Origin of the sequence: Burkholderia sp. RS01, assembly GCF_039748055.1 — a bacterium.
Lineage (GTDB): Bacteria > Actinomycetota > Actinomycetes > Actinomycetales > Micrococcaceae > Arthrobacter.
In genome coordinates, this window is the sequence record NZ_JBDLAK010000010.1 from 1 (window position 1) to 114,021 (window position 114,021).

The window sequence follows — 114,021 nt, forward strand, 5'->3', positions numbered from 1 at the left end:
AACCCCCCGCGCCGCCCCGGCACAGGGGGGCCGGGGGGCTACCGGGGCGGTCCGCCCACCGCCCGCCGGCGGCCCCGCACCTTCCCGCGAAAGGTGGGGGCCCGCCGTCGTACTGTATGGCAGGCGGTCTAGGCCAGGCGGGCCTTCAGCCCGTCAAGCTCAGCCTGGAGCGCCTCGGGCAGCGAACTGCCGAAGTTGGCGAACCATTCCTCGATCGAAGCGAGCTCGGTCTTCCACTCCTCGGGGTCGACGCGCACTGCCGCTTCCACCTGGGCGGGGGTCATGTCCAGGCCGGTCAGGTCGATGGACTCGCCGGTCGGCACGAAGCCGATGGGTGTCTCCACGGCGTCGGCCTTGCCTTCGAGGCGTTCGATGGCCCATTTGAGGACGCGTGCGTTGTCCCCGAAGCCCGGCCAGGCGAAGCCGCCCTCGGCCGTGCGGCGGAACCAGTTCACCAGGAAGATCTTGGGCAGACGCTCCGGGTTGGCCTTGGCGGACAGGTTAACCCAGTGGTTCAGGTAGTCCCCTGCGTCGTAGCCGATGAACGGGAGCATGGCCATCGGATCGCGGCGCACGACGCCAACGGCGCCCGCGGCGGCGGCCGTGGTCTCCGAGGAAAGCGTCGAGCCCATGAAGATGCCGTTGGACCAGTCACGCGCCTGGGTGACCAGCGGGATGGTGGTCTTGCGGCGGCCGCCGAAGAGGATCGCGGACAGCTCTACGCCATTGGGGCTGTGGTATTCCTCGGCCAGCATGTCGATCTGGTCGATCGGCGTGCAGAAGCGGGAGTTCGGGTGGGCCGCCGGCTTGTCGGAGTCGGAGGTCCAGGAGTTGCCCTGCCAGTCGGTGAGGTGAGCAGGCACTTCCTCAGTCATGCCCTCCCACCACACGCCGCCGTCGTCGGTTATTGCGACGTTGGTGAAGATGCTGTTGCCCTTGGCGATGGCGCGCATCGCGTTCGGGTTGGTTCCCCAGCCGGTGCCGGGAGCGACGCCGAACAGGCCCGCTTCAGGGTTGACGGCGCGGAGTTCGCCTTCCTTGCCGAAGCGCATCCAGGTGATGTCGTCCCCGAGGGTCTCCACCTTCCAGCCTTCGATGGTGGGATCCAGCAGGGCCAGGTTGGTCTTGCCGCAGGCGGACGGGAACGCCGCGGAGACGTAGTAGGTCTTCTGTTCCGGCGAGGTGAGCTTGAGGATCAGCATGTGCTCGGCCAGCCAGCCCTCATCGTGCGCCATGACGGAGGCGATGCGCAGGGCGTAGCACTTCTTGCCGAGCAGGGCGTTTCCGCCGTAGCCCGATCCGAAGGACCAGATGGACCGTTCCTCGGGGAAGTGAACGATCCACTTGTCCGGGTTGCACGGCCACGGAACGTCGGCCTGGCCGGCCTCCAGCGGGGCACCCAGGGAGTGCAGGGCCGGGACAAAGAACGCGTTCGTCTCAGTGATCCGGTTCAGGACGTCCGTGCCGATGCGGGCCATGATGCGCATGGATGCCACAACGTAGGCGCTGTCAGTGATCTCGACACCGAACTTGGGATCCTCGGCGTCGAGGTGGCCCATGACGAACGGGATGACGTACATGGTGCGGCCGCGCATGGAGCCGGAGAACAGCCCGCGCAGCTTCTCCTTCATCTCGGCCGGAGCCATCCAGTTGTTGGTGAAGCCGGCGTCGTGCTCCTTTTCGGAGCAGATGAACGTCTGCTCTTCAACGCGGGCGACGTCAGCGGGGTCTGAGAACGCGGCGAAGGAGTTCGGGAAGAGCTCCTGGTTCAGCCGCTTCAGCGTGCCCGCGGCGACCAGTTCGTCGGTCAGGCGGGTGTTTTCTTCCTCGGAGCCGTCGACCCAATGAATCCGGTCCGGCTGGGTCAGCCCAGCGACCTCTTCAACCCACGCCAGGAGGCCGGCATGTGTGGTGGGTGCTTTCTCAAGCAGCGGCAGTCGCGCCAGATGGCCCATTATGGTTCCCTTCGTCGGGTTCAGCGGTGTGAGCTAAATGCTATTTCTGTTCACCTGGCCCATTTCATAGTCAGACATCGGATGTCCGCCCCTTCGGCGAGCAAATTCCGCGGAAAATCAAGGATCCGGGATTGAGAAATCTTGAAATTAGTGACGAAGGTCACATAGACCGGTCTAGTTACGGAGATTACACAGTTCTCGATTTGGAACTGGGGCGGACCTCGCGTAAAGTTATTCGAGGTTCGGGCCGAGCGAAGAGTTCGGCAGGAACCGGAAGATGCGCCCATAGCTCAGCTGGATAGAGCGTCTGTCTACGGAACAGAAGGTCAGGGGTTCGAATCCCTTTGGGCGCACAGAGAGAAGATCCGCACCGGATACCCGGTGCGGATCTTCTGCTTTAAGCCGGGATCGTCGGCAGCCTGCGCGGGTGGTGCGTCAGTTTGTGACGGCGTCCGAAATCCGGCGGCGGATGCCGTCGAAGTGACGGGTCAGCTCCTGGGCGGCACGCGCCTTGTCACCGGCCGCCACGGCCGCGTAGACGTTCCGGTGCAGCGCAGCCACCGCGGCCAGGTCCTCGGCCCCGGCACCGATCTCGGTGTGGATCTTGCGGTAGACCTTCCAGAAGACACCCAGCAGGTTGAGCAGGAGCTCGTTGTTCAGGGGTGCAAAGAGCTTGCTGTGGAAGTCATAATCGGCGTCGACGAAGGGCTCGCCCGCCGCCGCCAGTTCCTCCATCCGGACCACCGATTCCTCGATGGCGGCCAGCTGCTCAGCCGTAATCAGGTCCATCGAGCTGCCGATGAGGCCCGATTCCAGGGCCTGGCGCACGTCCACGAGCTGCAGCGCCTCCAGCCCGTGGTGCCGCAGGGACAGCCTGGCACGGAAAATGAGGCCGTCGGCCAATGCCTCGAAATTGCTGGGCGCCACGAACATTCCGAAGCCGTGGCGGATCTCGATGACGCCCAGGGCCTGCAGGACCTTCAGCGATTCCCGCAGCGTGTTCCGGCCTACGCCCAGGGCGATGCACAGTTCGTTTTCCGTGGGCAGCGCATCGCCGGCTTCGAGTTCGCGGTCCAGGATGAGGTCCATGATGTCCGACTGCAGGGCGCGAAGGCGGGCCTGGGCGCTGAACCTCGCCGGCGGAACGTTATTAGAGGACGGCATCGGAACTCCTTTGTTGCGCTACGTCCCCACACCGTAGCGGATGTCCCATGTCCCCTGAACGGGACGGCGCATTGTTACGGACCCGGGCGGCAGCGGTCGGCATGTCTGCCCCGGAAACGATGCAGGCCCCCGGCGTAGGCTGTTGCCATGACGCCACATGTTGTTGAACGGGAATTCGATGTCATTGTGATCGGCGCCGGCGCCGCAGGTGAAAACGCCGCAGACCGGGTCGTCCAGGGCGGCCTGACCGCCGTATTGGTGGAGGCCGAACTGGTGGGCGGCGAATGCTCCTACTGGGCCTGCATGCCGTCCAAGGCCCTGCTCCGTCCCGGCACGGCGCTCCACGGTGCCCAGACGGTCCCCGGGGCCAGCGAGGCGGTCACCCGGACCCTCGACGCCGCGGCCGTCCTGAAAAGCCGCGACAGCTTCACCTCCAAGTGGCAGGACGACAGCCAAGTCGCATGGGTGGAGGAGTCCGGCATTGAGCTGGTCCGCGGGCATGGCTGGATCACCGCGCCGCGGGCCGTGGAAGTCGCCGGCCTGGACGGCAACTCGTACGTGCTGACGGCGCGTCACGCCGTCGTCCTGGCGAACGGCTCCACGCCTGACCGGCCGCCCATCGACGGACTTGCCGAGGTTCCCTATTGGGGAACCCGCGAGGCAACGTCAGCCAAGGAAATTCCGGAACGGCTCGCCGTCCTGGGCGGGGGCGTCGCCGGAACGGAGCTCGCCCAGGCCTTTGCCCGCCTCGGATCGGCCGTGACGCTGGTGGCGCGCAGCGGCCTCCTGCGGAACTTTCCCGCGGAGGCCGCGAAGCTCGTTGCCGCCGGGCTCCGCGCCGACGGGGTGGAAATCCGCCTGGACACCAAGACGCAGAGCGTCCGCGAAAACGGGGACGGCTCCCTGACCCTGACGCTCGACGGCGGCGAAACTGTTTCGGTGGACAAGCTGCTGGTCTCGACGGGCAGGCACCCGGCACTGGAGGGGCTCGGCCTGGAGAGCGTGGGGCTCGCAGCCGCCGACGGAAAGGCCTTAAGGCTGAGCACGGACACCACCGGCCTGGTGCAAGGCGCCGCCGGCAGTGACGACGGACCGTGGCTCTATGCGGTGGGGGACGCAGCCGGCAAGGCCCTGCTCACGCACCAAGGCAAGTACGAGGCCCGCGCCACCGGCGCCGCCATCGCGGCCCGCGCCAAAGGTGAGCTGAAGGGCGAGCCCGCGGACTGGAGCCGCTATGCGCAGACGGCAGACGACCATGCCGTTCCCAATGTGGTGTTCACGGACCCGGAGCTGGCGAATGTCGGCCGGTCCGTGGAACAGGCCCGGAAGGACGGCTACAACGTGTCGTCCGTGGAACTGCCCATCGCCGTTGCCGGCTCGTCACTGCACGCCAAGAACTACGAGGGCTGGGCGCAGCTCGTGATCGACGAGGACCGTAAGGTCCTGCTCGGCGCCACCTTTGCCGGCCCCGACATCGCCGAGCTGCTGCACGCGGCGACCATCGCGGTCGTCGGCGGGGTGCCCCTCGACCGGCTCTGGCACGCCGTCCCCTCCTACCCCACCATCAGCGAAGTCTGGCTCCGGCTCCTGGAGAAGTACGGTCTCTGACCGGCGCCGTTGTGAACCGAGCGGACGACGGCGGATACCGCCGGCTAAGCAGGAGCTGCTCTTCGGAGAGTCTGCCCTTTAGCCCCCTGCACGGGACACTTCATCGGATACCCGTGAGGGAGCCGGCTTACGACACATTGCGGCCTAGCTTCGCCCGGGCGCGGTGTTTGCGGACGTTGTCACGGTTTGCGCAGCGCACGGAGCAGTAGCGCTGGCGACCGTTGCGGGTGACATCGACCACGACTGCCCTGCAGGGATCGCCGGATGAACTCCCTGCGGCCCATCGGCTGAGTCTGTGAGCGCCGCGAGTGCTGAGGTGCAGTGCAGTTCCGACACTGATCACGGCGAGCAATACCTGCGGAAGGGGCTGGTCGGGGTCGCGGTAGTGAAGATGCCATCCTTCACCGTCGTGATCGGTGAGGCGCGGATAGGCGGCGGCAGCAGCCATCTGGGCATTCAACAGAGCGGCCCTGTTCTGTGGATCGCTTTCATCGACGACTGAGAGCCACGCGTCAATGACGTCGCGGGTTTGCTCATGATCGTCTCCGGCGGAGGGCTTGTAGTCCATCGTCATACCGAACTCGCGAGTCCGCTGCACGAGACCGTCCCTGTCGGTTGGCCAAGCGTTGGCCAGCGAGGCGGCGAGGAGTACCGCGTACTCACCGTAAGGGTTGAGATGCATAAGGCTATTACATCATTGTTGGAGTCATGACGATTCTTCCTTGGGCTGCCGATCCGCAGACACGATATTTGCATCCAGCGAGCAGGACGGTGCGCTCATGATCGCGGCGACAGACTTCGGAACGGGGGTCTCGATGGCAGCGGCAAGCGGGATGGCTCTAACGGCACTCGGCATGGTGCTCACGCCGGGCCCGAACATGGTCTACCTGGTCTCGCGCAGTGTGAGTCAAGGGCCGGTGGCGGGAATGATTTCTCTCGCAGGCACCTGTGCTGGCTTCCTCGTCTACATGACGATGGCGAACCTCGGGCTCGCGATCGTGATCGTCGCGGTGCCGTGGCTCTATGCCGGAATGAAGGCCGCAGGAGTCCTCTACTTGGCCTACCTCGCGTGGCAGGCACTCAAGCCCGGCGGTCGGGGCGTCTTCGACGTTCGCGCACTCTCTCGCGATTCCGCCCGGAAGCTCTTCCGCACGGGGCTCCTCACGAATCTGCTGAACCCAAAAACGGCCGTGATGTATCTTGCGCTGATTCCGCAGTTCATCGATGCGGGCCGGGGAGGAACAATTGTCCAGGGCTTCTCGGAGCGATCCAGATTGCCATGAGCATGCTTGTGAACGCGCTGATCGTCCTCGGCGCCGGGTCGATCTCTGCATTCCTCTCCGCCAGGCCGAGCTGGACGAAGTGGCAGCGACGCGTCACCGGTTCAGCGCTCGGCCTAGTGGCGGTCCTCCTCGCGCGGGAATTACCAGAAAGGGCGCGCATATAGCGAGCCTGAGGATGCGAGTTCGCCGCGCCAGCATGCCCGCACTGCCGGCGCGGCCAGCCCTAGCGTGCCCTCACCCCCGCCGTCGTTCTCTTCGCTCGCTTTTTGGATGACTGATGGGTCACAGTGGTGCAGTGCTATTTGAACTGACTAGTCAGTTCAGTTAGCCTTGTTGCAGACGACATCTGCGAAAGGCTCCCTTTGCTCTCCGTACAACAGCTTCGCGTGAACGGCCGGCGGGACGATCTCCTCCCGCCCACGTCATTGCAGGCATCCCGCGGCGAACTGCTGCTGGTCACGGCCGACCGCCAGGACCAGCGGACCGCGCTGGCCCTGGCCCTCAGCGGCCGGATGAAGCCCGGCGGCGGCACTGTCAGCTGGGACCGGCAGGCCAAAATCAAGCAGCTCCGCGGCGCCGGCGCGCTCGTGGACTCCCCCGGCGTCAACGAACCCGAGCAGCACCTGAGCGTCCGGGACCTCGTGACAGAGGACCTGTCCCTCATTCCCCGCCGGTACCGCGGCGCCCTCCTCAGCAAGCCCTGGCTGAAGGTGAACCGTTTCGAAGACATTGCCGGGATGTGGGCCGAGCAGCTCACGCCGCGGCGCCGCACCGAACTCCTGACGGCCCTGGCGCTCGCCAACCCGCGCACCGACCTCCTGGTCCTGGACTCCCCCGACAGGCACAGCGCCGATCCGGCGGACTGGCTGCCGCGGCTCAAAGAACTGGCGTACGACGGCGGCCGGCCACTCGCCGTCGTCGCCACCGTGTCTGCCCTCCCGCCCGGCTGGACCGGCCCGGCCGCCGTCGTCGGCAACGCGGCACCCAAGCCGGCCAGCACCGAAGAACAACCCGAAACCGAGGACGCAAAGTGACAGTGCTACGGCTGGCCAGCTCCGAACTCAAGCGCATGACGGGCGGCCTGCTGCCCAAGCTGACCATCCTGGCGCTGACCATGGTTCCCCTGCTCTACGGCGCGGTGTACCTCTATGCCAACTGGAATCCGTACGGAAACCTTAACCAGATCGACGCCGCGCTCGTGATGGAGGACACCGGGGCGGCCACCAGCGACGGCGGCCGTCTGCAGGCCGGGCAGAAGGTAGCGGACAGCCTCGTGGAAGGGCACGTGTTCAACTGGCAGCCCGTCCGGTCCGCGGCCGAAGCCGACCAGGGCGTCAGCGAGGGAAGGTACGCCTTTGCGCTCAAAATCCCCCGCGACTTTTCCAGCAACCTGGCCTCCCCCGGAAGTTTCGATGCGGCCAGCCAGGCCATGCTGAACGTCACCACGAACGACGCCAACAACTACCTTCTCAGCACCATCGTGGATAAGCTCACCACCGCCGTGCACGCCACCGTCGCCAAGGAGGTCGGCGCGGAAACGGCCAACCAGCTGCTGACGGGCTTCGGCACCATCCACACGCAAATGGTGAAGGCGGCCGGCGGCGCGGGAACCCTGGCCGACGGCGTCGCCGGGCTCCGAGACGGCGCGGGCACCCTGCACCAAGGCACCGGGCAGCTCGAGGCGGGTGCGGCCGAGCTGTACAACGGCGAAGTCAAACTTCGCGACGGCGCCGCGCAGCTTGCGTCCGGAGCCGGCCAGCTGAGCGGCGGGCTCGCACAGCTCAAGGACAAGACTGCCGGACTTCCCGCCGATTCACAGAAGCTCTCGGCCGGCGCAGCCCAGGTCGCCGCCGGAAACGCGGCGCTGAACACCAAAGTCCAGGACGTCGTCGGGCAGCTGCAGGCCGCAGACACCGGACTCCGGACACGGGTCCAGGAGTCCAACGACAGGCTCGTCGCCGCCGGCGTTCTTACGCCGGAGCAGGCCGCCAGGGTCCTCGCGGACTTCGACGCCGCCGCGGCCTCAAGCCCTGTCACTGACGCGAGGGCGAAAATCCAAGCCGATGCCGCCCAGATCCAGCAGCTCGCCGACGGCTCAGCGGCCGTAAGCGCAGGGGCGGCCAGTCTCGCCGCAGCAACTCCTGCGCTGACTGGAGCCATCTCGACCGCCTCGGGCGGCGCGGACCGGCTCTCCGACGGCGCCACAACCCTGGCGGCCGGACAGCAGACGGCCGTGGACGGCGCCGCCGCGCTCACCGACGGAGCCGGGAAGCTCGACGACGGCGCAGCCCAGCTGGAGACCGGTGCCCGCGCCGCCGCGGACGGTTCCCGGACGCTGGCCACCGAGCTGTCCAAGGGCGCGGGCAAGGTGCCGAACCCGGATGAAGCGCAGAAGAGCAACCTCTCCGGGGTGATCTCCGACCCCGTGGCCGTCAACAACGTGTCGCAGGCCAAGGCGGGTTCCTACGGTGCCGGGCTGGCTCCCTTCTTCCTGACCCTGGCCCTGTGGATCGGCGTGTTCATGCTGATCCAGGCCATGCGCCCCGTCACGCAGCGCGCCCTCGCCTCCAACGCGCCCGCCTGGAAGATCGCCGTCGGAGGCTGGCTGCCGTTCTTTGCCGTGTCCGCCGTGCAGGCGAGCCTGCTCACCGTGGTGGTGAATGTGGGGCTGGGGCTGAATCCTGCCCATCCGGTCCTCATGTGGCTGTTCCTGCTTGCCGCGGCTGCAGCCTTCAGCGCCCTCATCCAGGGCGTGGTGGCCCTGCTGGGTTCGCCGGGGAAGCTGGTGGTGCTCATACTTCTCGTGCTACAGCTTGTCTCCTCCGGCGGAACGTTCCCGTGGCAGACCACGCCGCAGCCGCTGCACGTGGTGCACCAGATCCTGCCCATGGGCTACGTGGTCAACGGCATGCGGCACCTCATCTACGGCGCGGACCTGTCCATGATTCCGTCCACCGTGGCGGGACTCCTTGGCTACACTTTGCTGGGGGTGGTGCTCTCAACGCTGGCCGTCCGAAAGCACAAGTTCTGGACCCTCAAGACCCTGAAACCGGAGATCGCCGTATGACCCCATCGGAGGCCGGCCAGGCGGCCGTCCAGCCCAAGAAGCTGCGTCCCGCCCGGACCAACGCCACCAAGCAGAAGCTCTTCGAGGCATCCATGGAGCTGATAGGTGAGCGCGGCGCGGCAGGCGTGACGGTGGACGAGATCGCGGCGGCAGCCGGCGTCTCGAAGGGCACTGTGTACTACAACTTCGGCAGCAAGTCCGATCTGATCGCCCAGCTCCTGCGGCACGGCGTGGACATCCTCGAAGCCAGGCTCCTCAGCGTGCAGGACGAAACAGCGGACTCCCTCGCCGGCATGGACGCCATGATCGGGCAGGCGATGGACTTCATGGCGGAGTATCCGTCCTTCGCCCGGCTGTGGGTGAGCGAGAACTGGCGCACCCCCAGCGAATGGCAGGACACGTTCGCCGAGCTCCGCGCGCGGCTTCTCGGCGTGATCGGATCGGCCATTGAAACGGTGGCCGCGGAGTATCCCGTGGATGCCTCCATCTCCCGGGGAAGCCTGGAAACGGCGATATTCGGCGCCTGTTTTGTGGTGGGACTCGACCGCCAGACGTACAACCCGGAGCGGACCCGTGACCAAAGTGTTGCCGCCATCATGGCCATCATGCGTGGCTACGTGCAGAAGCGGCCTCATCCTCAGGGATGATTAGTCCCATGAGCCACATGGGTAACAGCGGGAAGACAGCCGTCGGCGCCGTTTTCGCCGCGCTCGGCGCGCTCGTGCTGACGGCCGTCACCCTTGAGGAGGCTGCGCTGTTCGCCTTCCTGGGCGCAGTGGCCGTGGGATACGTGGCGTCTGTGGCCGAGTCATTTGCCCGCCGGCGCTACCTGGCGCTCCTGGCCGGCGGCATCGGGACCAGCCTGTCGATCGGCTGCAGCATCGCCTTCCTGCGCATGTGGGGCCTGGCATTCAATCAGGACGCAGGGGCGCTCGGGGAGGCTGTGAGCACCAGGGACTCGGACATCTACTTTTACCTGGCGGCCGCCTCGGGTTCGCTGACCCTGGTGGTGCTCTTCGCCGGAGCAGTCTGGCCGGCCCGCAGGCGGCTGCGGGCGCGGTCCGGCGTCCCGGCCCGGAAGCCGGCCCCTGCCCGTGCGTCAACGCGGCGGCCGGCCGCCAGGCTGCCGGCAGGCGCACGGCAATCCCCTGCGACCGCCCAGCGCCAAGCACCCCAGCGCACTCAGGCGGCACGCACTTCCGCGGCGCGCCAAGCCACGTCGCGCACGGCTACGCCGCGGCAGGCCGGGCAGCGGACCGCGGCACCCCGCCAGCCGGCGGCAGCGCCGAGGACATCCGGCTCAGGAACGTCTCCCTCGACAGCTGCCGGCCGGACGCCCCGCCGCTGAGCGGCCGCTGGAACGACTGGGCGGCCGCTGAAACCACGCCGAGCGGCCGGCGAAACCCGGTTGGGGGCCGCTGGCGGCCTTGGTCACCGGAAGACGCTCAGCGCCTGCCAGCCGTTACCCACCTGGCGGCTTCCGGTGAACCGGCCGCTGCCCAGGCTGTAGTAGACCAGCCGGCCGTCAGCGGTCTTGGCCGTGAGGCCGCGCGTTCCCGGGCCCTGGAATCCGAACGAGGCGTGGGACTGGGCGACGGCGCCCCAGCCGTTCCCCACCTTCGGGCGCGCTTCCCGCGCGAACCTGCCGGCGCCGTCGGACCTGTACAGCATGAGGTCCCCGGCCGCGGTGGTGACCAGCAGGTCCTGCCGCCGGTCGTTGTCGAAATCGGCCATGGCCAGCTTCAGCCCCTGAAACCCGTTCCCGATCTGCTGCCGGGCGCCCAGGGCACCGCCGGCGGCATTCGGGTAGAAGTACATGGCGCCGTCCCCAGCCGTTCCCACCACGCCGGGGAACCGTTGGCCGTTGTGCCACTTGCCCACGGTGATGTCCATGGACTGCCAGCCCGCCGTGCCGGCCGTAATCGGGCTGAGGAAGCCGCCGGAGAGCTTGCCGCGATAAACCGTGAGGGTTCCGCTCTTCCACTGGGCAATGATGTCGTTCACTCCGTCGGCGTTCCAGTCGGCCACAAAGCCGGCTTTCAGGCCTGCCCAGCCCGCTCCGATCCGCTCCCGGGCACCGAAACCGCCTGCACGGTTGGCCGGATAGTTCCACAGGATGCCCGCGGAATCTGCCGCGAGCACGTCGGCGCCGCTCTTGATGGACGGGCGGGCCGCGAAGTACTGCTCCATGGTGGGAATGCCGCGGACTTTCATGTCCGTGGCCAGCTGCACTCCGACGAACCGCAGATGCCAGGGCTCGTACGCGTAGCCGGTGACGTTGGTGTAGCCCGCCGGGTACCTCACGATGAACCCGTAGCGGTGCGCGTTCGCCGCCACCCAGCGCCCGCCCGGGGTGGTCCCGAAGCAGGCGGTCAGGCCGCAGCCGCCGCCCACATTGCCGATGTCCGCCGCGAGCCCCGTCTGGTGCTCGCTGTAACCCGGCCGCGCCGAGATCTGGTCCGCATACGCCTGCCCGTACATCTGGACGTAGGAGCTGTACAGCGCGCTCTGGGAGGCATAGGACCTGTAGGCGCTCACCACCTCCAGGAAGTGTCCGGCAGCACGCGCCCCGGTGAAGAGCTGGCTCATCGCGCCGGATACCTGGGCGCGCAGCAGGTGGCCGGTCCCGCCCCACGAGACCAGGTCCCGCGGCACGAACTGCACCGGGTTCAACGGCCGGGACTTGTTGACCAGCACCCAGGGGTTGCTCGCGTCGGTCACCACACTGGTGGACAGCTGCTCGCCCGAGGGAGCGGCGGAGGCGGCCGGCGCACCGCCCGCGAAGAGCATCAGAACGACGACGACGGCGGCGGCGAACCGCCGGGCGCGACCCCGCCACCGGTTCAAAGCAGAATTCAGCATGGCGGGCCCTTCCCCACTAGACGGCACTGAGTTCAAGGGTACCCGCGGGCGGCCCGGTAGTACCGGCCTTGTCCGCGCTAGTGGGCGCGGGGGACCTTGAAATGCGTGATCCGTGCGTCCTGCCCGTCGAGCTCCGCCCAGGATTTCTCCGTCTCGAGGATGGTCAGCCCGCTGGTGGGGAACCTGGTTGCCGCGTCCATATAGGCGTCGTGGTTGGAGTCACGGGATGCCAGGTGCATGGCCAGGTCCTGCACTCCGGGCATGTGGGAGATCACCATGAGGGTGGTGACGGTATCCGGAACGTGGTTGATCACCGTGAGCATGCGGAGCGCGGAGGCGGCGTAGAGCCCGTCCTCAAGTTTCGGCGTCGGCGCTTTGTCGCCGAGTTCGCTGCACACCCAGGTGCAGGTCTGCCGGGTCCGGAGGGCGCTGGAGCAGAGGATGAAGTCCGGGACGATGTTGTGTTTGAGCAGCCACTTGCCGGCCAGCGGTGCTTCACGGTGGCCGCGCTCCTCCAAGGGACGGTCATGGTCCGCCACACCTCCGGGCCAATCGGCCTTGGCGTGGCGCATGATCACCAGTCGCTTCTTGTGGTGCGCGCTCATGGACTCACCCTACTACCCAACTACGTAGCAGCACGCGTCGTATTCAGGCCCGAGAACGACGCGACCTGCGACCCAGTTGGGCGGGAAGTACGGGTCAGTCCTCCAGGACGAAGGTCACCTCCAGCACCACATGCCAGGCGACCACGTTGCCGTCGGCGATTTCGACTTTCTGCTCCTTGACCCAGGCCCGGAAATGCCGCGCAGGGTCTTGCTGGCCCGGCTGAGAGCCTACGACGGAGCAAGAAACGTCAATAGAGCCCCACCAAACCCACCCCGGAGGCGGCGAGGGATCGTGCCGCGAAAGCGAAAGCGCCCGCCCCCAACTGGGGACGGACGCTTTGGCGCTTAAGGAAGAGCTAGATCGAGTATTCCGGCGCGGCCCAGACAACGACCTCGGGGTGCTCGTAGAACCGGTAGCCCTGGCCGCGCACAGTGCGCACGGTGTTGGCGAGGCGGCCCAGCTTGGAGCGGAGGCGGCGGATATGGACGTCGATGGTGCGCTCGTTCGGCACCTCTTCGGCATTCCGCCACAGGCCCTCAAGGAGTTCGTCACGGCCCACGGTGCGGGTGCCGTTCTCCACGAGGTAGTTGAGGAGCTCGAACTCCTTGAACGTCAGGTTCAGGGACTCGCCGTCGAGGTGGACTTCTCGGCGGGCGAGGTCGATCAGCACGCCCGACGGACGGGGATCCTGTGCGGGCTGCAGGCGTGCACTCTCAGTGCGCTGCCGGGTGTTGACGGTGGGGTCACCGAACGTGGAACGGACGACGTCGAGTGCGGAACCCGGCGCGCTGGCCGGCGCCACGGCGACGGCGGCATAGCTCTCGGCGCCGGAGACGAGTGACTGGGCGTACGCCCGGATCTCCTGGGCGAGCTTGGCGATGGAGGTGCCCGCAGCAGCCGCGGTTTCCTCGTCGATTCCCATGTAAAGAACGAATCCGCGGGCCACGTTGTCGTTCGGCACGGGCCGGACGGAGCCGCCGGCGGCCGGAGCGACGACGGGCGTCGGCGCGGTCAGCGGTGCGGCTTCCTCAGCCGGCACGGCGCGCAGCTGGCCGTAAGAATTGGGGTTGTAGCCCTGGGGTGCATAGCCGGGGGCGGGAAAGTTGTTTCCCTGGCCTGCCGGTGGGAAGGCCGGACGGGTACCGAATCCCTGGCGGAGGCCCGACGTCTGGCCGGCCTTGTTGGCGTTACGGACGGAGATGTGGACGTATCCAGATGCAACTGACATGAATGCTTACCTCAATGTGAATGGCCGTCATCGCGGCTCGAATGCTTGGTTCCCCGCAATGAGTTCTGGGGAGGGGCGCCCGACGCTGGGCTGGGGGCGAATGCCTAAAAACTTTGTGGGGGTAGAAAGTTAGGCGTGCATTCGACAACAGCGCATCTCGGCGGCAGCGGGTGTGCTGGGCCAATATTCTGCGGCTGCAGTTGCTGTTGAGTTCTTGTTCACAATTGAAAGTGTGCAACGTAACAATGAAAACTTGCAAGTAACAATGGACCACTCCGTCCGCATCGTGAGACGAATCGCGGGTTTGTGGGTCAAATCACAATTCTACGAGGCCCAATTTTTCCAGATTTTTTTCCAGACCGGTCGGTCGGAAAGGGCCGTTTTTCGAACTAAATTCGACTAAACCCTTCTTTTTCGTCAAATATTCAGCGACATTTCAGATGCGGGAATTCCGGCGCCGCAAATCCCTGGTTGTCCAGCTATGACGCCATTCGGACAAAAGATTTTGGGCCAAGCACGCACGCCGGCACGGGTCAAGCCGCTGCGTGCGTCCCGGCTGCGCCCAGGCCGGCGGACCTGGACGCACCGCCGCTGCCGCGATCCAGAGACGCGATCCAGAGAGAGGCGCCTGCTGCTTTCGCAGGCACCCGCCATTCGCCGGCAACCACGAGGCACCAGGCACCAGTCTCAGCTGGTCTGCCCCGTCTGGCCCGTCTGCAGTGCGGCGATCAGCTGCACGGTTTCGGCAGCGAAGGCCGAACCTTCCTTGGCCGCCACGATCCTCACGGTGGCCCCGGCGGCGATGTCCGCTACGGTCAACCCGCTCGCAGATGACTGCTGGCGTCTTTGTTGCTGATTACTCACGGCGATGGCCTCGCCCACCGTGTAAGTCCGGGTGAATCCGTCCGCGCTCTTGACCGTGACGGAACCCGAGGAGACGTTCGCGACGGTGCCCAGCTGTGCCACCTTCGTGACGTACTGGCTGCCCTCTTCGATGACGTACTCGGAGTGGACGGCCGACGAAACGCCGCTGCCCATGCCGCCCAACCCGCCCGGCGCGAAGTCGCCTCCCTGGCCGGGCACGGCGCCGTTGGCAAAGCCGCCCTGCGGTACGCCGCCCCGCTGCACTCCTCCCGGTGCCAGTCCGCCCTGGCCCCCGGCACCGGATGCCGCGGTCCCGTTGGCCGCAGCTGCGTTACTGCCCAGGCTGTAAACGCCAGCGCCCGCCCCGGCCGCCAAGACAGTGGCCGCGCCGGCAACCACGAGTCCGCGCTTCATGGTCCAGGGCTTCGGATTGGCTGCCGCATCGCCTGGGCTGCCGGTCGGAGGCGCACCCCACCCGGTGCCCCGGCCCGGTGCGGGCTCGGGAATGGCTGCCGTGGCAGGCTCGGCCGCCTGGGCGTTCCGTCGGGCTTCGCTCTGGGGTGCTCCCTGGTGATCGCCCGCCCCTGCATGGGGAGCTGCCTGGTGCTGTCCGGACGGCTGATCGCCGGCCTGCGACCGGGCAGCCGGCGGCAGGGGCGTGGTTTCCGGAACAGGTGGGTACTGCTGTCCGCTCATTGTTATCTCCTTCAGGCGTGCGGAAGTTGTCCATTCCAGACTGGGAACCGTTCCTGTGACTGGCCTGTGCAGGGCAAGGGCCATGCCTGTGACCCGAGAAATCCCCACGCTGCGCCTTCCAGCTCGCTAGGCTTGGATTCACAGCCGGCGCACAGGAACACCAAAGCGCCGGCTAAACCCCGGAACGGAGAGTTGTCCCATGGCCACTTCGCACTCCATGACCAACAACCTTCCCCAGCTCACCCACCCGGACGGCTCACCCATCCGTGCCCTGGTGGTTGACGACGAACCCAGCCTGTCCGAACTGATGAGCATGGGCCTGCGCATGGCAGGCTGGTCGGTTGCCGTGGCCGCAGACGGCCCCGAGGCCGTCAAGCTCGCCAAGGAATTCCGCCCGGACGTCCTGGTGCTGGACGTGATGCTCCCCGGCTTCGACGGCGTTGAGCTGCTCGGCAGGATCCGCGCCTTCGCGCCGGAGGTTCCGGCGCTATTCCTGACGGCCAAGGACGCCGTGCAGGACCGCATCGTGGGCCTCGCCGCGGGCGGGGACGACTACGTGACCAAACCCTTCAGCATGGAGGAAGTCCTGCTGCGCCTGCACCGGCTGGTGCAGCGCTCGGGCGTGGCCGCCATGGATTCCGCCGAACTGGTGGTGGGAGACCTGGTCCTGAACCTGGACACCCGGGAAGTCACCCGCGCCGGCGACGAGCTGCAGCTCACCGCGACCCAGTTCGAGCTCCTCCGGTACCTCATGGAGAACCCCAAGCGGGTCGTCAGCAAGGCCCAGATCCTGGACCGCGTATGGAACTACGACTTCGGCGGCCAGGCCAACATTGTCGAGCTGTACATCTCGTACCTGCGCAAGAAGGTGGATGCCGTGCACCCGCCCATGATCCACACGGTCCGCGGTGCGGGCTACGTCATCAAACCGGCAGACTAGGCCGTGGCAAACCTTTCCGGTGCCGTCCGGACCCAGCGCCGCAGCTGGCTGAAGCCGGGCACCTGGCATCTCCGCACCCGCCTTGTCCTCGTCGCCATGGCTCTGCTGGTGGCCATCTGCGCCGCGATCGGCCTGTTCAGCTACGCCAGCATGGACTCCTTCCTGACCCGCCAGCTCGACGAGCAGCTCACCGGGGCCGCTGACAGGGCCCGGGACTTTGGCCGTCCCCCGTTCGGCGCCTCGGGCAAGGGGCCCGATCCCCTCGAGGGCCGGGGCCAGCGGGTGGGCACCCTGGCGGCCAGGATCCAGGCCGGCGAAGTCAGCAGCGCAGGATTCCTGGCCTCCGACGCCACCCGCAAGACACTCTCGGCGGCAGACGACCAGGTCCTCCTGGGACTGCGCCGCGACGGCGTACCCGTTGACCGCACCCTGTCCACCGGTGCCTACAGGCTGGTTGCCGCCCAGACGCCTTACGGCGACGTCATGGTGACCGGGCTTCCCCTGGCCGACAAGCAGAGCACCCTGACGTCCCTTGTTGTGACCATCACGATCGTGTCGCTGGGCGGAATCGTGCTGATCGGCCTCGCCGGAACGGTGCTCATCCGCCGCACCATGAAGCCGCTGGAGCAGCTCTCGGAGGTGGCCACGCAGGTTTCGCGGCTGCCGCTGGATGCCGGTGAGGTGGCGCTCGCCGTCCGCGTCCCGCCGTCGAACGCCCATCCCGGAACTGAAGTGGGCAGCGTGGGCCACGCCCTCAACCAGATGCTGGATAACGTCTCCAACGCGCTGGAGGCGCGGCAGGAGAGCGAAATGAAGGTCCGCCAGTTCGTGGCCGACGCCTCGCACGAGCTCCGCACCCCGCTCACGGCCATCCGCGGCTACACCGAGCTGATGCGCATGACCGAGAAGTTCACGCCGGACGGTCAAAGGTCCCTGGCCCGCGTCCAAAGCCAGTCCGAGCGGATGACCACCCTGGTGGAGGACCTCCTGCTGCTCGCCCGGCTGGACGAGGGCCAGCCGCTCAAGCTCAGCGACGTGGACCTCACGCAGCTCGTGATCGAGACCGTCAGCGACGAAAAAGTCATGGCCCCGGACCGCATCTGGCACCTCGAACTACCTGAAGAGCCGGTGGTGGTCCGCGGCGACGCCTCGCAGCTGCACCAGGTGCTGGCCAACCTGCTGTCCAACGCGCGCAAGCACACCGGATCGGGAACCACCGTGGTGACCGGCGTGATGAGATCGGCCGACGGCAGCGCCGTGGTCACCGTGACGGACGACGGCGCCGGCATCCCGCCGGAGTTCGTGGACCGCGTCTTCGCACGCTTCGCGCGCGCAGACGCGTCCCGTGCGACGCCGGCGCAGGTCCTCTCGCCCGCCGGCTCCGGCGGACGGACCGCGGCGGCGGCTTCGGGAACGGCGGCCCCGGGGTCCGCTTCGGCAGAGGGAACCAGCGGCCTGGGGCTGTCCATTGTGCAGTCGATCGTGGAAGCCCACGGCGGCACCGTCGAGGTCACTTCGCGGCCCGGCCGGACCGAATTCGCCGTCCGGCTGCCGGCGCAAGGCGACGCGCCGTCGTCGTGATCTCCGTTACCCAAATGTGACTTAAGCGTTTGCCTCCTGTACCGTCGATAGGGTGTTGCTCCCGTTAGGGCAGCACTTCCGGATGGACGCCCAGCTCTGCCGCTTTCCCGGATTCCGCATGACCAGGCAGAGGCGGGGGAACCAGAGTCCCGGGCTTTTCGCATCAGCCCTTGGGGTGAAGCCGACACGTGAATTTCCGTGCGGCCGGATGACCTCATCCGAACCCGACAGCTAACTCCGCAGGTGTTGAGAGGCAATCCACCATGTCTGAATTCAAGGTAAAAGCGCGCCCTGAAGGCGCTCCCAAGCAGTCCCGGCAGAAACTTTCCCGCCATCGCGCCGAGCCGGCAGCGCCCGCCACACACTGGGGCCGGATCACCGCCGGCATCCCGTCGTTCGGCCGCCGCGCAGCCGTAGTGACCACCGCCTGCGCCGTGCTCATCGGCGTCGGCGCGGCAAGCCAGGCAGCTGAGCAGTCCGCACCCCGGGCCAGCTCCGCAGCGGCGACAGCCACGGCGTCCCCCGCGCCGACGCTCAACTTCGACAAGACGCTCATCGCTGCCCTGCCCGCTCCGACCGCAGCCGCGCTGGCTCCGCAGTCCGTCGCCAAGCCGGCGGCGCCCAAGGCCGCTCCGGCGCCCGCCGCCCCCAAGGCATCCCCGGTGCCGGCCAAGGCTGCTGCTGCCCCGGCCGCCAAGGTTGCCCCGGCTCCCAAGCCCGCGGCCGCCGTCCCCGTGAACGACCCCGCCGGCGCGCAGGCCTATGCGGCCGCCAAGCTCGCTTCCTATGGCTGGGCCGCGGACCAGATGCAGTGCCTGCAGACCCTGTGGACCAAGGAGTCCGAGTGGCGCACCACCGCCACCAACGCGAGCAGCGGCGCCTACGGCGTCGTGCAGTCCCTGCCTGCCGAAAAGATGGCGAGCGCCGGGGCGGACTACCTCACCAACTACCGGACGCAGATCAACTGGGGCCTGGACTACGTCAAGGAACGCTACGGCTCCCCCTGCGGCGCGCTGAACTTCCACCTCGCCAACAACTGGTACTAACCCAGACTGTGAGCAACTGAGGGCGGCGCGCATTTCTCCACCGCTTTGAGGTTGACGAAGGGCCCCGGATCCGCGCGATCCGGGGCCCTTCGGCGTCTGTGCCAAGGCTTGCGGCCTGGAAAGTGGTGCAAAAATGCGGCACCCGGACGGCGGCCCGGGCCCTCCTGTGCGGCGGCCCGGAGTTCCACAGCCCGTGCACAGCTTCGACCTAAAACCCTCATATGGGACGCGGCCACAGTTGATGCATGACGCTCACAGACCAGGCCTCCGGATCCCAGCCGCACCCTCCGCTGCACCCCCAGCCGCATGCTCCCCGCCACGCCGCGCTGGCGTCCGGACACGGCCCGGCCCGCACGCTCACGAGGCACCCGCGGCGTTCACCCATCGATACCGACGCCGCGGTCCCCGTGCTCGACGTGACCATCCCGGTGTACAACGAGGAACGTGACCTGGAGGAGTGCCTGCGCCGGCTGCACGCATACCTTCGCGGCACCTTCCCCCATTCATTCCGCATCACCGTGGCGGACAACGCCAGCACGGACGGCACGCTCAAGGCCGCCGAGAGCGTGGCCAGGGAGCTCCGTGAGGTCTCCGTGGTGCACCTCGAGGAAAAGGGCCGCGGCAACGCCCTCCGGAAGGTGTGGCTGGCTTCGCCGTCGCCCGTCCTGGCCTATATGGACGTGGACCTCTCCACCGACCTGGCCGCCCTGGGCCCCCTCCTGGCACCGCTGATCTCCGGCCACTCCGACCTCGCCATCGGCACAAGGCTGACGCGCAATTCCCGCGTGGTCCGCGGACCCAAGCGCGAGTTCATCTCCCGCAGCTACAACCTCCTGCTCCAGTCCCTGATGGGTGCTCACTTCAGCGACGCCCAGTGCGGCTTCAAGGCCATCCGTGCCGACATCGCCCAGCAGATCCTGCCCCACACGGTGGACAACGCATGGTTCTTCGATACCGAGCTCCTGGTCCTCGCCGAGAAGTGCGGCCTCCGCGTCCACGAGGTCCCGGTGGACTGGACCGACGACCCCGACTCCAGCGTGGACATTGTCCAGACGGCCCTGGCCGATGTCCGCGGCATGGTCCGGCTCAGCAAGGACATGCTGTCCGGGCGCATCCCCGTGGCGGAGCTCCGGGCCGCCCTGACCCGCGGCCCCCTGCCCGCGGCATCCCGCAGCCAGGAGCAAAGCCCGGGCGGCAGCCTGTTCGGCCAGCTGGTGCGCTTCGGGACAATCGGCGTGGCGTCCACCTTGGCGTACCTGGTGCTCTTCTTCCTTTGCCGCAACCTCATGGACCCGCAGCTCGCCAACCTCCTGTCCCTGCTCACCACGGCCGTGGCCAACACCGCGGCAAACCGGCGCTTCACGTTCGGCATCGCCGGCGGCAGCGATGTTGCCCGCCACCACTTTGAAGGGCTGCTGGTCTTCGGGATCGGGCTGGCCCTCACCTCCGGGGCGCTCGCCTTCGTCCACGAAAGCACGACGCCGGACCGCTGGCTGGAGCTGGTGACCGTCACGGCGGCCAACCTGGCGGCCACCGCCGTGAAGTTCCTGCTGTTCAGGCTGTGGGTGTTCCGACGGCGGCAGTCGCCGCCGGAACCGACGCCTGCCGCCGCCAGCGCCACAGCCACCGCCGCCGCCGCCACCGAATCCGAGCCCTACACATCCGAGCTCCGCACAGAAGAGGCCAGGTAAATGACCGCCACCAGCCACACAGCCTCCGCCCCTGCGGTAGGCGTCAAGCACACCGACACCACGGACGCCGGAACGAGGGGCGCCGGAAATACGGACTCCGGAACCAAGGACCCCGGACAGCACGCTTCAGGGCCGGTCATGCCCGGGGCCCCCGCCTCGAATTCACGCCTCCGCTCGCTGCTGACAGGCAACCAGCCGCGCTGGGTCCGGCCTTCGGCCGCGCTGCTGCTGGCGTTCTCGGCCGTCCTGTACCTGTGGAACCTCGAGGCCACCGGATACGCGAACTCCTTCTACGCCGCGGCCGTCCAGGCAGGCACCAAGGACTGGACTGCACTGCTGTTCGGGTCGCTGGACGCAGGCAACGCGATCACGGTGGACAAGCCCCCGGCGGCCCTGTGGATTCCCGGCCTCGCGGGACGGATCTTCGGATTCTCGCCCCTCAGCGTGCTGGTGCCCCAGGCGCTCATGGGGGTGGCCGCCGTCGGGCTTTTATATCTGACGGTGAAGCGGGTGTCCGGTCCGGCCGCGGGGCTGCTCGCCGGGGCGGTGCTCGCGCTGACCCCGGTGGCCGCCCTGATGTTCCGGTTCAACAACCCGGATGCCCTCCTCACGCTGTGCCTGGTGCTCGCCGCCTTCCTCACCACCCGCGCCATTGAAAAGGCGGGCTGGAAATGGCTGGCCGCGGCCGGTGCCGTGATCGGGCTGGCGTTCCTGACCAAGATGCTCCAGGGATTCCTGATCGTGCCCGGCCTCGCTCTCGCGTACCTCTGGGCCGCACCCGCCCCGCTCGGCCGGCGGCTGCTGCACCTGCTGGCAGCGGCCGCCGGGATTGTGCTGGTGGCAGGCAGCTACATTGCCCTGTTCCAGCTCACGCCTGCCTCGGAACGTCCGTACATGGCCGGTTCGGAAGGCAACAGCTTCCTGGAGCTCACGTTCGGCTACAACGGCCTGGGCCGCATCACCGGATCGAACGGCGGCGCACCAGGAGGAGGCCTGGGCAGCGGCGGCCTGGGTGGCGGCCCCGGCGGCGGCCTGGGCGGCAACGTGGGCTTCGGCGGGGCGGCCGGGATCACCAGGATGTTCGGCGCCAGCTTTGGCGGCGAAGTGTCCTGGCTGCTTCCCTCGGCCCTGATCCTGCTCGCGGCCGGCCTCTGGTTCACCCGCCGCGAAGCCCGCCCCTCACGCACGCGGGCAGCCCTGATGCTGTGGGGCGGCTGGCTGCTGGTCACCGCGGGGATCCTGAGCTTCATGGGCGGCACGGTCCACCCGTACTACGCCGTCGCCCTGGCCCCGGCCATCGCCGCCCTGATTGGCATCGGCTCCGTCGAGCTGTGGCGCGGGCGCGGCTACTGGCCCGCGCGGATCGTCCTGGCCGCCGCTGTCCTGGCCGGCTCGGTCTGGTCCGCAGTGCTCCTGGGCCGGGACGCTTCCTGGCTGCCGTGGATCAGGATCGCGGCCGTGGTCCTGGGCGTTCTGGCCGCGGCAGCGCTGCTGGTCCGGCTCGACAGCCACCACGCTGTTCCGGCACGGTTCCGGCGGGCGGCAGCGGCCGGCGTCGTGGCGCTTTCGCTGCTCGCCGGGGGGCTCGGCAGCACGGCCTGGACCTTTGCCACCGCTTCCCAGCCCCATTCCGGTTCCATCCCGACGTCGGGCCCCACCGCGTCCGCCATGGGCGGCCCCGGCGGGCAAATCGGCAGGCTTGGCGGCGCGGACGGCCAGGCTGGCGGCGCGGACGGCGCCGCGGACGGCCAGGCTGGCAGCGCCGCTGCGCCGGACTCCGAGCTCGCCTCGCTGCTGAAGTCCAGCACGGCGAGATGGTCCGGGATCGTCTCGGGCGCCAGCCAGGCCGCGAGCCTGGAACTGGCCACAGGGACCAATGTGATTGCCCTGGGCGGCTGGAACGGCGGCGACCCCTACCCCACACTGGCGCAGTTCCAGGAAATGGTGGCCAACGGCGAGATCGGCTACTTCATCTCCGGCGGAGGCATGGGTGGTGGCGGCATGGGTGGCGGCGGCCCCCGCCGAGGAAACTCCGAGGTGGCCACGTGGGTGGCCGCCAACTTCGAGGCCCAGACCGTGGGCAATTCCACCGTGTACAAGCTGAGCAAGTAGGCAACCATGACCAACACCATTCCCCCTGGCACCCGGCACCCCGAGCCGCCGGGTTCCGCCCCCGCCCAGCCGATCGGCTCACGCCCCGCCGCACACCGGTCCGGCCAGTGGCCCGGCCGGACCCCCCGGACCGGGCGCCGACCAAGGCGGCACAGCCGTCCCGGGCACCGCCGGTCCGGGCACAGCCGTCCCGGGCACAGCCGTCCCGGGCACCGACCAAGTCGGCACAGCCGTCCCGGGCACCGCCGGTCCGGGCACAGCCGTCCCGGGCACCGCCGTCCCGGGCACCGCGGCCAGGAACACGGTGGCCGCCCTGCGGGCACGGCTGGAGCATGCCGCGCTTCTCCTGGGAACGGCTGCCCTCTACCTGTGGAACCTGGGCGCGTCCGGCTGGGCCAACGCGTTCTACTCGGCGGCGGCCCAGGCCGGCTCGCAGGACTGGACGGCGTGGTTCTTCGGCTCGTCCGACGCCGCGAACGCCATCACGGTGGACAAACCACCTGCCGCGCTGTGGATGACCGGCCTCTCCGTGCGCCTCTTCGGGCTGAACTCCTGGAGCATCCTGGTGCCGCAGGCGCTCATGGGAGTGGCCACCGTATGGATCGTGTACCTTGCCGTGCGCCGTGCAGCGGTCCCGGCCACCGGCGATGGCCGGCTGGCCCACCTCGGCGGCCTGCTGGCGGGAGCCGTGATGGCACTCACGCCGGTGGCGGTCCTGATGTTCCGCTTCAACAACCCCGACGCCCTGCTGGTGCTGCTCATGACGGCGGCCGCGTACGCCGTGCTGCGCGCCATCCAGGACGCGACCTTCCGCTGGCTCCTGCTCGCCGGCGTGCTGCTCGGCTTCGGATTCCTCACCAAGCAGCTCCAGGTCCTGCTGGTAGTGCCGGGCCTGGCCGCCGCTTATCTGCTCGCGGCCCCTGCCGGGCTGGGCAAGCAGGTGCTGCACCTCACCGGCGCCGGCGCCGCCATGGTGGTGGCTGCCGGCTGGTGGCTGGCCGCCGTCGAACTCATCCCCGCGGAAAACCGCCCGTACATCGGCGGCTCGCAGACCAACTCCATCCTGGAACTGACGCTGGGCTACAACGGCCTGGGCCGGCTCAGCGGCGACGAGACCGGCAGCGTGGGCGGCGGAGGCGGCTGGGGAACGCCGGGGCTGCTGCGGCTGTTCAACAGCGAGTTCGGCGGCCAGATCGCGTGGCTCCTCCCCTCCGTCCTGATCCTGGCCTGCGCGCTGGTGTGGATCGGCCGGCAGGCACCGCGAACGGACGCTGTCCGTGCTTCCGTGGTCATCTGGGGCCTGTGGGTGCTGGTCACCGGCCTCACCTTCAGCTTCATGGCCGGGATCATCCCTCCCTACTACATGGTGGCGCTGGCGCCCGGGATCGCGGGCCTGGCCGGTCTGGGCGGGATTCTGCTGTGGCAGCGGCGCGACCGTCCCGCCGCCGCGCTGCCGCTGGCCGCTGCGGTGGCGGCCGCGGGCAGCATGGCGCTCCAGCTGCTGGGCAGGTCTCCGGCCTACCTCCCGTGGCTGCGCTGGGCCGCGCTGATGGGCGCACTCGCCGCGGCTGTCCTGCTCCTCGCAGCAGCCGTCCGGGGCGCGCGGCCCGGCGCCGCACCTGCCGGGACGGCACAGCCGGGAACGTTGCAGGTGGGGAAGACGCTGCATCGCACGACGGCGGCACTGGCCGTCGCGGCGGTCCTCGCCGCGCCGCTGGCGTACTCCCTTAACCACCGCGGCCACAGCCCATGCCGGTGCCATTGTGAGCGCAGGGCCGTCGGTGACCGGTGCAGCGCGGGGCAATCCGGGCGGTTTTGGCTTGAGGGCACCCGGCACGCGGGGAACCGGCGCCGCGGCAGGCCTCGGGGGCGGCGGGATGGGCGGGCTCCTGGGCACCAGCACGCCGTCGTGGGTTCCAACCCCGGCCGGATACCAGCTGGCCACCGAACTTCCGGTGATGGCCATGGGAGGGTTCAACGGGACGGATCCCGCACCAACGCTGGAGCAGTTCCAGCAGCTGGTGGCCGACGGCAAGATCCATTACTTCATCGGCGGGAGCATGATGCAGGGTGAAACGGGCTCGGACGCCGCCGCCAGGATCTCAGCATGGGTGGCGGCAAACTTCCAGGCCCGGACCGTGGGCGGCGCGACAGCCTGCGACCTGTCCTGACCGGCAGGGCCGGCTGCCGCCCGCGCGTCAGAGCACGCGCGTCAGAGCACGCGCGTCAGAGTACGAAGGAAATGACCCGGCGGCCGTCGGCATCGGCCTCCACCGAAGCCGAAACCGCGGAATAGTCCGGGATGTGGAGGACGCCGTCCGGAATGACGCCGGCGTTCGGGCCCACGGCCACGGTGCGAATTCCGGCCGCAACGCCGGCGGCGATACCGGCGGGCGCGTCCTCGAAGACCACGGCCTCTTCGGGCGCCACGCCAAGGAGTTCAGCGGCGCGCAGGTAGCCTTCCGGATGTGGCTTGCCCCGGGTGACGAGGTCGGCCGTGACGGCCGTGGCCGGCATGGGCAGGCCCGCCGCGTCCATCCGGATGTCCGCCAGGATCCGGTCGGCGGACGTCACCAGTGCCACGGCGTCCCCGGGGAGGCTGCGAAGCAGATCAGCGGCCCCGGGAAGAGCCACGATGCCCTCTGTCCGTACCCGTTCCATCGCGCCGAGTTCAGCGGTGAGAGCCACCACGTCAGCACCTGCCGGGGCGAAACGCCGCACCGTGTCGCCCGCCTGGACGCCGTGGGAGGTCCGCAGAATCTCCGCGATGTCCAGGCCGTAGCGCGCGGCGAACTCACCCCACACCTGTTCCACCACCGCGGTGGAATCCACCAGGGTGCCGTCCATGTCGAACAGGACAGCGCGGGCAGTCAGGGTTGCGGCGACGGAATCGGCAGGCAGGTTCATGAATCCATCCTGCCTCACCACACACGCAGGCCGCGTGTCTGTTACTTTGGCCGCTGGAGACGTGGCCGGTGCGGACCTAGGTGGCGGACCGGGGGATGTACTGCACCGCCCACTTGTTGCCGTCGGGATCGGCGAAGTAGACGAAGTGGCCCCACGCCTGGACGTCGACGTCGCTGACGTCCACGCCGTTGGCCTTGAGCTGGCCATGGGCGGCGTGGATATCGCTGACCACCAGCTGAAGGCTCGGCGCCGTGCCGGGAGGGGCATCGTTGAGGCCCTCGCCGATGGCAATCGAGCAGCCGGAGCCCGGCGGGGTGAGCTGGACGAAGCGGATGCCGTCCATGGGCCGCTCGTCGTAGTCGGCGTTGAAGCCCACCTTGTTGACGTAGAAATCCTTGGCGCGGTCCACATCGGACACAGGGACAAACACAAGTTCGAGTTTCCAGTCCATGGTGCACAGGCTAGCCGGGCACGCTGGGTTCCGGAAGACCCGGACCGGTCAGCCGGCGATGCCGTACAGGCGGTCTCCAGCGTCGCCCAGGCCGGGCACAATGTAGGACTTCTCGTTCAGTTTCTCGTCGATGGAGGCCAGGACGATGGTGACGTTGGCGTCCGAGAGCTCTTCCTCGAGTTTGGCGAGTCCTTCCGGGGCGGCCAGCAGGCAGATGCAGGTGACATCCGAGGCGCCGCGCTTGAACAGGAACTTGATGGCCTCGCGCAGGGTGCCGCCGGTGGCCAGCATGGGGTCCAGGACGAAGATCTGCCGGTCCGTCAGGTTCTCCGGCAGGCGCTCCGCGTATGTGATGATGTCCAGGGTTTCCTCGTCCCGGGCCATGCCCAGGAAGCCGACCTCGGCGGTGGGGACCAGCTTGGTCATTCCCTCGAGCATGCCGAGGCCGGCTCGGAGAATGGGAACCACCAGCGGCGTGGGCTTGGTGAACGCGGTGCCCACGGTGGTGGAAACCGGCGTTTCGATGGTCACCGGCTGCGTGCGGACGTCGCGGGTGGCTTCATAGGCGAGGAGCGTAACAAGCTCCTCGGTCAGCTGGCGGAAAACCGGCGACGGGGTGTTCTTATCCCGCAGGACGGTGAGTTTGTGGGCGACCAGCGGATGGTCCACGACGAGTGTGCGCATGCGTCAAAACTATCATCCGGAGGCTGCCTTCCTGCCCCGGCTTCCGGCATCTCCACCGGCCTCGGGGGCCTCCTTGTCCGGCAGGTGTGCGGGGTGCTCGAAGGTGGGTGCCGGGCCTGCGTGCTCCCGGCGGCGGATCACGTGGAACAGCCTGTGGGCGAGGATCACCATGCCCACCCACGCCAGCCCGAGCAGCCAGGCGGCCATCACGTCCGTCATCCAGTGGTGGCCAAGGAACACCCTGCTCAGGCCCATGGCGATGATGAACACGGCCCCCGCCGCGACGACGCCGGCCCGGACCCAGGTCTTTTTGACCTGGAGGCACACGAGGTAGACCACCACGCCGATCACCACCGTGCTGTTGAGCGTGTGGCCGCTGGGAAATGAGGGAGAAAACTCGAAGGGAGGCACGGCATCGATGTGGTCCGGGCGGGTGCGGCCCAGGAGCGTCTTGCCCACGCTGGTGGCCGTAACGGAGACGGCGGCGGCGCCGCCCACGAGGATGAGGGGCCCCCAGCTGCGGCTGACATAAATCAGCCAGGCCACGAGGATGCTCGCCAGGATGGGCATGCCGATGCCGCCGCCAATGTTGGTGAAGGCGGTGACCGTGCTGTCCAGCCACGGAGTCCGGTACTGTTTGGCGAGTTCGAGGGCAGGTTTGTCCAGGCCGGAAACACCGTTCTGGTCCACCACGCTGTCGTACACCTCGGCTCCGAGCAGCGTCAGGGTGATCACCAGGATGCCGCCGACGATGAGCGTGATCCAGAGTGCCGCGTACGGGCCCAGCCACCGGCCGAACCGATCAGTCACCGATTTCATCATCTCTCCCGGCGAGGTGCCCTCAGAAGCTAAGTACCCTTAGAAACTATCATTGACCCATGACCCCGGCAGATCCACAACACGTCGAATGGATGGGCCTTGCCCTCGAAGAAGCCCGGCGGGCCCTGGCCACCGAGGACGTGCCCATCGGCGCCGTCGTCATCGGTCCCGACGGCACCGTGCTCGGATCGGGCCGCAACGAACGGGAGGCGCACGGGGATCCCACTGCCCACGCGGAAGTCGTGGCCATCCGTGAGGCTGCCGCCCGGCTCCGTGAGCGTTCCATCCCCGACGGCGGGCGCGGCGACGGCTGGCGGCTCGAGGACTGCACACTGGTGGTGACGCTGGAGCCGTGCGCCATGTGCGCCGGGGCTATCGTGCTGGCACGGATCCACCGGGTGGTGTTCGGGGCCTGGGACGAGAAGGCAGGCGCGGCCGGATCCGTCTTCGATATCCTCCGCGAGCGCCGGCTCAACCACTGGGTGGAGGTCTACGCGGGGGTGCAGGAGGAGGAATGCGGTGCGCTGCTGCGGGACTTCTTTAGCGCGCACCGGAGCGGCGACGCCGGGCGCCCGCCTGGCGGATCAGCGGATCCTTCGCCGGTGGCGTAGCGGGCGGCTCAGCGGCCGGGCGGCTCAGCGGCCGGCCTGGCCGCTGGCGGCGTCCAGCGCGTCGATCCGTTCCTGCCGTGAGGCCACCGCATCCAGGCTGAAGGACCGGAAATCACCCAGGTCCTCCTGGATCCAGGCCTCCACCTCGGCGATGCGCTGCTCCGCGGCGGGCGTGGGGCCATCGAAGAGCCAGTACGCGATCCTGGCCCTGCCCGGATCGTACTGCCACAGCCCGATGATCCTGCCGCGGTCCAGGATCGGGTGGTCCGGCAGGTCGGCCTGCAGCGCAAGGGTGGAGTTCAGCACCTTCCTGCCTTTGTCCGCCTCCGCGAACAGGTCGGCGGAGTTCCGCCGCTGCAGGACGAGCGAGTCGGTTCCGGCCAGCAACTGGATCTGTTCCTCCTCCGGCGGCGCAAACACCGCGAGGCGTTCGACGTCGTCGGGCAGCATCCACAGCACGTCGCCGCCGGCGGTGGGCTGCTCCACGGCTCCGACCTCGGCCAGCGCGGCCTTGCTGTGGGCCACTGTGAAGCCGGTGAACCACTGGGACTGTTTGAGGGTGGCGCCGCCCGTCCAGCCCAGGTACCGGCTGATCAGTTCGGTCCGGGCCTGCTCCGCGCCGAGCTTGCCGGGCGGCAGCGACCAGAGGGTGTAGGCGTAGCGCTGCTGGTCCAGGCGTCCGTTGACGGGAACCCGCCGGATCCGCCCGTCGGCCTGCAGCAGTCCCAGGGCCGTGGGCAGCGTGGTGGCCACGCCTTTCTTCTTGCCTTCCTCGCCAAGGCTCCGGACCGATTCGCCCAGCTCGTCCTTGAGCTGTTTGGGATCCATCGGGCCCTCGGCCTCCGAGAGCACATGCAGGATCTGCTCTTCAAGCAGCGTCATCTCGCCCCGGTCCACTCCCAGCCTGCCGAGCACCCTGAAGGCTTCTTCCGCGTTCTTGCCCAGGCTCAGGGCCCAGGCAAAGTCCTCCCGGCCCAGGACGTAGGTGCAGCCGCGCGCCGCGGGAAGCTCGTGGATCCTCAGGTCAAGGACGTCCTGGTCCACCCGGTCGCGGCGGATCCCGGCGCGGGCGAACAGGGTGAGGTACGGGTTGGCGCCGCCCACCGACCTCGCCCAGCCGGCCCGGGCCAACACCTCTTCCGGGGTGGCCCCGGCGAGCGTGCCGTCCAGCCCCTGCCGGTGCCAGGCCCAGGCGCGGAGCGGTTCCGGCCTCAGGTCCGCGCCGTTGAGTCCTGCCGCGCTGAGTCCCGCTGCGTTGAGGCTTCCGGAGGACGAGACGTGGATGGTCATGGGCTCATTGTCCATCAGCACGCCGTTCCGAGGAATGGCCGGGCCCAGGTGCCGGTCCGCCGATGATTTCCAGGACCTGCCGGGCGGTCGCGTCCCAGCCAGGAAGCCGGTCCCTTCCAGCGAGCGACGCCTGGCGCCACTGCGCTTGCAGCTCCGGCCCGCTGAGCCATCCGCGCAGCACCGCGGCGAGCGGTGCCGGGTCCGTGTCAAGGACGACGGCGGCCCCCGGCAGCCGGGATCCGCCGCCTTCCTGCGCGGCCAGGTCCACGGCACCCAGGTTCAGCGCTTCGACGGCGCCCGTGCCGCTGCGGACCACCACGGGAACGCCGTGCGCGAGCGACTCGGTAACCGCCATTCCGAACGCCTCAACCCTGGACACCAGCAGGCTGAGGTCGGCCGCATGCCATTGCTCTTCCAGCGTGGATCCCCTCAGTTCGCCGGCAAGCCGCACGCGGCCCTCCAGTCCGTACTCGCCCAGGGCTCCCCTGACCTCCCGCGCGTAGTCCGGGTCCGCCTCATCGGAACCGACCAGTGCTGCCGTCCATGGCAGGTCCTGCACCTGGGCGAGGGCGCCGAGGAGGAGCATCTGGTCCTTGTTTGGCAGCAAGGCAGCCACGGAGAGCAGGTGCGGCGGATTGGAACCCACGGCGGGCTCGGCTTTCTCCGTGCCGGGCAGCGCGACGTGGACCCTGGCGGCGCCGTGGCGCCGGGTGATGTCAGCGGCGGCGGAACCGCTGGTGCAGATCACGCCGGCGGCCGCGCGGAGCGCCCGGATCTCGAGTTCCGGATGGTCGATCAGCGGCATGTGCAGCAGGATCCACGGGCGTTGCCCGCCCTCAACGGCCGCTTCCAGTGCGTCAGGAGCGCCGGAGGCGATGAGCCCGTCCACGATTGTGACTGCATCACCGTTTCCGGTTCCCCGGGCCAGCAGGCCAGCCAGCCGCCGTCGTTCTTCAGTGTTGCCTACCGGCCATGTACCCTCCACCGGTTCCACGTCCACTCTGACGCCCAGCTGCGAGAGTCCGCGCGCCAGGGCCGCGTTGTAGACGTTGCCGCCCGAGTTGTGGCGGATGTTGCCGGGGACGAGCAGCCGGACCGCGGACGGGCGGGGTTGCATGATGCGGCTAACCGCGGGAGAGGTCGAGGGCGAAGGAGGCCCAGGCGTCCGGGTTTTCCCGCAGGGTGACGTCCAGGCCGGCCAGTTCGCGGCCGTCGCCGTCTTCACGGAGCCGCCCCGCCACGGCCTCCGCGATGTACTGCGCCAGTGCCTCGGTAGTGCTGAGCTTGCCGGCGAAATCCGGGTGATCGTCCAGGTTGCGGTAGTTGAGCCCGGCGAGCACCTCCTCGAGGATGCCGCCGGCCGCGCCGATGTCCAGGACGATGGCGTCGTCGTTGAGGGCCCGACGGCGGAAGGTCACCTCCGCCACAAACGTGGCCCCGTGCAGGGCCTGGGCGGGCCCGAACGCCTCCCGGGGAAGGCTGTGGGCGATCATGAAGTGGCGGCGGACGGTCAGGCTGAACACTGGTTTACCTCATGGTTTCTGTGGTCGGGTATTCGATGACGTGGCACAGCGCCTCCAGGGTGCCGTCCGAAAGCTGCCGGACGACGTCGGGCAGTTCCGTGAACGCGGAGCTGCCCGTGAGGAAGGCGTCGAAGACCGGGTCCTTCAGCAGGCCCGCCGCGGTCTCCAGTCGGTCTGCGTTGGTGCGGCGGTGCCGGCGCGCCCTGGCGACGGCTCCCACCTGGCTCGCGCGGATGGACAGCCGGCGGGCGTGGAAGTCCTCCCCCAACGGCAGGCTGACCCGCCGGTCCGCGTACCAGGACATCTCGATGATCTCGCCTTCGTCCCCGACCAGCTTGAGGCTGCGTTCCAGGCCGCCTTCCGAGGCGGAGCAATGGAAGACGATGTCGCAGTCCGGAAGGGCGTCATCCGGGTGCGCGAAGTCGACGCCCAGGGCATCGGCCAGTTCCTTGCGTGCGGGTTCCAAATCGACGAGCTGGAGCCTCGCCAGCGGAAAGGTCCGCAGCAGCGTGGCCACCATGCCGCCCACCAGTCCGGCGCCGATCACCGCGATGCGGTCACCGAGCCTCGGCCCCGCCTCCCAAAGCGCGTTGACGGCGGTTTCCACCGTGCCGGTGAGCACCGCGCGGCGGGGCGGCACGCCGTCGGGAATCCGGGTGAGCGAGGCGAGCGGGACGACGTACCGGTCCTGGTGCGGATGCAGGCAGAACACCGGCTGGCCTGCCCAGTCCTCCGGACCTTCCTCGACAATGCCCACGGAAAGGTACCCGAACTTCACCGGCCAGGGAAAGACGCCTTCCTGGTGCGGGGCCCGCATCTGCTCTGCTACGCAGGGCGGAACGGACGCATGGTGAACCACGAGTTCGGTGCCCTTGCTGATTCCGGAGTACAGCGTCCGGACCAGCGCCTCCCCGGGGCCCGGCGCGGGCAGCTCCTCGGCGCGGAGCTCGCCCTGGTTGGGGCCGACGGTCCAATAGGCGGTTGCTTCTGCAGGCTGCTGGGAAATACTCATCTTGCTGATGAATCTAGTGCCCCGGCCGCGCGAGCGCGAAGAACCGGGCCGGCACGGGCCGCGTGGCGGACCCCGGAGAGCGCCGTTTTGTGGATGCGCGCCTTGCTCCGGTACCCTATACAGGTTGGTGACGTGTCCGAGCGGCCGAAGGTGCAACACTCGAAATGTTGTTTGGTGTCAAAGCCAACGTGGGTTCAAATCCCACCGTCACCGCCAAATGGCAAGGCCCCCGCTTCCCTTATCTACAAAGGGAGCGGGGGTTTTGTTTTGCCCAGGAATAGGCCCATTGGCAATGCTTTTCCTACGGCGTGCCCGCCCAGCCGCTAAGTTTGCGCCGGAAGCGCCTACGGAGTTAGCTGACGCGGCGATAGCGGATGTGGGTGGCCAGCGGTGAGTGAAGCACCTCGGCGGGTTCGAAACCGAAGGATTCAACCCCGTCGAAAATGCGCTCGCCCGCACCGAGCAGGACCGGTGCGATGTCTAGGGTGAGTTCGTCGATGACGCCGGCGATCAGTGCCTGTCGGACGGTCGAAGCCCCGCCGGCGATGTCCACGCCTTTGTCCCCCGCGGCCTGGCAGGCTGCGGCGTAGGCCGCGTCGAAGCCCTCGGTGACGAAGTGGAAGGTCGTCCCGCCGTCCATCTGAATCGGGTCATGTTCGAAACGCGTCAGCACGAACACCGGCGCGTGGTACGGCGGTTCGGCTCCCCACCACCCGGTCCATTCCTCATCCCAGTCCCCGCGGACCGGGCCGAACATGTTCCGACCCATCACATACGCACCCCGCGGGCGCATGAGCCACTCACTCGCGACCTTGTCGGCATCGTTGGCTCGCGGGTCGCCGATGTGCCAGCGGTGCAGCTCCAGCCCCCGCTTGCCCAGGGGGGCCTCGCGGCTCTGGTCCGGACCGGCGACGAAGCCGTCCAGCGAGATCGACATGTGGCAGGTGGTGTCCGGCATAGCGAGTCTCCTGAGTGATTGCGACTTGCATCGGTCGCGTGATTCTGGGGAGCCTAGCACGTGATGGCATCCCCGCCGACCCCATCCGGCCGCTGGTCGCCGGTTCAAATCCCATCGTCTCCACGAATGAGAAAGGCCCTGCTTCCCTTGTTAACCAAGGGAAGCAGGGCCTTCTGCTTTGTCTGGGACGTACCCGTTGTCGGGGCGGCCGCCAGTTTCAGTGCGCTGTTGGTATTAGTGCTCCGCGTCCGCGGCAGCCTTCTTGGCGTTCTTCTCGGCGTCCTTCTCGGCGCGCAGAGCCTCCGTCTCGTGCTGTTCCTCGGCTTTTTCCTGGTGGATGACCTGTGCGAAGAGCTTCTCCATCTCCTTGGCCACGCCGGCGGCTGAGGCCGGGTTCTGGCCGGTCACCAGCCGCTCGTCAACCACGACCTTCTCCTCAAAGACGCCAGCGGAGACGTGGGTGGCGCCCTGTTCCTCAAGTCGGTCTGCCAGAAAGAACGGGATGACCTTGTCCTTCCCTGCGGCGACCTCCTCGTCGTTGGTGAAGGCGGCCACCTTCCGGCCCTCGACGAGGCGGAACCCGTTCGCCAGTTCCACGTTCACCAAGCCAGCCGGTCCGTGGCAGACCGCGCCCACCAAGCCGCCGGCGTTGTAGACGCTGGCCACCAGATTCTGCAGGCCTTCGCTGTCAGGGAAGTCCCACATGGTGCCGTGGCCGCCCACGAGGAAGACGGCATCGTACTGTTCGGGATCAACGACGTCGACGCGGGCAGTGTTGTAGAGGCCGGCGCGCGTGGTCTCGTCCTCCGTGAAGGCGACCTGGATGGGATCTTCTGAGTCCACCTCGTCGCGCGGGGGCTGGCCGCCCTTGATGGACGCAAAGTCGACGAAATGCCCGGAATCCTTGAAAACCTTCCAGGGATGTGCAGCTTCGGCCACGTTGTAGCCGGTCTTCTCTCCGGTATCGCCGATCTCGGAAACGCTGGTCAGTACCATGAGGATTTTCTTCATGAAGTGTTCCTTTCGTCTAGCTTCCACCCTACGCCCGGCCCGATTCGGGCCCTTTCTCCCCGTCTGAGACGGCGGTGGACGTCTGCGCCTCGAATAGCCGCGAGGCCCCTGCTTCCTTTTGTTTACAACGGAAGCAGGGGCCTTTGCTTTGTTGCGGGTCCGTTTCTTCGCTCCGGCGCTACATTGCGGCGGGGTGCTGGTCTCCCTTGTGTCCGCGCAGATTTTCCTGGACCTTGCCGAACAGGTCCTTGATGGTGGATTCGGTGTTGGTGAGCATGTCCGGCTGGACATAGACGTTCTGGGTCGGGGACACCGTGTAGGTGGTCTGGAGGCCGCCGCTGCTGTCCACTCCTTCCAAAGCGATGGTCACTCCGGCGTCCTTCCGGGCGATCGCGCCGATCCGTCCGAACACCAGGGTGGCCTCATCGGGCTGAAAGCTGACCGTGAGTCCGATGTGCGTCCGGTTGAGGTCTGTGGCCGCCACAGCCTTCTCGTTGCCGGTGCCTTCGTAATTCATGACTACTCCTTGCGTGAGAGAAATCGACTTACGCCATGAGTCTATGGCCGGCCTGTTAACGCCGCATAGGCGGCTCTTGAACCCGGTACCGGAAGCGAGGGGCGGTCCCGCACCTCAGGCACGCACCGGCGCGTCCACGGTGCGTTGAGAAGGCCCCAGTGTCTTCGAGAAGGCATTGAGTAGACCGGCGGCAAGCGCTTGAATGGACTCCAGATCTCCCACCGTCAGGAGCCCGCGATGAATGCCAGAAGCACCGACTACGCCTTCCTGACCACCTGGCGCGTGGCCGGAACCACGGACGACGTCGCTGAACTGCTGAGCGACCCCGTCGGCCTGGCCCGCTGGTGGCCGTCGGTCTACCTGTCCGCGGAACTCCTGCACGCGGGCCAGGAGAACGGCGTGGGCCGGATGGCCAGGCTCCACACCAAAGGCTGGCTGCCCTACACCCTCCGCTGGACGCTGACCGTCACGGAACCAATAACCAATAAAGGGTTCGCGATCCGGGCCACCGGCGACCTGGACGGCACCGGGCGGTGGACCTTCGAGCAGGACGGCCCGGAGGCCGTCATCACCTATGACTGGCGGGTGACCGCCGCCAAGCCGCTACTGCGGCGCCTCAGCTGGCTGCTGAAGCCCGGGTTCTCCGCCAACCACCGGTGGGCGATGGCCCGGGGGCAGGACAGCCTGGCGCTCGAGCTGCGCCGCAGACGGGCGGGAACCGACCCGCAGACGGTGCCCGCACCGCCGCCGCCCACGTTCCCGCGATTGGCGGGACGTGGGCGGCGGACCGGCCAGGCCGGTTGAGCGGAGTGACAGCTACGCGTTAGCCAGTACGGGCTCCTTCGGCGGCGCCTGGTGACGGCGCTCCTTCGGCTTGCCGAACCGCAGGTACAGCGACGGAACCACGAAGAGGTTGAGCAGCGTGGACGTCACCAGCCCGCCGAGGATCACGAGCGCCATGGGATGCTCGATCTCGTGGCCCGGAATGTTGCCCAGGACCACCAGCGGAACGAGGGCCAGCCCGGTGGCGAGCGTGGTCATCAGGATCGGTGAAAGCCGCTCCCCCGCCCCGCGCAGCACCAGCTCCGGGCCAAAGTGCATGCCCTCATACTTCTCCAGGTGCTGGCAGTGGTTGATGAGCAGGATGCCGTTCCTTGCCGCGATGCCCATGACGGTCAGGAAGCCCACAATGGAGCCCAGTGACAGCACTCCGCCTCCTAGGAAGGCCGCGAACACGCCTCCCACGAGGGCGATCGGCAGCGTGAGGATCACCAGTGTGGCCAACCGCCAGCTGCCGAAGGCCACCTGCAGGAGTAGGTAAATCACGGCCAGCGCCCCGATGGCGAGGGTCAGCAGCGTGTTGGTTGCCGCTTGGCGTTCTTGGAACTCGCCCAGGATTTTCGTATGGAAGCCCGGAGGCAACTCCACTTTCTTGAGTCCTTCCTCCATGGCCGCAACAACGTGGCCCAGCTGGCCTTCCTTCACATTGGACTCGATATCGATCCGCCTCGAGTGTGCATCGCGCTGGATGACGTTCGGGGTCGGTTTGAGCTGGATACTAGCCACATCGGACAGCAGGATTTTCTGACCGCTGGGGGTATCAATGGGAAGGTTCCTGATGCTGGTGATGTCGGAGCGGACCTCTGGCGGACTCCAGACCTGCACGTCATATGCCTTGCCGCCCCTGTACACGTCACCGACTTCTTCACCGGCGACCAGCGTCGCCGCGGCCCGCCGGATGTCGCCGGGCTTCAGACCGTAGCTCTGGGCCCGTTCCAGATTGACCTCGATATTGATCTGTGGAATGTCCTTTTGCAGGGCCGTATGGGGGGAAACGGTTCCTTCGGTCTGCTCAAAGATCGCCTGGATTTCCGCGGCCTTTGAACGCAGGAGCCCCAGGTCGTCCCCGTAAAGCCGGACGACGACGGCGTCGCTGGCGCCCGTCAGAACCTCACGGATCCTCTCCTTCAGGTAGGTTTGAACGTCGCGCACGATCCCGGGATACCCGTCCACGACTTCATGGATTGAGGCCAGCGTCTTGCTATAGTCCGCTGCCGGGTCGACGCTGATCCAGTTCTCACCGAAATACACACCCACGACCTCGTCGGCGTTGAATGCCTGCCCGATATGGGATCCGCAGTTCCGGACGCCCGGGATGGTCAGCAGTTCCGTGCAGGCCTTCTGGCTGACGCGGTACTCCTCCGTGACCGACGTGCCCGGCTGGGTCAGCCAGTGCATCAGGAAATCGCGCTCCTTGAAGTCCGGCAGAAGCGACTGCCCCAGCAGCGGTGCTGTGATGGCACCGATGGCCGCCATGGCGCCGAAGGTGGCGTAACCCGCCGCCGGACGCCTGATGATCCGGCTCAGGACCCAGCGGTAACCGCGCTTGAGCACGCGGACCAAGGGTGGTTCCTGCTCCTTTAACGGGACCTTGCGCATGAAGATCAGTGCAAGGGCAGGGGTCACTGTCAAGGCCACAGCCATCGATGCCAGCACCGCCAGCGTGTAGGAGATGGCCAGAGGCCTGAAGAAAGCGCCCGTGAGTCCCTGGAGGAAGAAGATCGGCACCGCGGCTGCGATGATGATCAGCGTGGCATAGACGATCGGTCCGCGGACTTCCAAGGAGGCCTCCAGGACCACCGAGGCGGTGGAGCGGGTTCCACCGGAAGCCCGGTGCTGTCTCAACCTTCGGATGATGTTCTCGATGTCGATGATGGCATCATCCACCACCACCCCCACGGCGATCACCAGCCCGGCCAGGACCATGGTGTTCACAGAAGCACCGGTCAGATAGAGAACGGACGCAGCCGTCACCAGCGAGAGCGGGATCGCGATCAGGCTGATGAGCGCCGTCCGCCACTGGAAGAGGAACGCTCCCAGCACCATGACCACGAGGATGCAGCCGAGCAGGAGCGCACGGCTGAGGTTATTGAGGGACTCCTCGATGAAGGTCGCCGGACGGAAAATCTCCGTGTCGACGTTAATGCCGCTCAGCCCCGGCTCCATCTGCCGCAGCGCTTCCTCCACGCCCTTCGTGACTTCCAGGGTGTTGCCCCATGGAAGCTTCTCAACGATGAGCATCAGCCCCTCGCCCTGGTTGATCACGGCATCGCCAATGAGCGCCTGATGGTCTTCCACTACATTGGCCACGTCACCGAGGCGCAGCGGCTTCCCGTTCTTCTCCTCGATGGTGATCTCCGCGAGGTCCTTGGGAGTGGTGATGGGCAGCACATGCTGGACGCCGATGCGCTGGTTGGGCGTCCCGATGTAGCCGCCGGTACCAATGACGGCCCCCGGAGAATACTGGAGCAGGCCGGCATCCAGCGCATCCGCTGTGACTTCCATGACCTGATTCAGCGAGACATCGTTGGCCTTCATCTTCGCCGGGATGGCCTGGACCTGAAGCATCTGCAGCCGTTCGCCCCAGATGGCGATGTTGGCCACGCCGGGCACCCGCAGAAGGTGGGCGCGGATTTTCCAGTAGGTGATCATGGACATTTCCATCAGCGAACGCTCATCCGACGTCAGGCCGATTTTCATGACCCGGCTGGTGGATGACAGCGGCTGCAGCATCACCGGCGGCGCCGCCCACGTAGGCAGCGACGGAGTGACGTTGGCGATGCGCTCCGAGACGAGCTGGCGGGCCTTGAGCAGGTCAGCCCCCGGGGCAAAGAGGAGCACGATCGAGGACAGCTGCTCGACGGACTTGGAACGAATTTCGTCGAGTCCTTCGACGCCGTTGAGGGCGTCTTCGAGCGGAACGGTCACCAGCTCTTCCACTTCGGACGCAGTCAGGCCAATGCAGATGGTCTGGATTTCGACCTTCGGTGGTGCGAACTCCGGGAAGACATCCACCGATGCCGTGCTGAGCTGGACGCCGCCGAACGCCATTATTGCCACTGCTATGGCCACCACCAAGGCGCGGAATTTCAGGCTGAACCCGACAATCCGGCGCATGTCAATGCCCCTTCGTACCGAATTCGGCGCCAAACAGTTCCGCTGCGCCCACCGTGACAACATCGGTTCCTGCCGGCGGGCCGGACCGGAGCTGGACCTTGTTGGCGGTGATCCGGTCCACCGTTACAGCGGCCCGGATGTAGACCCGCGGCTCCGGATTCGTGTAGACCCAGGTCTTACCGTTTGCATCGTAAACCAGTGCGCCGTACGGGATTTCCAAGGCGCTGCCGGTGCCCTTGGTGACCTTCGCCGTGGTCACCTCCAGCCTTTCCACAGCCTTGTCTGTCAGCGTCAGCCTGTTCAGATCCGGGCCCGCCTTTTCCATGGTGGCCGCGGCCTGCCCGGCGGGAGCGGCCGCAGTTTTTACCGCCGCACACCCGGAGAGGCCCATTGACGCTGCGAAGACCAGCACGAGAATAGAACGCCAGCCCCCAAAACCACTATTGCTTTTCATGACAATTCCGACCTCTCTGGCAGAACGCGTCCGTTGTTAATCACCAATGAGCTCCCCCAGTCCGTGTTAGCGGCCGGACCAAAACGGAGGAACAGGACGGGCAGGACATATAGGGTGAGCAGGGCCGACGTGATCAGGCCGCCCCACACGATCAGCGCCAGCGGCAGCAGCATGCCAGAGCCGACTGCCCCGCCAAGCAGGACAAGTGGCACCAATGCCAGCCCTGTAATGACTGCGGACAGAATGGTCGGCACGAGCCGTTCGGACGCTGCGTGTTCCATGTGAGCTGCCGAAGATGCGGCGGGATCCTTGCTCTGCAGGGACTGGTAGGTCCCCATCAGCAGGACGACGTCGCGGATCGCAATGGCCAGGACCGCGGCGAGCGCCACCAACACGTACACAGAGCCGATTCCGCCCGCCATCTCGGCGGCCACCACACCGCCGGCCAGGGCGACCGGCAACAGCACGAAGGACAGCCCCGCGAGCCGCCAGCTGCCAAGAACCGTGAGGAGAAGGACCAGGACACCCGCAGCGGCTGCTGCTGCAAGCCACCAGATGAGTGCGCCGGCAGCCTGTTGCTCACCGTACTGCGGCGGAATCTCGGCGTGGTATTCCAGCGGGAACTGAAGCGACCGAATCGCTGTCTGGACCTCTGCCTTGACGGCACCAAGATCCCGTCCTTGAATGCTGGCCACAACGTCGAGGCGCCTCGAGGTGTCGTCATGTTGGATCACCGTCTGGTTCGGACGGAGCGTCACCTTGGCAACATCGCCGAGCCGGACATGGCCGCCGTCGGGCTTGTCCACCACCATGTCGGTAACGCTGTTGATGCTGTTGCGCGTGGCCGGCGTTCCCTTGACGATGACCTGGAAGACTTTCTGCTGCTCGAACAGGTAGCCGACTTCAATGCCTTGGAGGACGGTGGCTGCGGCACGCCGGACGTCGCCCGGCTTGATGCCTGCCTTTTGAGCCGCTGCCAGATCCACTTCGATCTCGGCAACAGGCTGGTCAACCGTGACATCCACCCGCGGATCGACGACGCCGTTCGTGCGGGACAGGATCTCGCGGACTTCCTCGGCCTTCTCGCGGAGGATCGCCAGGTCAACACCGTAGACACGTACCGTGAACTGCTGCTCATCGGATACCGTGGCGGCGGCCAGCTGCTGTTCCGGGTAGGTCGTGACGGTGGGCGTGAGGCCCGGGTAGCCCTCCACGATTTCCCTGACCTCGGAGCGGACCCTGGTGTAGTTCGCATTGTCATCCATGGTCACCCAGATCTCACTGGAATTGACGTCGGATGATGTGTCTGACGTGATGGCACGACCCACGTGACCGCCGACCGCCGAGACGCCGCGAATTGACCGCAGCTCGTCAGTGGCCCTGGTCATCACCCTGTTCATGACGTCGGTGCCTGTACCGGCGGCGGCATCCCATTGAACGAGGATCGTCCGGTCAGGAACCGAAGCGACCACCGGCAGGTCCCTGGTCAGCCCGGGAACAACCGCAATGGCCGCAATGGCCATGACCGCCGCCGCTAGCGCAAATACGGTGGCCACAGTTCCGGTGAAGGACTTGGTGGACCGACGGTAGCCGAGCTTGAACTTCCGGACGAAGGCTGGCGTGCGCCGCTGCCGACGGTGTCCGCGCAACAGAAGGCTGGCCAGTGCCGGCGTGACTGTCAGCGCCACGAGCATCGCAACAGCCGTAGCCAGCAGGTAGGAGAGCACCAGAGGTTTGAGGAATGCCCCTTGGGCGCCGGGAACAAACAGGGACGGTGCAACGGCCAGCAGGGCGGCAAGGCCGGCGAAGAGAACAGGAACCCGGGAGCGCTGCAGTGCGTGCAGGAGCAGGCCCTCCCTTGCTGCCGGGTCGTCCGTCCTTTCCTGCCGGAAGCTGTAGAGATCCGTGATGACGTCGCCGATGACAACCACCAGGGCGAGTACAAGCCCGGCGAAGGCCATCGTATTAAGCACGGCACCCTGGAACTGCAGCACGAGTGCGGCAGCCATGGCGGCCACCGAAACGGCAACGAAAGCCAGGAGTGCGTAGCGCCAGGACCGGAAGATCAGTCCGACGGCGGCGGTCACTACCAACAGGCTCACCAGCAGCGCCACACCGAGCTTGCCGACGGCCGACTCCACGAAGGATGCCGGACGGAACACGGTGGAGTCCACTGTGATACCGGCGAGGCCTGGGCGGAGTCCGTCCAGGACATCTTCGACGCTCTTGGTGACTTCGCCGACGCTGGTGTCGGGGAACTTCTCGATGACGAGGAGGAGGCCCGGGGACTTGCCCGTGACCGCTTCACCGATCAGCGGCTGATGATCCTCGCTCAGGGTGGTGACATCGGAGAGTTTCAGCGCCTTGTTCTGGGCTCCCTCGATGCTGACCTTGCCAAGGTCCTCGGGAGTCCTAATGGGAAGGACGTGCTGGATACCGATCCGCTGATTCGCAGACTCCAGGAATCCGCCGGTGCCCGGTGTGGATGCCTCAAGGAAGCTCAGCGGCGAGACCCACACGGCGTTGCCGGCAGTCTCAATCACCTGGTTGAGCGTGACGTTGCTCGCCCGGAGCTTCTCCGGGTCGACCTGCACCTGAAGCTGCTGTTCGCGCTGGCCGAAAATGGACACATTGGCCACGCCGGGAACACCCATCAGGGCCGGCTTGATGTTCCACCGTGCGAGAACCGACATGTCGATCTGCGACACGTCCTCGGACGTGAGCTGGACCATCATGACGCGGCTCGTTGATGACAGCGGCTGCATCAGCACCGGCGGCGCCGAGACGTTGGGCAGCGCGAAGGCCTGCGTCAGCCTCTCCGCCACCAGCTGCCGTGCGCGGAAAATATCAGTGCCCGGTTCAAAGACCATCTCAATGGACGACAGGCCCGGAACTGACTTTGAGCGGATCTCGTCAAGCCAGGCAACACCGTTGAGTAGGTCAGCCTCCATGGGCGACGTAATGAGCTGTTCGACCTCCACGGCCGACAACCCAAGTGCTTCGGTTTGAATCTCCACGTGTGGCGGGGAGAATTCGGGAAGATTATCCACTGGCATGGTCGGCAGGGTCGTTATTCCGAACCCTAAGATGCCGACTGCAGCGGCCAAAATGATCAAACGAAATTTAAGACTCCAGCGGACGAGCCAACCGGTCATATCCTCAGCCCCCATCGTTATTGGCTCCGGCGGCGTTGCCGGTGCCAATGACTGATGCGCCTATTCAGGAACCCTCCGCAGCGGCGTTGCTGCGGACGGATGCCGAGTTGCCTCCCTCAACCCTGCGTTGCCCCATATATCGAAGGGGCAATGCCGGCGGCGGCTGTATGACTGGCCGTCGCCTGACTATGAGCTATTAGCACCTGTTTGAATTAGATTCATCCAAGTGATGGACAAGCGAGACCAAGTTCATTCTGGCACAGCCAAATCGCCTTATCAACGCAAATTTGGCCCGTAATTCCGCCATTTCTGCGGCAATGCAAGGTTTATCGTTGCATCACGGCCGGAAAATTAGCGGCGCCGCCGAATGACTGCCGACCACCGGGCTCCGGGCTCCGGGCTCCGGGCACCGATGTCACAATCCGGGCACCAAATTCGTCCGGCTGCCGCGCCTTCGTTGACTCCGGCAGGAACGGCGGCAAAGGTAAAGTCATGAGGCTTCAGCGAATCACCAACGGACTGATATGCACGACGGCGGCTGCCGCACTGGCCCTCTTGCTGACCGCCTGCGGCCCCAGCCAGCCGGCCGGGCAGCAGAGCTCGGAACCGGGTACGGGCTCCCCCAGTGCGGACGGCAGCCAGGCTGCCCCCGAAACGTCCCCGCCGTCGTCGTCCTCTTCTTCGGCGGCACCAGCCAATCCGTCAGCCTCACCGCCCTCCGGGCAGGCCACTTCCGGCAGCGTCCAAACGTGTAAAGCGGCCACGCTGAAGGCCACGACGGACGCCACCGGCGGAGGCGCGGCCGGCAGCGTCTACATGGAACTGATCCTGACGAACAGTGGCCCGTCCTCCTGCCACTTGAAGGGCTTCGCCGGCGTCTCGCTGACCAACAGCCCCAACGGCCAGCCGATCGGTGCTCCGGCGCGGCGCGACACGTCGGTTCCAGTCGGCGACGTGCTGCTGGCACCGGGCCAGTCCGGAACGGCCGTGCTCCGCTACACGCAGGCGGGTAACTACCCTGACTGCGTCAAGGCGGCCGCGGCCGGCTTCCGGGTCTACCCGCCCGAAGACACGGCGTCGCTGTTCGTGCCCCGGCCGTCGGATGCCTGCAGCAACGCCTCCATTGAGCTCCTGAGCATCGGGGCGTTCCAGGCGCGCTAGGTTATGCGCGCCGCCGTTCGCACGTTCCGGCCCCGAGCCTGTTCCGGTCACCCATCCGTCAGTACACTTGCGGTTACTCAGGGTCCTTGCTGACCGCACCGGGCCTATCGCGGGATTGCCCCGCGGACTGAGCACGGGCCGAAGGCGGGTAGATATTCGTGACATCACTCTGGTTGGACCGCACCGATACTTTCACCGGCGACGAGTTCAGCCAGGGGGAAGCCTATGACACCGTGGTGGTCGGCGCCGGCCTGACCGGGCTGGTGACGGCACTCCTGCTGGCCCGTTCAGGCCAGAACGTCCTGGTCCTGGAGGCGCGAAGTCCCGGGGCCGTGGCCACTGGCAACACGACCGCCAAGGTGACCCTGCTGCAGGGAACCGTTCTGTCCGGCCTGCGGCATCAGTATTCCGCGAAGATCGTGGACGCCTATGTGGCAGCCAACCGCGAAGGGCAGGCCTGGCTGCTGCGGTACCTTGAAACCCGCAGGGTGCCGTTCCAGGAACGCGACGCATACACCTACGCCACCACGCCAAAGGGGACTGAGGCGCTTCGCGAGGAGCTCGCCGTCGCCCTCGCCGCCGGCGTCGAGGTGGACTATGTCCGCGACGCCGGGCTGCCTTTCCCGGTGCGCGGGTCCCTGCGCCTCCGCGGGCAGGCGCAGATCAATCCGATGGACGTTGTCCTCGCCCTGGCCGAGGACGTGCGCTCGCACGGCGGCACGATCGTCTCCGGCGTCCGCGTCCAGAACGTCGGCGGCACGGACCCGGCAGTGGTTGAGACGGACCACGGAAGGGTGCATGCCAACGAAGTGGTGCTGGCCACGGGCACGCCCATCCTGAACCGCGGCCTGTACTTCGCCAAACTCAAGCCCAACCGCTCGTACGCCGCGTCCCTGCAATTGCCCGAAGGCGCCGAGCCGCCGGACGGCATGTACCTGTCCGTGGAACAGCCTGTCCGGTCACTGCGGGATTACCCGGCGGACGGGCGGCGCCTGCTGCTGGTGGGCGGCAACGGACACCCCGTGGGCAGGCCGCGGTCCGAACAGGCGCACCTGGACGAACTGCTGGCCTGGGCTGCCTCACATTTTCCGGACGCAGCGGTGACCCACACCTGGTCCGCGCAGGACTACCAGGCCACCAACCTCATGCCGTTCTTTGGAAGATTCCCGCGCGGGCGGGGCCGCATCTACTTCGCCACGGGGTACAACAAGTGGGGCATGACCAACGCGGTGGCCGCGTCCCTTGGCATCACCGCGGACATCCTCGGAGGCCACCTGCCCTGGGCCAACGCCATTCACCGCCGCGTCACGTCCCCTCCCGGCGCGGCATCCGCCGTGGCGCTCAACGCGGACGTTGCCGCGACTGTTGCGAAGGACTGGGCGCGGGCCGGCCTCAGGAAACTGCCCGCGGAATCCGGCACCCCGCCTGCGGAAGGGACGGGCGCCCTGGCCCTGCGGGGCCGCAAACCCATCGCAGCGTCAACCGTGGACGGAACCACGTGCACCCTGTCCGCCGTCTGCACCCACCTCGGCGGGGTGCTCCACTGGAACGACAACGAGAAATCCTGGGACTGCCCGTTGCACGGCTCCCGGTTCAGCCACGACGGGAAGGTCCTCGAGGGGCCGGCCACGCACGACCTACCGCCGGCGGAGTGAGCCGGAGGGGCCGGCCCAGGCCTCTCGGCAGAGGGCGCCGGCAATACTGTCAGTGCTTTGGGGCATGATGGAGGCATGCAGTCGCAGGAGCCCGCCGGCACGCCCGGCGGCACATCTACGGTGGACGCGATGGGCCAGTTCAGCCGGCCCACCCGGGAGTGGTTCCTGGGCGCGTTCGCCGAGCCCACGCCCGCCCAGCAGGGCGCATGGGCAGCCATTTCCTCCGGTTCGCACGCCCTTGTCGTGGCGCCCACGGGCTCCGGTAAAACCCTGGCTGCGTTCCTCTGGGCGCTGGACCGGCTGCTGGTTTCCGGAGCGGCCCTGCCCGCGGAGCTGCCGGGGCTGGAAGACGCTCCCGCCCCAGGTCCCGGCGGTGCCCGGGCGGCCAAACAGCCCCGGGCAAGGAAACCAAAGCGGAAAACCCGCGTACTGTACATTTCGCCGCTCAAGGCGCTCGGCGTCGACGTCGAACGCAACCTCCGATCGCCCCTCATCGGCATCACGCAGACCGCCAAGAGGCTGGACCTGCCGGCCCCGCTGATCACCGTCGGCGTCAGATCGGGCGATACCCCTGCCTCGGACCGCCGCGCCCTGCTGAGCAACCCGCCGGACATCCTCATCACCACCCCGGAGTCGCTGTTCCTCATGCTGACATCCAAGGCGCGGGAAACGCTGAGCGAGGTGGACACCGTCATCGTCGATGAGGTCCACGCCGTCGCCGGCACCAAACGGGGGGCCCACCTCGCGGTCTCCCTGGAGCGCCTTGACGCGTTGCTGCCCAAGCCTGCCCAGCGGATCGGCCTGTCCGCCACGGTGGAGCCGAGGGAGCTCGTGGCGCAGTTCCTGGCCGGTTCGGCTCCGGTCCAGATCGTGGCCCCGCCGTCGCGCAAGAACTGGGACCTCACCGTGTCTGTCCCTGTGGAGGACATGTCCGATCTGCAGGGCGCCGCCGGAGCCTTCGACTCCGGTCCCGCCTCGGGGCTGCAGCCGCAGGCCTCGATCTGGCCGCATGTGGAGGAAAAGATCGTGGACCTGGTGCTGGCCAACCAGTCCACCATCGTCTTCGCCAACTCGCGCCGGCTGGCGGAACGCCTGACCGCGCGGCTCAACGAGATCCACGCCGAGCGCCAGCTCATTGCGGTCGGCGGCGGCTGGGAGGATCCGTCGTCGCCCGCGGCGGGGACACCGCCCACATCCACGGCCACGCCCGCGCACATGATGGCGCAGGCCGGCAGCACGGCGGGCGCTGATCCGTTGTTGGCCAGGGCGCACCACGGCTCGGTGTCCAAGGACCAGCGGGCCATGATCGAGGACGACCTCAAATCGGGGCGGCTGCGCTGCGTGGTGGCGACGTCCTCCCTGGAACTCGGCATCGACATGGGCGCGGTGGACCTTGTGGTGCAGGTGGAATCGCCGCCGTCCGTGGCCAGCGGACTGCAGCGGGTGGGCCGCGCCGGCCACCAGGTGGGCGAAATCTCGCAGGGGTATCTCTTCCCCAAGCATCGCGCCGACCTCGTCCACACCGCCATCACGGTGGAACGCATGCTGGACGGCAAGATCGAGCGCCTCAGCGTCCCGGCCAATCCCCTCGACATCCTGGCCCAGCAGACCGTTGCCGCCACCGCCCTGGGCAGCATCGACGTCGAGGAGTGGTTTTCCACGGTGCGGCGGTCGGCGCCCTTCGCCACGCTCCCCCGCTCCGCTTTTGAAGCCACCCTGGACCTGCTCGCCGGACGCTACCCCTCGGACGAATTCGCCGAACTCCGTCCGCGCATCGTCTGGGACCGCAATGCCGGCACCATCGAAGGCCGGCCGGGGGCGCAGCGCCTGGCCGTCACCTCCGGGGGAACCATCCCGGACCGCGGCCTGTTCGGCGTCTACATCATCGGCACCGAGACGGAGGGGTCGGCCTCCCCTGCCGGAGCACCGGGGGACGGCAAGGCCACCGGTGCCGCGTCGACGGCAAAGGGCGGCCGGCGCGTGGGCGAACTCGATGAGGAGATGGTCTACGAATCCCGCGTAGGCGACATCTTCGCGCTCGGGGCCACGAGCTGGAAAATCGAGGACATCACGCACGACCGCGTGCTCGTCTCGCCGGCCTTCGGCCAGCCCGGAAAGCTCCCGTTCTGGAAGGGCGACTCGCTGGGACGGCCGGTTGACCTGGGCCGCGCCCTGGGCGCCTTTGTGCGCGAACTGTCGGCGTCCGACGTCGGCCCTGCCACCGAACGCTGCAAGGCCAGCGGTCTTGACGACTTCGCCGCCAACAACCTGCTGCAGTATCTCAACGAACAGAAGCTGGCCACGGACGTGGTCCCCAGCGACACCACCCTCGTCGTGGAACGCTTCCACGACGAACTCGGCGACTGGCGGGTCATCCTGCACAGCCCGTTCGGCATGCCCGTCCACGCGCCCTGGGCACTTGCCGTGGGTCAGCGCCTGCACCAGCGCTACGGTCTGGACGGCTCCGCCATGGCGGCCGACGACGGCATCGTGCTGCGCGTCCCCATGATGGAGGACGAACCGCCCGGCGCCGAACTGTTCCTGTTCGACCCCGAGGAGCTGGAGCAGATCGTGACGGCGGAAGTGGGCGGCAGCGCCCTGTTCGCCTCCCGCTTCCGCGAGTGCGCGGCGCGTGCCCTGCTGCTGCCCCGGCAGACCCCCGGAAAGCGGCAGCCGCTGTGGCAGCAGCGCCAGCGGTCCGCCCAGCTGCTGGATGTCGCGCGGAAGTACCCGTCCTTCCCCATCGTGCTGGAAACCGTGCGGGAGTGCCTGCAGGATGTCTACGACCTGCCGGCCCTGAAGGAAATTGCGGCATCCGTGGAACGGCGCGAACTGCGGATCGTGCAGACAACCACGCAGCAGCCGTCGCCCTTCGCGAAGTCGCTGCTCTTTGGCTACGTGGCGCAGTTCCTCTACGAGGGCGACTCCCCGCTGGCCGAGCGCCGTGCCGCCGCCCTCGCCCTGGATTCCACCCTGCTGAACGAGCTCCTTGGCCGGGTGGAGCTTCGGGAACTCCTGGACGCAAGGGTCATCGAAGCCACCGAGCGCGAACTGCAGCGCCTCGCTCCGGACCGGAAAGTCCGCGGCGTCGAGGGGGTTGCCGATCTGCTGCGGCTCCTCGGTCCGCTGGCGCCGACGGAGGTGGCCGAGAGACTCGCCACTGCACCGCCGGTTGAGCCTGCCGAAACCGAAGCCGTCGAAACCACCACATCGCTGGTTGAGCCCGCCGAAACCACCGCGCCGCCGGTTGAGCCTGCCGAAACCGAGGCCGTCGAAGCCGTCGAAACCGAGCCTGCCGAGACGCTCGTGGCGATCGCCGTCGCGCACCTCGTTATGCTGCAACGGGCCAACCGCGCCATCAAGGTGACCATCGGCGGCGTCGATCGGTTCGCTGCAGTGGAAGATGCCGCGCGGCTGCGGGATGCCATCGGCGTCCCCCTTCCCATGGGCGTTCCCCTTGCCTTCATCGAGCCGGTAGCGGATCCTCTGGGGGACCTCGTCTCCCGCTACGCGCGCACCCACGGCCCCTTCACGGCCACGGAAGCCGCGGCCAGGCTGGGACTTGGTGTCGCCGTCGTCGGCACGGCGCTGAAACGCCTCGCCGCGGACGGACGGTTGGTGGAGGGCGAATTCCGGCCCCACACCGAGCCGGCGGCGGGCCATGCTACCTCCGCGGACACCGGCCACGGCGCAGCCACTTCTCCTGTGCCCGAGGCCCCAACATCTGCCGTCCCTGCGTCCGCCACCACTGCCGCCGCCGGCAGCGAGTGGTGCGACGCCGAGGTCCTGCGCAAGCTGCGGCGCCGCTCCCTGGCCGCGCTTCGTGCCGAAGTGGAACCGGTGGACACCGCCGCCTACGGGCGGTTCCTTCCCGCCTGGCAGAACGTCCGCACACCCGGGACCGGGCGCGGGCAGCCTGCGCTGCGCGGCCTGGACGGGGTGGTCACGGCCATCGACCAGCTGTCCGGGGTGCCGGTTCCGGCGTCCGCGTGGGAACCCCTGGTTCTGGCCAGCCGGGTGTCGAACTACCAGCCGGCCATGCTGGACGAGCTCATGGCAGCCGGCGAGGTGCTGTGGTCCGGGGCCGGCTCCCTGCCCGGCAACGACGGCTGGATCAGCCTGCACGTGGCGGACTCGGCCGAGCTGACCCTGAATCCGGCGATTGATTTTGAGCCCGGAGATGCCCAGCAAAGATTGCTGGACTATCTCCAGGCCAACGGCGGGGGCTATTTCTTCCGTCAGCTGACGGAGGTCGCCGGCGGAATGGACGCGGTGCTTGGCGACCAGGAAATCGTGTCGGCGCTGTGGGACCTTGCCTGGGCGGGCCGGGTGACAGGAGACACGTTCGCTCCCGTCCGGGCCCTGATCGCCGGCGGCCACACCGCCCACCGGCAGGTTGCCCGCGCACCGCGCGCCCGTGCCCCGCGGCTGAGCCGGCTGGGGCGCTCGCACGGGACAGGGCTGCTCGGCTCCCCGGGGCTCACTGGCGGGCGGTACGGATCGGTGACCGGTTCGCCGCCCACACCGCCGTTGGCGGCCGGGCGCTGGTCGGCGCTCCCGGCGCCCGAGCTGGACCCCACCATCCACGCCCGCGCCACAGCCGAACTGCTCCTCGACCGGTACGGCGTGGTCACCCGCGGCTCGGTCATGGCCGAGAACATCCTGGGCGGATTCGGACTCATGTACAAGGTGCTGGCCCGGCTGGAGGAGGCCGGACGCTGCCGGCGCGGCTACTTCGTCGAGCACCTCGGGGCGGCCCAGTTCGCCGTGCCTGCCACGGTGGACCGCCTGCGCTCCTATTCGGAGGACACGCAGCTGGCCAAACCCGAACCGGTGGCCCTGGCCCTCGCCGCCACGGATCCCGCCAACCCGTACGGCGCCGCCCTGCCGTGGCCCGCGCTCAGCGTCGAGGCCGGCAGCGGCCACCGCCCGGGGCGCAAGGCGGGGGCGCTGGTGGTGATGGTCGACGGCGCGCTGGTGCTTTACGTGGAACGCGGGGGCAAGACCCTGCTCGTCTTCACCGAGGAGGAGCCCGTTCTCGCCGCCGCCGGCGCTGCCCTCGTGGACGTGGTGAAGCGGGGCGCCGTGGACAAACTCGTCATGGAAAAGGTCAACGGACACGGCATCCTCGACACCCCGGTGGCCGCGGCCCTGACCGCGGCCGGGGCCTACTCCACGCCGAAAGGACTGAGAATCCGTGCCTGAGGGTGACTCCGTCTGGCGCGCGGCGAACCAGCTGCACGCCGCCCTTGCCGGGCAAACGCTCCTGGCGTCCGACTTTCGCGTGCCCAGCTTCGCCACCCTTAACCTCCGGGACTGGACCGTCCAGGAGGTCGTGCCGCGGGGAAAGCATCTCCTCATGCGCCTGGTGGGCCCGGCCGACGACCGGCTGACCATCCATTCGCACCTCAAGATGGAAGGCAGCTGGCAGGTCTACCCGCCGGGCGGCCGGTGGCGCAAGCCCAGCTTCACAGCACGGTGCGTCCTCCGCACGGCGGCGGCAGACGCCGTCGGGTTCTCACTTGGCGTGCTGGAGGTCATCAAGACCGCGGACGAGGACAAGGCCGTGGGACATCTCGGGCCGGACCTGCTGGGGCCGGACTGGGATCCCGCCGAGGCCGAGCTCCGCGTGGCATCGGCGCCGGACGTGCCCGTCGGGGTGGCCCTGCTGGACCAGCGCAACCTTGCGGGCATCGGCAACATCTACCGCTGCGAGGTGTGCTTCCTGGCCGGAGTCCACCCGGCATCACCTGTCGCGGCCGTGACGGATCTGCAGGCCGTGTTTGCCGACGCCAAGCAGCTTCTTGAGGCCAACCTCGGACCGGGCCGGCGGACCACCGTACTTAACGCGCGGGGCACTCCCGTGGGCCGGGCGGCCGGGCGTCCCGGCTACTGGGTCTACCGGCGCGAGCACCAGCCTTGCCTGCGCTGCCGGACCACCATCCGCCGCGGTGTGCTGGGCAAGACGGCGCCCGCAAGGTCGGCCGGTTCGCCGGAGCTGGTCACCGAGGAGCGCGACATCTATTTCTGCCCCAACTGCCAGCCGCTCATCGGTGCCGGCCCGGCCTGACGCGAGGCGCAGGTCCCGTCGCCACGCCCGATGCGCCCCGAAGACGCAGGGCGGCCGCCGCTACGGAGCAGCCACCGGCTCCCCGGTTTCTTCCGCGGCCTCGTTCCCGGCCCCGTCCGCACGGACCTGAGCGGGGACGGCCGCCGGGACCATGAAGCGCGGCAACAGGAGCTGGACCAAGGGACCGATGGCCAGTGCGTAGACCACGGTGCCCACGCCCACGGATCCTCCCAGCAGCCAGCCCGCGGCGAGGACCACCACCTCGATCAGCGTCCGGGACACGCGGACGGACCAGCCGGTGCGGCGGGCCAGGCCGGTCATGAGTCCGTCGCGGGCGCCCGGTCCGAAGCGGGCACCGATGTAGCAGGCGGAGGCAACCGCGTTAAGCAGCACGGCGCCTCCCAGCAGGGCGATCTGGCCGCCGAGGTGGGAAAAGGACGGGATCAGGGCCAGCCCGACGTCGGCGAAGACGCCCACCAGGACGGCGTTGCACAGCGTCCCGAACCCGGGCCGCTGGCGCAGCGGAATCCACAGCAGGAGCACGAGGAAGCTGATGATGATCACCACCGCGCCGATGCTCAGCCCGGTTCGTCCCGCCACGCCCTGGTGGAACACGTCCCATGGGTCCAGGCCGAGTCCGGCGCGGATAAACATGGCCAGGGAAATGCCATACATGGCGAGACCGGTGAAGAGCTGTACGAGTCTGCGGATCATCATTGAACCATCCTGCGCCACAACTGGCCTTGTTTTCCATGGCCAGTTTGAGATACTGGCCTGATGTCCGGTTCCCTCACCCCCACCGCCCTCGCACGGCTCCTAGGCCAGTGGCACCTCGGCGCCGGGCCCGCCTACCGTGAGCTGGCCGACGTCGTCCGGCTTCTTGTCCTGGACGGGCGCATCCCGCTGGGCACCGCGCTCCCCAGCGAGCGGACCCTGTCCGCCACGCTCGCCGTCAGCCGCACCACCGTCACGGCGGCCTACGCCTCCCTGCGGGACCAGGGTTTCCTGAGCAGCGGCCAGGGAACCCGGGGCCGCACGTGCCTGCCCCGCTCAGCGGCGCAGTCCCCGGGGAAACAGGCGGACGGGGCAGGGCTGTCCGGCGCGCCTGGACTCGCGGTTCCTGACGGCGTCATCGACCTCGCCTACGCTTCCCTCCCCGCCAGCGGCGAAGCCGTCCACCGGGCCTTTGCCGCCGCCCTGACGGAACTACCCGCCCTGTTGCCCGGATTCGGCTACGACGCCCTCGGAGTTCCCGCCCTCCGCGAAGCCATTGCCGGGAGGTACACGGCCATCGGGGTCCCCACGTCTGCCGCGCAGATCCTGGTGACGTCGGGCGCCCAGCACGCGCTGAACATCGTGCTGCGCACCCTCGTCGCCCGGCAGGACCGCGTGCTGGTGGAGCACCCCACGTACCCGAACGCGCTCGATGCCATCCGGGCGGCCGGCGGAAGGATGGTTCCGGTGGCCCTGCCGCCTGCGCCCGAGGCCGGCTGGGACATCGCCGCCACGGAGGCGGCCCTGATGCAGCAGCGGCCCAAGATGGCCTACATGGTGCCCGACTTCCACAACCCCACGGGCCGCCTGATGCCCGATTCCCAGCGCCGCCGGCTGGTCCGGGCCGCCGCAGCGGCCGGCACCGTCCTGGTGGCGGACGAAACCCTCCGCGAACTGAACCTCGACGGCGGCACCGCGGCGCCGCTGGCCTCCTTCAGTCCGGCGGTGGTGTCCATCGGATCGCTCAGCAAGTCCCACTGGGCCGGCATGCGCACGGGCTGGATCCGCGCTTCGGAAGGCATGATCCAGCGCTTCGCCGCCGTCCGCACCACCATGGATCTCGGCGGGCCCGTGGTGGAGCAGCTCGCGGCCGCGCACCTGGTGCGCAACCTGACGGAGCCGCTGCCCGGGCGGCTGGCCGCGCTCCGGGAGAGTCGCTCGGCACTGCTGGAACTGCTGCACGGCCATTTGCCGCAGTGGCAGCCGGAACGCCCCGACGGCGGCCTTGCCGTCTGGTGCCGGCTCCCCGCTCCCAGCAGCACGGCACTGGCCGTCATCGCTCCGGAGCTTGGCATCCGCCTCGCCGCAGGCCCGCGCTTCGGAGTGGGCGGCGTCTTTGAAAACCATCTCCGCATCCCCTTCACGCTGCCGCCGGACCAGCTCGAGACGGCCGTCCTGGCGCTGCGCTCGGCCCAGGACAGGCTGGACGCGGCCCCGCAGCTGCGCCGGACACTCCGGGACTCCCCCGCCGTGGCCATCGCCTGACGCCCGGGGAGGCACAAATTGCCTGGCGACGCGGAAAATGCCCGGGGACACCGGAATTCCATGGTCCCCAGGCATTTTGCGCGTCGCGGGGCCGATTGCGCGTCTTAGCCCTTCCCGGACGGACTGCCCGCGACACGCCCCGCCGGCCGGCCCATGCGCTGCTTCGCCGTGTTGCTGCCGGCACCGACCGGCACATGCGTCGTAGCCTTGGCCAGGCCAAAGAGCGGCATCCCGTTGTAGATGACCTCGATCCCGGCGGCGGGCACCTGGTACGTTTCATGCCACACGCCGACATCACCGGTTCCGGCAACCTCCTTCATGAAGCGGCGCCAGGGTTCCAGATGCGGGGACTCCCTGTCCGCCGCAAATTTGCGCAGGTGCTCGGGGCTTTCCCAGTAGCTGAGCAGCATGGTGGTACGCCCGAACCACTGCTCGCATCCCAGCATGCCGGACGCCGGATCGCCCGCCAGGTGCCAGAGCATCCTGGGCATGGTGGCAGCCACCTTGGCGACGGTGGCGGCCTTCCACCACCGGTTCGCACGCATGCCGATCAGGAATACGGTCACCGACTCGCGCTCCGGGTCGGCGGTGTAGCGGCCCGGGAATACCTGTTGTGCCATGGCTGCTCCTTGTGTGGTCCTCATGTTCAGCGTGGTCGCCACATGTCCTGCGTTTCATAACGCTGTTACGAAACAAGGTTATGAAACAATGGACACCATGGCAAGACCCGTGGTGCACAACGATTCACTCAGACAGGAACTCCTGGCCGCCACGGCGGACCTCGTAGACAGGGAAGGGCCGGCGCGTGTCACGCTGCGCGATGTCGCGTCCGCCGCGCAGACGTCCACCAGCGCCGTCTATTCGCTGTTCGGCGGAAAGTCCCAGCTGCTGACTGCGGTGGTGGACGACGGATTCCGGTCGTTCCGCGACTCACAGGTGGCCGCGGCGCCCGGCGGCCTGCCCGCCCTCGGCGTGGCCTACCGGACCTGGGCGCTGGAGCATCAGGCCCTCTACCGGCTGATGTTCGGCGGCGCGCTGGCGGCGTACGTCGAGTGCCAGCCCAGCCCCGACGCCGCCGCAGACGCCATGGCCCCGCTGATTGAGTCCGTCGCTTCTGCCCAGGCGGCCGGCACCTTACGGCCAGCGCACGTGGACGTGATCGCCTCGGCCATCTGGGGACAGGTTCACGGCCTCGTGAGCCTGGAGTTGGCCCAGGTCGGGCCGCCCCACACCGACTGGGCAGCGGTCTACGCCTCGGCGCTGGATGCCGTCGCCCGCGGCTGGGCCGCCTGACACGCCCGCCGGCATCCCCCGACACTCAACCTGCGCGGCGACACGCAAACGGCCCGGCGACACCGGAATTCGGGTGTCGCCGGGCCATTTGCGCCTCCCGCGGCAACAGGCGCGTCGCGCCCGGGTCGCGCTCCGGTGCTGAGTGGCTACGCGTAGACCCGTTCGAGGAACCGGCCCCAGGCCGAGGCCGTGGCCGCGGAGTCGCCGGCACCGCCGAAGTCGTGCGCGGTCATGCCCACGGGGGCGCCGAAGGAGTTGCGGCCAAAGAACCGGTACAGCGCCTCCCCGGTGCGCAGGCCCAGGAAGTGCTCATTGGCGAAGTCCACTTCCCCCGAAAGCCGCCCCACGCCGTCGAGCTCCACGTCGACGGCGTCACCGGCGGACGCGCCTTCCACCCCCAGCGCCTTCTTCAGCCGCGCAAAGCCGTCCGGGGACTGGGACGACGCCGGCGCCTGCACGTCCGTGAAGACCACCGGCCTGCCGTCGAAGTGCTTGAGGTACTGGCCCAGGGTGTGAAGGTAGAACTCGGTGTGCTTGCTGGCGCCGTCGTACTGCTCATCCCAGTTGTCCACGAAGATGCCGCTGTGGACGTAGTGGAGTTTGGCGCGGCCGCCGTCGAGCGGTTCCAGCACGTGCTCCAACTGGTTGAACCAGCCGTCAGGCCCGTCCATCCTGGTCACGAGACGGCTGGGGTATTCGTCCACCGTCCGGACGGCGGGCCATTGGTCCGTAGGGAACATCCACGCCGGGGTGTCCTTGGTAACGGCTTCCCAGACGCGCTCGGGGGTGCCGGGCAATTCGGCGTCGTACACGATCTCGAATTCGCGGTTGTCAGTCATTGTCCTGCTCCTTAGCTGATACTGGCTTTGTTGTTGACGTTGGGGCGGGTTTGGGCGTCGGGTGAAGGGCGACGACGAGCCGGTGCCCGCGGCCGCGCGGACCGCCGGCACCGGTGCCGGCGGCAGCACCGCCGTCGTGATATTTGTCCACGAGGCGGGTGACGGCGACACCCAGCTCCTCGGCGAAAGCGGCGCGGTCCGCGGCGGAGCGGAAGGTGATCTCGCCGTCGATCGCGAAGGTGGCGAGTTTCTGGCGGGCGGCCGCGGCACCGGTGATGAGCTTGCCCACCTCCTGGACCATCCGGCCTGCCAGCGCCAGCAGCCAGAAGGCCGAGAACCGGTCCGAAAACCGGTGCGGATCCGGCGCCACGGAGGCAAGCGCCGCGGGTGAGATCAGGTACGAGGCCGCCGTCGCCTGCACCACGCGTTCGGTGACGTTTCCCTTGCGGCGCTCCTCGACCAGCTCCACTAGCCCGTGCCGCTCCAGGGCCTTGAGGTGGTAGTTCACCTTCTGCCGCGGCAGGCCCACCCTCCCCGCAAGCTGCGTGGCGGACCAGGGTTCGGCCAGCTCGTGGAGAATCCGGGTGCGGATCGGGTCCAGGGAAGCCTCCGCGGCCGCGGGGTCCTCGATCACTTCGATGTCCAACATGCTTCCACTGTGCCTACCGACAATTTTATTTGTCAAGAACTTTTTTACCGTCGGTGGCCGTTTCGACGGTTCCCTGCCGGTTCGACGTCGGGCTGCATTTAGGGCGCAGGGAACCGTCGAAACGGCGGGAGGAGGCGCCGGTAGAATGGACCGGTGATGCAATCCCCCCTTCCCGTGCGCGACGGCGTGAACGCCACCCGCCTGCGGCTGCCGGACGAGGGGCCCTGGACCACCGCAATGGACTACATGATGCACCGCTGGGGGCACATCGACCCGCAGGGCATCGAGGACCGGTTCGACGCCGGCGAGATCGTGGGCGAGGGCGGCATCCCGCTGGACCGGCGCACCCGGCTCGAGGACCACACCTTCATCTGGTACTACCGCACCCTCCCGCCGGAGACGCGGCTGCCCGTGGAGCTGAACATCCTGCACCAGGACGATCACATCCTCGTGGTGGACAAGCCACACTTCCTCCCCACCACGCCCGGCGGAACGTACATCCAGGAATCGGCGCTGGTCCGGCTCCGGAACCAGCTCAACCTCCCTGATCTCATCCCGATGCACCGGCTGGACCGCATGACTGCCGGCATCCTGCTGCTCTCCACCAACCCGGAAACCCGCGGCAACTACCAGGTGCTGTTCGAGAAACGCCAGGTGCAGAAGGAATACGAGTGCGTCGCCGCCGCCGAGCCGGCTGCCGGGCATCCCGCCGTCGACTTCCCCGTGGTGGTCCGGAACCGGATGACCAAGTCCCGCAGCTACCTGCTCGCCGAGGTGATCGACGGCGAGCCCAATGCGGAGACCCGCATCGACCTGATCAGGACGTTCGACGGCGGGACTTCCGAAGGCGGCCCGCCAGCCTCGGGTTCTTCCGACGGCGGCCCGCCCGCCTCCGTTTCGCGCGCGCTGTACCGCCTCGAGCCGCACTCCGGGAAGACGCACCAGCTCCGGGTGCACATGGCCTCGCTGGGCCTGGGCATTTTGGACGACGCGTTTTACCCGGACCTGCTGGACAAGGCCCCGGACGACTACACCAAGCCGCTCCAGCTGCTGGCCCGCGGCATCCGATTTGTCGACCCCATCACCAGGAAGCCGGTGGAGTACCGCAGCCGGCTTGAGCTGAGCGAAGTCCGCTGACAGCGGCAGTTCCGCCCACGCCGGGTTAGCTCCGGCCGCCGCCCGCCTCAGCGGGACCAGCTGCGGACGGACCAGCACCGCCGCTAAGGACGTCGCGGAAAATCGCCGCCACCTCGGCGCTGAACAGGACGAACTCCACCAGCACCACGCCGGGCTCAATCGAGCGGCCCGCATACCCGCGGACGGCCTCGAGCGCCACCTGCGCCACCCGGCGGGCATCCCAGCCATAGACGCCGGCACCGACCGCGGGGAAGGCGACAGACCGCGCGCCGAGGCCCTCGGCAATCCGCAGGCTCTCGGTGAAGCAGGACGCCAGCAGCGCGGGGTTTGTCTGGCCGACGTGACGGTTGGGCCCGACCGTGTGAATCACCCAGGTGGCCGGCAGCCGGAATCCCGGAGTGGCCACGGCCGCCCCGACCGCCAGGCCGTTCTGCAGCTCGCCGGAGCGCAGCAGCCGGCATGCCTCGAGCAGCTCCGCCCCTGCCGCCCGGTGAATGGCGCCGTCCACACCGCCGCCGCCCATGAGTGACGAATTTGCCGCGTTCACGATCGCATCCACGGGCCGCGCGGTGATGTCACCCTGAACAATCTCGATCCTCATGCTGCCAGTGTGGCACCGCGGCCCGTCCCGGCGAAGGACTGCGCAGCGTGGGGGCGCCAAGTGCGATACGTTGTGCGAATGGACTTCGGCAACGCGGACACCTGGGGAGCCGCGATCTACTTCTGGATCATTCCGGCGGTTCTCGGGGATGCCATTTTTCCGCCCATCCCGTCGGAGATGGTCCTGATCACCGGCGGGGCGCTATCCGCGGAGGGCCGGGCCAACCTGTTCCTGATCGGCAGCCTGTCCGCGGCGGCTTCGTGGCTCGGCGACGTCATAGTGTTCCAGCTGTTCAAACGCCGCCTCAGCCATGTCCTGGACCATTGGCCGTGGGGCCGAAAAGTCCACCGCGGCATCCACGAAGCCATCGCCAAGGCTGGACGTTCCTCCACCTACGGCGCCATCATCGGGGCCCGGTTCATTCCCGGCGGCCGGCTTGCCACGTCCGCGGCGGCCGGCATCGCCGATGTTTCCACCCGCGGCTTCAGTCTGTGCGCGGGACTGGGCGGGGTGCTCTGGGCGACCTGGCTGGTGGGCCTCGGCTATTTCACCGGCTCCGCGACCCGCCTGCCGTTCTGGGCGAGCTCACTGATCGGCCTGGGCGTGGGCCTGGTGATCGGGGCCCTGGTGGGCGTGATCGCCACGCGTCGGCGCGGCAGCCGGTCCCCCGTGGACGAACCGGACGGGCCGGCCGGCCCGCTCCCCTGAGCAGGACAACCGGCTCACGGGTCAGTCAGACGGGCGCCCAGCGGCCGCGGTTCCGGCGGAGCACGGAAAGCGAGCCGGTCACCGCAACGCGTTCGACGGCGTCGCGCATCATCGCTGCCGACTCCCGGGCCTGGCTGTTCTCACCGCTGTATTCGGTGGCTTCCACGAGGAAACGCAGGTTCAGTTGGGGCACGCCGCCCGCCAGTTCCAGCTGGTTGGATTCCACGTGGTGGCGGGTGCCCAGGGCCTCCACGGCGGCCGCCATCACGGCTTCGGGAGGGTTGCCCGGCTTGAGCCCGGTGATCTTGAGTCTGGTCTGGAACGACGGCATCCTCCAACCTTAACGTCTGCCAAAACGTCTGCGCGACCGGGCGGTTGAGGCCCCGGGATCAGGCTTCCAAGGGCCTCAGCTGTCCGTTGGCGGAGGGTGCCTGGAAGGGCGCTGACGGGATGACTTCGCCTACTCGCGGCAGGACGGGACCGTGTCAGTTTTGGATGGTTGCGCTTTATCCGGGGCGAGCCTATCTTGGCAGGAAGGAGTGCCGCCATGCATGAACTTTCCATCACGCAGGGCCTTGTGGACGCCGTTCTGGACCGTACAGGCGAACGGACGGTGACCGCGGTCAACCTGCGCGTCGGCACCCTCTCCGGCGTACTCCCGGATGCCATGCGGTTTTGTTTCGACGTGGTCTCTGCGGGAACCCCCCTGGCGGGCGCGCGGCTGTGGATCGACGAGCCCCGAGGGCTGGCCCGGTGCCGCACTTGCCAAGGCGAATTCGAGTTGCCAGACCTGATCCTGCTTTGCCCCTGCGGAAGTGCGGACGTCGAAATTCTCCACGGCCGCGAACTCATGCTGATGTCGGTGGAGGTGGCGTAGAAGATGTGTACAACGTGCGGCTGCGGCGACGAAGCGAACACCCGGGTCTCAAGCCTCGAGGGAACAGGGCACACACCGGAGCATGAGCAGCTGCGCCTCCACGTCAATGACCCCGGCCACCCGCACCCGCACCCGCACGATCACGAGCACAGCCACCCGCATGATCACGATCACGGTCCGGATCACGGTCCGGGTCATCACCACCCGTCCCCGAACACGGAAACCATCTCGCTGGAACAGAATCTGCTGGCCAAGAACGACCTGCTGGCGGCAAGGAACCGTGGCTGGCTGGAAGGCCGTGGCATCCGGGCCTTCAACGTGATGAGTTCGCCCGGCGCCGGCAAGACCACCCTCCTGGTCCGCACGTTGGCGGATCTGGGCGAGAGCCTCCGCGCCGGCGTCATAGAGGGGGACCAGGAGACGTCCCTGGACGCGGACCGCATCCGCGCGGTGGGCCGGCCGGTCATCCAGATCAACACCGGCGCCGGCTGCCATCTCGACGCCGACATGCTCCGGCGCGGGCTCGACGCCCTGGACCCCGGGCCGGGCTCCACAGTCTTCATTGAAAACGTGGGCAACCTGGTCTGCCCCGCATTGTTTGACCTTGGCGAGACAGCCAAGGTGGTAATCGTCTCCGTGACGGAAGGTGATGACAAACCGCAGAAATACCCGCACATGTTCATGGCAGCCGACCTGGTGATCATCAACAAGTCGGATCTGCTCCCGTATGTCGATTTCGACGTCGACGCGTGCCTGCGCCGCATCCGGCAGGTCAACCCGCGGGCCGAATTCCTGACAGTTTCGGCCGCTACAGGCGAAGGTCTCCGCGCCTGGTATGACTGGCTCGGCGGCACCACATCCCGGTCAGGCATTTCCCGGTCAGACTCCTTGACTGATTCGCTGACAGACGCTCACTGAGCCCCTCCCGGGGCCACCGAAAGAGGCACCGATGCCTACTGAAACATCCCTCAAGGCCGAAGAAGCCCTCATCCACGTGCTGTGGATCAACGCCGGACTCAGTTGCGACGGCGATTCGGTCGCCCTGACGGCCGCCACACAGCCCAGCGTCGAGGAGATAGCCCTCGGTGCACTGCCCGGCTTGCCCCGGATTGCCATGCACTGGCCCCTGATCGATTTCGAGTGCGGGCCCCAGGAAGGGGCCGATGACTTCCTCGAGTGGTTCCGCAAGGCGGACCGCGGGGAGCTGGAGCCGTTTGTCCTCGTGGTCGAGGGCTCCATTCCGAACGAAAAACTTCACGAGCCGGGCGGATACTGGTGCGGGTTCGGCAACGACCTCGAGACCGGCCAGCCCATCACTACGAGCGAATGGCTGGACCGCCTGGCGCCGAAAGCCACGGCGATCATCGCCGCCGGCACCTGCGCAACGTACGGCGGCATCCACGCCATGGCGGGAAACCCCACCGGGGCGATGGGAGTTCCGGACTACCTCGGGTACGGCTGGAAGTCCAAGGCGGGCATCCCCATTGTGTGCGTCCCCGGCTGCCCCATCCAGCCGGACAACCTCTCCGAGACCATGACCTACCTGCTTTACCAGGCCACCGGCCAGGCCCCGATGATCCCGCTGGACGACAACCTGCGGCCCACCTGGCTGTTCGGCAAGACCGTCCATGAAGGCTGCGACCGGGCGGGCTACTACGAGCAGGGCGATTTCGCCACGGAGTACGGCTCCCCCAAGTGCATCGTCAAGCTCGGCTGCTGGGGCCCTGTGGTCAAGTGCAACGTGCCCAAGCGCGGCTGGATGAACGGCATTGGCGGCTGCCCGAACGTCGGCGGGATCTGCATCGGCTGCACCATGCCGGGCTTCCCGGACAAGTTCATGCCGTTCATGGACGAGCCGCCCGGCGGCAAGCTTTCCACCAGCACCATCCGCCCCTACGGATCTGCCATCAGGGCCCTCCGAGGCATCACCACCCACACCCTGGACCAGGAGCCCAAGTGGCGCCGGCCCGGGCGCGAGCTCCTCACCGGCGCCCAGCGCACCTGGTAACCACCCCACTTCCAGACAGGCGAACTTCCAGACAGGCGAAGCACAATGACCTCCACGATTCCAATGAATTCCGGGAGCGGAACGGGCAACAACAACCTGGTGGAGATGAACTGGGACCCCATCACGAGGATCGTCGGCAGCCTCGGCATCTACACCAAGATCGATTTCGAGAACAACCAGGTGGTGGAGTGCAAGAGCACCTCCTCGATCTTCCGCGGCTATTCCATCTTCATGAAAGGCAAGGACCCGCGGGACGCCCACTTCATCACCAGCCGCATCTGCGGAATCTGCGGAGACAACCACGCCACGTGTTCCTGCTACACGCAGAACATGGCCTACGGAGTGAAGCCGCCGAACCTGGGCGAATGGATTGTGAACCTCGGCGAAGCGGCCGAGTACATGTTCGACCACAACATCTTCCAGGAAAACCTCGTCGGCGTGGACTACTGCGAAAAGATGGTGTCGGAGACCAACCCCGGCGTCCTGGCGAAGGCGGAAAACACCCGGGCTCCCCGTGAAGGCGAGCACGGCTACCGGACCATCGCGGACATCATGCGGTCGCTGAACCCGTTCACCGGGGAGTTCTACCGGGAGGCACTCCAGGTCAGCCGGGCCACACGCGAGATGTTCTGCCTGATGGAGGGCCGCCACGTGCACCCGTCCACGCTGTACCCGGGCGGCGTGGGCACGGTTGCCACCATCCAGCTGATGACCGACTACATCACCCGCCTCATGCGGTACGTCGAGTTCATGAAGAAGGTCGTTCCCATGCACGACGACCTGTTCGACTTCTTCTACGAAGCCCTGCCGGGCTACGAACAGGTGGGCCTGCGCCGCACGCTGCTGGGGTGCTGGGGCTCGCTCCAGGACCCGGACTACTGCAACTTCGAGTACAAGGACATGACCGAGTGGGGCCGGAAGATGTTCGTCACGCCAGGCGTCGTGGTGGACGGGAAACTCGTCACCACTGATCTGGTGCGGATCAACCTGGGCATCCGGATCATGCTCGGTTCGTCGTACTACGAGGACTGGGAAGACCAGGAAATGTTCGTCACCCATGATCCGCTGGGCAACCCCGTGGACCGCCGCCACCCCTGGAACCAGCACACGAACCCCAGGCCGCAGAAGCGGGACCTTTCGGAGAAGTACAGCTGGGTCATGTCCCCGCGCTGGTTCGACGGCCAGGACAACCTGGCGCTGGACACCGGCGGCGGCCCGCTGGCCCGGCTCTGGGCCACGGCGCTCGCCGGCCTCGTGGACATCGGCTACATCAAGGCCACCGGCAGGAGCGTCCAGATCAACCTGCCCAAGACGGCGCTGAAGGGGCCGGTGTCCTTCGAATGGAACATCCCGCAGTGGAGCAACACCCTGGAACGCAACCGGGCCCGCACGTACTTCCAGGCCTACGCGGCCGCGGCTGCGCTGCACTTCGCGGAAAAGGCACTGGAGGAAATCCGTGCCGGCCGCACCAAGACCTGGGAAACCTTTGAGGTCCCCGATGAGGCGATCGGCTGCGGCTTCACGGAAGCCGTTCGCGGCGTCCTCTCCCACCACATGGTGATCCGCGACGGCAAGATCGCCAACTACCACCCCTATCCGCCGACCCCCTGGAACGCGAGCCCCACGGATTCATCCGGCACCGCCGGACCGTACGAGGACGCCGTGCAGGGGCAGCCAATCTTCGAGGAGAATGACCGCGAGCACTTCAAGGGCATCGACATCATGCGCACCGTCCGCAGCTTTGACCCCTGCCTCCCCTGCGGTGTCCACATGTATCTAGGCAACGGCCAGACGCTGGAGAAGCTGCACTCCCCCACCCAGACGCTCACCGGCGAGTAACAGGCAATGGCAGGCGGTGACCGGCCGCTGCAGACCGGCGACCGGATCGGCACTCTCCTCGACGCCCTCGGGGCCGGCGGGGCGGTGGCCCGCGGCCGGGCCGAGGACCTAGTCCGGCAGGTGACCGACCTCTACGGGGCCGGCCTGCAGCGGATCCTGGAAATCCTCGACGACCAAGGCAAGCTCGACGACGCGACGCTGGCGGCGCTGACCGCCGACGACCTCGTGTCCGGCCTGCTGGTGGTCCATGGCCTGCACCCGCTATCCGTGCAGGCGCGCGTCGCCGGGGCCCTGGACAGCGTCCGGCCCTACCTGGGATCGCACGGCGGCAACGTCGACCTGCTGGGCATCAGCGCGGAGGGCGTGGTCCGGCTGAGGCTGCTCGGCACGTGCCAGGGCTGCCCGTCGTCGTCCGTCACACTGAAGTTCGCCGTCGAGGAGGCGATTGAATCCGCGGCACCGGAGGTGACCGCGATTGAAGTGGTCGAAGAGGAAAAGCCGGCCGCCACTCCGGCACTAATTCCGGTGGACGCACTGCTGGTCCGGGTCAACCGCCCGGCGGAGGGCGCGCCCGCGGACGCCTGGCATGAAATGAACGGCGGTACGTGGGAGGCGGTGCCGGAGATCGCCGGGCTCGAGCCCGGCGACGTGGCCGGCTTCCTGATCGCCGGCTACGCGGTGCTCGCATGCCGGACCGGGCAGGACGTCTACGCCTACAGGGACTATTGCCCGCGCTGCACCGGCTCCATGGCGGGCGCCACGCTGCAGCGGGCCCTCGCGGCGCCGACGGGCGGCGGCCTGCTGCGCTGCCCCACCTGCCGCGGACACTTCGACGTACGGCAGGCGGGTTCCTGCCTTGAAGACAGGAGCCTGCACCTGGATCCGCTGCCCCTCCTGGTCCGCGGCGGCGTCATGTCCGTGGCCGTGCCCTTGCCGCAGGAGAAGGCGGCTGACGTGAACGGGGTGGATGCCATGAACAGGGCGCTGACATGAACACAGCCCCCGGGGCCGGCGGCCTGCCCGTGGCATTGCTCCGCAGGATCGCCACCAGCCGGCCGGCGCCCGTGGCCGGCGAGCGCTGCGAGATGTGCGGCGAACCCATCGCAGAGCAGCACCAGCACGTGGTGGACCTGGAGAGCCACGCCATGATGTGCACGTGCCGACCCTGCTACCTCCTCTTCACCGACAGCGCCGCCCACCTCCGGTACCGTGCTGTGCCGGACAGGTACGTCTCCTTTCCGGACTTTGAACTTGGCCCGGGCCAGTGGGATGAGCTGGAGATTCCGGTCGGCCTGGCCTTCTTCTTCCGCAGTTCCAAGCTTGACCGGACAGTCGCGTTCTACCCCGGCCCCGCCGGCGCGACGGAATCCGAGCTGCCCCTGGAGGCCTGGGGCGCCGTGCTGGCCCGCAATCCCTCCCTGGGAATGGCAGCCCCGGACACCGAGGCGCTGCTGATCCGCGGCCCGGGGCCGGACAGGCCCCAGGCCGATTGCCACCTCGTCCCCGTGGACGCCTGCTACGAACTCGTGGGGCAGCTGCGCCGCCGCTGGCGCGGGTTCGACGGCGGGCAGGAGGCCCGCGAGCAGCTCGCCGCGTTCTTCGACCGCGTCAGCAGCCGCAGCAAGCCGGCGCCCGGGACCAACCGCGGTTCCCTGGCGGGGGGCCCGCCGTGACCGAGCTGACCTTCGGCGTCGTGGACATCCAGCCGGAGCCCTACGCCGCGGCCCCGCAGCTAACCGCACGGCTGCGGCTCACCGAGGCCACTGGAGCCGTGGTCCATGCCATCGCCCTGCGCTGCCAGGTCCGCATTCTGCCCCAGCGCCGCGGCTACGAGCCCGAGGAGGAGGACGGGCTCCTGGATCTCTTCGGTGATCGCGGCCGCTGGCCGACCACCCTCAAGTCATTTCTCTGGATGCAGTGCAGCACCATGGTGCAGGGGTTCACCGGGAGCACCGAGGTGGACCTGCCGCTGCCCTGCACGTTTGACTTCGACGTGGCAGCGGCCAAGTACCTGCATGCCCTGCGCGGCGGCGAGATCCCCCTGGAACTGCTGTTCTCCGGAACCGTCTTCACCAAGGGCGCGGCCGGATTCGGCGTGGAGCAGGTGCCGTGGGACCTCGAAGCCTCCTACCGGCTTCCCGTGGCGGCCTGGCACCGGCTGATGGACCAGTATTTCCCCAACGCCGGCTGGATCCGGCTGGACCGCGACGTCCTGGCGGCCCTGTCGCATTACAAGTCGGCGCGGGGCCTGACGTCCTGGGAGGCCGCGGTGGAAGCCCTGCTGGCCAAGGCAGCCGCCGGCGTGAGCGGAGACCCGCTCCGATGAACATGAGCCTGAGCCTCGCCCGCGCGGTGGCGGATGCCGTCCTCTACGAGGGCTACCTGCTGTACCCGTACCGCGCGTCGTCGCAGAAGAACCAGGCCCGCTGGCAGTTTGGCATCCTCGGTCCGCCCGGCGCCGCCGAGGCCGGCGCCGGGGAGGAACCGCACATGTTCGCCGACTGCCTGCTGGCCCCGGGTCCGCAGGCAGAGCTGGAAGTCCATCTGCGCTTCCTGCAGCTGCAGTCGCGCGTCGCTGAAGAAGCGGACGACGGCGGCGGGTTCAGGCCGGTGGATGAGCTCGCCGTCGGTGCCGCGCGCTGGCTGAGCTGGGACGAGGCCGTCGAACAGGAAGTCAGCCTGGGACCTTTTTCCGTGGCCCGGCTCCAGGAGGCAGGACGGGTCCTGCCGGTGACCGTTCCCGCGGGCCGGGACGTCGAGGAGCTCGCCGGCAGCGTCGGCCAGGCTGCCGGCCGGCTGGTGCGCCGCCGTCGTGCCCTGCACGGGGAAGTCAGGCTGGAGGCCACCGCCATGACGGACGGGCTCCTGCGGCTGAGGGTAGCGGCGGCGAACACCGCGGCGGCACTTGCCGCGGCCGGCGGCAGGCAGGACGCCATCGCCGCGTCCTTCATCGGCGCGCACCTGCTGCTGAGCCTGCGGGACGGGGACTTCGTGTCGCTGCTTGAACCGCCAGACGCGGCGCGGGCAGCCGCGCGGTCCTGTTCCCAGCACCGCTGCTGGCCGGTTCTGGCCGGGCCCGAGGGGCAGACGGACGTGCTGCTGGTCTCGCCCATCATTCTTTACGACCACCCCGCGGTGGCCCCGGAAAGTTCCGTGGCACTGTACGACTCGACGGAAATCGACGAGATCCTCACCCTGCGCGTGCTGACGCTGACCGACGAGGAGAAGACTGAGGCACGGGCCACGGATCCGCGCGCGGCGGCGATCATCGACCGCTGCGAAGCGATGTCGCCGGAAGAGCTCCAGCAGCTTCACGGGATCCTGCGCAATCCCCGCGCCTTGGCCGACCCGCCGGGGCTCACCTGGCCGACGGCCGTCGCCTCCGACGGTGCCGCTACCGATGGCCCAGCTACAGGGGGCCAAGCTCCAGGGGGCGGCGCGTCCGGGACTTCACCCGGCGGCAGAATCGAGGACCGGCCCTGGTGGGATCCGGAGGCGGATGCCAGCGTTCGGCCGGACGAGGACGCCGTCGTGATCAACGGGGTCCCGGTGGCCCGCGGCAGTCGCGTGCGCGTGAATCCCAGCCGGCGGGCTGATGCGCAGGACCTGTTTTTTGCCGGTCAGACCGGACGCGTCACGAGCGTCCATTTCGACGTCGACGGCAGCACCCATGTGGGCCTGGTGCTCGAGAAGGACCCGGCCGCGGACCTCCATGAGGGCTACGGCCGCTCGTTCTACTATGCGCCCGAAGAACTGGAACCGCTCGATCCGATGCGGCCAGGAAGCGGTCCCGGGATCCGGGAGGGAAAGGAAAAGCCGCAATGAAAGCAATAGGAATGGCGACCGTAACGGTGATGGCGGCGATGGCACTGTGGGCTGTGTATACGGGGATCCGTGCAGTTCCGGACATCCAGCGCTACCTGAAAATAAGGCAGATGTGACCTCCGGCGGCAGGTCCCGCACAGCTCCCTCCGGGCCACGCTCCGCGGAATCCCCGGAGACGGCGGCCCGCGTCCTCGTGGCAGGCGTGGGGAACATATTTCTGCGTGACGACGGGTTCGGCCCGGAAGTCGCCCGGCGGCTGGCCGCCGAGGCCCCGGCGATGCGGGACGTCCGGTTCGTGGACTACGGCATCCGCGGCATGCATCTGGCCTACGATCTCCTCGGCGGGGTGGATGTCCTGGTGCTTGTGGACGCGGTGCCGCCGGACGCAGCCGGGGTAACGGCACCCGGAAGTATCCGGGTGCTGCGGGTCCGGCCAGAGGATCTTGGCCGCGGAGCGTCCCTGGATCCCCACGGCATGGATCCCGTGGCAGTGCTGGGCCGCCTCCGCTCGCTGGGCGGTGAACTGCCCCTCACGTACGTCGTGGGCTGCGTGCCTGCCGACGTGGCCGAAGGCATCGGCCTCTCTGACGCGGTCACGGCCGCCGTCCCCGAGGCGATCGCCGTCGTCGGCTCACTCCTGGACCAACACACCACCACTTAAGGCGGTACCGGCTATGTGCCTCGGAATACCCGGCCAGGTCATCGAGCTCGTCGAGGGCTACGGCGACCAGCTCGCACTCGTCGATGTGGCCGGGGTGCCCCGGAGAATCAACATCGGCCTGCTGGACGAAGGCCCGCTCGAACCCGGCAGCTGGGTTCTCATCCACATGGGTTTCGCTTTGGAACGGGTTGACGCGGCAGGCGCGGAACGCGCAATGGGCGGCCTGGAACTGATGGGCCGGGCAAGGGAACCAGAAGGCGAGGCCGGCTAGGACCGGCGGTTAGGACCGGCATAGACGGCCGGTTCGTTCAGCCTCCGAGCCGGTTCAGCGCCCGAGCGCGATTGCCGCGCCGCGGTGTTCAACGCCGCTGTTGGCAATCTTGAGGTGGCGCGCCGTGAAGAGCTTCAGCTGCTGCAGCTGGTGCGGTGTCAGGCGGTCGCACACCCAGTCCCAGTGGAGGGACACGACGTCGCCCACGGCCAGGTCCGCCACGAATCCTGTTCCGTTCACGGCGTACTTGGCGGATTCCGCCACAGGTTCGCCCGCCGCCAGCGCCGTGCCGTCCCACACGAGCGGCCGGGACAGCACCACGGCCTCGTCGCCGGTGATCGTCAGCACCTGGCCCCACCTGATCCGGCACCGGTCCAGCACGTTCAACGCCGTGGCATGCCGGCGCTCGTCCCGGAGCAGGCCCAGCCACGGATAGATCTCGAAGACGTGGAAACTGTGGTGCGGGACCCCGCCGGCCAGTACCCCCTCCACCAGATGCGGGAACTGCCGCCCGGTGCGGGCCCGGAACCGGTCCTCCATGGAGTTGCCGATGTTGGTGATACCCACGGAGTCCAGCAGGCTGTTGCCCACCCAGTACGCCTCGACCACCCGCGCATCAAGGGGATCGGATATGCCGTGCGAGCCGGCGATGAGTTCCAGGTACGGCCACGCTCCGGCGAAGCCTTTGGCCAGCTCGCGGAGCCCCTGGTCCGTGACGCCGGACTGGCCGTAGTGCAGCAGGGCATCACTGTCCGGAGGCCCGCAACTCCCGCGGGAATTCGGCGGGTAAGCGTAGCGGACAAACAACTGGGCACCATCGATAACCATCACGTGGCCACCTTCTGCAAGCGTCCTCTGAAAGTAGCACCGGGGTCTGCCAGCGACAAGGCCCGGACCCCCGGATGAAAGCGTTGACAGCCCTGCCCTTCAAGCGGATGCTGTGAAGACCGACGCGCAGGAGGTCAGACTATGGGAGTCGCCGATCTTAACCGACGCACTGCCCTCCAAGTGCTGGTGGCCGGCGGCTCCGCAGCCTTCCTCGCCGGATGCGGCGCATCCGGCTCCGCACCGCCGTCGTCCCCTTCCGGCAGCAGCGGCGGTTCAGGCGCGGACAGCATCAGCATCACGGACCAGCGCGGCAAGACAGTGACGTTCTCCCGGCCGGTCACGCGGGTGGTGACCATCCCCATGCCGGCGGCGTCGCTGCTGGTCGCCGTCGACCGGACCGCGGACCATCTCGCCGCCATGCACAATGTGTCGTGGGTGGCGATGCGCGACGGCATCATGGGCACCATGTTTCCCAAGGCGCTGAGCGTCCCGCATGAGATAGCCACCCAGGACTTCACCGCGAACGTCGAGAGCGTGCGCGCCCTGAACCCCGACGTCGTGATCCAGTGGTCGGACGAGCAGCTCGTTGAACCCCTGGAAAAGGCAGGCCTCCAGGTGGTCGGGCTGAAAAACACGGGCCGGCAGGAGGATGTGGACGTCTGGGTGGCCATGTTCGCGGCCATGCTCGGCAAACCCGAGCGGGCCACGGAGATCAAAACGCGGAGTGACCAGGAACTGGCGGCGATCAAGGCCCAGGCGGCCGGCCGCGGCGCCGAAGGCCCCAGCATCCTCTACTTCAACCGCTTCACGGAAGGCCTCAAGGTTGCCGCGGCGAACAGCTATAACGACTTCTACATCAAGCTGGTGGGCGGCACCAACCCCGCCACTGGCAAGGATCCGCTGCCGGGGTCAGGCATGGTGGGGCTGGACGTGGAACAGGTCCTGAGCTGGGACCCGGAGATCATCCTGCTGGGCAATTTCGACTCCGCCCTGCCGCAGGACATCTACTCGGATCCCGTGTGGCGGAACGTGTCCGCCGTCCGTTCGCACCGCGTCTACAAGGTGCCCCTGGGCGGCTACCGCTGGGATCCGCCCGGGCAGGAGTCCCCGCTGATGTGGCACTGGCTCGCCGACATCGCCTTCCCGCAGCAGCAGTCACCCCTGCGCGGCAAGGCCGCCGAGTACTTCCAGTTCCTCTACGACCACGAGCTCACGGCGGCGGAACTGGACAAGATTCTCTGGACCGCGGCCAACGGCGGCTCCGCCCACTATCAGCAATTCAATGCTGGATGAAGCCAGGTCCCCGCGTCTGAAAAACCGCCGAGTGCGTGCCGGGCGGAATGCCTCCGTCCCGCGCCCGCGCGACCGGCGGAGCGAACCGGCAATCTTCGCCCCCATCGCCCTCACGGCCGCTTTGCTGATTGCGGTGGGGCTGCTGGCGCTGGCTGTGGGCCGGTACAGCGTGCCGCTCTGGCATGTGGTCCAGATCCTCACAGCCCAGCTCGTCCCGGTCCCCGTCGAAGCCAGCGGCACCGAACAAAACGTGGTGCTGCTGGTCCGCCTGCCCCGGATCCTGCTCGCCCTGCTGGTGGGCGGCGGCCTGGCAATCGGCGGCGCCGCCCTGCAGGCCATCTTCCGCAATCCGCTGGTCAGTCCGGACATCATCGGGGTCTCCGCGGGGGCGTCCTTCGGAGGTGCGCTGGCCCTGCTGCTCGGCCTGGGCTCGGTCCTCCTGGTGGCGGGCTCGTTTGTGTTTGGCCTGGTGGCCCTCGGCACGCTGTTCCTGATCACCTCGGGCCGCGCGGGGACGCCCATGCTGATGATCGTCCTCGGCGGCGTGGTGACGGGTTCCTTCTTCTCAGCCCTCGTCGCCCTGGTCACGTACATCGCGGACCCCAACACCACGCTGCCGGCCATCGTCTTCTGGCTGCTCGGCAGCGTATCCTCAGCCACGTTCACCAAGGTGATGGTCGCGCTCGTCCCGATCCTCGGCGGCGCCGTGGTCCTGGTGGCCCTGCGCTGGCGGATCAATGTGCTTTCCCTGGGTGACGACGACGCCGCCGCCCTCGGCGTGCGGCCCCGCCCGCTGCGCTGGGCGGTGCTCGTCGCGGTGGCGCTGATCGTGGCCGGCGCGGTCGCCGTCAGTGGCGCCGTGAGCTGGGTGGGTCTCGTGGTGCCGCACCTGGCCCGGATGTGGGTGGGGCCGGACCACCGGGTGCTGCTGCCGGTGTCCTTCCTGCTCGGCGGGGCATACATCGTGCTCGTGGACACGGTGGCCCGCACCGCGACCGCCGGCGAGATCCCGCTGGGCGTGCTCACCGCCCTGATCGGCGCCCCGGTTTTCTTCGTGCTGCTGCGGCGGAACCGGGAGAGGATCTGGGAAAATGCTTGAGCTCGACGGGGTGGGGTTCGGCTACAGCCTGAAGAACTGGGTTTTCCGCGGCGTCAGCTTCCGTGTTCCACCGGGCAGCGCCACGGCAGTGCTGGGGCCCAACGGCAGCGGCAAGACCACGCTGGTGCGCTGCGCCGCCGGGCTGCTGGCACCCGCGGAAGGGACGGTCCGGCGGACCGACAACGCCGGCTACGTGCCGCAGGCCCATGGCAGCGCGTTCGCCTACCGCGCGCTGGATATGGTCCTGATGGGCCGGGCACGGCAGGTGGGTGTCTTCCGGACGCCGGGATCGGCGGACCGCGCCGCTGCCGCCGAGGCCATGGACAGGGTGGGCGCCACCAGCCTGGGCGACCGGCTGTTCCCGACGCTGAGCGGCGGTGAACAGCAGCTGATCCTGATCGCCCGGGCCATCGTGGCCGGCTCGCCCCTCCTGGTGCTGGACGAGCCTGCCACGGGCCTTGACCTGAAAAACCAGGTGCGCGTCCTGACGCTCCTGCGCGAACTGATGGCGGACGGAATGGCCCTGCTGCTGAGCACCCACCAGCCCGACCATGCCCTGCACCTCGCGGACCGGGTGGTCCTGCTGGGGCGGAACGGCGCACGGACCGGACCGGCCGCGGACCTGCTCACGGACACTGAGCTTTCCGCCCTCTACGGCGTTCCGGTCAGCACGGTTTCCTATTCCGACGACGGCACGCGCCGCCGGACCATCGTGGTGCACTACGGAGACGCCGGCACCCGGCATGCCGGGTGAGGCCGCCGGGTGAGCCTGTCGAAACCCCGGTCTCGACAGGCTCGGCCAGCGGCCGACGGTCCCGGCAAGCACTGCCAGCGGCCCGGCGCCGGGGCTTAGCCGGTGTTGCGCAGGCCGGCCGCTACCCCGTTGACCGTGATCAGCATGGCCCGCTGCAGGCGTTCGTCGACCTCGGCGCCGGAGATGGTGCCGTCCTTCGCGCCTTCGCGCACGCGGCGCAGGAGTTCCACCTGGAGGTAGCTGATGGGGTCGAGGTACTGGTCGCGGATTTCCAGCGAACGCTTCAGCGTGGGCTGCGCATCGAGGAGCACGTTCTCGCCTGTGAGGTTCTGGATTTCGGCGACGGTGAGCGCGTACTCTTCCCGGATCGCCCGGAACAGGTGGTGCAGCTCCTCCGGAACGAGGGTGTCCACGTAGTAGCCGGCGATGTCCATATCGGTCTTGGCCAGGGTCATCTCCACGTTGGAGAGCACCGAGCGGAAGAAGTGCCAGCCGTGCATCATCTCCACGAGCTGGGCCGAGTTGCCGGCTTCACGGGCAGCCCTCAGCCCGGAGCCCACGCCGAACCAGCCGGGCACGATCTGCCGCGACTGGGTCCAGCCGAACACCCACGGGATGGCCCGCAGGCCGCCGAGGCCGGCCCCGGAGTCCGGGCGCTTGGACGGGCGGGAACCGATGTTCAGCGAACCCAGCTGCTCCACCGGGGTGGAGGCCAGGAAGTACGCCGGCAGGTCCGGGTGGTCGATCAGGCTGCGGTAACGGGCAAAGGCGGCATCGGAGATGGTCTCCATGACGTGCCCGAACCGCTCGCGCTGGTCATCGGACGTGCGCGGGGTGCGGTGCAGGGCGGAACCCTGCATGACGGCGGCCAGCGACAACTCCAGGTTCTCGCGGGCCAGTTCCGGCAGCGAGTACTTGTCCGAGATGACCTCGCCCTGCTCGGTGAACTTGATTTCACCTTCGAGCACTCCGTTCGGCTGGGCCATGATGGCGTCGTACGTGGGCCCGCCGCCGCGGCCCACGGAGCCGCCGCGGCCGTGGAACAGTCGGACCCGGACGCCGTGCTTCGCCGCGATGTCGCGGAGCTTGCGCTGGGTCTTGTGGATCTCCCACTGGCTGGTCATTACGCCGGACTCCTTGTTGGAGTCCGAGTAGCCGAGCATGACTTCCTGGACGTCGCCGCGCAGCCGGACCAGCTCGCGGTAGGAGGGATCGGACAGCAGCTGGTCCACGATCTCCGCGGAGGCACGGAGCTCCTCCACGGTTTCGAGCAGCGGCGCGAAGCCGATCTTCGCGTACGGGGCGTCCCCGAAGAGGCTCACTAGGCCGGCCTCGCGGGCCAGCACGGCGGCGGCCAGGACGTCATCGGCGCCGCGGGTCATGGAGATGATGTACGTTTCGATGACGTCGGGGCCGTACGTGCGCAGGGCCCGGCGGATCTCACGGAAGACGTCGTACGTGCCGTCAGCAACGCCGTCGAGCTTGATCGGGTGGCCCGAGAGCGGACGGCGCGACGCCAGTTCCGCGCTCAGCACCTCGAGCCGCTCGTCGCGGGTCAGTTCCGCGTACCGGATGCCCGGGCCGCCCAGGCGGTCCATCAGCTGCCCGACGGCGTCATGGTGGTGGTCGGCGTGCTCGCGGATGTCCAGCGTGGCCAGATGCAGGCCGAAGGACGCGATGGCGCGCCGGACGCGGGACAGGGCACCGTCCGCGGCCAGGGCCGCCGAGTGGTTGCGCAGCGAAAGTTCCAGCAGCTCAAGCTCCGAGATGAGTTCCTCGGTGGACGTGTAGTCCCGGCCGGGCTGGTGGGCGGAGCCTGCGGCCACGCGCTTGCCGGTGTTGATGAGTTTGGCCTTGATGCAGGTCAGCTTGAGCCGGTACGGCTCCTGGGCATTGAGCTCCAGGACGCGCCGGTCCAGGCCGGGCAGCTTCGCGAGGTCGGCGTCGATCGAGTCGAGCAGCACCTGGTCTGCGCCGGCCAGGGCGGTGGAGTTGGACAGGATGGAGATGAGCTCGTCCATCAGGGCGATGCTGAGCCGGACGGCGTGCTGGTTCTGCAGCTGCAGGATCTCGTGCGTGACCGCGGCAGTGACGTTCGGGTTGCCGTCCCGGTCCCCGCCGATCCACGAGCCGAACTTGATGGGCGCGTTCTGGGCCGGCAGGGTGACGCCGTGTTCGCCCAGCAGTTCGGACAGGTCCGTGAGCATCTCCGGCAGGGCGTCGGTGAGGATGCTGCTCAGGTAGTAGATGGCGTTGCGGGCCTCGTCCACCGGGGTGGGCCGGACCTGGCGGAGTTCGTCGGTCTGCCACATCTGGTCGATGATCTCGGACAGCTGGCGGTCCTGGCGGCGGCGGGCCGAGGTGCCTTCCTCGGTGGGCTCGGCCAGCACGTCGGAGAGCTTGCGGATCTTGTCCAGAACGGAGCGGCGCGAGGCCTCGGTGGGGTGCGCGGTGAAGATGGGGCGCACGTCCAGCTCGTTGACCACTTCCTGGAGCACCGCCGGGCCGGCCTGACCGGCGATGTCCGCCACGGCCTTGGCCAGCCAGCCGTCCTTCTCCTGCCGGGTGCGCAGGCCGCGGACCCGGTGGACCTGTTCGGCGGCGTTGGCCAGGTGGAAGTAGAAGGCAAAGGCCCGCACCAGGTCGGTTGCCTGCTCAAGCGGCAGGGAGGCGAGCAGCTCGCGGACCTGGGCAACGACGTCGTGCGCGCTCCACGGGCCCGTGGCGTCCGCTCCGCCGCGGGCGGCTTCCTTCGACTCCTTGGTGAGCAGGCGCACCTGTTCCACCAGTTCGAGGAGCTCCGGGCCGTGCTGGCGGACCAGCGATTCGCCCAGCAGGGTGGAGACGCGGCGCACGTCGGCGCGGAGTTCGGCGGCGAGATCTGTTTCTGAATTCAATGCAGTGTCAGCCATGGAAACTATCTTTCGAGGGTTCGGACTTGGCTCGTACACTGCGCTGGATACTGTGAGCCGGGTTACTTGTTCCTATGGGATGTTACCCGCAGCCGGCGGGACGCCGGGAATATGTCTCAGATGCTGTCCTGCCCTTGAACTCTGCCGGCCGGGCGCGGTAAGGGCCTGCGGGCAACATCATCGGGCGCGGGTAAATGCCCAATTCCAAGGCTACGCCGGCCGCCCGCGGCCCGGCAGCCCCAAGGAGGCAGCGGCTGCGGAATGAAGTCCCGCCGCGGCGGGTTGACGCCTAAGCTGGCCAGAATGACACCCACCTTGGAGGAACCATGAGCACCGCACCGGACGCCCAGCTGGAACGCTGGCGCCGCTTCCGCAGCAGCCGCAACACCGCCCTCGCCGCGGACTACGGCTGGCTGACGCTGACATCGTTCCAGTGGCTGGAAAGCAAGCCGTCCGCCGTCGACCTCGCCCCCGGCCTGTGGTCAACGGACGGCACGACGGCGGCGCTCACCGCCGCGGCCTCGGACGGGCTCACGCTGGTGGAAACGGGGGAGCCCGTGGACGGCACCATCACTGCGCAGCTCGCGGACGAGGAGTCCCTCATGTGGGTGCAGTTCGGCGGCGGGGACGGCAAACAGGTGGTGGTGGAGCTGGCCATGCGGGCCGACAAGTACGCCATCCGCACCCGTGATTCGACGTCGCCGGTGTTCACCGGGTTCGACGGCGTGCCCACCTTTGATTACCGCCCGGACCTGGTGCTTGAGGCACGGTATGAGGCGTTTCCCAAGCCCGAGGACGTTCCGATCGCCACCGCGAACCCGCTGGTGGACGGCGTGCACCGGAGCGTCGGCGAGCTCGTGTTCCGGTTGCCCGGGAAGGACCACGAGTACCGGCTCCATGCCGAAGAGGAGAAGCTCGGCGCCCTGACCGTGACATTCCACGACGAAACCAACGGCGACACCACGGACGAGTGGCGGAAGGTCTCCACCACCCGGCCCAGGCCCGACGGAACCGTCATCCTGGACTTCAACCGGGCCATCAACTACCCAAGCGCCTTCACGCCCTACGGCACGTGCCCCATGCCGGTGAAGAACAACAGCCTGGACTTCCGCGTCGAAGCAGGCGAAAAGCAGCCCGCTCTCGGTGACTGAGCGCGAACGGACATGACGGCTCAGACGATCGCGGACACCCCGGTGACGGCGCGGCCCACGATGAGGGTGTTGATCTCGTAGGAGCCCTCGTACGTGTAGATGGCCTCGGCGTCGGCAAAGATCTTGGCCATCCGGTAGTCCGTGACGATCCCGTTGCCGCCCAGCAGGGATCGGCCCATCGCCACGGTTTCGCGCATCCGAGCCGAGGTGTAGGACTTGGCCAGGGCCACCTGCGCCATGTCGGCCGCGCCGCGGTCCTGCAGCTGCGCGATCCGCGCCATCATGCCCATGCTCGCCACGGCGTTCCCGAGCATGGTGACCAGCTGCTGCTGGATGAGCTGGAACTTCGCCAGCGGACGGCCAAACTGCTGACGCTCGACGGCGTACCGCCGGGCGACGTCGAACGCCGCCAGCTGCTGCCCCACCGCCTGCCATGCCACCATGATCCGTGACCCGCGGAGCAGGGCGTTGGTGTCCTCGAAGCCGTTGATCCCGGCAAACCGGTCGGCCTCTCGGACGCGGACGTCCTCGAACACAATGTCCGCGTTCTGCACCGTGCGCAGCGCAATTTTGTTCTCGATCCGGCTCCGGCTCACTCCCGGCAGGCGGGCATCGACGATGAAGCCGCGGATGGCGCCGTCGGCCTCGTCCCTGGCCCACACCAGCATGTAGTCGCAGAACGTCCCGTTGCCGATCCAGCGCTTGGCGCCGTTGAGCACCCAGCAGTCGCCGCCGTCGGCAGCCCCGGCCGGGGCCGACACCCGGCGCGCCCGGGTTTCCATGCCGCCGGCGACGTCCGAGCCGTGCTCCGGTTCAGTAAGGGCGAAAGCCCCGGTGGTCCGCAGGTTTGAAGCGTCGTCCAGCAGCCGGTTCCGCTGCTCCTCCGAACCGAACTCGTAGAGCGATTCCACGAAGAGATCATGATGGACCAGGAAGAACGTGGCGATCGAGGTGTCCACGCGCGTCATTTCCGCGATCACCAGCCCGGCAAACAGATGGCTGTAGCCGCGCTGTGCCGGCGTGCTCAGCTCCAGGGCTGCGAGCTTCGGCAGGATGTGCGCGGGGAACTCGGCCTTGTTCCACCACTCCCCCGCGTACGGTGCGATCTCGGCGGCCAGGAATTTTCGCAGCTCCTGGAGTTTCCGCTGTTCGGCGGCGCTGAGCATTGACTCGTAGTCGAAGAAGTCGGCGGTGGGCAGCGACTCCACGCCGGTGGCCTGCGTCATTTCGGGCCCATCCGGATGGCGCCGTCGAGCCGGATGGTTTCGCCGTTGAGCATGGCGTTGTCCACGACGTGCGCGGCGAGGTTGGCGTACTCGGCCGGCCGGCCCAGGCGGGACGGATGCGGCACCTGCTTCCCCAACGAATCCTGGGCTTCCTGCGGCAGGCCGGCCATCATGGGCGTCTCGAAGATGCCCGGCGCGATGGTCACCACCCGGATCAGCGAGCGGGCCAGTTCGCGGGCCAGCGGCAGCGTCATGGCCGCCACCGCACCCTTCGACGCGGCATAGGCCGGCTGGCCGATCTGGCCGTCGAACGCGGCGACGGAGGCCGTGTTGATGATGACGCCCCGTTCCTCCCCGCCCAGTTCCGTGACGGCGGGTTCCGTTGCGGCCATCGCCGCGGCGGCCAGCCGGATGACGTTGAAGGTGCCCACCAGGTTGATCTGGATGACGCGGTTGAAGGTTTCCAGCGGCAGGACGCCGTCGCGCCCCAGGACCTTCCCGGGCGTGGCCACGCCGGCGCAGTTCACCACGATCCGCAGCGGACCCAGTTCTGCCGCGGCGTCGACGGCGGCCTGCACCTGTTCCTCGTTGGTCACGTCAGCGGGAACAAAGACGGCAGTGTTTCCGGCGGCCGCGCCGGCGTTCAGTTCGTCGGCGTACGCGGCGCCGGCCGAGGACCCCAGGTCCGCGAGGACGACGGACGCACCGGCGTCGAACAGCCTCCGGGCCGTGGCAGCGCCCAGGCCGGACGCCCCGCCCGTGATCAGCGCGACGGAACCCTTGATGTCCATACATCCTCCTTGATGTGGAACCGGCCACCGGCCGCGAACATTAGTTAGTGAATGTTAACTGAAAGCCCGCCCGGGTGCACACCCTGGCCCCGCGGTTGCCGCCATTCGCTAGGCTGGCCACATGATGCAGCCCGACGCGGAGTCCACCGGCCCGGCGGCGGCACACCAGGAACAGCGTGAACCTGACTCCGCCGCCCCGGACTGGGCAGAGCGCGCCAACGCGGCCGCCCGCTCGGTCAGCAGGCTGTTCGGCCAGCGCCTGTTCTTCCTGCCCGGGACCCACATCGCCGCCATCCTCCGGCCCTCCGGCCGCCTCAAAAACCTCGCCCGCCCCTGGCACTACTGGTGGCAGGCGCACTACCTGGACTGCCTCGTGGACACCGGCCGCCGTGAACTCGGGACCACGGGGCAGCCGCCGGCAAAGTTCGACGGCGAACGCCGCCCCAGCGCGGGCCGGCTCGCTTCGCGGCTTGTCACGGGGATCCGGCTGCGCAACTTCCTGTCGTACGTCAACAGCTACTACGACGACATGGCCTGGCTGGCACTGGCCACCCTTCGGCTGGAGCAGCTGGCGGCGGAGAGCCGCAGGCCGGGCCGCCGGCGCCACGGCCGCATCCGGAAGAGCCTGACACTGCAGTTCGATTCGGCCTCGACGGACGACCTTGGCGGCGGAACATTCTGGAGCACAAAGAGGGACTTCAAGAACACCCCGGCCACGGCACCGGTGGCGCTGTACTACGCACGGACCGGCAACCCGGCCAGGGCACAGGCGCTGCTGGACTGGCTCGACGCCAAGCTTTTCGACCCCGTCCGCGGCCTCTACCAGGACGGCCTCCGGATCAACGCGGCGGGCGAGGCCGTCCTGGTGGACACCATTTACACCTACAACCAGGGCCCGGTCCTCGGCGCCCTGCTGGAACTCGGCGGCACCGCCAACCTGGCGCGGGCGGCGGAAGTGGTGGAAGCCGTGGCACGGCACCTCACCCTCCCCGGATCCGGCGCAACGGACCCCGGCACCTCCGGCGCCGCCGTCCTCCGCTGTGACGGAATGGGCGACGGCGGCCTGTTCACGGGGATTCTGACGCGGTACCTGGCGCTCGCCGCCCGCGACGGACGCCTGCCGGAGGCGACCCGCGCTACCGCCGCGCGCCTGGTCAAGGACACTGCCGAGGCGTTCTGGGCCGGCCGGCGGACCGTTTCCGCCGGCGAGGCACTGGCGAAACGCGGCAGCGCGGACCTTCTGGTCTTCTCGTCCGAGCCGGCACTGCCCGCAAGGGACGCGTATCCGCCGGGCACCGCCGTCGAGCTTTCCACCCAGCTCCAGGCATGGATGACGCTCGAAGCGGCGGCGGCCATCGCCGCCGGCCCGCACTAGCCTCGGGAACCAATTACGGCACGCAATAGTTACGTAATTGATGTGATCCTCGTCACTTAAGGCCTCCGCGGCTTGGATGCTTAGGTTTGGCTAACCTACAGTTTTCGAAGTGAGCTTCACCTAACTTCCCCAGCTCACCCGGACCCCGGTCCACCAGACTTTTGCAGAAAGAAGCCCCGATGAAGATCCGCAACAATGCGCTGGCCGGCATCGCACTCGCAGCCACCGCAGCCCTCGGACTGTCGGCCTGCGGCGGCTCCCCCGCCCCCGCCGGCTCCGGCACCGCAGCAGCTGCCAACGGCGAGATCACGGTCTACAACGCCCAGCACGAAAGCCTCACCCAGGAATGGGTGGACGAGTTCACCAAGGAAACCGGCGTCAAGGTCACCCTGCGCCAGGGCGACGACACCGAGATGTCCAACCAGATCGTCCAGGAAGGCCAGGCCTCCCCGGCGGACGTTTTCCTCACGGAGAACTCCCCCGCCATGGCCCAGGTGGAGAACGCCGGGCTGTTCGCTGACGTGGACAAGGACACTGTCGCCCAGGTTCCCGAAGCGTTCCGCCCGAGCACCAACAAGTGGACCGGCATCGCCGCCCGCTCCACCGTCCTGGTCTATGACAAGACCAAGCTCACCGAAGACAAGCTGCCCAAGTCCATGCTGGACCTGGCCAAGCCGGAGTGGAAGGGCAAGTGGGCCGCTTCACCGTCCGGCGCCGACTTCCAGGCCATCGTTGCCGCCCTGGTCGAGCTCAAGGGCGAGGCTGCCGCCGAAGAGTGGCTCAAGGGCATGAAGGACAACGCCAAGGTCTACAAGGGCAACAGCACCGCCATGAAGGCCGTCAACGCCGGCGAGGTGGAATCCGCGCTGATCTACCACTACTACTACTACGGCGACCAGGCCAAGACCGGTGAGAACTCGAAGAACGTCTCGCCGTACTACTTCAAGAACCAGGACCCGGGTGCTTTCCTCTCCGTCTCCGGCGGCGGCGTGCTGAAATCCTCGAAGAACGCCGAGAAGGCCCAGGCCTTCCTGAAGTTCATCACGGGCAAGAAGGGCCAGGAGATCCTGCAGAAGGGCACGTCCTTCGAGTACGCGATCGCCTCGGACGTCCCGGCCAACGAGAAGCTGGTCCCCATCAAGGACCTCCAGGCCCCCACCGTGGACCCGGCCAAGCTCAACTCCCAGAAGGTCACCGAACAGATGACCAAGGCAGGACTGCTGTAATTCCGTGATCACCGATCCATCGGCGCCGGAGATCTCCGGAAGCACGACGACGGCGGGCCGGGGCAAACGCCCCCGCCCGCCTTTCGGCGTTTCCGCCGTAGCTGTCCTCGCAGTGCTGATCGCGCTGTTTTCCCTCGTCCCGCTGGGGTACGTCGCCTTCATGACGGCCGCAACCGGCTGGGACACGGCGGCGGCGCTGATCTTCCGGCCGCGAGTCGGGGAGCTGCTGCTGAACACGGTCCTGCTGATCACCATCACCGTGCCGCTGTGCCTGGTCCTTGGTGTGGGCGGCGCCTGGCTCGTGGAGCGGACCACGCTCCGCGGCCACAAGATCTGGGCGGTGCTCCTCGCGGCCCCGCTGGCCATTCCTGCCTTCGTGAACAGCTATGCGTGGGTGTCCGCCGTGCCGTCGCTCGAGGGCCTGTCCTCCGGCGTGCTGATCGCCACCCTGTCCTACTTCCCGCTCGTCTACATCCCGGCCGCAGCGACCCTCAGCCGGCTTGATCCCGCGGTGGAACAGTCCGCGGCGTCGCTGGGGCTCGGCGCCTGGCGGTCCTTCTTCCGCGTGGTCCTGCCGCAGCTGCGGATCGCCATGACCGGCGGCGCACTCCTGGTGTCGCTGCACCTGCTCGCCGAGTACGGCGCCTTCGCTATGATCCGGTTCGACACGTTCACCACGGCGATCATGGTGCAGTACCGCTCCACATTCAACGGCACGGCCGGAAACATGCTGGCCAGCGTGCTCGTGTTCTTCTGCCTCATCCTGCTGCTGGCCGAGGTCCGGAGCCGGGGCAACGCGCGGTACGCGAGGGTGGGCTCGGGCGCCCAGGCCAAGGCGCTCAGGCTCCCGCTGCACGCCTACCAGCTCCCGGCCCAGCTCTTCCTGCTCGCGCTCACCGCCTTGGCGTTCGGGCTGCCGCTGGTCTTCGTCCTGCGCTGGATCGTCGCGGGCGGCGCGGACATCTGGACCGCCGACGAATTCGTCCCCGCCCTCGTGCAGACCCTCGGCTACGGCCTGGCCGGCGCCGTCGTCACCACCGTCGTCGCGTTCCCCATGGCGTATCTTGCCGTGCGGCACGCCGGCTGGTTCAGCAAGGCACTGGAGCTGTCCAACTACGTCACGAGTTCGATGCCCGGCATCGTGGTGGGCCTGGCCTTCGTCACCGTCAGCATCCGGCTGGTCCCCGGCGTGTACCAGACGTCAGGCGTCCTGATCGCGGCCTATGTGCTCCTGTTCCTGCCCCGGGCACTGGTGAACATCCGGGCCGGGCTGGCGCAGGCACCGAAGGAGCTGGACGAGGCGGCGCAGGTCCTGGGCAGCCCGCCGCTGCTGTCCTTCCTCCGCGTGACGCTCCGGCTGACCGCCCCGGCGGCGGCGGGCGGCGCGGCGCTGGTCTTCCTGGCCATCGCCAACGAGCTCACCGCAACGCTGCTTCTCTCCCCCAACGGCACGAGGACGCTCGCCACGGAATTCTGGAGCAAGAGCAGCGAAATCGACTACGCCGGCGCCGCTCCCTATGCCCTGCTGATGATCGTGATCTCGGCACCCATGACCTATTTGCTCTTCCAGCAGTCCAAGAAAGTAGCGGGACAGTGACCGAACAATCCCCGTCCAGGCTCCCGGTACCACGGGTCTCAGCCTCCGTGGCGCCCAGCACCAACAGCCACCTGGAGATCGATTCGGTCACCAAGGATTTCGGTTCCCAGGCCGTCCTCAAGGGCGTCAACCTGTCCGTGGCCAAGGGCGGGACCACCGCCATCGTGGGTCCCTCCGGTTCCGGCAAGACCACGCTGCTCCGGCTGATCGCCGGCTTCGAACACCCCGGCACCGGCACCATCCTGCTCAACGGCAGCCCGGTGGCGGGCAACGGCGTGTGGAAGCCGGCGCACAAGCGCCACGTCGGATACGTGGCCCAGGACGGCGCCCTGTTCCCGCACCTGACCGTGGGCCAGAACATCGCCTTCGGGCTCAGCGCCGCAAAGCTCGACGGCGGCCGGCGCGCGGTCGCTGCCCGCGTCAATGACCTGCTGGAAATGGTCTCCCTGGACACCGCCATGGCCAAGCGGCGGCCGCACCAGCTCTCCGGCGGCCAGCAGCAGCGGGTCGCACTGGCCCGGGCGCTGGCCCGCGAGCCCGAGCTCATGCTCCTGGACGAGCCGTTTTCCGCCCTGGACGCGGGCCTGAGGGTCGCAACCCGCCGGGCCGTGGCCAAGGTCCTCAACGAGGCCGGCGTCACCACCATCCTGGTGACCCACGACCAGGCCGAAGCCCTGTCCTTCGCCGACCAGGTCGCCGTCATGCGCGGCGGCAAGCTGGCGCAGATCGGCAACCCGTTCGTCGTCTACACCCGCCCGGCGGACCGTGCCACTGCCGAATTCCTGGGCGACGCCGTGATCCTCGACGCCTGGATGGAAGGCTCCCTGGCCACATGCTCACTGGGCGGCATCCCGGTCCGGCGCCCGCCGGCACAGGGCCGCGTCCAGCTGATGCTCCGCCCCGAGCAGATCCGCATTGCCGAGGACGGGCCCATCCGCGGGGTGGTGGTGGACACCGACTACTTCGGCCCCGAGACCACCGTGCGGCTGAAGCTGGCTGTGCCGCCGCAGCTCGCCGGAGCCATGAAGGACCACCGCTACCCCGGCGGCGGCGAAGTGATCACCATCCGGCACTGGAACGCGTCCATCGCCCAGCCCGGCACCGAACTGTGCCTGCGCGTGGTGGGCGAAGCCGTGGCCTTCCCGATCGACGCCGACTGAGCCCTGCGCCGCTGGGGCCCTGCGCCGCTGATTGAGCCTGTCGAAATCCCGGCCTCCAAGCGTCACGCGTAGGCTGGGCGCATGAGTGTTCAGCCGGGTCTTCACCGTCAGTACTGTTCAGTTGCCGCTCCTACCCAGCTGTGGCTGGACGCCGACGGCCGGCTCTCCGCAGGCCCCACGTTCACGGGGCTCCTGCACGGCGACACCCGGATGCTCTGCCGGGCGGCCGTCACCGTCAACGGCATGGAGCCGGAGCAGGTGTCGGTGGACCCGGCCCCGGGCGGCGTCCTGCGGGTTCGGGGACTCATCAGGGGGATCGCCGGGCACACGGCGGATCCCGCCGTCGAACTCCTGCAGACCTGGACCGTCACTCCCGGTGTGGTCCGGCACGCGCTGCGGATCAGTACGTCCCTCGAGGAGATCGACGTCGAACTCGGCATCGAGCTCGACGCAGACTTCACCGACATGGCCGGCATCCGGCTGAGCCGCTTCCGCGACCCGCAGGACCCCGTGGCGGATGACGCCGTGCTGCGCTGGCACGACGACGGCCGGAACCTCACCGTCTCGGCCCCCGGCAGCACGGGGCCGGGCCGGCAGCTGCTGTGGCGCGGCACCGCGGGCCGCGGACGGCCCTACGAGGCCGAATGGCAAGCCGTGCTGGATGACCACGGCGGCGCCGTGGTGGCCGCCGCGCCTTCCTCGCTCACGTTTCCGGCCCACGCTGTGCCTTCCGGTCCGCTGCAGTCGCTCCTCGAAAATTCGCTGGACGAGCTGGACGGCCTGCGCCTTGCCACCCGCCAGCTGCCCGACGCCCCCTTCATCGCCGCCGGCGCACCGTGGTACTTCACGCTGTTCGGCCGGGACTCGCTGTGGGCCGCCCGCATGCTGCTGCCGCTCGACGCCGCGCTGGCGGCGGGCACGCTCCGTGCCCTGGCGGAATTCCAGGGCACCACGTCGGATCCGGAGGCAGCGGAGGAACCCGGCAAGATCCTGCACGAGCTGCGCTCCAAGGAACTCGTACTGGAGAGCGAGGGGCTCCGCCTCCCTCCCGTGTACTTCGGCGCGGTGGACTCCACGCTTCTGTGGCTGTGCCTCCTGTCCGAGCTGTGGCACACGGGCAAGGCCGACGACGCCGTCCGAGCCCTGCTGCCGAACGCCCGCCAGGCCGCGGCGTGGCTGCTCTCGGCCGCCAACCCCGGCGGAGCGGCGGGAAGCTCCGGTTTCCTGACGTACCAGGACCCCACCGGCCATGGCCTGAGCAACCAGGGCTGGAAGGACTCGGCGGATGCCATGCAGTTCCGCGACGGACGGCTGGCCGACGGACCCATCGCCCTCGCGGAAGTGCAGGCCTACGCCTACCAGGCCGCCCTGGCCACGGCGGAGCTCTTGGACGCCACCGACGCGGACGCAGGGGGCTCCACCGCCGGTGACCTGCGGGACTCCGCCGCCGCCCTGCAGCAGCGGTTCCGCGAGCGCTTCTGGGTGGAGGACGCCGCCGGCAGTTTTCCGGCCATGGCGCTGGACGGCGGCGGCGTGCCGCTGGACATCCCGGGATCCAACATGGGCCATCTCCTCGGCACGGGCATCCTGTCCCCGGAGGAGGCGCGCCTCGTGGCGGCGCGGCTGCTCAGCCCGGAGTTGTTCACCGGTTACGGCATCCACACACTGTCCAACCGGGCGGCCGGCTTCTGGCCCTACAGTTACCACTGCGGCTCGGTGTGGAGCCACGACACCGCCATCGCCATCCGCGGGCTCCTCGCCGACGGTTTCACGGCAGAGGCCCGCACGCTCGCGGACGGGCTGCTGACGGCCTCGGAGTCCTTCGGGCACCGCCTGCCGGAGCTGTTCGCCGGCGCACCCGCGTCCCAATCCGGCCACGCGGTGCCCTACCCGGCATCGTGCCATCCGCAGGCGTGGTCCTCGGCCTCGGCCGTGGTGGTGGCCCAGGCCCTCGGCGCGCTGGCCTGACGGAACCGCCGCACCCGCGCTACCTGGCGGTGGCCAGCGGCGTGTACTTGAAGGACTTCAGGGTGACGTTGCCACCGGTGGTGGCACTCTGGAGCGTGTGCTGTCCCTCCCGGGGGAACACTAGGGAGGTCAGGGTCTGCTCGCCGCCGTTGACGAACACCTCAACCGAGGAATAGTCCACGAACACGGTCAGCTCCACGCTCCCCCGGCCGGCGGCGGTTGAGCCGCGGGGCGGACTGTGGGCGGTTCTCCGGTCCATGAAGACCGGGCCCAGCGCCTCCGCACCGGGCACCACCGCGGCCCTGGACAGCGACGCCGTGCCCTCCGCGAAGTTGTACCCGATCGTGGCGAAGTCCGCCGAGCCGCTGCCCAGCTTCAGGAGTGCCTCCGTGCCGTCGTCGGCCTGCGTCCTTTCGAGGGTGACGTCCAGCCGGTAGGCACCGCTGCCGGGGACGGGAAGGTCCCCCGCGCCGCCGGGAGTGACGGGCCTGCTGCCCGCTGTCGTGGCGGCGCCTTCCAGGGTTGCCATGGCGCCGGTAGGCGCGGACACGAGGGAGGGCCTGCCCTGGACGGTCTTGAGGCGGATGTCCCGCACGATCGAGTCGGCGCCGCCCTGCCAGTCGGTGGTCGGCAGCTGGCGGGCGTACGTCCAGTTGTTCATCCAGCCGATGGCGTGCCGGGAGGCCGTCCGTTGGTTGTCCGGAAGGCGGGGATCATCCCAGGTGACGGCAGCGTAGAAGTCGGATCCGGCGTCGAGCCACTGATGCTTCCCGTCAGCCGGCGTGAACGTGGTCCCGTCCCAGGTTCCGGTCCAGTACGCCACTCCCGTGGTCCGCCCCTCGGCGGATCCGTTGGCGCTCGCGGCCAGGACCCAGGTGCGCTTGGCGGGGTCGCCGTCGACGTCCAGCTGGAAAAGATCCGGGCATTCGAGGATGCCCAGGCCCTTGCGCTCAAAGCCGGAGGCGTAGCGCCAGTCCTTCAGGTCGCGCGAGGTGTACAGACCGATTTTCCCGCCTTCGGCCAGGGCCATGACCCACTGGCCCCTGGCCTCGTCGCGGATGATTTTCGGGTCGCGCCAGTGTTCCTTGCCCGGGTTGTCCATCACGGGATTCCGGTCATACGGCTTGAACGTGTAGCCCTTGTCCGTGGAGTAATACAGGGACTGGCGCTGAATGCCCTTGTCCTGCTGCGTCATCACGGCCACCACTGCGCCTTTGCCGAACCCTGCCGTGTTGTCCTGGTCCACCACGGCGCTGCCTGTTTCGATGTCGCCCAGGCCGTTCTTGAACTTCTCGATGGCCACGCCCTCGTCCTTCCAGTGCACCAGATCGGTGCTGGTGACGTGGTACCACTCGGTGCCGTTACCCTCCGGGTGGTCGGCGTTGTAAAGGTAGTAGTAGTGCCACACCCCGTCCAGCATGAACGGCCGCTGTGGATCGTTCATCCATTCCTTCGCGGGGGTCAGGTGGTAGCCGGGGCGGAACTGGGAGGCCCCCTCCGGCCTGGCGAACGACTGCTGGGCGGGCGCCGGCGGCGGCCCGGACGGCGGGGCCCCCGCCCCGCCCTGCCCCTGCCCTGGCCCGGAGCCGGCCAGGCCGACCGCAACCGTGACAGCCAGCACCAGCGTGAGTGCCGCCGCCACCGCAATCCCGGTGGCACGCGGGCTGAGCCTGCGTAGGGAAAACCTCTGCATGTCCGCCGATCGTGTTGGGAGTGGCATCAATTTTACCGCGCCGCAGCAGTCTCTTCCGCTTCGCTGTCAGGCCCCCGCCCGGTCCGCAGGGCGCTTCTTCTGCGGATACGGCGTCTCGCCCCGCGCCAGCATCTCCACGAAGCCCGCAATTTTGCGTTCCCGGGTGGATGCCTGCTTCACCGAGTTGGTGCGGTAGATCAGGGCGTAGCGGTTGACGGACGTCAGGACGTCGAACATGGCCTGGGCCTCCGGGACGGCCGCGATCGCGGCGGCAAGATCGGCCGGGACTTCCGCCGTCGCCTGCCCCGAATACGCGGCTTCCCAGCGGCCGTCCGCCTTGGCGGCTTCGACGGCGGTCCGGCCCGCCGCGGTCATCCTGCCCGCGGCTTCGAGTTTCTCGATGCGGTCCACGTTCCGTGCGGACCAGACGCTCTTTGGCCCGCGGCGCGTCATCCGCTGGAACGAGCTGTCGTCGTCGCGCCGCCTGCCCTGACCATCGATCCAGCCGAAGCAGAGTGCTTCATTGAGGGCAGCTTCGTAGTCCAGTTCCGTGGTGCTGCCGCCCTTCTTGTGCAGCACCAGCCACACGCCCGGACTGGTGTCATGGTGCTGTTCGAGCCACGTGCGCCATTCAGCAGCATCCTTGACCAGGAGTTCGTCGAGTTCAACAGCCATGCGCCTATTCTGCCCCCGGTGCCGGACGAATCAAGTCGTGGCATCATGGCCATGACGGCGCTTTCCGAATCCGAGGAGACCCCATGCTGCGTGCCCGCCCCGTTCATTTCACCTCCCGGATGGAACCGTGGGAGCGGCTCCTCACGGACCTGGGCATGGTCAAGACCTTGGACGACGACTCCTGGAAAGAGTTCGACGCCTGGTCAGGCCGGCTGGCGCTCCAGCACACCCCGGCCGGCACCGCGGAGGACGGCATCACCTCCTTCGGGGTGGAAGTGGGCGACCCCGAGGAGTTCGCCCGGCGCACCAACCTGGCGGGCGCGGAAACGGGGACCACGCCTGCCGAGCTCGTACCGCCGGACATCGGCGATTCCTGCCGGATCACCGGGGTGGACGGCTTCAGCTTCCTGGCGGACAAGGCCGCCCACAACGTCCAGTGTGCCGGCGCCGACCCGGCCCTGAAGGTGGTGGCGGTTTGGTTCACCGAGGATGCCGCGGCGGCGGCCGGTACGCTGCGGAGCATCGGCGCCCGGTTCCGCCCCGTGCCCGACGACGACGAAACGGCCGACTTCACCGCCAAGAACGGCGGGGTGCTGATGGTGCGTCCGGGTTCCGGACCGGCGCGGTCCGGCTTCGGTTTTGAGTACGACGGCGATCTGGACGCCTTGCGTGAGCGGCTCACCGCCGCAGGGCACCAGGTCACGATGACGGAGGAGGCGTTCGGACGCACCCTTCACGTGGACAATCCGGATGCGGCCGGAAATGCCGCTCCCGGTTCCCACGTGCCGCCCACGCTGTGGGTGTCAGCCAGGCGTCCGGTGTAGCTCCGCGGTTCGAGGCGTGAGATCTCGGCACTTAGCTTGTGCCTAAGCGCCGGGATCTCACGCCTCGGTGACGGGCGTGCTGGTGGTGGACATGTCCGGGGACCACCTGCATGCCCCGGTCGGCGCTGTAAGCCATCCGCTAAGAGCTGAGATCTCACGCATCGGCGGCCGGACGTGTGGGGATGGGGTAGAACTTAACCATGAACGTGCGCACCCCCGACCCCAATCCCGGCTGGCTGTCCGACGAAGACCTGTTCGAGGCCCGCGGAAGGCTTCCCATGGTCTATGTGGAAGCCGTGCCGGTCCGGCTCGATCCGCTCGGGTTTGTGAATGAGGTGGGCACGCTCCTCCAGGCGGACGAGGACGGCACCATGGTCCGGTCCCTGGTCTCCGGCCGCGTGCTCTACCGCGAGACCATCCGCGCGGCCCTGCTGCGCCACATGGAGAAGGACCTCGGCCCGCTGGCCTTCCCGCAGCTGCCCGTGAGCCCCGTGCCGTTCACCGTTGCCGAATACTTTCCCGCGCCGTCGCACACCGGTTTCACCGACGACCGCCAGCACGCCGTTTCGCTGGCCTACATCATCCCTGTGACCGGCGAATGCGAGCCGCGCCAGGACGCCCTGGAGCTGACTTGGATGACCCCGCAGGAAGTGCTCAGCGAGGGTGTCCAGCTGGAATTCAGCGGCGGCCGCGGGGCGCTGGTCCGGCAGGCCCTGGCTTACGCCGGCGTAGGCAGCTGACGCCCGGGCGTCCGCGCCTCCCCGACTTCGCACTCGCTCCTTTGTAGACTGTTGGGCGGACCGCAAGAGAACTTAAGGACTCCCGATGACCCACCCACCAGCTGCCCAGAACTTCCGCGAACAGCAGGCTGGATCTCTGCAGGCGGGCGACCACCTTCTCCTGCCGGACGGCGAACGGTCCGCGGAAATTTATTCCGTGGAAATCGAAAATGACGATTTTGGCACTCCTGCGATCGTTCTCGCAACCCTCACCGGCGGCGGCATGCTGCGCGTCGCCGCCGGATCCTCGGTGCGGATTTTCGGGCCGCAGTCCGACTCTGATCAACCCGCTCCGGGCGGCTCCGCGGACGCCGTCGCCCGTGGGAACGTCGCCGGTACCAAGGCTACGGGGGAGGACAGCTCCCCCGATGAGTCCGACGCCGCCATTCCGCTTCAGTCGGTGGGGAACCCCGGTGGCGGGGCGGCCGTGCCGGCGGCGCCTGCCGCCGTCGTCGTACCTCCCATGCCTGCCACGACGCCCGCGGTGATCGGGCCCAGCGCCGAAGACCTGGCACTGATCCCGGAGCCCGCCGGGACCCCTGAATCCGTGGTGGAGGGCGTCGCCGAGGCGCATCCGGATTCCGTGGGCGTGCTGCTTCTCGCCGACAAGCTGGTGAAGGGCATCAACACGAAGTCCGGCAGCTGCCTCAAGGATCTCAGCGACCTCGCGCACGAACTGTTCATCATTCTCAAGGATCCCGACGCCGCGCTGTCCGTGGCCGACCTGCTCAACGTGCTGCCTTTCGATGGCAACCCGGGCCGCTGGGCGTCCGTGGAGGCATCCCTCGCCCTGTCCACCTACATCTGCCGGCAGACGGGGCAGAAGGACCGGGCGGCGGTCTACGAGAAGCTGCTCCGGTCCCCGGAAAACCAGGAAACGGATCCGTTCAAGGCCCGGATGCAGGCCCGGGTGCGCCAGCGGTCGCTGAATGAACCCAACCTGTACGACAAAGAGATTTTCCGGTCCATGGACAATTCCAACCATGAGGCCGAGCGCGAATGGCGCCTGCTGCGCCTCGAGTCGCTGCTGTTCCTGCGTGCGCACGGCGGGTCGCAGACCATCAGCGCCGGGGAACTGGAACGGCGGATCGCCAATGAACTGGAATCCGTCCGGGGATAGCTCATCGACCGTCCGGCGCGGGCCCAGGTGATTCCGTTTCTGCTCTAGCCCGGGCTGTGCCGAAGTTGTAGATTCAGGCCATGACGAACAATCTGAGCGTTGTGATCAACTCGGACGCGCCGCAGGTTTGGACAATGTTGCGTGAACCCTCCAAGGTCGCCCAGTGGCATGGTTGGGAGGCAGACGACCTCACGGCGGAAATCAATGAGATCTACTTCAGCAGCGCCGTGGTCGAAAGCGCGGACCACACCACGCTGACCGTCAACGGCGGTGACATCTTCACGCTGAAGCCAGTCCCCACCGGCACCGAGGTCAACGTCACCCGCGCCGCGATGGACCACAACTCCGAATGGGCTGCCTGGGACGAGGACATCACCCAGGGCTGGCTCACGTTCCTCCACCAGTTGCGGTTCGCCCTGGAACGGCATCCGCACGGCAAGCGCCGGACCTGCTTCTTTTCGGTTCCCGGAAGCGGGGGGTCGGCGATCGAAAAACTTGGCCTGAAAGACGTCCCCGCCGCGGGCGAGAATTATTCGCTCACCCTGGCCACCGGCGAGGAGATCTCGGGCAAGGTCTGGTACAAAACGAACCACCAGGTGGGGCTCACCGTGCACAGCTACGCTGAGCACGGCGAAGGCCTGCTGATCGTGGCGGACCAGCCTGTCATCCCGGATGTCAGGCCCGACGGCGGTTCGATGGTGATCCTGTCGACGTACGATCTGGGGGCCCACAGCTTGGAGACCATCCGCACCCTGTGGGACGACTGGCGCTCTGAGAACTACCCCACATCGGAACCCATCCACTGAGGCTTCACGCGGGTTAGCTGGCACACTTGAACCGTGCCAGCCAATCCTGAACCGGAACCGCCCGCCCGCCAGTCGGAATTCTCTTTCCGTGTGGGCAAGCGGCTCACCGAATCCTGCCGCCCCTCCGCCGAGCAGGTGTCCGCCAACGGTGGCGAGTTCCTCGGCAGGACCGGCACCATCGCCACGCCGCACGGCGAGATCCAGACGCCGGCCTTTATCGCCGTCGGAACCAAAGCGACAGTGAAGTCGGTGCTGCCCGAATCCATGGCGGAACTGGGGGCGCAGGCCCTGCTGGCCAACGCCTACCATCTCTACCTCCAGCCGGGTCCGGACGTCCTGGACGAGGCCGGCGGGCTGGGCGCCTTCATGAACTGGCCGGGCCCCACCTTCACGGATTCCGGCGGATTCCAGGTGATGAGCCTGGGCTCGGGCTTCAAGAAGGTCATCGACATGAAGTCCGTGGACCAGTCCGGACCCGACGACGCCGTGGCCGCGGGCAAGGAGCGACTGGCCCACGTGGACAACGACGGCGTGTGGTTCAAGAGCCACCTCAACGGGGACCGGCACCGATTCTCCCCCGAGATCTCCATGCAGGTCCAGCACCAGATCGGCGCGGACATCATGTTCGCCTTCGACGAGCTCACGACGCTGCAGAACTCGCGCGGCTACCAGGAAGAGTCGCTGGAGCGCACCCGGCTGTGGGCCCTCCGCTGCCTCGACGAGCACTTCCGCCTGACGTCGGAGCGCGCGGGCAAGCCCTACCAGGCGCTGTTCGGCGTGATCCAGGGCGCGCAGTACGAGGACCTGCGGCGGAAGGCCTGCCGGGATCTTGGCGCCATGGCCTTTGACGGGTACGGGATCGGCGGGGCCCTGGAGAAGGAAAACCTCGGCACGATCGTGCGCTGGTGCAACGAGGAACTCCCGGAGAACAAGCCGCGGCACCTGCTGGGCATTTCCGAACCGGACGACATCTTCACGGCGATCGAAAACGGCGCGGACACCTTCGACTGCGTCTCGCCCACCCGCGTGGCCCGGAACTCCGCGTTCTACACCCCCACCGGCCGGTACAACCTGTCCGGCGCGAAGTACAAGCGCGACTTCGGCCCGCTCCAGGAAGGCTGCGACTGCTACGCCTGCCTCAACTACTCCCGCGCCTACATCCACCACCTGTTCAAGGCCAAGGAGATGCTCTCCGCCACGCTCATCTCCATCCACAACGAGCGTTTCGTGGTGAAGATGGTGGACGACGCCCGGCTGGCCATCGAATCCGGGGACTTCTTCGAGTTCAAGGCGGAGACCCTGGCGCGGTACTACTCCTAGCGGGGGCCCGGTCCGTCCCCGCCGTTACGACGGTTCCCTGCGCACCAGACGTACGGCCGCGTCGAGCGCAGCGGGGAACCGTCTAGCCGGATTTCCACATAGCCAACTTGGGGTCTGGAACCCGTTCCGTTCAAGGCCAACGCTGGAACCATGACCGAACCGAATCTTCAGCTTCCCGCCGGCAGGATGTGGCGCACCCAGGAACTGCTCAGCGCCGGTGTCCAGCACCGCGCCATCACCCGTTTGGTGCAGAGCGGTGACTTGGCGCGTCCCCGCCGCGGTTGCTATGTCCGCGGCAGCTGGTGGAACGGACTGAAACCGGTTACGCGCAGCCGGTATCTGGTCCACGCCCACGCGCACGGGACGCTTACGACGTCGCCCGGCGGCTTTGTCTACAGCCACACCTCGGGTGCCCGGTTGCGCCGGCTGCACCTGTGGAACGTCGATGACCGGATCCACCTGACCCAGGCGACGTGCCCGTCCGGAATTTCGCACGGCGCCGGCGTCGTTGCCCATACCCGGGCCTTGGGTCGGGGCGACGTGAGCTTCGTGGATGGGCTCCCCTGCACGTCCCTCGAGCGGACGGTGGTGGACTGCTGCCTGATGTTCAACCTGCGGCAGTCCCTCATCCTTGTGGACCACGCCTGTCGCCTTGGCGCGGACCTCGAGGTCCTGCGGGCCCGCTGCGCCGAGCTGGCCGGGCGCAATGGTGTCGTCGCGCTGCGCAGGGCCGTCGAACTGGCGGATCCGCGTTCCGAGTCGCCCGGGGAATCCTTGACCAGGGAACTGTTGCACAGGCTCAGGATCGAGATGCCCGAGCCCCAGTACGTGGTGCGCACGCCGCTCGGCGAGCACCGCTTCGACTTCGCCTGGCCCAGGAAGAAAGTCGCGCTCGAATTCGACGGCAAGGTCAAGTATTTCGACTACCAGCCCACCGGCGAGGTCCTGTTTGCCGAACGCCGGCGCGAGAAGGCACTCATGGAGCAGGGCTGGATCTTCCTTCGCGTCGAATGGAAGGACCTGTTCAGCGAGGCGGAATTCAAGTACCGGGTGCTCCGGGCGCTCGGCAGGGGTCCGGCCGCGTGACTCTCATCGTCCCGGCACTCCCGCCGTTTCGACGGTTCCCTGCCGGTTCGACGTCCCGCAGCGTCGAGCGGGGCGGGAACCGTCGAAGCGGCAGCGGCCGGCGGCCTGAAAACGTACGACGGCGGGCGGCCGGGCTACGCTGTCTGGCTCAGTGCGCCGTAGCTCGGTTCCCGCCTCTTGACCCAGCCGATGACCAGCGCCGTCACGGGCACGAAGAGGAACTCCACCAGGGTCTTGTAGAGGAATCCCGCCACCACGTAGTTCACAAACATGCCAAAGTCGGCGATGCCGATGACGGACGCGGCAATGCTGCAGAAGATCAGCGTGTCCACGAACTCGCCGGCCACGGAGGAACCCATGATGCGGGCCCAGAGCGACCTCTCGCCGGTCCGCGCCTTCATCCTCACCAGGATCCAGGAATTGATGGTCTGACCGGCCAGGAACGCCAGCATGGAGGCCAGCACGATCTGCGGCACCGGGCCGAGCGCACCCTCCAGGGCTGCCTGCTTGGAGGCGCCGAACTCGTCGTCGAACCCCGGCAGCGCGATGATGATCCAATAGCAGACCGACGCGAACACCGAGAGCGCGAACGTGGTGATGATGGCCTTGCGCGCCACCTTGAAGCCGTACACCTCGCTGATGACGTCACCCAGGATGTAGGCCAGCGGGAACAGGAAGAAGCCGCCGTCGGTCACGATCGGGCCCAGCACCACGCCCTTGGAGGCGCCGATGTTGGAAAGGATCAGCACCACGGCCATGACGGCGAGCATGATGCCGAAGTACGGCGAGCCGATGGAGGCAAACCTGGGCGGAGCTGCGGAAGCGAAAGTCTTGGCGGAAGTCATGGTGTTCCATTCATAGTGGTTCGCTCGGTGACCCGCGCCCTGCCAGGGGAACGCGCGGTCAGCCGGCTGTATTAGCACTGGATGGTCCGCTGCCGAATGGCCGCCGGAACCGCGGTCCATTCTCTCACCCCGGCCAGCCACCCGCCGTCGTACCCGCCCGTTTCGACGGTTCCGTCCACACTCGACGCTGCGGGGCGTCGTGTGTGCATGGAACCGTCGAAACGGCGCGCGGACCTAGCGGCGCGAGGCGTCGATGAGGTCCTCGTCGTCGTCCCTGCGGCCGGCGTCCGTGCCGCCTGCGGCACCAGCTGCCGGCGACCAGGCGTCGCCCTGCTCGCGGTCCAGGTGCGTGGCCTTCTTGTTCTTCAGCGCGAAGATGTAGACCAGGAGCGAGATCGCAATGGCCACGGTGACGTAGGTGAAGAACAGGTCCACGCGCTCGGCCTTCTGGAACGCGGCACCCAGCAGCGGAACGGTGCCGCCGAACAGTGAGTTGGCGACGGCATAGCCGAGTCCGACGCCGAGCGCGCGGATGGAGGCCGGGAACAGTTCGGCCTTCACGAGGGCGTTGATCGAGGTGTAGCCGCCCACAATCAGCAGGCCGCCCATCATCAGCAGGAAGGCGGTGAACGGATCCTTGGTCCCGGCGAGGGTGGAGAGCAGCGGCCAGGTGAAGAGCACCCCGGTGATGCCGAACCACAGGAGCAGCGGCTTGCGGCCCACCTTGTCCGAAATGATCCCGTAGACGGGCTGGAGCAGCATGAAGATGAAGAGGGCCCAGAAGTTGATCACCGATGTGTCGGTCTTGTCGATCCCGGACGTATCGTTCATGAACTTCAGGATGAAGTTGGTGTACGTGTAGAACGCCACGGTGCCGCCCAGGGTGACACCGATGCAGATGAGCAGCGGCTTCCAGTACTGGGTGAACAGGAGCTTCATGGTGCCCGGCTGGGCAACGCCGGCCACGGCCGGAACCTTGGCCGCCTCGACCTGCTCCGCGGACACGGTCTCTTCCATCGAGCGCCGGAGCCACAGGACCACGAGTGCGGCCACGCCGCCGATCGCGAACGGAATGCGCCAACCCCACTCGGTCAGGTCACCCTTGGAGATGGCGTTCTGCAGGACCACGAGGACGAGCAGGGCCAGCATCTGGCCGCCGATCAGGGTGACGTACTGGAAGCTGGAGAAGAACCCGCGACGCTTCGATGTGGCCGCCTCGGACATGTACGTGGCGCTGGTGCCGTATTCGCCGCCGACCGAGAAGCCCTGGATCAGGCGCACGAGGATGAGCAGGAGCAGCGCCCAGACACCGATCTGCTGGGTGGTCGGAAGGATCGCGATGGCGAAGGATCCGGCGGACATCAGGGTCACGCTCAGCGTGAGCGCGGCCTTCCGTCCCTTGCGGTCGGCATAGCGGCCGAAGAACCAGGCGCCGATCGGGCGCATCAGGAACGACGTCGAGAAGACGGCCATCGCCTCAAGGCCGGCCTGCAGCTCGTCCTTGGAATTGAAGAAGTGCGACTGGAAATAGGCCGCGAAGACTGTGTAGACGTAGAGGTCGTACCACTCCACGAGGTTGCCGGCGGAGCCTTTGAGAATATTGCTCACCGCTCGCCGGGTCTGGGCTGCTTCGGACAGTTGGGTGCTCATCAGTGAACCTTCCTCGATTCGGCGCCGCAAGCAAGCAACGCCGTCCGCCACCCTAGTGCCTGTGATCGGGACCACCCGGGTTTTGGTCATACTGTTCATGGGCACAATGCGGGACGTTCGCGCCCGGTGGCAGGATGGGACCATGACCACTGCTGAAGCTACTGTGACCCCTGGCCGGACCACTCCCGCCGTCGCCCTGACGATTGCCGGCTCCGAGGCGACCGGCGGCGCCGGTGCACAGGCGGACCTCAAGACGTTCCACGAGCTCGGCGTCTTCGGCATCGCCAACCTGACGTGCATCGTGTCGTTCGATCCCTCGGACAGCTGGAACCACCGCTTCGTGCCGGTGGACCAGCAGGTCATTGCGCACCAGTTGGAAGCGACGACGGCGGCCTACGGTGCCGCTTCGGGCGCGCCTTCCATGCTGGACACCGTGAAGATCGGCATGCTGGGCAGCCCTGCCACGATCGACACCGTTGCCTCCGCGCTGGCCGGCGGCGGGTTCACCAACGTGGTGCTGGACCCCGTGCTGATCTGCAAGGGCCAGGAGCCCGGGCACGCGCTGGACACGGACCAGGCCCTCAAGGCGCAGATCCTGCCACTGGCCACGTTTGTCACGCCGAACCACTTCGAAGCCGAGTCCCTCTCGGGGCTGGAGATCACGGATGTCGAATCGCTCAAGGCCGCGGCCGTGCGGATCCATGAGCTCAGCGGCGCCGCCGTGCTGGCCAAGGGCGGCGTGCGGCTGACCGGACCCGACGCCGTCGACGTCTTTTACGACGGCGAGACCCTCGAAGTCCTCTCCGCGCCGAAGGTGGGCGAGGTGGCCGTCTCAGGCGCCGGCTGTTCGCTGGCCGCCGCGGTGACGGCCGAACTGGCCAAGGGCGCCACTCCCCTCGAGGCGGCCCGGACCGCCAAGTCCTTTGTCACGGCCGGCATCACCAACCGCGTGGCATCGGGGGCCCCGTTCGACGCGCTGTGGCAGGGCGGGCCGCGGTAACTACGCGGCCGCAGGCTCACCCGAGTCAGGAACGGGGATCGGCCACCGTCCCCATGAACAGCGGGAGGCCCGTCTCGATGTGGATGATCTCGTAGTGGAACGGCCTGTCGAACTCGATGGTCCGGTCCGGCTGCGGCGGTGCGCTCGTGACCATGCCGTTGATCTGGGTGACGGCGGCTGCCACCGTGCCCTTCTCCGCGACGGTGATGTTGGCGGCCTGCGCGGCCTGGGTGACCATCATTTGGGGCTGGATGGCGTCGAAGTCGGTGGTGGTGCTGAGGGTCTTCATGAGTCCCAAGGGACCCAGGACTTTGCGGAGGTCGAAGCTGCACTTGTGGTCCCATCGCGGCAGCTGGATCTGGACTGTCTGCTGCCGGGCGGAATCCATGGCCCGTGCGATCTGAGCCAACATTCCCGCGCTTAACAACGTCCCCGCGGCCTTGCCCTCGGCCGTGCCGGCGGCGGGGCCGGGCAGGACCAGCCGCATCAGGAAGCCGTCGGCATAGGGAAGGTCCACGCCCCGCCAGCCCTGCCCTTCCGCGTACTTCATCGGCAGCAGGTTGTGCATGGCGGGAGCGGTGATCTCCTTGCCCTCGGCCGTGGTGAACGGCAGGTCGGACGTGTTGCCGGGATCGAACGGGACATTCCATGCGGCGGCGAAGTACAGCGCGCTGAGGAGGCTGAAGGTGTTCCGGTGGTCGTACTCCGCGGGAGCTTTCTTGATCCGGCCGCCGGTGTTCTTATCCACCCACGCGTCGATGGCAGGTTTGGTGGCCGCCTCGTCACTGAAGTCCACCGGATACACTCCTGTGCCGTAGTGCCGTGCCAGCGTGTCCAGGTAGGCCGCACCGGTAGTGACGCCCTTGTCCACAAACAGGCCGTTGGCCGGGTGCATGACCGGCTTCCGGGGCGGGTTCGCCTCGTCAACGGAGCCGGGGTCGCCGTCGAACTTTTCCAGGGAAGCCAGCAGCGCGTTCATGGCTTCGTCCCGGTCTTTGGCAGGAAGCTTCAGGACGGCGTCCATCTCGGCAGCTGTCTCCCCCGACGCGCCGGCGCGCAGCATGGCCAGTGCAATCAGCAGGCTGCCCGGTGACGCTACCACGTTGCCGTTGGCGCCGTCGCCGCCGTCAGCAAGCAGCGCCTCCCCGAGCGTCAGGGCTGAGTCGCGGAGGGACCGCAGCTCCGCGCCGTAACCGGCGACTTGCACCGAAACCCGTTCGACGCCGTCGGCCTTCAGGAGTCCGGGTTGCGGCGCCGAGCATGCCGTCAACGCAACCACGGCAGTTGCCGCCATCAATTTAGCCACTCGATTCCTCTTCATTGCCGCCCCTCAGACAAACCGCGGATGACCGCCTATCCACAGTCAACCAGCAGGGTCTGACAGTATCGATGCCTGTGCGGTCACGGTTTGTTGTCGTTTCGGTCTCACGTCCCGACGCCCGCTGACCGTTCGCAACGTTTTCGCTAACGCCCGCTGGCTTCCTGCACGTTCCGGTCCACGCTCTGTCAGGTGCTGGGCGCCGGCGGGTTCCAGTGGCGCCCCGGAAGCGGGAGTTCGATCAGCGCCGGGGGATGTTGCGCAGGTTGCTCCGGGCCATGCTGACGGCCTCGCCGGCGCCACGGTTCAAAACCACCTTGGACATGGCGGTGGCGAAGCCGAGGACCTGCGCACCCTTGATCTTCGGCGGAATCGAGAGCGCCTTGGGATCCGTGACGAGTTCCACCAGCGACGGTCCGGGGTGGGCGAACGCCTCGCGGTAGGCCTCCTCTATCCGGGTGGGATCCGTGACGCGGACCGAATGGAAGCCGAGAGCCTGGGCAACGGCCGCATAGTTCGCGTCGGGCACATCGACGCCGAAGTCGGGCAGCCCGTCCACCAGCATCTCAAGCTTGACCATGCCCAGGGTGGAGTTGTTGAACACCACCACGTTTACCGGCAGCCGGTAGGCGGCGACCGTGATGAGCTCGCCAAGCAGCATGGACAGCCCGCCGTCGCCCGAGACCGAAACCACCTGGCGTCCGGGATAGGCCAGTTGCGCGCCGATCGCGTGCGGCAGGGCATTGGCCATGGAACCGTGCAGGAAGGATCCGATCAGCCGGCGGGTGCCCAGCGGATTGATGTACCGCGCAGTCCAGACGTTGCACATGCCGGTGTCGGCCGTGAAGATGGCATCCTCCGCGGCCACCTGGTCCAGCAGGGAGGCGGCGTATTCCGGGTGGATTGGCTGCTTCTTTTCCACTTTGCGGGTGTAGGCGCCCACGGCTTTGTTCATGAGCCGGTCATGCTTCTTGAGCATCTGGTCGAGGAAGCGGCGGCTCTTCTTCGCAGTCAGCAAGGGCATCAGCGCCGAGAGCGTCGGCAGCACGTCGCCATGGACGGCGATGTCGACGTCGGTCCGCCTCCCCAGCCTGTGGGCGGCGCGGTCCACCTGGGCGGTGCGCGTGCCCGGCAGGAACTGGTCGTAGGGAAAATCGGTGCCGAGCAGGATCAGCAGGTCCGCGTCTTCGATCCCCTCGGCGGCGGCACCGTAGCCCAGTAGCCCGGTCATCCCGATGTCGTACGGGTTGTCGTACTGCATGAAGTCTTTGCCGCGGAGCGAGTGGCCGATCGGTGCCCGGACCAGCTCTGCGAGGGCGATCACCTCGTCGTGGGCGCCCTGCACGCCGGCGCCTGCGAAGATGGCTACTTTCTCCGCCGCGTTGATCGCATCGGCCAGCTTCTGGACGCTCTCCGGCGCCGGCACCAGGGTTGCGGGCACGAACGCCGCGGGAACCGGCGTTTCAGCCGTGGCGTCCAACCCGGCGATGTCACCCGGAAGGGTGACGACGGCGACTCCCCCGAGTCCGACGGCGTGCTGGATGGCGCTGTGCACCACGCGGGGCGCCTGTTCCGCAGTGCTGACCAGTTCGGAGTACACCGAGCATTCGTTGAAGATCCGGTCCGGGTGGGTTTCCTGGAAGAAGCCGCTGCCGATCTGCTTGCTGGGAATGTGCGATGCAATGGCCAATACAGGCGCCCCGGAGCGGTTCGCGTCGTAGAGCCCGTTGATCAGGTGCAGGTTCCCGGGGCCGCAGGAACCCGCGCAGACTGCAAGCTTGCCTGTCAGCTGGGCTTCAGCGGCGGCGGCAAAGGCTGCCGCCTCCTCGTGCCGGACATGGATCCAGTCAATGCCGCCTTGTTGGGAGCCGCCCGTCTTGCGGACGGCGTCGACGATCGGGTTGAGGCTGTCCCCCACGATCCCGTAAATGCGCTGCACTCCGGCAGCCTGCAGTTGTTCGACGAGCTGGGTTGCAAGTTCCTTGGCCATGAGTGAACGCTCCCGCGATCGGCTTGATGTGCTGACAGGGCCAATATAGTCCGCCCACCTTGAGGCGCTTCCCAGGTTGCCGGTCCGGCCGTGTGCGTCCGCGCAGGATCCGCGGGGGAAGTCAGGGAGCCGCGCAGGGAGCCGCCCGTCAGCGCACCGGCCCCCTCAGCTCCCCGAGTGCGCCTGAAGGAACGTGTACACCTCGGTCTCGTCCACACCGGGGAAAGCGCCCGGGGGCATGGCGGCCAGCAGGTGCGAGTGCGCCCGCGCCGACGGCCAGGCATTGCCGGCCCACTCCGACGTCAGCGAGGCCGGCGGGCGGCGGCAGCAGTTCTCGTCCGGGCACGTGGACTTGGACCGCTCGGTGGTTTCCCTGCCGCGGAACCACTTCACCTGCGCATAGGGCACGCCGACGGAGAGCGAGAATTCGCCATTCGCGGAGCGTTCGGTCCGCGCGGTGCACCAATAGGTCCCCGACGGGGTGTCCGTGTACTGGCTGTAGGCGCTGAACTTGTCCGGCACGTCGAACACCACCCGCGACGTCCAGTTCTTGCACGACGGCTGGCCCTCAATGGCTCCGGTGTGATCCTGCGGGAACGTCACGCCGTCGTTCTCGTAGGCCTTGTAGATGATGCCGCTCTTGTGGGTTTTCTGGAAGTGCGTGCGGATGTCCAGGTGCTGGGTGGCGAGGTTCGTGAACCGGTGCGCCGCGGTCTCATAGGACACGGCGAAGGCATCCCGGATGTCCTCCACGGCGATTTCCTTGGCCTGCTTGGCCTTCTGCAGGAACTCCACGGTGGCCTGCTCCGGCAGCATCAGCGCCGCGGCGAAGTAGTTCGTGGCCACTCGCTGCATCAGGAAATCTCCGTAGTTGGACGGCGTCTGGTGGCCCAGGACGTAGTGTCCCAGGGCCTGCAGCAGCACCGAACGGGGGTCGTGATCGGTGCGCTGGTTCTGCGTGAGATAAATTCGGCGGTTCTTAAGATCCGTCACGGAGCGGGTCGAATGCGGCAGATCGCCCACGTGGTGCAGGCTGAACCCGAGGTGCCCGGCGATGTCAGCGATGACGTGGTGGGACAGCGGACCGCTGGTGTGCCCCACCGAAGCCAGGACCTTCTGCGCCTCCGCCTCGTACTCCGGAAAATAGTTGTTCCGCTCGCGCATCATGGCACGCAGCGCACCGTTGGCACGGCGGGCCTCTTCCGGCGTCGCCGTCTGCTCGTTGAGCCTGCGCTCCAGCTCATGCTGCAGGCCCACCATGGACTCCAGCACATCCATCGGAAGCCGCGAGCTGATGCGGATTTTCGGCAGGTTCAGCGAGCCGTAGAGGGGGCTGCGCTGATACCGTTCCAGCTCGATCTCCAGCGCCGCGCGGCGGTTGGGCGGCTCCGCCCCGAGCAGCTGGTCGATGCTGACACCCAGGGCAACCGCCAACTGCTGCAGCAACCCCAGTTTGGGCTCACGCTTGCCGTTCTCGATCAGGCTCAGCTGGCTCGGCGCGGTGCCGACGGCGGCACTCAGGTCATCGAGGGTCATGGCCGCCGCTTTGCGCAGGTGGCGTACGCGGCGGCCCAGGCTGATGACGTCCAGTTCGGGGGCGGCAGGGGACGACGGCGGGGTGGCGGCTTTGCGGTTCCAGCTCGTAGGCGACATTTATTGAGCATACGCGAAGAAACGCATTTCTTTCCATGGTTTTCATCTAGTAACTCTCTTGAAAGTGCCGAAAAGTAGATCTCACGGAAAGAAACACCGCACCGGTCCAGCCGGCCCCGAACTGCAAAGGCGCAGGAAAGGGCCGGCCTGGACAATCCGGAGCACAAACAAGGAGACAAAGATGACTGCAGCATTTGAGCCCACCCAGCAGACGCCCGAGCAGCAGGCCGCCGCACTGGAGCTCGAGTGGGCCGCCAACCCCCGCTGGGAAGGTGTGACCCGTGACTACAAGGCTTCGGACGTCGTCCGACTCCGCGGCCGCGTCTCCGAAGAACACACGCTGGCCCGCCGCGGCTCCGAGAAGCTGTGGAAGCAGCTCACCGAAGAGCACAAGACCGGCGGGTATACCAACGCTCTCGGAGCCCTCACCGGCAACCAGGCCGTGCAGCAGGTCAAGGCCGGCCTCCGCGCCATCTACCTGTCCGGCTGGCAGGTGGCCGCCGACGCCAACAACTCCGGCCACACTTACCCGGACCAGTCGCTGTACCCGGCCAACTCCGTTCCCACGGTGGTCCGCCGCATCAACAACGCCCTCCTCCGCGCGGACCAGATCGAATTCTCCGAGGGCATCCAGACTGTCGAGGACTGGATGGTCCCGATCGTCGCTGACGCCGAAGCCGGGTTCGGCGGACCGCTGAACGCCTACGAACTCATGAAATCCATGATCCAGGCCGGCGCCTCAGGCGTTCATTGGGAGGACCAGCTCGCTTCGGAGAAGAAGTGCGGCCACCTCGGCGGCAAGGTGCTGATCCCCACCCAGCAGCACGTCCGCACCCTGAACGCGGCCCGCCTGGCCGCGGACGTCGCCGGCACCCCGTCGGTGGTCATCGCCCGGACCGACGCCGAGGCGGCAACCCTGATCACCTCCGACGTCGACGAGCGCGACCAGGAATTCATCCTCCGCGAAGGCGGGCAGCCGGTCCGCACCGCGGAGGGCTTCTACAAGGTCCGCAACGGCATCGAACCCTGCATTGCCCGCGCCAAGGCCTACGCCCCGTACTCCGACCTCATCTGGATGGAGACGGGCACCCCGGACCTGGAGCTGGCCCGCCAGTTCGCCGAGTCCGTCAAGGCCGAGTTCCCGGACCAGATGCTCTCCTACAACTGCTCGCCGTCGTTCAACTGGCGCAAGCACCTGGACGACGCCACCATCGCCAAATTCCAGCGTGAACTCGGCGCCATGGGCTTCACGTTCCAGTTCATCACCCTGGCCGGCTTCCACGCCCTGAACTACTCGATGTTCGACCTCGCCCACGGCTACGCCCGTGAAGGCATGAGCGCCTACGTCGAGCTCCAGGAAAAGGAATTCGCGTCCGAATCCCGCGGCTACACCGCGACCAAGCACCAGCGCGAAGTCGGCACCGGCTACTTCGACGACATCGCCACTGCGCTCAACCCGAACGCATCCACCCTGGCCCTGGTGGGATCCACCGAAGAAGGCCAGTTCCACTAGCACTCGTTCGACGGCGGGACTTGCCTGCGGCCTTCGGTCCGGCATTGCTCTGCCTGCTATTCCCCATGCCCGGGTCCGACCTCGCTGAGCGAGGACGGACCCGGGCACAGGGCCCCTTTTACGCAGGCTGCCGCAACGCCGACACCTTCGGCCTGGTGAGGACCGCACCTGAGTGCGTGTCGCCGTCGTTCTTCCTATTTAGGAGCAATTGAAATGAACAGCTTCACCGACAACTTCACTATCAACGGGATCACGTTGACCGCCCAGCCCATTTGCCGGCAGAGCGAGGTACTGACGCCGGATGCGCTGGCGTTTGTGGCCAAGCTGCACAACGCCACGGCCGGGCGGCGCGAGGAGCTGCTGCGGGCCCGCCGGGCGCGGCGTGAGCAGATCGCTGCCGGCCAGGACCCGCGGTTCCTCCGCGAAACAGAGTCCGTCCGCAACGATCCCAATTGGCGGGTCGCTCCGCCGGCACCGGGGCTGGAGGACCGCCGCGTGGAAATCACCGGGCCCGTGGACAAGAAGATGACCATCAACGCGCTGAACTCCGGCGCCAAGGTGTGGCTCGCGGACATGGAAGACTCCTCCACGCCGTCCTGGCGCAACGTCATCCAGGGCCAGCTCAACCTCACGGACGCGCTGGAACGCCGGATCGACTTCACGTCCCCGGAGGGCAAGGAGTACAAGCTCCGCCCGGCCGAGGACCTGCCCACCATCGTGGTCCGTCCGCGCGGCTGGCACCTGCCCGAGAAGCACATGCTCGTCAACGGCACGCCCGTGGCCGGCGGGATCGTGGACTTCGGCCTGTACTTCTTCCACAACGCCCGCCGCCTGCTGGCCCAGGGCAAGGGCCCCTACTTCTACCTGCCGAAGATCGAAAACCACCTTGAGGCCCGGCTCTGGAACGACATCTTCATCCTGGCCCAGGACCTGCTCGGCATCCCGCAGGGCACCATCCGCGCCACCGTGCTGATCGAAACCATCACGGCAGCCTTCGAAATGGAGGAGATCCTGTACGAACTGCGGGACCACGCCTCCGGACTGAACGCCGGCCGGTGGGACTACATCTTCTCCCTCATCAAGAACTTCCGGACCCGCGGCCCCCGGTTCGTCCTGCCGGACCGCGGCCAGGTGACCATGACCCAGCCGTTCATGCGGGCCTACACCGAGCAACTGGTGCGCGCCTGCCACAAGCGCGGCTCCATGGCGATCGGCGGAATGGCCGCGGCCGTTCCCAACCGCAAGGACGAGGCCGCCAACGCCGATGCCTTCAAGAAGGTCCGCGCGGACAAGACCCGCGAGGCCGCCGACGGCTTCGACGGCTCCTGGGTGGCCCACCCCGACCTGGTTCCCGTCTGCCGCGACGTGTTCGACGCCGTGCTCGGCGACCGGCCCAACCAGCTGGACCGCCTCCGCGAGGACGTCACCCCGGACGACCGCGCGCTCATCGACGTGGCCGCAACCCAGGGCACCATCACGGAGCAGGGCATCAGGAACAACATCGAGGTGGGCATCCGCTACATCGAATCCTGGCTGCGCGGCAACGGCGCCGTGGCCATCCACAACCTGATGGAGGACGCCGCCACCGCGGAGATCTCCCGCTCGCAGATCTGGCAGTGGATCTACTCCCGCGCCATCACCGACCACGGCGAAATCATCACCCGCGAATGGGTCGAGGACATGCTGGACGAGGAGTTCGCCGGGCTGGAACGCTTCGACGGCGACCGCTTCAACGACGCCCGCGACATCTTCGAGGAGGTCACGCTGACCGACAAGTTCCCCAGCTTCCTCACCGTTCCGGCCTACGCCCGCTACCTGCACGAAGCCCGCGAAGGCGCGGACGCCACGGCCGAGGCGATCGAGGACGAACTGGCCGCCGCCTAGATTTCCGTCCGCCGGGCTGCCACGCCTTCGCAACAGCACCCCCGAAATCCGGGGAGGCAGCCCGGCAACGGAACCCATGTTCAGAGCGCGAACCGGCAGCTAATGACCCCAAAACCCAGGTTTGAGGGCATAAGCTGCCGGTTCGCGCTGTTGTGCGGGGGAAGGATGTACGACGGCGGCGCCCGCCTTAGCGCTGTTTCGGCACCTTCCGGACGGACAGCGTGGTTCCGAGGATGAACAGCAGAACGGAACCCAGGATGATCAGTAGCGGGCCGTCCCACGAACCTGAAACACCGTGCACATAACCCAGCAGCGTGGGCGCCCCCGCGCCGAAGCAGTACCCCGTCCCCTGGACCACCGCCGACATCCGCCCAGCCGAGGCCTGATCGCGCGCCAGTTTGATGATGGCGATGAAGATCAGCGTGATGCCGCCGCCCTGGGCGATCCCGCCGAAGGAGGACCACAGCCACCACAGCTGGGGAGCGAACAGCAGCCCCAGCGGCACGGTCAGCCACATGGCACCCAAGGTGAGGGCCACCGCCGTCGTACTGGCAAACCTGGCCACCAGCGGAACGCCCATTCCGCCCGCGATGGCGAGGATCTGGAAAAGCGACGACCCCGCTCCGGCGGCGGCCGGAGCCATCCCCAGCTCATCCGAGAGAAGGGTGGGAAGCCACGCGGTGACTCCGTAATAGGAAATGGCCTGCCCGGCGAACCCAGCGGTCAGCCCCACGGTGGTCCAGCGTGAGGCGGGGCGGCCCGCGGCGGGAGGGCCGCCCGATCCGTCGTCCGGCGCCGGAACGAAAGCCCCGCGGCCGGCCGCGAGGAGCCAGAAGCCGATGGCGGCGACGGCGAACACGGCGCTGGCGGCGAGGGCAGGGCGCCAGCCGGCGGCCTCGGCCAGGGGTGCCGTGACGACGGACGTGAGGAACGAGCCGATATTCAAGGCCGCCGTGTACATGCCCATCGCGGTGCCCTGGCGGCGCGGGGAAAAGTCCCGGCGGATGATGAGCGGCACCGCGATGTTGCCGATCGTGATGGCCACGCCCAGAATGACCGTGCCGAGCATGACCAGCGCACCGCCCCCGGCGGACCGGACCACAACGCCGGCAAGGACGCCCAGGAGGGTCAGGGTGATGGCCACTTCCGCGCCGAGCCGGCGGCCTGCCAGTGAGGCGAGGGGCGCGGCCAGGGCGAAGCACAGCACGGGAATGCCGGTCAGCAGCCCGAGTTCCACGGGCGAAAAGCCCAGGTCCTGCTGCATCGCCCCGGCCACCGGGGCTACCGCCACGAACGGACCCCGCATGTTCAGGGCGATCAGTCCGATGCAGGCGAGCAGAATCCAGCTGCTGGGGACCTTGGAGCCCGGGCGGGCTTTCATACGGCGGCGGGGGCGGCTGGCGGGTGCACGGTAAGCGGAGGCACGGTAAAGGGGCTCATCACTTTCATTGCTATCATGCCGCGGCCAATTCGATGGAAAAAGTCAGCGGGCAGGAGCGCATCGCTGCACTCCTGCCCGCCGGGGCCCTCGTCAGTTATTCAGCACGCTCAGGCCAGGTACCAGTCCCGCTGCGCGTTGGCCACCCCGGGCGCTTCCCGGAACTGCTTCGGCTGCGCCACCCAGCCGACACCGTTGGCGACAACCCGCTGGATCTGGGGCTGGTGGTAGACGGGATACTCCTGGTCGCCCGGGCTGAAGTAGAAGATCCGGCCCTTCCCGCGGGAAAACGTGACACCGGAGCGGAACACTTCGCCGCCTTCGAAGGAGCTGATGAAGATGAGGTCGTCCGGCTCGGGAATGTCGAAGAGCTCGCCGTACATCTCCTGCTTCGGGATCACGAGGGGGCTTTCCACGCCGGCGGCAATCGGGTGCGACGGCTTGACCGTCCACACGAGTTCGCGTTCGCCGTCGTTGCGCCACTTAAGCGAGCATGTGGTCCCCAGGAGCCGGGTGAAGATCTTGGCGAAATGCCCTGAGTGAAGGACGATCAGCCCCATGCCGCCCAGGACATGCCGCTGGACGCGCTCCACCACGTCATCGCTGACCTCGGCGTGGGCCACGTGGCCCCACCACAGCAGAACGTCCGTCGCGGCCAAGGTCTCCTCGGACAGCCCGTGCTCGGGGTCCGCCAGCGTGGCCGTGGTGATGCCGGAATCCGGGTAGAAGCCCTTCAGCCCGTCGGCGATGGCGCCGTGAATGCCCTTGGGGTACATCTCCGCCATGGTCTCCGGCTGGTTGCGGGCCTCATGGACGCCTTCGTTCCACACCAGGATGTTGAGTTTGTCAGTCATGTCAGAGCCTCACTTCGCGCTGTTCGAGGGCGGACTTGTAGCAGGCATCGAGCACCAGTGCGCGGCTCAGCGCCAGGGCGCCGTCGTGGGCGCCCCACACAGTCTCGCCCCCGCGGACGGCTTCCACAAAGTCTTCCACCACGGCCTGGTGTGCGCGGCCGGGTTCGGCCACCACTTCGTAGTCCGCGTTTTCGCCGTCCTTCTCCTTGAAGATGCGGAGGTCCGCAACGGGGGCGTTGGAGGCGCCGACGGCGCGCAGTTCGGCACCGCCGTCGGTTCCGTAGACGGTGAAGTCCATCAGGTCGTCTTCGTGCCGGTAGGCCGCCCAGCCGGCCTCGAGGATCAGCGTGCCGCCGCCCTCAAGGCGGATGAATGCCGACGCGAAGTCTTCCACTTCGAACTTGTGGGTCGCGTTCATCGCCGTGTACCGGGCATTGCCGCCGAGGCCGCGGTGGCCCAGTTCGGAGTGGGTGGACGCCGAGACGGACAGGACCTTCGGTTCACCGAGCAGGTGCAGGGCGTAGTCCAGGACGTGCACGCCGATGTCCGCCAGCGGTCCGCCGCCGGCCAGCGCGGGGTTCGTGAACCAGCTTCCCAGCATGGGGATGCCCTGGCGGCGGAGCCAGGATGCCTTGGCGTAGTACGGACGGCCGAGTTCGCCGGCGTCGATGATGCCTTTCAGTTTCTGGATGTCGCCCCGGCGGCGGTGGTTGAAGGCAACGTCCAGGACGCGGCCGGCCTTGCGCGCGGCCTCGACCATCTGCAGGCCCTCTTCGCCGTTGCGGGCGAGCGGCTTTTCGCTCAGGACGTGCAGGCCGCGTTCGAGCGCCGCGATGGCGATCGGCGCGTGCAGGAACGTGGGCACCGCCACGCTGACGGCGTCGAGTCCTTCGAGCTCGATCAGGTCCTCCCAGCGGGCGAACGTGTGGGGAATGCTGTACTCGGCCTTGAGACTGGCCAGGAGGTCCTCCTCCATGGCGGCCACGGCCACGAGTTCCACGCCCGCAATATCCTTGTAGGCCTTGATGTGCTGTTGACCGGCCCATCCGATGCCGACAACCCCGACCTTCAGGGGTGCTGGCTGCTGATTGCTCACGTTTCATGCCTCCGTTTCACTTCAGTCTGAATGTCGGTCTGGCTGTTCCGACTACCCCGTAGCCTGCAGCGTGGCCTCGATGACCGCCGGGGACAGCACATGCTGGGTAACCATCTGGCTCGCACCCAGTACGGCTGCCTGGTCTCCCGCCATGGACAGGCCGATGCGCAGGTGCGTGGTGGCAAGGGGCAGGGATCTCCGGTAAACAACTTCGCGCACGCCTGCCATGAGATGCTCCCCGGCCTGGCCAAGGCTGCCGCCGATCACAATGACGGAGGGGTTGAGCAGGTTCACCACCGTGGCGAGCACGTCGCCGACGTCCCGGCCTGCCTGGCGCAGCGCCTGGATGGCTGGCAGGTTGCCCGCGGCCACCAGGCGAAGCACGTCCCCTCCGTTTTCAGCCTTGAGCCCCTGCGCCGCCAGTGAATGGGCCACCGCCGGGCCCGAAGCCAGCGCCTCAAGGCAGCCGTAATTGCCGCACCGGCACAGGACCTCGTCGCCCCTGGGAACCCGGACATGGCCAAGGTCCCCGGCCGTGCCGTTGGCGCCGCGCTGCAATTCACCGCTGCTGATGATGCCGGCGCCGATGCCCGTAGCCACTTTGATGAACAGGAAATTGTCGTGCTCAGGCCAGTGGGCGGTGCGTTCGCCCAGCGCCATGATGTTGACGTCGTTGTCCACCAGTACCGGAACAGGCAACGAGCGCTGGACGTAGCGGACGACGTCAAACCCGTCCCAGCCCGGCATGATGGGGGGCTTCACCGGCATTCCGGTGGCGTGTTCCACGGGGCCGGGCAGCCCGATTCCGATGCCGGCAAGGTCCCCCGGCGCCCGTCCCGTCTCCGCGAGCAGCGACGTAGCCTCGGCGACAATCCGCCCCAGCACGGCCTCTGGCCCCTCGGCCACGTCCTGGGCCAGGCGCCGCTCCGTAAGAATGTTCCCGCCGAGGTCGGTGACCGCAATGATCACGTGCGTCGCCCCGACGTCGACAGCCAGCACTGCCCGCGCGGCCGGTTTGAAGGCAAACCGCGACGGCGGCCTGCCGCCGCTGGACCTTGCCTCGCCCGCGGGCCCAACCAGTCCGGAGGAAATCAGGGCATCTATGCGTGAGGCCACGGTGGACCGCGCCAGGCCCGTGGTCAGGGCCAGCTCGGCCCGTGTGCGGGCCTTACCGTCGCGCAGCAGCTGAAAAAGATCGCCTGCCCGGGAAAGACTCCCCGCACCTTCAGGGGCGCCGTCTGTTCCGGCTTCGGCGCCGGACACTTTTCCGGTCGTGGGATTCATGAATCAGTGATAGCACGAAGGGCTTATGCATGTCACGCCAAAGAAAGATTGTCGAGAATATCTCAACTTTTGCTTGACGATCGTCAAAAGTAGTTCTAGCTTGATGTGTGAGCGGTGTCACTCAGACGAGCCATCGCCAGAAAGTCCCAGCCAAACGCTCCAGCTAATACAAAGAGGTAGGCAACTTGTCGAGCCAAGCACAGGTATCACCGGCCCTCCTGGGTGTCGGCATTCTGGGCGCGGGACCTGTAACGCAGGCGATCCACCTCCCGTCCCTCGCACGGTTAGTGGATATTCTCGAAGTCCGCCACATCATGGACGTTGACCCTGCCGTGGCCGAGTCAGTGGCAGGCCGGGTAGGTGCACGCTTCAGCACAAGCGTGGATGAACTCCTGGCGGACCCGGCCGTGGACATCGTTGCCATCTGCAGCCCGCACCAGTTCCACGCAGCCCAGGTCATTGCGGCCTGCCGGGCCGGCAAGAAAGCCGTCCTATGCGAAAAGCCATTCGCCATGAACGGCGAAGAGGCAGCGGCCATTTCCGCCGTTTCCGCGGAAACCGGCGTACCAATCCTCGTTGGTGCCATGCACACCTTCGATCCGGGCTGGCTAGCCGCGGAGGAGGCCTGGGGCGACCTGCCCGAGCAGGTCCACACGGTCCGGTCCTCCATCGTGCTGCCGCCCAACCCGCGCTTCGAAGATTTCGCCACCGAGATCGTGGGCCGCGTCCCTGTGGAGGCCCGCGATTCTACCGATCCGGAAGTCATCAAGGCAATGCTCACCGGCGGCGTCATGGGCCTGGCCATCCACGACCTGCCCCTGGTTCGCCGTTTCACCCCCGACTTTGCGGCCGTGGAGGTCCTGCACGCTGAAATCGTTCGCCCGTTTGGCTATGTCATCTCCCTGCGGGCCGGAAACGTAGCCATCGAACTCCGCGCAGCGATGAACGGCACCTGGGAACCAGCCTGGGAGTTTGAGGCAATCGGAGATCACGCCGCACTGAAGATCGACTTCACGCCGTCTTACGTCCACGCCGGCTCGGCAACAGCGCGGATCAGGACGTCCGGACAGACCACAGTCCTGGGGCCCTTCGGCCACAACGGATACGAAGGCGAGTGGCGAAAACTGGCGGAGCTGGCCAACGGCACCGGCCAGCCGCCCTCGGCCGAAACTCTTATCCACGACCTTGAGTTTGCGCTGGCGATCGCCGAGGCCGCCGCGGGCAGGGTCGATACGGACCGCGCAAATACGGGCCGGGTTGATGCTGGCAGCGCCGCCAGCGAGACAACAGCAGAGCAGGAGATCAACGCATGACCACACAGCTTTCCGTGTACGCGGATCCCCAGGCCGAAGCCGCGGGTGCCGTACCCGCCGTCGTCGCTTCCCTTCCGCTGTCGCTCGCTCCCGCTACGGAATCCGCACCGGATGTCGTTGCAATTTCCGGCCATGCAGGGTGGACCGAACGGGCCGCCACTGCGATCCGGAACGATGCCAAGGGCGTGGTGGTTTCCGGCCCAGTATCCGAAGACCCTACCGAACTCACCGGCGTCGCCGACGCCGCCGGAGCCGTGGTGGTAATCGACCAGAAGTGGGCCGGAAACGCTGCCCTGGCGCCTGCCAGCGAAAATGTCCATAGCATAATCGCCGCGTCCGTCAGCGACGCAGTCCTGCTTGACTCGGTCGCCGTGGCCGGCCTCGGGACCGATCCCCTGCACCTGCTGACAGATCAGTTGGCCGTCCTGGTGCAGTGCGGGATCGGGGTGCGGAACCTGCGGATGGTTCAGCATAACGCAAGCGGCTACACAGTTGCCGGCGTTCTGGCCGGCGGAGCGCCCGTCGCCTTGCAGGGCATCCTCACATCTGTTCTGCCGACCACGGCAACCCTCTCGATTCTCACCTCAACCGGGCGTGCCGACGTCGTCCTTCCGGACCCGGCGGCAGCTTGGCCTGCCGTGGTCCGTGCCGTAACCAAAGAAGGAGCAACGACGCTTCCCACGCTGTATGAGTCCTCCCACCGGACCAGCTGGTCCAGGCTCCACTCAATTCTTTCTTCCGGGGCCGGGTCCAACGACCTGGCGCAGTTCACAGCAGTTATCTCACTCCTCAACCAACTCCGCAGTTAGACCGCCCTACCGCTCCACCTGCAGTTCCAGTCTCCATCCACTCATTGTCGAGAAGGACCCGGGCATCCAGTCACTCCGGGCCCTGAAAGGAAACCATCGTGTCTACCAAACCCTCCATCGCATCTTCCGCCTTCTCCCGGCGGGGGTTCCTGGGCTTCGCCGCAGCAGCGGCCTCCGTACCCCTCCTGGCCGCCTGTGGCGGAGGCTCCGCGTCACAGGGCGGCGGTGGAAGCGCCGGCGGAACCATCAAGTTCTGGGACATGCCGTGGGCCACCCCGGCGTACAACGAAACCGCAAAGAAGATCGCTGAAGGTTTCTCCGGAGCCAACAGCAAGGCCAGCTACCAGCTCATCCAGTGGAACAACTTCTACCAGACGTTCTCCTCGGCCATCGCGTCCAAGACCGGACCGGCAGTGTCCACCGGCGGTGGCTTCCAGGCCTTCCAGTTTGAGCAGCAGGGCCAGATCGCCTATGCCGACAAGGTCATCGAAGCACTGAAGAAGAACGGCCAGTTCGACGACTTCCTGCCGGGCGTGGTTGAGCCCTTCAAGACAGCCAAGGGCTACGTGGCGGTTCCCTGGCAGTTGGACATCCGTCCGCTCTGGTACCGCAAGTCCCTGTTCGAGAAGGCCGGTGTCGATGTTCCCAAGGACTGGGCAACCCTGCTTGAGGCCGGCAAGAAGCTGAAGAGTGTCGGAGCCGTCGGCTTCGCCACCGGCTCCGGTGCGGGCAACAACATCGGCAACCACCTCATGATCATGATGATGCTCAACAATGGCGGTGGCGTGTTCAGCAAGGACGGCCAACTGGACGTCATGAACGACCGCAACGTAGAGGCCATCGAGTTTATGCTCGAGCTGGTGTCCAACGGCATCATCGATCCTGCCGCGGTCAGCTACACCACGGACAACCTCAACGCCCAGTGGAAGGATGGCAAGGCCGCGTACGGCATGTTGACGCTGGGAGTTCCCGCCCGCGTCGGCGACACGTCCGGAGACATCGTTGTGGCAAGCCCGATTGCCGGCCCGCACGGGGACAAAGCGGCGCTGATCTTCCCGAACAACATCATGATGTACACGAACACGCCGTCGCAGGAAGCCTCCGAGGCGTTCCTGGTCTACTACATGGGCCAGCTGAAGGAACTGTGGAAGCAGAAGCTCATGAACGCCCTTCCGGTGTTCAAGTCCATCACCGAAATGCCCGAATTTACTTCCGATCCCAACAACGTGAAGATCGTCAAGGAATACGTGCCGATCGCCAAGACCTTCGCTTCCCAGGGCACGGCCCTGAGCGCCGACCTGGCGGCGTTGGACGGCGGTCAGGCCTTGAACCAGTTCACCCAGACCGTTCTCACCGGCAAGACCGATGCCAAGTCCGCTCTGCAGGCTTTTGAGTCCGGCCTCAAGTCAATTCTCAAGAAATAGGCGGCCAGCACCATGTCGTCCACAACAGCACCGTCCGGCCTCGCCCGGGCCCGTCGAGGGCTTGCCCCCGGCGGATCCGGGGGCGGGTCCCCGCAACCCGGGCAGAATCGCAAGAGCAAGCTCAGCGCGCAGACCAGCAGGACGTTCTTCTGGCTCCTGCTGCCCTCCGTCGTCCTGCTCGTCCTGATCCACGGCTACCCGCTCTTCCAAGCCGGCGTCCAAGCCACCCACAACGGCAACCTGATCCAAACCGGTGACTTCGTGGGCATCGAAAACTTCCAAAGCGTGCTGGCCTCGCCGGCGTTCTGGAAGGCCGCGCAGTTCACGCTGTTGTTCACCATCGTCGGTGTCTTCGGCTCGTG

95 protein-coding genes, 2 tRNA genes, 1 pseudogene and 1 riboswitch (1 of these 99 only partly in view) are annotated in these 114,021 nt (G+C 67.7%); of the genes and pseudogenes, 56 read left to right on the forward strand and 42 right to left on the reverse strand.

The features are described 5' to 3' along the window. Positions 1–128 precede the first annotated feature (128 nt). Positions 129–1,955 carry a phosphoenolpyruvate carboxykinase (GTP) gene (locus tag ABFP37_RS10770; protein ID WP_078029926.1) on the reverse strand — a complete coding sequence of 609 codons (1,827 nt, stop codon included), beginning with the start codon at positions 1,953–1,955 and terminating at the stop codon, positions 129–131. 279 nt (positions 1,956–2,234) lie between these two features. On the opposite strand from ABFP37_RS10770, the gene ABFP37_RS10775 reads away from it, so the two are divergent. Continuing rightward, positions 2,235–2,308 (forward strand) — tRNA-Arg (locus ABFP37_RS10775). Positions 2,309–2,390: 82 nt separating this feature from the next. Here ABFP37_RS10775 and ABFP37_RS10780 read toward each other — a convergent pair. Next, positions 2,391–3,119: an FCD domain-containing protein gene (locus ABFP37_RS10780; RefSeq protein ID WP_078029925.1), complete on the reverse strand. Its 729-nt coding sequence runs from the start codon at positions 3,117–3,119 to the stop codon at positions 2,391–2,393. Between the two features lie 147 nt (positions 3,120–3,266). Here ABFP37_RS10780 and ABFP37_RS10785 point away from each other — a divergent pair, with 147 nt between their 5' ends. Next, on the forward strand, positions 3,267–4,727 hold the full coding sequence (locus ABFP37_RS10785; protein WP_078029924.1) for an NAD(P)/FAD-dependent oxidoreductase: 1,461 nt from the start codon (positions 3,267–3,269) through the stop codon (positions 4,725–4,727). Between the two features lie 127 nt (positions 4,728–4,854). Here the strand turns inward: ABFP37_RS10785 and ABFP37_RS10790 are convergent, their stop codons facing one another. Then, a complete protein-coding gene (locus ABFP37_RS10790; RefSeq protein WP_347033582.1) occupies positions 4,855–5,409 on the reverse strand; it encodes a CGNR zinc finger domain-containing protein in 555 nt (184 codons plus the stop codon). Positions 5,410–5,542: 133 nt separating this feature from the next. On the opposite strand from ABFP37_RS10790, the pseudogene ABFP37_RS10795 reads away from it, so the two are divergent. The 5 genes and pseudogenes from ABFP37_RS10795 to ABFP37_RS10815 all read left to right on the forward strand — a co-directional run bounded on the left by ABFP37_RS10795 (position 5,543) and on the right by ABFP37_RS10815 (position 10,425). Then, positions 5,543–6,174: pseudogene (locus tag ABFP37_RS10795) on the forward strand (LysE family translocator). 198 nt (positions 6,175–6,372) lie between these two features. After that, entirely contained in the window at positions 6,373–7,044 is a 672-nt protein-coding gene (locus ABFP37_RS10800) for a hypothetical protein (RefSeq protein WP_347033584.1), read from the forward strand. Continuing rightward, positions 7,041–9,077 carry a YhgE/Pip family protein gene (locus ABFP37_RS10805; protein ID WP_347033585.1) on the forward strand — a complete coding sequence of 679 codons (2,037 nt, stop codon included), beginning with the start codon at positions 7,041–7,043 and terminating at the stop codon, positions 9,075–9,077. The genes ABFP37_RS10800 and ABFP37_RS10805 overlap by 4 nt, the downstream gene beginning before the upstream one ends. Continuing rightward, on the forward strand, positions 9,074–9,724 hold the full coding sequence (locus tag ABFP37_RS10810; protein WP_347033586.1) for a TetR/AcrR family transcriptional regulator: 651 nt from the start codon (positions 9,074–9,076) through the stop codon (positions 9,722–9,724). Before ABFP37_RS10805 ends, ABFP37_RS10810 begins: the two co-directional genes overlap by 4 nt. An 8-nt stretch (positions 9,725–9,732) precedes the next feature. Continuing rightward, a complete protein-coding gene (locus ABFP37_RS10815) occupies positions 9,733–10,425 on the forward strand; it encodes a hypothetical protein (RefSeq protein WP_347033587.1) in 693 nt (230 codons plus the stop codon). Positions 10,426–10,508: 83 nt separating this feature from the next. Here the strand turns inward: ABFP37_RS10815 and ABFP37_RS10820 are convergent, their stop codons facing one another. From ABFP37_RS10820 to ABFP37_RS10835, 4 genes are all read right to left on the reverse strand, one after another. After that, a complete protein-coding gene (locus tag ABFP37_RS10820; protein WP_347033588.1) occupies positions 10,509–11,939 on the reverse strand; it encodes a D-alanyl-D-alanine carboxypeptidase family protein in 1,431 nt (476 codons plus the stop codon). Positions 11,940–12,016: 77 nt separating this feature from the next. Continuing rightward, positions 12,017–12,544 carry a histidine phosphatase family protein gene (locus ABFP37_RS10825; RefSeq protein ID WP_078029919.1) on the reverse strand — a complete coding sequence of 176 codons (528 nt, stop codon included), beginning with the start codon at positions 12,542–12,544 and terminating at the stop codon, positions 12,017–12,019. 356 nt (positions 12,545–12,900) lie between these two features. Then, on the reverse strand, positions 12,901–13,773 hold the full coding sequence (locus ABFP37_RS10830; protein ID WP_078029918.1) for a winged helix-turn-helix domain-containing protein: 873 nt from the start codon (positions 13,771–13,773) through the stop codon (positions 12,901–12,903). A gap of 687 nt (positions 13,774–14,460) precedes the next feature. After that, complete coding sequence (locus ABFP37_RS10835; RefSeq protein ID WP_347033589.1) at positions 14,461–15,333, reverse strand: hypothetical protein; 873 nt, start codon at positions 15,331–15,333, stop codon at positions 14,461–14,463. Positions 15,334–15,532: 199 nt separating this feature from the next. Here ABFP37_RS10835 and ABFP37_RS10840 point away from each other — a divergent pair, with 199 nt between their 5' ends. The 6 genes from ABFP37_RS10840 (at position 15,533) to ABFP37_RS10865 (ending at position 24,777) form a co-directional block, all read left to right on the forward strand. Beyond that, entirely contained in the window at positions 15,533–16,273 is a 741-nt protein-coding gene (locus tag ABFP37_RS10840; RefSeq protein ID WP_056630944.1) for a response regulator transcription factor, read from the forward strand. Positions 16,274–16,276: 3 nt separating this feature from the next. Beyond that, on the forward strand, positions 16,277–17,854 hold the full coding sequence (locus ABFP37_RS10845) for a HAMP domain-containing sensor histidine kinase (RefSeq protein WP_347033590.1): 1,578 nt from the start codon (positions 16,277–16,279) through the stop codon (positions 17,852–17,854). A 95-nt stretch (positions 17,855–17,949) separates the two neighbouring features. Next, a riboswitch (cyclic di-AMP (ydaO/yuaA leader) is annotated at positions 17,950–18,112 on the forward strand. 5 nt (positions 18,113–18,117) lie between these two features. Then, on the forward strand, positions 18,118–18,900 hold the full coding sequence (locus ABFP37_RS10850) for a hypothetical protein (RefSeq protein ID WP_347033591.1): 783 nt from the start codon (positions 18,118–18,120) through the stop codon (positions 18,898–18,900). Positions 18,901–19,145: 245 nt separating this feature from the next. After that, positions 19,146–20,591: a bifunctional glycosyltransferase family 2/GtrA family protein gene (locus ABFP37_RS10855; RefSeq protein WP_347033592.1), complete on the forward strand. Its 1,446-nt coding sequence runs from the start codon at positions 19,146–19,148 to the stop codon at positions 20,589–20,591. After that, the gene (locus ABFP37_RS10860; protein WP_347033593.1) at positions 20,592–22,703 is read left to right on the forward strand and encodes a glycosyltransferase family 39 protein; all 2,112 of its coding nucleotides are present in this window, start codon (positions 20,592–20,594) and stop codon (positions 22,701–22,703) included. 304 nt (positions 22,704–23,007) lie between these two features. Further along, positions 23,008–24,777 carry a glycosyltransferase family 39 protein gene (locus ABFP37_RS10865; protein WP_347033594.1) on the forward strand — a complete coding sequence of 590 codons (1,770 nt, stop codon included), beginning with the start codon at positions 23,008–23,010 and terminating at the stop codon, positions 24,775–24,777. A 152-nt stretch (positions 24,778–24,929) separates the two neighbouring features. Here the strand turns inward: ABFP37_RS10865 and ABFP37_RS10870 are convergent, their stop codons facing one another. From ABFP37_RS10870 to ABFP37_RS10885, 4 genes are all read right to left on the reverse strand, one after another. After that, complete coding sequence (locus tag ABFP37_RS10870; protein ID WP_078029914.1) at positions 24,930–25,610, reverse strand: HAD-IA family hydrolase; 681 nt, start codon at positions 25,608–25,610, stop codon at positions 24,930–24,932. Between the two features lie 76 nt (positions 25,611–25,686). After that, positions 25,687–26,061 (reverse strand): VOC family protein, encoded by a 375-nt coding sequence (locus ABFP37_RS10875; protein WP_078029913.1) that lies wholly within the window; start codon positions 26,059–26,061, stop codon positions 25,687–25,689. A gap of 48 nt (positions 26,062–26,109) precedes the next feature. Further along, entirely contained in the window at positions 26,110–26,745 is a 636-nt protein-coding gene (gene upp / locus ABFP37_RS10880; protein ID WP_078029912.1) for a uracil phosphoribosyltransferase, read from the reverse strand. Between the two features lie 12 nt (positions 26,746–26,757). Continuing rightward, positions 26,758–27,555 carry a phosphatase PAP2 family protein gene (locus ABFP37_RS10885; RefSeq protein ID WP_347033595.1) on the reverse strand — a complete coding sequence of 266 codons (798 nt, stop codon included), beginning with the start codon at positions 27,553–27,555 and terminating at the stop codon, positions 26,758–26,760. A 68-nt stretch (positions 27,556–27,623) separates the two neighbouring features. On the opposite strand from ABFP37_RS10885, the gene tadA reads away from it, so the two are divergent. Further along, the gene (gene tadA / locus ABFP37_RS10890; protein WP_347033596.1) at positions 27,624–28,175 is read left to right on the forward strand and encodes a tRNA adenosine(34) deaminase TadA; all 552 of its coding nucleotides are present in this window, start codon (positions 27,624–27,626) and stop codon (positions 28,173–28,175) included. 24 nt (positions 28,176–28,199) lie between these two features. On the opposite strand, the gene ABFP37_RS10895 is transcribed toward tadA, so the two are convergent. From ABFP37_RS10895 to ABFP37_RS10910, 4 genes are read right to left on the reverse strand one after another with little or no spacing between them, the layout of a single operon-like run. Next, a complete protein-coding gene (locus ABFP37_RS10895) occupies positions 28,200–29,465 on the reverse strand; it encodes a crosslink repair DNA glycosylase YcaQ family protein (RefSeq protein WP_347033597.1) in 1,266 nt (421 codons plus the stop codon). A 4-nt stretch (positions 29,466–29,469) separates the two neighbouring features. Beyond that, positions 29,470–30,582 (reverse strand): glycosyltransferase family 4 protein, encoded by a 1,113-nt coding sequence (locus tag ABFP37_RS10900; RefSeq protein WP_347033598.1) that lies wholly within the window; start codon positions 30,580–30,582, stop codon positions 29,470–29,472. Positions 30,583–30,589: 7 nt separating this feature from the next. Further along, positions 30,590–30,988 (reverse strand): 6-carboxytetrahydropterin synthase, encoded by a 399-nt coding sequence (locus ABFP37_RS10905; protein WP_078029909.1) that lies wholly within the window; start codon positions 30,986–30,988, stop codon positions 30,590–30,592. A gap of 4 nt (positions 30,989–30,992) precedes the next feature. Continuing rightward, complete coding sequence (locus ABFP37_RS10910; protein ID WP_347033599.1) at positions 30,993–32,000, reverse strand: dehydrogenase; 1,008 nt, start codon at positions 31,998–32,000, stop codon at positions 30,993–30,995. A 126-nt stretch (positions 32,001–32,126) separates the two neighbouring features. Here ABFP37_RS10910 and ABFP37_RS10915 point away from each other — a divergent pair. Then, positions 32,127–32,216, forward strand: a tRNA-Ser gene (locus ABFP37_RS10915). A gap of 136 nt (positions 32,217–32,352) precedes the next feature. Here ABFP37_RS10915 and ABFP37_RS10920 read toward each other — a convergent pair. From ABFP37_RS10920 to ABFP37_RS10930, 3 genes are all read right to left on the reverse strand, one after another. Continuing rightward, complete coding sequence (locus tag ABFP37_RS10920) at positions 32,353–32,958, reverse strand: dihydrofolate reductase family protein (protein WP_078029907.1); 606 nt, start codon at positions 32,956–32,958, stop codon at positions 32,353–32,355. Positions 32,959–33,192: 234 nt separating this feature from the next. Then, positions 33,193–33,969, reverse strand: coding sequence for a type 1 glutamine amidotransferase domain-containing protein (locus ABFP37_RS10925; protein WP_347033600.1), 777 nt, complete (start codon positions 33,967–33,969; stop codon positions 33,193–33,195). Between the two features lie 178 nt (positions 33,970–34,147). After that, positions 34,148–34,486 carry a hypothetical protein gene (locus ABFP37_RS10930; RefSeq protein ID WP_347033601.1) on the reverse strand — a complete coding sequence of 113 codons (339 nt, stop codon included), beginning with the start codon at positions 34,484–34,486 and terminating at the stop codon, positions 34,148–34,150. Positions 34,487–34,723: 237 nt separating this feature from the next. Here ABFP37_RS10930 and ABFP37_RS10935 point away from each other — a divergent pair, with 237 nt between their 5' ends. Further along, positions 34,724–35,290: an SRPBCC family protein gene (locus ABFP37_RS10935; protein ID WP_347033602.1), complete on the forward strand. Its 567-nt coding sequence runs from the start codon at positions 34,724–34,726 to the stop codon at positions 35,288–35,290. Positions 35,291–35,302: 12 nt separating this feature from the next. Here the strand turns inward: ABFP37_RS10935 and ABFP37_RS10940 are convergent, their stop codons facing one another. The 3 genes from ABFP37_RS10940 to ABFP37_RS10950 are packed head-to-tail and all read right to left on the reverse strand — an operon-like array spanning position 35,303 to position 42,067. Next, entirely contained in the window at positions 35,303–38,443 is a 3,141-nt protein-coding gene (locus ABFP37_RS10940) for an efflux RND transporter permease subunit (RefSeq protein ID WP_078029904.1), read from the reverse strand. A gap of 1 nt (position 38,444) precedes the next feature. After that, the gene (locus ABFP37_RS10945) at positions 38,445–38,897 is read right to left on the reverse strand and encodes a hypothetical protein (protein WP_078029903.1); all 453 of its coding nucleotides are present in this window, start codon (positions 38,895–38,897) and stop codon (positions 38,445–38,447) included. Further along, on the reverse strand, positions 38,894–42,067 hold the full coding sequence (locus tag ABFP37_RS10950) for an efflux RND transporter permease subunit (protein WP_347033603.1): 3,174 nt from the start codon (positions 42,065–42,067) through the stop codon (positions 38,894–38,896). The genes ABFP37_RS10945 and ABFP37_RS10950 overlap by 4 nt, the downstream gene beginning before the upstream one ends. A 477-nt stretch (positions 42,068–42,544) precedes the next feature. Between ABFP37_RS10950 and ABFP37_RS10955 the strand changes: the two genes are divergently transcribed. From ABFP37_RS10955 to ABFP37_RS10970, 4 genes are all read left to right on the forward strand, one after another. Beyond that, on the forward strand, positions 42,545–43,213 hold the full coding sequence (locus ABFP37_RS10955; RefSeq protein ID WP_078029901.1) for a DUF4232 domain-containing protein: 669 nt from the start codon (positions 42,545–42,547) through the stop codon (positions 43,211–43,213). A 158-nt stretch (positions 43,214–43,371) separates the two neighbouring features. Then, positions 43,372–44,868, forward strand: a complete 1,497-nt coding sequence (locus ABFP37_RS10960; protein WP_078029900.1) for an FAD-dependent oxidoreductase — start codon at positions 43,372–43,374, stop codon at positions 44,866–44,868. 75 nt (positions 44,869–44,943) lie between these two features. Next, entirely contained in the window at positions 44,944–50,073 is a 5,130-nt protein-coding gene (locus ABFP37_RS10965) for a DEAD/DEAH box helicase (RefSeq protein ID WP_078029899.1), read from the forward strand. Next, positions 50,066–50,938 carry a DNA-formamidopyrimidine glycosylase family protein gene (locus tag ABFP37_RS10970; RefSeq protein WP_347033604.1) on the forward strand — a complete coding sequence of 291 codons (873 nt, stop codon included), beginning with the start codon at positions 50,066–50,068 and terminating at the stop codon, positions 50,936–50,938. The genes ABFP37_RS10965 and ABFP37_RS10970 overlap by 8 nt, the downstream gene beginning before the upstream one ends. Positions 50,939–50,998: 60 nt before the next feature. Here the strand turns inward: ABFP37_RS10970 and ABFP37_RS10975 are convergent, their stop codons facing one another. After that, on the reverse strand, positions 50,999–51,655 hold the full coding sequence (locus tag ABFP37_RS10975) for a hypothetical protein (RefSeq protein WP_347033605.1): 657 nt from the start codon (positions 51,653–51,655) through the stop codon (positions 50,999–51,001). A 60-nt stretch (positions 51,656–51,715) separates the two neighbouring features. On the opposite strand from ABFP37_RS10975, the gene ABFP37_RS10980 reads away from it, so the two are divergent. Next, the gene (locus ABFP37_RS10980; RefSeq protein ID WP_078029896.1) at positions 51,716–53,197 is read left to right on the forward strand and encodes a PLP-dependent aminotransferase family protein; all 1,482 of its coding nucleotides are present in this window, start codon (positions 51,716–51,718) and stop codon (positions 53,195–53,197) included. Between the two features lie 104 nt (positions 53,198–53,301). Here the strand turns inward: ABFP37_RS10980 and ABFP37_RS10985 are convergent, their stop codons facing one another. Then, complete coding sequence (locus tag ABFP37_RS10985; RefSeq protein WP_347033606.1) at positions 53,302–53,817, reverse strand: DUF4188 domain-containing protein; 516 nt, start codon at positions 53,815–53,817, stop codon at positions 53,302–53,304. A gap of 97 nt (positions 53,818–53,914) precedes the next feature. Between ABFP37_RS10985 and ABFP37_RS10990 the strand changes: the two genes are divergently transcribed. Then, a complete protein-coding gene (locus ABFP37_RS10990; protein ID WP_260680877.1) occupies positions 53,915–54,490 on the forward strand; it encodes a TetR/AcrR family transcriptional regulator in 576 nt (191 codons plus the stop codon). A 146-nt stretch (positions 54,491–54,636) separates the two neighbouring features. On the opposite strand, the gene ABFP37_RS10995 is transcribed toward ABFP37_RS10990, so the two are convergent. Both ABFP37_RS10995 and ABFP37_RS11000 read right to left on the reverse strand, forming a co-directional pair. After that, on the reverse strand, positions 54,637–55,329 hold the full coding sequence (locus ABFP37_RS10995; RefSeq protein ID WP_078029894.1) for an ATPase: 693 nt from the start codon (positions 55,327–55,329) through the stop codon (positions 54,637–54,639). Beyond that, complete coding sequence (locus tag ABFP37_RS11000; protein ID WP_347033607.1) at positions 55,322–55,978, reverse strand: helix-turn-helix domain-containing protein; 657 nt, start codon at positions 55,976–55,978, stop codon at positions 55,322–55,324. The genes ABFP37_RS10995 and ABFP37_RS11000 overlap by 8 nt, the downstream gene beginning before the upstream one ends. A 156-nt stretch (positions 55,979–56,134) precedes the next feature. Between ABFP37_RS11000 and ABFP37_RS11005 the strand changes: the two genes are divergently transcribed. Continuing rightward, positions 56,135–57,115, forward strand: a complete 981-nt coding sequence (locus tag ABFP37_RS11005; protein WP_347033666.1) for an RluA family pseudouridine synthase — start codon at positions 56,135–56,137, stop codon at positions 57,113–57,115. Positions 57,116–57,140: 25 nt separating this feature from the next. Here ABFP37_RS11005 and ABFP37_RS11010 read toward each other — a convergent pair whose 3' ends face one another. Continuing rightward, on the reverse strand, positions 57,141–57,716 hold the full coding sequence (locus tag ABFP37_RS11010) for an O-acetyl-ADP-ribose deacetylase (protein WP_078029891.1): 576 nt from the start codon (positions 57,714–57,716) through the stop codon (positions 57,141–57,143). 78 nt (positions 57,717–57,794) lie between these two features. Between ABFP37_RS11010 and ABFP37_RS11015 the strand changes: the two genes are divergently transcribed. Beyond that, positions 57,795–58,424 (forward strand): VTT domain-containing protein, encoded by a 630-nt coding sequence (locus ABFP37_RS11015; RefSeq protein WP_078029994.1) that lies wholly within the window; start codon positions 57,795–57,797, stop codon positions 58,422–58,424. Between the two features lie 25 nt (positions 58,425–58,449). Here the strand turns inward: ABFP37_RS11015 and ABFP37_RS11020 are convergent, their stop codons facing one another. Then, the gene (locus ABFP37_RS11020; RefSeq protein WP_078029890.1) at positions 58,450–58,755 is read right to left on the reverse strand and encodes a hypothetical protein; all 306 of its coding nucleotides are present in this window, start codon (positions 58,753–58,755) and stop codon (positions 58,450–58,452) included. Between the two features lie 216 nt (positions 58,756–58,971). Between ABFP37_RS11020 and ABFP37_RS11025 the strand changes: the two genes are divergently transcribed. The 10 genes from ABFP37_RS11025 (at position 58,972) to ABFP37_RS11070 (ending at position 67,905) form a co-directional block, all read left to right on the forward strand. After that, complete coding sequence (locus ABFP37_RS11025) at positions 58,972–59,301, forward strand: hydrogenase maturation nickel metallochaperone HypA (RefSeq protein WP_078029889.1); 330 nt, start codon at positions 58,972–58,974, stop codon at positions 59,299–59,301. 3 nt (positions 59,302–59,304) lie between these two features. Further along, positions 59,305–60,219 (forward strand): hydrogenase nickel incorporation protein HypB, encoded by a 915-nt coding sequence (hypB, locus tag ABFP37_RS11030; protein ID WP_078029888.1) that lies wholly within the window; start codon positions 59,305–59,307, stop codon positions 60,217–60,219. Between the two features lie 31 nt (positions 60,220–60,250). After that, positions 60,251–61,309: a hydrogenase expression protein HypE gene (locus ABFP37_RS11035; RefSeq protein ID WP_078029887.1), complete on the forward strand. Its 1,059-nt coding sequence runs from the start codon at positions 60,251–60,253 to the stop codon at positions 61,307–61,309. 45 nt (positions 61,310–61,354) lie between these two features. Then, entirely contained in the window at positions 61,355–63,148 is a 1,794-nt protein-coding gene (locus tag ABFP37_RS11040) for a nickel-dependent hydrogenase large subunit (protein WP_078029886.1), read from the forward strand. Between the two features lie 6 nt (positions 63,149–63,154). Next, complete coding sequence (locus ABFP37_RS11045) at positions 63,155–64,141, forward strand: NifU family protein (protein ID WP_347033608.1); 987 nt, start codon at positions 63,155–63,157, stop codon at positions 64,139–64,141. Continuing rightward, the gene (locus tag ABFP37_RS11050; RefSeq protein WP_347033609.1) at positions 64,138–64,821 is read left to right on the forward strand and encodes a DUF5947 family protein; all 684 of its coding nucleotides are present in this window, start codon (positions 64,138–64,140) and stop codon (positions 64,819–64,821) included. Before ABFP37_RS11045 ends, ABFP37_RS11050 begins: the two co-directional genes overlap by 4 nt. Further along, positions 64,818–65,474: a DUF6084 family protein gene (locus ABFP37_RS11055; RefSeq protein WP_078029883.1), complete on the forward strand. Its 657-nt coding sequence runs from the start codon at positions 64,818–64,820 to the stop codon at positions 65,472–65,474. Before ABFP37_RS11050 ends, ABFP37_RS11055 begins: the two co-directional genes overlap by 4 nt. Next, entirely contained in the window at positions 65,471–66,973 is a 1,503-nt protein-coding gene (locus tag ABFP37_RS11060; protein ID WP_347033610.1) for a hypothetical protein, read from the forward strand. The genes ABFP37_RS11055 and ABFP37_RS11060 overlap by 4 nt, the downstream gene beginning before the upstream one ends. A 202-nt stretch (positions 66,974–67,175) precedes the next feature. Next, a complete protein-coding gene (locus tag ABFP37_RS11065) occupies positions 67,176–67,634 on the forward strand; it encodes a hydrogenase maturation protease (protein ID WP_347033611.1) in 459 nt (152 codons plus the stop codon). Positions 67,635–67,647: 13 nt separating this feature from the next. Further along, positions 67,648–67,905, forward strand: a complete 258-nt coding sequence (locus ABFP37_RS11070; RefSeq protein WP_347033612.1) for a HypC/HybG/HupF family hydrogenase formation chaperone — start codon at positions 67,648–67,650, stop codon at positions 67,903–67,905. Positions 67,906–67,959: 54 nt separating this feature from the next. Here the strand turns inward: ABFP37_RS11070 and ABFP37_RS11075 are convergent, their stop codons facing one another. Next, positions 67,960–68,733, reverse strand: a complete 774-nt coding sequence (locus ABFP37_RS11075; RefSeq protein WP_347033667.1) for a DUF6390 family protein — start codon at positions 68,731–68,733, stop codon at positions 67,960–67,962. A 141-nt stretch (positions 68,734–68,874) separates the two neighbouring features. On the opposite strand from ABFP37_RS11075, the gene ABFP37_RS11080 reads away from it, so the two are divergent. From ABFP37_RS11080 to ABFP37_RS11090, 3 genes are read left to right on the forward strand one after another with little or no spacing between them, the layout of a single operon-like run. Continuing rightward, positions 68,875–70,026 carry an ABC transporter substrate-binding protein gene (locus ABFP37_RS11080; RefSeq protein WP_078029878.1) on the forward strand — a complete coding sequence of 384 codons (1,152 nt, stop codon included), beginning with the start codon at positions 68,875–68,877 and terminating at the stop codon, positions 70,024–70,026. A 31-nt stretch (positions 70,027–70,057) separates the two neighbouring features. Next, complete coding sequence (locus tag ABFP37_RS11085) at positions 70,058–71,125, forward strand: iron ABC transporter permease (RefSeq protein ID WP_347033613.1); 1,068 nt, start codon at positions 70,058–70,060, stop codon at positions 71,123–71,125. Then, positions 71,118–71,879: an ABC transporter ATP-binding protein gene (locus ABFP37_RS11090; RefSeq protein WP_347033615.1), complete on the forward strand. Its 762-nt coding sequence runs from the start codon at positions 71,118–71,120 to the stop codon at positions 71,877–71,879. Before ABFP37_RS11085 ends, ABFP37_RS11090 begins: the two co-directional genes overlap by 8 nt. A gap of 95 nt (positions 71,880–71,974) precedes the next feature. Here the strand turns inward: ABFP37_RS11090 and ppc are convergent, their stop codons facing one another. Beyond that, the gene (gene ppc / locus ABFP37_RS11095; RefSeq protein ID WP_347033616.1) at positions 71,975–74,791 is read right to left on the reverse strand and encodes a phosphoenolpyruvate carboxylase; all 2,817 of its coding nucleotides are present in this window, start codon (positions 74,789–74,791) and stop codon (positions 71,975–71,977) included. A gap of 326 nt (positions 74,792–75,117) precedes the next feature. On the opposite strand from ppc, the gene ABFP37_RS11100 reads away from it, so the two are divergent. Further along, entirely contained in the window at positions 75,118–75,942 is an 825-nt protein-coding gene (locus ABFP37_RS11100) for a DUF1684 domain-containing protein (RefSeq protein WP_078029874.1), read from the forward strand. A gap of 20 nt (positions 75,943–75,962) precedes the next feature. Here ABFP37_RS11100 and ABFP37_RS11105 read toward each other — a convergent pair whose 3' ends face one another. Both ABFP37_RS11105 and ABFP37_RS11110 read right to left on the reverse strand, forming a co-directional pair. Further along, complete coding sequence (locus ABFP37_RS11105) at positions 75,963–77,168, reverse strand: acyl-CoA dehydrogenase family protein (protein WP_347033617.1); 1,206 nt, start codon at positions 77,166–77,168, stop codon at positions 75,963–75,965. Further along, complete coding sequence (locus ABFP37_RS11110; RefSeq protein ID WP_078029872.1) at positions 77,165–77,959, reverse strand: SDR family NAD(P)-dependent oxidoreductase; 795 nt, start codon at positions 77,957–77,959, stop codon at positions 77,165–77,167. The genes ABFP37_RS11105 and ABFP37_RS11110 overlap by 4 nt, the downstream gene beginning before the upstream one ends. 121 nt (positions 77,960–78,080) lie before the next feature. On the opposite strand from ABFP37_RS11110, the gene ABFP37_RS11115 reads away from it, so the two are divergent. The 5 genes from ABFP37_RS11115 (at position 78,081) to ABFP37_RS11135 (ending at position 85,285) form a co-directional block, all read left to right on the forward strand. Beyond that, entirely contained in the window at positions 78,081–79,334 is a 1,254-nt protein-coding gene (locus ABFP37_RS11115) for a glycoside hydrolase family 76 protein (protein WP_347033618.1), read from the forward strand. 179 nt (positions 79,335–79,513) lie between these two features. Next, positions 79,514–80,560 (forward strand): iron ABC transporter substrate-binding protein, encoded by a 1,047-nt coding sequence (locus ABFP37_RS11120; protein WP_078029871.1) that lies wholly within the window; start codon positions 79,514–79,516, stop codon positions 80,558–80,560. 4 nt (positions 80,561–80,564) lie between these two features. Then, the gene (locus tag ABFP37_RS11125) at positions 80,565–82,157 is read left to right on the forward strand and encodes an iron ABC transporter permease (RefSeq protein WP_185982342.1); all 1,593 of its coding nucleotides are present in this window, start codon (positions 80,565–80,567) and stop codon (positions 82,155–82,157) included. Continuing rightward, complete coding sequence (locus ABFP37_RS11130) at positions 82,154–83,317, forward strand: ABC transporter ATP-binding protein (protein WP_347033619.1); 1,164 nt, start codon at positions 82,154–82,156, stop codon at positions 83,315–83,317. Before ABFP37_RS11125 ends, ABFP37_RS11130 begins: the two co-directional genes overlap by 4 nt. Before the next feature lie 81 nt (positions 83,318–83,398). Further along, positions 83,399–85,285: a glycogen debranching N-terminal domain-containing protein gene (locus ABFP37_RS11135; RefSeq protein ID WP_347033620.1), complete on the forward strand. Its 1,887-nt coding sequence runs from the start codon at positions 83,399–83,401 to the stop codon at positions 85,283–85,285. A gap of 19 nt (positions 85,286–85,304) precedes the next feature. On the opposite strand, the gene ABFP37_RS11140 is transcribed toward ABFP37_RS11135, so the two are convergent. Together ABFP37_RS11140 and ABFP37_RS11145 are read right to left on the reverse strand one after the other, a co-directional pair. Next, positions 85,305–86,978: a glycoside hydrolase family 32 protein gene (locus tag ABFP37_RS11140; protein ID WP_347033621.1), complete on the reverse strand. Its 1,674-nt coding sequence runs from the start codon at positions 86,976–86,978 to the stop codon at positions 85,305–85,307. A gap of 66 nt (positions 86,979–87,044) precedes the next feature. Beyond that, positions 87,045–87,653: a YdeI/OmpD-associated family protein gene (locus ABFP37_RS11145; protein ID WP_078029868.1), complete on the reverse strand. Its 609-nt coding sequence runs from the start codon at positions 87,651–87,653 to the stop codon at positions 87,045–87,047. An 83-nt stretch (positions 87,654–87,736) separates the two neighbouring features. Here ABFP37_RS11145 and ABFP37_RS11150 point away from each other — a divergent pair, with 83 nt between their 5' ends. The 6 genes from ABFP37_RS11150 (at position 87,737) to ABFP37_RS11175 (ending at position 93,588) form a co-directional block, all read left to right on the forward strand. Beyond that, positions 87,737–88,477: a VOC family protein gene (locus tag ABFP37_RS11150; protein WP_078029867.1), complete on the forward strand. Its 741-nt coding sequence runs from the start codon at positions 87,737–87,739 to the stop codon at positions 88,475–88,477. A gap of 200 nt (positions 88,478–88,677) precedes the next feature. Further along, complete coding sequence (locus ABFP37_RS11155; protein ID WP_078029866.1) at positions 88,678–89,217, forward strand: NUDIX hydrolase family protein; 540 nt, start codon at positions 88,678–88,680, stop codon at positions 89,215–89,217. 85 nt (positions 89,218–89,302) lie between these two features. Beyond that, on the forward strand, positions 89,303–90,376 hold the full coding sequence (locus tag ABFP37_RS11160; RefSeq protein ID WP_347033622.1) for a DUF6707 family protein: 1,074 nt from the start codon (positions 89,303–89,305) through the stop codon (positions 90,374–90,376). Between the two features lie 80 nt (positions 90,377–90,456). Beyond that, positions 90,457–91,182, forward strand: coding sequence for a hypothetical protein (locus tag ABFP37_RS11165; RefSeq protein ID WP_078029864.1), 726 nt, complete (start codon positions 90,457–90,459; stop codon positions 91,180–91,182). A gap of 33 nt (positions 91,183–91,215) precedes the next feature. Further along, positions 91,216–92,502, forward strand: a complete 1,287-nt coding sequence (tgt, locus tag ABFP37_RS11170) for a tRNA guanosine(34) transglycosylase Tgt (RefSeq protein WP_078029863.1) — start codon at positions 91,216–91,218, stop codon at positions 92,500–92,502. A gap of 150 nt (positions 92,503–92,652) precedes the next feature. Next, positions 92,653–93,588 (forward strand): type IV toxin-antitoxin system AbiEi family antitoxin domain-containing protein, encoded by a 936-nt coding sequence (locus ABFP37_RS11175; RefSeq protein WP_078029862.1) that lies wholly within the window; start codon positions 92,653–92,655, stop codon positions 93,586–93,588. Positions 93,589–93,722: 134 nt separating this feature from the next. On the opposite strand, the gene ABFP37_RS11180 is transcribed toward ABFP37_RS11175, so the two are convergent. Further along, entirely contained in the window at positions 93,723–94,433 is a 711-nt protein-coding gene (locus ABFP37_RS11180; protein ID WP_078029861.1) for a queuosine precursor transporter, read from the reverse strand. A 234-nt stretch (positions 94,434–94,667) separates the two neighbouring features. Beyond that, a complete protein-coding gene (locus tag ABFP37_RS11185; protein ID WP_078029860.1) occupies positions 94,668–96,083 on the reverse strand; it encodes an MFS transporter in 1,416 nt (471 codons plus the stop codon). A gap of 142 nt (positions 96,084–96,225) precedes the next feature. Between ABFP37_RS11185 and ABFP37_RS11190 the strand changes: the two genes are divergently transcribed. Continuing rightward, positions 96,226–97,083, forward strand: coding sequence for a hydroxymethylpyrimidine/phosphomethylpyrimidine kinase (locus ABFP37_RS11190; RefSeq protein WP_347033623.1), 858 nt, complete (start codon positions 96,226–96,228; stop codon positions 97,081–97,083). Between the two features lie 25 nt (positions 97,084–97,108). On the opposite strand, the gene ABFP37_RS11195 is transcribed toward ABFP37_RS11190, so the two are convergent. From ABFP37_RS11195 to ABFP37_RS11205, 3 genes are all read right to left on the reverse strand, one after another. Next, positions 97,109–98,389, reverse strand: coding sequence for a serpin family protein (locus ABFP37_RS11195; protein WP_347033624.1), 1,281 nt, complete (start codon positions 98,387–98,389; stop codon positions 97,109–97,111). A 253-nt stretch (positions 98,390–98,642) separates the two neighbouring features. Then, positions 98,643–100,391: a pyruvate dehydrogenase gene (locus tag ABFP37_RS11200; RefSeq protein WP_078029858.1), complete on the reverse strand. Its 1,749-nt coding sequence runs from the start codon at positions 100,389–100,391 to the stop codon at positions 98,643–98,645. A 165-nt stretch (positions 100,392–100,556) separates the two neighbouring features. Then, positions 100,557–102,044, reverse strand: coding sequence for a helix-turn-helix transcriptional regulator (locus ABFP37_RS11205; RefSeq protein WP_078029857.1), 1,488 nt, complete (start codon positions 102,042–102,044; stop codon positions 100,557–100,559). A gap of 181 nt (positions 102,045–102,225) precedes the next feature. Between ABFP37_RS11205 and aceA the strand changes: the two genes are divergently transcribed. Then, a complete protein-coding gene (gene aceA, locus ABFP37_RS11210; RefSeq protein WP_347033625.1) occupies positions 102,226–103,557 on the forward strand; it encodes an isocitrate lyase in 1,332 nt (443 codons plus the stop codon). 213 nt (positions 103,558–103,770) lie between these two features. Next, positions 103,771–105,441, forward strand: coding sequence for a malate synthase A (aceB, locus tag ABFP37_RS11215; RefSeq protein ID WP_347033626.1), 1,671 nt, complete (start codon positions 103,771–103,773; stop codon positions 105,439–105,441). A 187-nt stretch (positions 105,442–105,628) separates the two neighbouring features. Here the strand turns inward: aceB and ABFP37_RS11220 are convergent, their stop codons facing one another. The 4 genes from ABFP37_RS11220 to ABFP37_RS11235 form a co-directional block, all read right to left on the reverse strand. Further along, positions 105,629–106,822 carry an MFS transporter gene (locus ABFP37_RS11220; protein ID WP_078029854.1) on the reverse strand — a complete coding sequence of 398 codons (1,194 nt, stop codon included), beginning with the start codon at positions 106,820–106,822 and terminating at the stop codon, positions 105,629–105,631. 167 nt (positions 106,823–106,989) lie between these two features. Next, positions 106,990–107,733: a ThuA domain-containing protein gene (locus ABFP37_RS11225; protein WP_078029853.1), complete on the reverse strand. Its 744-nt coding sequence runs from the start codon at positions 107,731–107,733 to the stop codon at positions 106,990–106,992. 1 nt (position 107,734) lies between these two features. Further along, complete coding sequence (locus ABFP37_RS11230; RefSeq protein WP_078029852.1) at positions 107,735–108,829, reverse strand: Gfo/Idh/MocA family oxidoreductase; 1,095 nt, start codon at positions 108,827–108,829, stop codon at positions 107,735–107,737. A 51-nt stretch (positions 108,830–108,880) separates the two neighbouring features. After that, entirely contained in the window at positions 108,881–110,113 is a 1,233-nt protein-coding gene (locus ABFP37_RS11235; RefSeq protein WP_078029851.1) for an ROK family transcriptional regulator, read from the reverse strand. Positions 110,114–110,298: 185 nt separating this feature from the next. On the opposite strand from ABFP37_RS11235, the gene ABFP37_RS11240 reads away from it, so the two are divergent. From ABFP37_RS11240 to ABFP37_RS11255, 4 genes are all read left to right on the forward strand, one after another. After that, positions 110,299–111,426 carry a Gfo/Idh/MocA family oxidoreductase gene (locus ABFP37_RS11240; RefSeq protein WP_078029850.1) on the forward strand — a complete coding sequence of 376 codons (1,128 nt, stop codon included), beginning with the start codon at positions 110,299–110,301 and terminating at the stop codon, positions 111,424–111,426. Beyond that, entirely contained in the window at positions 111,423–112,235 is an 813-nt protein-coding gene (locus ABFP37_RS11245; protein ID WP_078029849.1) for a hypothetical protein, read from the forward strand. Before ABFP37_RS11240 ends, ABFP37_RS11245 begins: the two co-directional genes overlap by 4 nt. Before the next feature lie 98 nt (positions 112,236–112,333). Next, positions 112,334–113,659, forward strand: coding sequence for an extracellular solute-binding protein (locus tag ABFP37_RS11250; protein WP_185982344.1), 1,326 nt, complete (start codon positions 112,334–112,336; stop codon positions 113,657–113,659). A gap of 12 nt (positions 113,660–113,671) precedes the next feature. Then, positions 113,672–114,021, forward strand: partial view of a sugar ABC transporter permease gene (locus tag ABFP37_RS11255; RefSeq protein WP_078029848.1) — the 5' end (the start) only. It continues 625 nt past the right edge of the window; only the first 350 of its 975 coding nucleotides appear in the window; it begins with the start codon at positions 113,672–113,674; its stop codon lies off the right edge, out of view.

Bases quoted from the DNA above. Each gene is read 5' to 3' on its own strand.
- ABFP37_RS10770 (WP_078029926.1), bottom strand. From the start codon at position 1,955: ATGGGCCATCTGGCGCGACTGCCGCTGCTTGAGAAAGCACCCACCACA.
- ABFP37_RS10780 (WP_078029925.1), bottom strand. From the start codon at position 3,119: ATGCCGTCCTCTAATAACGTTCCGCCGGCGAGGTTCAGCGCCCAGGCC.
- ABFP37_RS10785 (WP_078029924.1), top strand. From the start codon at position 3,267: ATGACGCCACATGTTGTTGAACGGGAATTCGATGTCATTGTGATCGGC.
- ABFP37_RS10790 (WP_347033582.1), bottom strand. From the start codon at position 5,409: ATGCATCTCAACCCTTACGGTGAGTACGCGGTACTCCTCGCCGCCTCG.
- ABFP37_RS10810 (WP_347033586.1), top strand. From the start codon at position 9,074: ATGACCCCATCGGAGGCCGGCCAGGCGGCCGTCCAGCCCAAGAAGCTG.
- ABFP37_RS10815 (WP_347033587.1), top strand. From the start codon at position 9,733: ATGAGCCACATGGGTAACAGCGGGAAGACAGCCGTCGGCGCCGTTTTC.
- ABFP37_RS10820 (WP_347033588.1), bottom strand. From the start codon at position 11,939: ATGCTGAATTCTGCTTTGAACCGGTGGCGGGGTCGCGCCCGGCGGTTC.
- ABFP37_RS10825 (WP_078029919.1), bottom strand. From the start codon at position 12,544: ATGAGCGCGCACCACAAGAAGCGACTGGTGATCATGCGCCACGCCAAG.
- ABFP37_RS10830 (WP_078029918.1), bottom strand. From the start codon at position 13,773: ATGTCAGTTGCATCTGGATACGTCCACATCTCCGTCCGTAACGCCAAC.
- ABFP37_RS10835 (WP_347033589.1), bottom strand. From the start codon at position 15,333: ATGAGCGGACAGCAGTACCCACCTGTTCCGGAAACCACGCCCCTGCCG.
- ABFP37_RS10840 (WP_056630944.1), top strand. From the start codon at position 15,533: ATGGCCACTTCGCACTCCATGACCAACAACCTTCCCCAGCTCACCCAC.
- ABFP37_RS10850 (WP_347033591.1), top strand. From the start codon at position 18,118: ATGTCTGAATTCAAGGTAAAAGCGCGCCCTGAAGGCGCTCCCAAGCAG.
- ABFP37_RS10855 (WP_347033592.1), top strand. From the start codon at position 19,146: ATGACGCTCACAGACCAGGCCTCCGGATCCCAGCCGCACCCTCCGCTG.
- ABFP37_RS10860 (WP_347033593.1), top strand. From the start codon at position 20,592: ATGACCGCCACCAGCCACACAGCCTCCGCCCCTGCGGTAGGCGTCAAG.
- ABFP37_RS10870 (WP_078029914.1), bottom strand. From the start codon at position 25,610: ATGAACCTGCCTGCCGATTCCGTCGCCGCAACCCTGACTGCCCGCGCT.
- ABFP37_RS10875 (WP_078029913.1), bottom strand. From the start codon at position 26,061: ATGGACTGGAAACTCGAACTTGTGTTTGTCCCTGTGTCCGATGTGGAC.
- upp (WP_078029912.1), bottom strand. From the start codon at position 26,745: ATGCGCACACTCGTCGTGGACCATCCGCTGGTCGCCCACAAACTCACC.
- tadA (WP_347033596.1), top strand. From the start codon at position 27,624: ATGACCCCGGCAGATCCACAACACGTCGAATGGATGGGCCTTGCCCTC.
- ABFP37_RS10895 (WP_347033597.1), bottom strand. From the start codon at position 29,465: ATGACCATCCACGTCTCGTCCTCCGGAAGCCTCAACGCAGCGGGACTC.
- ABFP37_RS10900 (WP_347033598.1), bottom strand. From the start codon at position 30,582: ATGCAACCCCGCCCGTCCGCGGTCCGGCTGCTCGTCCCCGGCAACATC.
- ABFP37_RS10910 (WP_347033599.1), bottom strand. From the start codon at position 32,000: ATGAGTATTTCCCAGCAGCCTGCAGAAGCAACCGCCTATTGGACCGTC.
- ABFP37_RS10920 (WP_078029907.1), bottom strand. From the start codon at position 32,958: ATGCCGGACACCACCTGCCACATGTCGATCTCGCTGGACGGCTTCGTC.
- ABFP37_RS10925 (WP_347033600.1), bottom strand. From the start codon at position 33,969: ATGAAGAAAATCCTCATGGTACTGACCAGCGTTTCCGAGATCGGCGAT.
- ABFP37_RS10930 (WP_347033601.1), bottom strand. From the start codon at position 34,486: ATGAATTACGAAGGCACCGGCAACGAGAAGGCTGTGGCGGCCACAGAC.
- ABFP37_RS10935 (WP_347033602.1), top strand. From the start codon at position 34,724: ATGAATGCCAGAAGCACCGACTACGCCTTCCTGACCACCTGGCGCGTG.
- ABFP37_RS10940 (WP_078029904.1), bottom strand. From the start codon at position 38,443: ATGCGCCGGATTGTCGGGTTCAGCCTGAAATTCCGCGCCTTGGTGGTG.
- ABFP37_RS10945 (WP_078029903.1), bottom strand. From the start codon at position 38,897: ATGAAAAGCAATAGTGGTTTTGGGGGCTGGCGTTCTATTCTCGTGCTG.
- ABFP37_RS10950 (WP_347033603.1), bottom strand. From the start codon at position 42,067: ATGGGGGCTGAGGATATGACCGGTTGGCTCGTCCGCTGGAGTCTTAAA.
- ABFP37_RS10955 (WP_078029901.1), top strand. From the start codon at position 42,545: ATGAGGCTTCAGCGAATCACCAACGGACTGATATGCACGACGGCGGCT.
- ABFP37_RS10965 (WP_078029899.1), top strand. From the start codon at position 44,944: ATGCAGTCGCAGGAGCCCGCCGGCACGCCCGGCGGCACATCTACGGTG.
- ABFP37_RS10975 (WP_347033605.1), bottom strand. From the start codon at position 51,655: ATGATGATCCGCAGACTCGTACAGCTCTTCACCGGTCTCGCCATGTAT.
- ABFP37_RS10980 (WP_078029896.1), top strand. From the start codon at position 51,716: ATGTCCGGTTCCCTCACCCCCACCGCCCTCGCACGGCTCCTAGGCCAG.
- ABFP37_RS10985 (WP_347033606.1), bottom strand. From the start codon at position 53,817: ATGGCACAACAGGTATTCCCGGGCCGCTACACCGCCGACCCGGAGCGC.
- ABFP37_RS10990 (WP_260680877.1), top strand. From the start codon at position 53,915: ATGGCAAGACCCGTGGTGCACAACGATTCACTCAGACAGGAACTCCTG.
- ABFP37_RS10995 (WP_078029894.1), bottom strand. From the start codon at position 55,329: ATGACTGACAACCGCGAATTCGAGATCGTGTACGACGCCGAATTGCCC.
- ABFP37_RS11000 (WP_347033607.1), bottom strand. From the start codon at position 55,978: ATGTTGGACATCGAAGTGATCGAGGACCCCGCGGCCGCGGAGGCTTCC.
- ABFP37_RS11005 (WP_347033666.1), top strand. From the start codon at position 56,135: ATGCAATCCCCCCTTCCCGTGCGCGACGGCGTGAACGCCACCCGCCTG.
- ABFP37_RS11010 (WP_078029891.1), bottom strand. From the start codon at position 57,716: ATGAGGATCGAGATTGTTCAGGGTGACATCACCGCGCGGCCCGTGGAT.
- ABFP37_RS11015 (WP_078029994.1), top strand. From the start codon at position 57,795: ATGGACTTCGGCAACGCGGACACCTGGGGAGCCGCGATCTACTTCTGG.
- ABFP37_RS11020 (WP_078029890.1), bottom strand. From the start codon at position 58,755: ATGCCGTCGTTCCAGACCAGACTCAAGATCACCGGGCTCAAGCCGGGC.
- ABFP37_RS11025 (WP_078029889.1), top strand. From the start codon at position 58,972: ATGCATGAACTTTCCATCACGCAGGGCCTTGTGGACGCCGTTCTGGAC.
- hypB (WP_078029888.1), top strand. From the start codon at position 59,305: ATGTGTACAACGTGCGGCTGCGGCGACGAAGCGAACACCCGGGTCTCA.
- ABFP37_RS11035 (WP_078029887.1), top strand. From the start codon at position 60,251: ATGCCTACTGAAACATCCCTCAAGGCCGAAGAAGCCCTCATCCACGTG.
- ABFP37_RS11040 (WP_078029886.1), top strand. From the start codon at position 61,355: ATGACCTCCACGATTCCAATGAATTCCGGGAGCGGAACGGGCAACAAC.
- ABFP37_RS11045 (WP_347033608.1), top strand. From the start codon at position 63,155: ATGGCAGGCGGTGACCGGCCGCTGCAGACCGGCGACCGGATCGGCACT.
- ABFP37_RS11050 (WP_347033609.1), top strand. From the start codon at position 64,138: ATGAACACAGCCCCCGGGGCCGGCGGCCTGCCCGTGGCATTGCTCCGC.
- ABFP37_RS11060 (WP_347033610.1), top strand. From the start codon at position 65,471: ATGAACATGAGCCTGAGCCTCGCCCGCGCGGTGGCGGATGCCGTCCTC.
- ABFP37_RS11070 (WP_347033612.1), top strand. From the start codon at position 67,648: ATGTGCCTCGGAATACCCGGCCAGGTCATCGAGCTCGTCGAGGGCTAC.
- ABFP37_RS11075 (WP_347033667.1), bottom strand. From the start codon at position 68,733: ATGGTTATCGATGGTGCCCAGTTGTTTGTCCGCTACGCTTACCCGCCG.
- ABFP37_RS11080 (WP_078029878.1), top strand. From the start codon at position 68,875: ATGGGAGTCGCCGATCTTAACCGACGCACTGCCCTCCAAGTGCTGGTG.
- ABFP37_RS11090 (WP_347033615.1), top strand. From the start codon at position 71,118: ATGCTTGAGCTCGACGGGGTGGGGTTCGGCTACAGCCTGAAGAACTGG.
- ppc (WP_347033616.1), bottom strand. From the start codon at position 74,791: ATGGCTGACACTGCATTGAATTCAGAAACAGATCTCGCCGCCGAACTC.
- ABFP37_RS11100 (WP_078029874.1), top strand. From the start codon at position 75,118: ATGAGCACCGCACCGGACGCCCAGCTGGAACGCTGGCGCCGCTTCCGC.
- ABFP37_RS11105 (WP_347033617.1), bottom strand. From the start codon at position 77,168: ATGACGCAGGCCACCGGCGTGGAGTCGCTGCCCACCGCCGACTTCTTC.
- ABFP37_RS11110 (WP_078029872.1), bottom strand. From the start codon at position 77,959: ATGGACATCAAGGGTTCCGTCGCGCTGATCACGGGCGGGGCGTCCGGC.
- ABFP37_RS11115 (WP_347033618.1), top strand. From the start codon at position 78,081: ATGATGCAGCCCGACGCGGAGTCCACCGGCCCGGCGGCGGCACACCAG.
- ABFP37_RS11120 (WP_078029871.1), top strand. From the start codon at position 79,514: ATGAAGATCCGCAACAATGCGCTGGCCGGCATCGCACTCGCAGCCACC.
- ABFP37_RS11135 (WP_347033620.1), top strand. From the start codon at position 83,399: ATGAGTGTTCAGCCGGGTCTTCACCGTCAGTACTGTTCAGTTGCCGCT.
- ABFP37_RS11140 (WP_347033621.1), bottom strand. From the start codon at position 86,978: ATGCAGAGGTTTTCCCTACGCAGGCTCAGCCCGCGTGCCACCGGGATT.
- ABFP37_RS11145 (WP_078029868.1), bottom strand. From the start codon at position 87,653: ATGGCTGTTGAACTCGACGAACTCCTGGTCAAGGATGCTGCTGAATGG.
- ABFP37_RS11150 (WP_078029867.1), top strand. From the start codon at position 87,737: ATGCTGCGTGCCCGCCCCGTTCATTTCACCTCCCGGATGGAACCGTGG.
- ABFP37_RS11155 (WP_078029866.1), top strand. From the start codon at position 88,678: ATGAACGTGCGCACCCCCGACCCCAATCCCGGCTGGCTGTCCGACGAA.
- ABFP37_RS11160 (WP_347033622.1), top strand. From the start codon at position 89,303: ATGACCCACCCACCAGCTGCCCAGAACTTCCGCGAACAGCAGGCTGGA.
- ABFP37_RS11165 (WP_078029864.1), top strand. From the start codon at position 90,457: ATGACGAACAATCTGAGCGTTGTGATCAACTCGGACGCGCCGCAGGTT.
- ABFP37_RS11175 (WP_078029862.1), top strand. From the start codon at position 92,653: ATGACCGAACCGAATCTTCAGCTTCCCGCCGGCAGGATGTGGCGCACC.
- ABFP37_RS11180 (WP_078029861.1), bottom strand. From the start codon at position 94,433: ATGACTTCCGCCAAGACTTTCGCTTCCGCAGCTCCGCCCAGGTTTGCC.
- ABFP37_RS11185 (WP_078029860.1), bottom strand. From the start codon at position 96,083: ATGAGCACCCAACTGTCCGAAGCAGCCCAGACCCGGCGAGCGGTGAGC.
- ABFP37_RS11190 (WP_347033623.1), top strand. From the start codon at position 96,226: ATGACCACTGCTGAAGCTACTGTGACCCCTGGCCGGACCACTCCCGCC.
- ABFP37_RS11200 (WP_078029858.1), bottom strand. From the start codon at position 100,391: ATGGCCAAGGAACTTGCAACCCAGCTCGTCGAACAACTGCAGGCTGCC.
- ABFP37_RS11205 (WP_078029857.1), bottom strand. From the start codon at position 102,044: ATGTCGCCTACGAGCTGGAACCGCAAAGCCGCCACCCCGCCGTCGTCC.
- aceA (WP_347033625.1), top strand. From the start codon at position 102,226: ATGACTGCAGCATTTGAGCCCACCCAGCAGACGCCCGAGCAGCAGGCC.
- aceB (WP_347033626.1), top strand. From the start codon at position 103,771: ATGAACAGCTTCACCGACAACTTCACTATCAACGGGATCACGTTGACC.
- ABFP37_RS11220 (WP_078029854.1), bottom strand. From the start codon at position 106,822: ATGAAAGCCCGCCCGGGCTCCAAGGTCCCCAGCAGCTGGATTCTGCTC.
- ABFP37_RS11225 (WP_078029853.1), bottom strand. From the start codon at position 107,733: ATGACTGACAAACTCAACATCCTGGTGTGGAACGAAGGCGTCCATGAG.
- ABFP37_RS11235 (WP_078029851.1), bottom strand. From the start codon at position 110,113: ATGAATCCCACGACCGGAAAAGTGTCCGGCGCCGAAGCCGGAACAGAC.
- ABFP37_RS11245 (WP_078029849.1), top strand. From the start codon at position 111,423: ATGACCACACAGCTTTCCGTGTACGCGGATCCCCAGGCCGAAGCCGCG.